At 51.1% G+C, this 82346-nt stretch carries 78 protein-coding genes (1 of these 78 only partly in view); 8 read left to right on the top strand and 70 right to left on the bottom strand.

The features are described from left to right. From DWZ82_RS05175 to DWZ82_RS05150, 5 genes are all read left to right on the top strand, one after another. Nucleotides 1-600, top strand: a 600-nt coding sequence (locus DWZ82_RS05175; RefSeq protein WP_147356904.1) for a sensor histidine kinase, incomplete at its 5' end; no start/stop codon positions are given. Between the two features lie 27 nt (nucleotides 601-627). Continuing rightward, nucleotides 628-1044: a hypothetical protein gene (locus DWZ82_RS05170; protein ID WP_117715690.1), complete on the top strand. Its 417-nt coding sequence runs from the start codon at nucleotides 628-630 to the stop codon at nucleotides 1042-1044. Nucleotides 1045-1236: 192 nt separating this feature from the next. Then, a complete protein-coding gene (locus tag DWZ82_RS05165) occupies nucleotides 1237-1902 on the top strand; it encodes an ABC transporter ATP-binding protein (protein WP_055158491.1) in 666 nt (221 codons plus the stop codon). 14 nt (nucleotides 1903-1916) lie between these two features. Next, nucleotides 1917-3947, top strand: coding sequence for an ABC transporter permease (locus tag DWZ82_RS05160; RefSeq protein WP_118479246.1), 2031 nt, complete (start codon nucleotides 1917-1919; stop codon nucleotides 3945-3947). Between the two features lie 416 nt (nucleotides 3948-4363). Continuing rightward, on the top strand, nucleotides 4364-4789 hold the full coding sequence (locus DWZ82_RS05150) for a winged helix-turn-helix domain-containing protein (protein ID WP_118479244.1): 426 nt from the start codon (nucleotides 4364-4366) through the stop codon (nucleotides 4787-4789). A gap of 53 nt (nucleotides 4790-4842) precedes the next feature. Here the strand turns inward: DWZ82_RS05150 and DWZ82_RS05145 are convergent, their stop codons facing one another. The 3 genes from DWZ82_RS05145 to DWZ82_RS05135 all read right to left on the bottom strand — a co-directional run bounded on the left by DWZ82_RS05145 (nucleotide 4843) and on the right by DWZ82_RS05135 (nucleotide 6762). Then, nucleotides 4843-5025, bottom strand: coding sequence for a helix-turn-helix domain-containing protein (locus tag DWZ82_RS05145; RefSeq protein WP_118479242.1), 183 nt, complete (start codon nucleotides 5023-5025; stop codon nucleotides 4843-4845). Continuing rightward, entirely contained in the window at nucleotides 5022-5588 is a 567-nt protein-coding gene (locus DWZ82_RS05140; protein WP_243022887.1) for a sigma-70 family RNA polymerase sigma factor, read from the bottom strand. The genes DWZ82_RS05145 and DWZ82_RS05140 overlap by 4 nt, the downstream gene beginning before the upstream one ends. Nucleotides 5589-6207: 619 nt before the next feature. After that, nucleotides 6208-6762, bottom strand: a complete 555-nt coding sequence (locus tag DWZ82_RS05135) for an SLOG family protein (RefSeq protein ID WP_118024189.1) — start codon at nucleotides 6760-6762, stop codon at nucleotides 6208-6210. 126 nt (nucleotides 6763-6888) lie between these two features. Between DWZ82_RS05135 and DWZ82_RS05130 the strand changes: the two genes are divergently transcribed. Further along, nucleotides 6889-7218 (top strand): helix-turn-helix domain-containing protein, encoded by a 330-nt coding sequence (locus DWZ82_RS05130; protein WP_118479240.1) that lies wholly within the window; start codon nucleotides 6889-6891, stop codon nucleotides 7216-7218. 30 nt (nucleotides 7219-7248) lie between these two features. Here DWZ82_RS05130 and DWZ82_RS05125 read toward each other — a convergent pair whose 3' ends face one another. The 36 genes from DWZ82_RS05125 to DWZ82_RS04965 all read right to left on the bottom strand — a co-directional run bounded on the left by DWZ82_RS05125 (nucleotide 7249) and on the right by DWZ82_RS04965 (nucleotide 45048). Beyond that, nucleotides 7249-7659, bottom strand: a complete 411-nt coding sequence (locus tag DWZ82_RS05125; protein ID WP_117497766.1) for a hypothetical protein — start codon at nucleotides 7657-7659, stop codon at nucleotides 7249-7251. 4 nt (nucleotides 7660-7663) lie between these two features. Further along, nucleotides 7664-8578, bottom strand: a complete 915-nt coding sequence (locus DWZ82_RS05120) for a ParM/StbA family protein (RefSeq protein WP_118479238.1) — start codon at nucleotides 8576-8578, stop codon at nucleotides 7664-7666. A gap of 167 nt (nucleotides 8579-8745) precedes the next feature. After that, on the bottom strand, nucleotides 8746-9180 hold the full coding sequence (locus DWZ82_RS05115; protein WP_118479236.1) for a winged helix-turn-helix domain-containing protein: 435 nt from the start codon (nucleotides 9178-9180) through the stop codon (nucleotides 8746-8748). Nucleotides 9181-9235: 55 nt separating this feature from the next. Next, entirely contained in the window at nucleotides 9236-9400 is a 165-nt protein-coding gene (locus DWZ82_RS05110; protein WP_117497604.1) for a DUF6440 family protein, read from the bottom strand. A gap of 150 nt (nucleotides 9401-9550) precedes the next feature. Next, the gene (locus tag DWZ82_RS15550; protein ID WP_243022886.1) at nucleotides 9551-10111 is read right to left on the bottom strand and encodes a hypothetical protein; all 561 of its coding nucleotides are present in this window, start codon (nucleotides 10109-10111) and stop codon (nucleotides 9551-9553) included. After that, nucleotides 10108-11514: an ABC transporter permease gene (locus DWZ82_RS05105; RefSeq protein ID WP_243022885.1), complete on the bottom strand. Its 1407-nt coding sequence runs from the start codon at nucleotides 11512-11514 to the stop codon at nucleotides 10108-10110. The genes DWZ82_RS15550 and DWZ82_RS05105 overlap by 4 nt, the downstream gene beginning before the upstream one ends. 12 nt (nucleotides 11515-11526) lie before the next feature. Further along, nucleotides 11527-13764: an FtsX-like permease family protein gene (locus tag DWZ82_RS05100; RefSeq protein ID WP_118479234.1), complete on the bottom strand. Its 2238-nt coding sequence runs from the start codon at nucleotides 13762-13764 to the stop codon at nucleotides 11527-11529. After that, nucleotides 13754-14521: an ABC transporter ATP-binding protein gene (locus DWZ82_RS05095; RefSeq protein ID WP_118479232.1), complete on the bottom strand. Its 768-nt coding sequence runs from the start codon at nucleotides 14519-14521 to the stop codon at nucleotides 13754-13756. Before DWZ82_RS05095 ends, DWZ82_RS05100 begins: the two co-directional genes overlap by 11 nt. Nucleotides 14522-14622: 101 nt before the next feature. Continuing rightward, nucleotides 14623-15636 (bottom strand): sensor histidine kinase, encoded by a 1014-nt coding sequence (locus DWZ82_RS05090; protein ID WP_118479230.1) that lies wholly within the window; start codon nucleotides 15634-15636, stop codon nucleotides 14623-14625. Then, complete coding sequence (locus DWZ82_RS05085; protein ID WP_118479228.1) at nucleotides 15633-16301, bottom strand: response regulator transcription factor; 669 nt, start codon at nucleotides 16299-16301, stop codon at nucleotides 15633-15635. The genes DWZ82_RS05090 and DWZ82_RS05085 overlap by 4 nt, the downstream gene beginning before the upstream one ends. A 136-nt stretch (nucleotides 16302-16437) precedes the next feature. After that, entirely contained in the window at nucleotides 16438-16854 is a 417-nt protein-coding gene (locus DWZ82_RS05080; RefSeq protein ID WP_077138745.1) for a DUF523 domain-containing protein, read from the bottom strand. Nucleotides 16855-16975: 121 nt separating this feature from the next. Continuing rightward, complete coding sequence (locus tag DWZ82_RS15100; protein WP_158575090.1) at nucleotides 16976-17149, bottom strand: hypothetical protein; 174 nt, start codon at nucleotides 17147-17149, stop codon at nucleotides 16976-16978. Between the two features lie 27 nt (nucleotides 17150-17176). After that, a complete protein-coding gene (locus DWZ82_RS05075) occupies nucleotides 17177-17596 on the bottom strand; it encodes a nuclear transport factor 2 family protein (RefSeq protein ID WP_118479226.1) in 420 nt (139 codons plus the stop codon). 12 nt (nucleotides 17597-17608) lie between these two features. Next, nucleotides 17609-18196: a DUF2812 domain-containing protein gene (locus DWZ82_RS05070; protein ID WP_002578898.1), complete on the bottom strand. Its 588-nt coding sequence runs from the start codon at nucleotides 18194-18196 to the stop codon at nucleotides 17609-17611. Further along, nucleotides 18193-18516: a PadR family transcriptional regulator gene (locus tag DWZ82_RS05065; RefSeq protein ID WP_002578897.1), complete on the bottom strand. Its 324-nt coding sequence runs from the start codon at nucleotides 18514-18516 to the stop codon at nucleotides 18193-18195. The genes DWZ82_RS05070 and DWZ82_RS05065 overlap by 4 nt, the downstream gene beginning before the upstream one ends. Before the next feature lie 132 nt (nucleotides 18517-18648). Next, nucleotides 18649-21030 (bottom strand): FtsX-like permease family protein, encoded by a 2382-nt coding sequence (locus DWZ82_RS05060; protein ID WP_118479224.1) that lies wholly within the window; start codon nucleotides 21028-21030, stop codon nucleotides 18649-18651. 77 nt (nucleotides 21031-21107) lie between these two features. Then, nucleotides 21108-22310, bottom strand: a complete 1203-nt coding sequence (locus tag DWZ82_RS15545; protein ID WP_243022884.1) for an ABC transporter permease — start codon at nucleotides 22308-22310, stop codon at nucleotides 21108-21110. A gap of 75 nt (nucleotides 22311-22385) precedes the next feature. Further along, a complete protein-coding gene (locus DWZ82_RS15540; RefSeq protein WP_243022883.1) occupies nucleotides 22386-23492 on the bottom strand; it encodes an ABC transporter permease in 1107 nt (368 codons plus the stop codon). Nucleotides 23493-23506: 14 nt separating this feature from the next. Further along, a complete protein-coding gene (locus tag DWZ82_RS05050; protein WP_118024200.1) occupies nucleotides 23507-24172 on the bottom strand; it encodes an ABC transporter ATP-binding protein in 666 nt (221 codons plus the stop codon). Between the two features lie 112 nt (nucleotides 24173-24284). Further along, nucleotides 24285-24545: a hypothetical protein gene (locus tag DWZ82_RS05045; protein ID WP_080908638.1), complete on the bottom strand. Its 261-nt coding sequence runs from the start codon at nucleotides 24543-24545 to the stop codon at nucleotides 24285-24287. 128 nt (nucleotides 24546-24673) lie between these two features. Further along, a complete protein-coding gene (locus DWZ82_RS05040) occupies nucleotides 24674-25705 on the bottom strand; it encodes a sensor histidine kinase (protein ID WP_118479222.1) in 1032 nt (343 codons plus the stop codon). Then, on the bottom strand, nucleotides 25702-26391 hold the full coding sequence (locus DWZ82_RS05035; RefSeq protein ID WP_039959333.1) for a response regulator transcription factor: 690 nt from the start codon (nucleotides 26389-26391) through the stop codon (nucleotides 25702-25704). Before DWZ82_RS05035 ends, DWZ82_RS05040 begins: the two co-directional genes overlap by 4 nt. Nucleotides 26392-26627: 236 nt before the next feature. Next, on the bottom strand, nucleotides 26628-27242 hold the full coding sequence (locus DWZ82_RS05030) for a hypothetical protein (RefSeq protein ID WP_243022882.1): 615 nt from the start codon (nucleotides 27240-27242) through the stop codon (nucleotides 26628-26630). Nucleotides 27243-27249: 7 nt separating this feature from the next. Further along, entirely contained in the window at nucleotides 27250-29724 is a 2475-nt protein-coding gene (locus DWZ82_RS05025; protein WP_118479218.1) for a hypothetical protein, read from the bottom strand. Next, on the bottom strand, nucleotides 29721-31838 hold the full coding sequence (locus DWZ82_RS05020; RefSeq protein WP_118479216.1) for a hypothetical protein: 2118 nt from the start codon (nucleotides 31836-31838) through the stop codon (nucleotides 29721-29723). The genes DWZ82_RS05025 and DWZ82_RS05020 overlap by 4 nt, the downstream gene beginning before the upstream one ends. A gap of 110 nt (nucleotides 31839-31948) precedes the next feature. Then, nucleotides 31949-33973, bottom strand: a complete 2025-nt coding sequence (ligA, locus tag DWZ82_RS05015; RefSeq protein WP_118479214.1) for an NAD-dependent DNA ligase LigA — start codon at nucleotides 33971-33973, stop codon at nucleotides 31949-31951. Beyond that, nucleotides 33973-34296 carry a hypothetical protein gene (locus DWZ82_RS05010; protein ID WP_003501931.1) on the bottom strand — a complete coding sequence of 108 codons (324 nt, stop codon included), beginning with the start codon at nucleotides 34294-34296 and terminating at the stop codon, nucleotides 33973-33975. Before DWZ82_RS05010 ends, ligA begins: the two co-directional genes overlap by 1 nt. Next, nucleotides 34293-34550 carry a hypothetical protein gene (locus tag DWZ82_RS05005; protein WP_025529721.1) on the bottom strand — a complete coding sequence of 86 codons (258 nt, stop codon included), beginning with the start codon at nucleotides 34548-34550 and terminating at the stop codon, nucleotides 34293-34295. Before DWZ82_RS05005 ends, DWZ82_RS05010 begins: the two co-directional genes overlap by 4 nt. 66 nt (nucleotides 34551-34616) lie before the next feature. Then, nucleotides 34617-36803: a PcfJ domain-containing protein gene (locus DWZ82_RS05000; protein WP_118479212.1), complete on the bottom strand. Its 2187-nt coding sequence runs from the start codon at nucleotides 36801-36803 to the stop codon at nucleotides 34617-34619. 1 nt (nucleotide 36804) lies between these two features. Beyond that, complete coding sequence (locus tag DWZ82_RS04995; protein ID WP_050624134.1) at nucleotides 36805-37347, bottom strand: DUF7666 domain-containing protein; 543 nt, start codon at nucleotides 37345-37347, stop codon at nucleotides 36805-36807. Nucleotides 37348-37372: 25 nt separating this feature from the next. Continuing rightward, on the bottom strand, nucleotides 37373-38293 hold the full coding sequence (locus DWZ82_RS04990) for a PcfK-like family protein (protein WP_182439116.1): 921 nt from the start codon (nucleotides 38291-38293) through the stop codon (nucleotides 37373-37375). 72 nt (nucleotides 38294-38365) lie between these two features. Further along, nucleotides 38366-38614 (bottom strand): hypothetical protein, encoded by a 249-nt coding sequence (locus tag DWZ82_RS04985; protein ID WP_025529719.1) that lies wholly within the window; start codon nucleotides 38612-38614, stop codon nucleotides 38366-38368. A gap of 15 nt (nucleotides 38615-38629) precedes the next feature. Then, a complete protein-coding gene (locus DWZ82_RS04980) occupies nucleotides 38630-40423 on the bottom strand; it encodes a YodL domain-containing protein (protein WP_118479208.1) in 1794 nt (597 codons plus the stop codon). A 42-nt stretch (nucleotides 40424-40465) separates the two neighbouring features. Next, nucleotides 40466-41623 (bottom strand): hypothetical protein, encoded by a 1158-nt coding sequence (locus tag DWZ82_RS04975; RefSeq protein WP_118479206.1) that lies wholly within the window; start codon nucleotides 41621-41623, stop codon nucleotides 40466-40468. A gap of 69 nt (nucleotides 41624-41692) precedes the next feature. After that, nucleotides 41693-43966 carry an SF1B family DNA helicase RecD2 gene (recD2, locus tag DWZ82_RS04970; protein WP_118479204.1) on the bottom strand — a complete coding sequence of 758 codons (2274 nt, stop codon included), beginning with the start codon at nucleotides 43964-43966 and terminating at the stop codon, nucleotides 41693-41695. A 14-nt stretch (nucleotides 43967-43980) separates the two neighbouring features. Beyond that, a complete protein-coding gene (locus tag DWZ82_RS04965) occupies nucleotides 43981-45048 on the bottom strand; it encodes a YqaJ viral recombinase family nuclease (RefSeq protein ID WP_050624129.1) in 1068 nt (355 codons plus the stop codon). A 914-nt stretch (nucleotides 45049-45962) separates the two neighbouring features. On the opposite strand from DWZ82_RS04965, the gene DWZ82_RS04960 reads away from it, so the two are divergent. Then, a complete protein-coding gene (locus tag DWZ82_RS04960) occupies nucleotides 45963-46163 on the top strand; it encodes a hypothetical protein (protein WP_003501914.1) in 201 nt (66 codons plus the stop codon). Nucleotides 46164-46215: 52 nt separating this feature from the next. After that, nucleotides 46216-47448 (top strand): site-specific integrase, encoded by a 1233-nt coding sequence (locus DWZ82_RS04955; protein WP_006874387.1) that lies wholly within the window; start codon nucleotides 46216-46218, stop codon nucleotides 47446-47448. 129 nt (nucleotides 47449-47577) lie between these two features. Here DWZ82_RS04955 and lysS read toward each other — a convergent pair whose 3' ends face one another. From lysS to DWZ82_RS04795, 31 genes are all read right to left on the bottom strand, one after another. Further along, nucleotides 47578-49542, bottom strand: a complete 1965-nt coding sequence (lysS, locus tag DWZ82_RS04950) for a lysine--tRNA ligase (RefSeq protein WP_118479202.1) — start codon at nucleotides 49540-49542, stop codon at nucleotides 47578-47580. 55 nt (nucleotides 49543-49597) lie between these two features. Then, complete coding sequence (gene greA / locus DWZ82_RS04945; protein WP_117489347.1) at nucleotides 49598-50071, bottom strand: transcription elongation factor GreA; 474 nt, start codon at nucleotides 50069-50071, stop codon at nucleotides 49598-49600. A gap of 130 nt (nucleotides 50072-50201) precedes the next feature. Next, nucleotides 50202-51365 (bottom strand): S41 family peptidase, encoded by a 1164-nt coding sequence (locus DWZ82_RS04940; protein ID WP_118479200.1) that lies wholly within the window; start codon nucleotides 51363-51365, stop codon nucleotides 50202-50204. A 61-nt stretch (nucleotides 51366-51426) separates the two neighbouring features. Then, nucleotides 51427-52671, bottom strand: coding sequence for a murein hydrolase activator EnvC family protein (locus tag DWZ82_RS04935; RefSeq protein ID WP_118479198.1), 1245 nt, complete (start codon nucleotides 52669-52671; stop codon nucleotides 51427-51429). A 29-nt stretch (nucleotides 52672-52700) separates the two neighbouring features. Then, nucleotides 52701-53588 carry a permease-like cell division protein FtsX gene (gene ftsX, locus DWZ82_RS04930; RefSeq protein WP_118360337.1) on the bottom strand — a complete coding sequence of 296 codons (888 nt, stop codon included), beginning with the start codon at nucleotides 53586-53588 and terminating at the stop codon, nucleotides 52701-52703. Further along, nucleotides 53585-54265: a cell division ATP-binding protein FtsE gene (gene ftsE / locus DWZ82_RS04925; RefSeq protein ID WP_110436343.1), complete on the bottom strand. Its 681-nt coding sequence runs from the start codon at nucleotides 54263-54265 to the stop codon at nucleotides 53585-53587. Before ftsE ends, ftsX begins: the two co-directional genes overlap by 4 nt. A gap of 208 nt (nucleotides 54266-54473) precedes the next feature. Then, nucleotides 54474-55565: a PucR family transcriptional regulator gene (locus DWZ82_RS04920; RefSeq protein WP_117554966.1), complete on the bottom strand. Its 1092-nt coding sequence runs from the start codon at nucleotides 55563-55565 to the stop codon at nucleotides 54474-54476. A 224-nt stretch (nucleotides 55566-55789) separates the two neighbouring features. After that, nucleotides 55790-56509 carry a pseudouridine synthase gene (locus tag DWZ82_RS04915; protein WP_118479196.1) on the bottom strand — a complete coding sequence of 240 codons (720 nt, stop codon included), beginning with the start codon at nucleotides 56507-56509 and terminating at the stop codon, nucleotides 55790-55792. A gap of 181 nt (nucleotides 56510-56690) precedes the next feature. Continuing rightward, nucleotides 56691-57179 (bottom strand): DUF4830 domain-containing protein, encoded by a 489-nt coding sequence (locus tag DWZ82_RS04910; RefSeq protein WP_118479194.1) that lies wholly within the window; start codon nucleotides 57177-57179, stop codon nucleotides 56691-56693. 89 nt (nucleotides 57180-57268) lie between these two features. Then, nucleotides 57269-58210, bottom strand: coding sequence for a magnesium transporter CorA family protein (locus tag DWZ82_RS04905; protein ID WP_110436341.1), 942 nt, complete (start codon nucleotides 58208-58210; stop codon nucleotides 57269-57271). A 350-nt stretch (nucleotides 58211-58560) separates the two neighbouring features. Beyond that, complete coding sequence (ftsZ, locus tag DWZ82_RS04900) at nucleotides 58561-59715, bottom strand: cell division protein FtsZ (RefSeq protein WP_118360333.1); 1155 nt, start codon at nucleotides 59713-59715, stop codon at nucleotides 58561-58563. A gap of 257 nt (nucleotides 59716-59972) precedes the next feature. After that, nucleotides 59973-61046 carry a cell division protein FtsQ/DivIB gene (locus tag DWZ82_RS04895; protein ID WP_118479192.1) on the bottom strand — a complete coding sequence of 358 codons (1074 nt, stop codon included), beginning with the start codon at nucleotides 61044-61046 and terminating at the stop codon, nucleotides 59973-59975. A gap of 18 nt (nucleotides 61047-61064) precedes the next feature. Next, the gene (gene murG, locus DWZ82_RS04890) at nucleotides 61065-62204 is read right to left on the bottom strand and encodes an undecaprenyldiphospho-muramoylpentapeptide beta-N-acetylglucosaminyltransferase (protein WP_118479190.1); all 1140 of its coding nucleotides are present in this window, start codon (nucleotides 62202-62204) and stop codon (nucleotides 61065-61067) included. Nucleotides 62205-62453: 249 nt separating this feature from the next. Continuing rightward, the gene (locus DWZ82_RS04885; protein WP_118479188.1) at nucleotides 62454-63722 is read right to left on the bottom strand and encodes an FtsW/RodA/SpoVE family cell cycle protein; all 1269 of its coding nucleotides are present in this window, start codon (nucleotides 63720-63722) and stop codon (nucleotides 62454-62456) included. 22 nt (nucleotides 63723-63744) lie between these two features. Further along, nucleotides 63745-64728, bottom strand: a complete 984-nt coding sequence (gene mraY / locus DWZ82_RS04880; RefSeq protein ID WP_118479186.1) for a phospho-N-acetylmuramoyl-pentapeptide-transferase — start codon at nucleotides 64726-64728, stop codon at nucleotides 63745-63747. Continuing rightward, on the bottom strand, nucleotides 64725-66107 hold the full coding sequence (locus tag DWZ82_RS04875; protein ID WP_118479184.1) for a UDP-N-acetylmuramoyl-tripeptide--D-alanyl-D-alanine ligase: 1383 nt from the start codon (nucleotides 66105-66107) through the stop codon (nucleotides 64725-64727). Before DWZ82_RS04875 ends, mraY begins: the two co-directional genes overlap by 4 nt. 356 nt (nucleotides 66108-66463) lie before the next feature. Continuing rightward, on the bottom strand, nucleotides 66464-67897 hold the full coding sequence (locus tag DWZ82_RS04870) for a UDP-N-acetylmuramoyl-L-alanyl-D-glutamate--2,6-diaminopimelate ligase (RefSeq protein WP_118479182.1): 1434 nt from the start codon (nucleotides 67895-67897) through the stop codon (nucleotides 66464-66466). 9 nt (nucleotides 67898-67906) lie between these two features. Next, nucleotides 67907-70306: a penicillin-binding transpeptidase domain-containing protein gene (locus DWZ82_RS04865; protein ID WP_118479180.1), complete on the bottom strand. Its 2400-nt coding sequence runs from the start codon at nucleotides 70304-70306 to the stop codon at nucleotides 67907-67909. Nucleotides 70307-70395: 89 nt separating this feature from the next. Next, on the bottom strand, nucleotides 70396-70893 hold the full coding sequence (locus DWZ82_RS04860; RefSeq protein WP_118753400.1) for a hypothetical protein: 498 nt from the start codon (nucleotides 70891-70893) through the stop codon (nucleotides 70396-70398). 37 nt (nucleotides 70894-70930) lie between these two features. Beyond that, nucleotides 70931-71866: a 16S rRNA (cytosine(1402)-N(4))-methyltransferase RsmH gene (rsmH, locus tag DWZ82_RS04855; protein ID WP_118360325.1), complete on the bottom strand. Its 936-nt coding sequence runs from the start codon at nucleotides 71864-71866 to the stop codon at nucleotides 70931-70933. Nucleotides 71867-71883: 17 nt separating this feature from the next. Beyond that, complete coding sequence (gene mraZ / locus DWZ82_RS04850; RefSeq protein ID WP_227600590.1) at nucleotides 71884-72303, bottom strand: division/cell wall cluster transcriptional repressor MraZ; 420 nt, start codon at nucleotides 72301-72303, stop codon at nucleotides 71884-71886. Nucleotides 72304-73082: 779 nt separating this feature from the next. Beyond that, nucleotides 73083-73538 carry a hypothetical protein gene (locus tag DWZ82_RS04845; protein WP_110436330.1) on the bottom strand — a complete coding sequence of 152 codons (456 nt, stop codon included), beginning with the start codon at nucleotides 73536-73538 and terminating at the stop codon, nucleotides 73083-73085. A gap of 2 nt (nucleotides 73539-73540) precedes the next feature. Next, nucleotides 73541-74026 (bottom strand): pantetheine-phosphate adenylyltransferase, encoded by a 486-nt coding sequence (gene coaD, locus DWZ82_RS04840; RefSeq protein WP_118285617.1) that lies wholly within the window; start codon nucleotides 74024-74026, stop codon nucleotides 73541-73543. Nucleotides 74027-74031: 5 nt separating this feature from the next. After that, nucleotides 74032-74583 (bottom strand): 16S rRNA (guanine(966)-N(2))-methyltransferase RsmD, encoded by a 552-nt coding sequence (gene rsmD, locus DWZ82_RS04835; RefSeq protein ID WP_118285618.1) that lies wholly within the window; start codon nucleotides 74581-74583, stop codon nucleotides 74032-74034. A 110-nt stretch (nucleotides 74584-74693) separates the two neighbouring features. Next, nucleotides 74694-76517: an excinuclease ABC subunit UvrC gene (gene uvrC, locus DWZ82_RS04830; protein ID WP_118479176.1), complete on the bottom strand. Its 1824-nt coding sequence runs from the start codon at nucleotides 76515-76517 to the stop codon at nucleotides 74694-74696. 89 nt (nucleotides 76518-76606) lie between these two features. Next, on the bottom strand, nucleotides 76607-76870 hold the full coding sequence (locus DWZ82_RS04825) for an HPr family phosphocarrier protein (RefSeq protein ID WP_107632189.1): 264 nt from the start codon (nucleotides 76868-76870) through the stop codon (nucleotides 76607-76609). Between the two features lie 239 nt (nucleotides 76871-77109). Beyond that, the gene (locus DWZ82_RS04820) at nucleotides 77110-79503 is read right to left on the bottom strand and encodes an endonuclease MutS2 (RefSeq protein ID WP_118479174.1); all 2394 of its coding nucleotides are present in this window, start codon (nucleotides 79501-79503) and stop codon (nucleotides 77110-77112) included. A gap of 102 nt (nucleotides 79504-79605) precedes the next feature. Next, on the bottom strand, nucleotides 79606-79992 hold the full coding sequence (locus tag DWZ82_RS04815) for a hypothetical protein (RefSeq protein WP_118479172.1): 387 nt from the start codon (nucleotides 79990-79992) through the stop codon (nucleotides 79606-79608). Between the two features lie 82 nt (nucleotides 79993-80074). Next, a complete protein-coding gene (gene recO / locus DWZ82_RS04810) occupies nucleotides 80075-80830 on the bottom strand; it encodes a DNA repair protein RecO (RefSeq protein WP_118479170.1) in 756 nt (251 codons plus the stop codon). Then, nucleotides 80831-81727: a GTPase Era gene (era, locus tag DWZ82_RS04805; RefSeq protein ID WP_118479168.1), complete on the bottom strand. Its 897-nt coding sequence runs from the start codon at nucleotides 81725-81727 to the stop codon at nucleotides 80831-80833. 230 nt (nucleotides 81728-81957) lie between these two features. After that, on the bottom strand, nucleotides 81958-82346 hold the 3' portion of the coding sequence (locus tag DWZ82_RS04795) for a diacylglycerol kinase family protein (protein WP_118285623.1). It continues 79 nt past the right edge of the window; 389 of the gene's 468 nt are visible here — the last part of the coding sequence; its start codon lies beyond the right edge, outside the window; the stop codon is at nucleotides 81958-81960.

Here is an 82346-nt window from a genome sequence, read left to right as displayed (position 1 = left end):
GCGACGGACACCCTGCTGGAAAAGCCCATGACCGAGGCGGAGCGCACCGACTTTATCCGGGGAATCCGCAGCCAGACGGATAAGCTGGACTTTCTCTTTCAGGCCCTTGTGAAAACCTCCCGTCTGGAAACAGGCGTGATCCAGTTGGACAAGAAACCGGGTCGCCTCTTTGATACCGTGGCGCAGGCCATGAGTGGGATCGTGTATGCAGCGGAGAAAAAGGAAATCGCCGTGTCTGTGGACTGCCCGGAGGATTTGACCGTTTCCCATGACAGCAAGTGGACATCCGAAGCTCTCTTTAACTTGCTGGACAATGCGGTGAAGTACACCCCGGCGGGCGGGAAAATCGCTGTGTCGGTGGTGCTGTGGGAAATGTATGTGGAGATCAAAGTGACCGACACCGGCAAGGGCATTTCCGAAAGCAATCAGGCTGCCATCTTCCGGCGCTTCTATCGTGAGGAAGAAGTACACGAACAGCAGGGCGTGGGCATTGGCCTGTATCTGGCTCGCGAGATCGTAACGCGACAGGGCGGCTATATCAAAGTGGTTTCGGAGCCGGGCAAGGGTTCGGAATTTTCTATTATGCTCCCTACAAAATAAAGCACACTTATAACAGGAGAAAACACCATGAAAAAAATCAATTTTTGCAAAGCAACAACAATCATCTTAATAATCAATGTTATTTTATCTATTGTTTTATTTTTCGTTGTTCCTGATAAAATAGCAATTCAATGGGTAGGTACATCCCCCAGCAATGCAGTAGATTCTTACTATGTATTTTGGGTTCCGGTATTGTCAGTGCTTTTTGCTTTTGCGGGAAAACCTATTTTTACAATGTTCCTGTTTAGATTGTGGAATAGAACTAACGAGCATTTAGTGACATACTTAAATTTGTGTCTGCAAGTTGTATTTCTTACTTGTGAAATCTATATCGGATTATATAACCTATGTAATTTTAATGTTGCCATTAGTATAATTCTCATTGTGGAACTTATGATAGATGTGGTGATTGGATTGAAATTATTTCACAATCAATCTATCTAAAAGATTGTGTAGTATGTTTCGGCGGACGGCCATTTCCGGCTGCCCGCCGTAATTTTTTTTGAAATGTCCGAGCGTTGTAACATTTCACCCCGATTTTCAATGAAATTTTTTAGCCGCTGTAACATTTCGCGGACATTTGGGTTTTACAATAGCCTTATCAACAGGCAGAAAGCCTTGAAAGGAGTTTTGAGTATGAGCGTTTTGCAGACGATTGATCTGAAAAAGTATTACGGCACAGAGCCGAACATTACCCGCGCCCTTGATGGTGTAAACTTCTCCGTGAACGATGGCGAATTTGTGGCCGTTGTGGGAACCTCCGGCAGCGGCAAGTCCACTCTGCTTCACATGATGGGCGGGCTGGACACTCCCACCAGCGGAACCGTGATCGTCCGGGGCGAAGAACTGGCAAAGAAGAACGATGAACAGCTCACCATCTTCCGCCGCCGCAACATCGGTTTTATCTTTCAGAACTATAACCTTGTTCCCATCTTGAATGTGTATGAGAACATCGTCCTGCCGGTGGAGCTGGACGGGGACACGGTGGATCAGAAGTTTTTGGACGAGATCGTTCACCTGCTGGGACTGGAAGATAAACTGAAAAATATGCCGAACAATCTTTCCGGCGGCCAGCAGCAGCGTGTGGCTATCGCCCGCGCCTTGATTACCAAACCGGCTATTGTGCTGGCCGACGAGCCGACCGGCAACCTTGACAGCAAGACCAGTGCCGAGGTGCTGGGGCTTATCAAGCGTACCAGTGCGGAGTTCCGGCAAACTGTTGTGATGATTACCCACAATGACGACATAGCCCGCCTTGCAGATCGGATTGTCCGCATTGAGGACGGCAAGATTGTGGAATAAGGAGGTGGTAGGCTATGACATGGCCTTTTGAGAATGATACCAGTGCGATCACGAAAAAAATTGCTAAAAACGATATAGATAAAAACCGAGTTAAAAAAGTTTTCTCGCTTGCTACGATAGTCTTTGCAACAGCACTACTTATGATGTTGGCTATGTTTGAAAGCGGATATGAAACTACAAAAGATAGAATGGCAGAAGGGCAACCACAAGTTGTTTTTTATGATCTTTCCCAGCAGCAAATTGAGTTGTTGTATTCAGAGGAAAATATCGAATCTATCAAAGTAACTGAAACAGAAAATGGATATGACGCTTCAATTACCATTGTTGATGCCACAAAAATGACGCAATATGGTTTTTCTTCTGCGGTCGATAATATATCTTCAAAATATGACATTCATCATGTAAGAAGAAACGACTTATTCATGGATAGTTTGCCCAACGGAGGACTATTAAATCAGAAAAACATGGTTCTTATGGGGGTGGCAATCTTCATTATAATTGTGAGTGCTTTAGTAATTTACAATGTTTTCTATTTATCTGTTGTAAATCAAGTGCGGCAATTTGGGCAGCTTCGTACTGTCGGAATGACACAGCAGCAAACAAAGAAAATCATCCGCTACGAAAGAAAAATTTTATGTAGAATTGGGGTTCCGATTGGTCTACTGATTGGTGGCCTTGCTGGATATTTGTTGCAACCTGATGGTTGGGATTGGATCGCTGCGGTATTCTGGGGGATAATCATTAGTCTTATCATCAATTTCGTTGTAAAAGTATCGTTAAATAGACCTACAAAAATAGCCCTCAGCATTTCCCCGATCCTTTCCAGCAAATATATGATGGAACGCTTTGATTGTAAGGTTACTAACAAAGAAAAACGAAAATTATCTTCTTTGGGGCTAGCAATCATAAGCATAACATCACACTGGAAAAGCATTTTAGTTTCTGTGCTTTCTTTGGGCCTAAGCGGGCTTTTATTCGTCTTAGCTGCGACATACACCGCTTCCATTGATCCAGAGTCTATTGTAAAGAAAGATGTCTACCAGTATGGACAATTTGCGATTGAAACTACTGGTAAATACAGCGAGAAAGTTTCAGAAATTGAAAACTTCAAACAAAAGATAATGGAGTTTCCAAACATTAGCAATATAAAGCAAGTTGTTGAAACAGATATTAGTTGGGCAGGGAAAAATAGCACAGGCAAAGATCAACTTTCTATTATTACCGCTAATGACTTTGCTTCTATTCAGCAATTCAGCGAATCAGGCGATTTGGATTACCAACAGCTTGTTCAATCTAACCAGATTGTTGCTGTAAATGGTGTAGAAGGTATTTCTAAAGGCGATACAGTAGAATTTACATTTGGGGATGGCACCCAAAAAACTTATACAGTGGGAGGCATATTAGATGGTGATCTGTATTCAAATACAGCAATTTATGGCGGCTGGTTTTTAATGCCCACTGAATTGATAGCAGAAAATTCGGTTTCTTTTAATGTTTCTATTAGGTTGATTGTAAAGGCAAATGATACCGGATTGGAACACACCACAATATCTTTAGAGAAATTAGTGGATATGTCAGATGGATTAACACTGACGACTATGCAAGAAGCGATTGCTTCAAAAGAAGCTACTATAAGGCAGGTAGGAATATCTATCATAGGCGTAACACTATTCTTGCTGCTTTTTAGTATCATTACTTTCGCAAGTACAATCATTACAAATATAGCAACAAAAAAGCGGGAATACGCTATGTTTCAATCCATCGGTATGACTAGGAAACAAACAGAAAAAATGGCACTATGCGAAAGTTGTGTATTGGCGATAGGGAGCTTGATACTTACTCTGATATTGGGAATTATTTTAGGGCAGATATTGATAAAAGGCTTGATAAGTGCAGGGATTTTCTATTTGTCATATACATTTCCATTAGCATTGTTTACTGTATATTGCATTGTGGTGGTTCTGATTATTTTGATGATTACTATTTCCGCTTTTTACAGTTTACAAAAAACTCCGTTGGTTGAGAGATTACGGATTGTAGACTAAGGAAGTAGACCCAACTAATATAAAAGTGTCCGAGCGTTGTAACATTTCACCCCGATTTTCAATGGAATTTTTTGGCCACTGTAACATTTCGCGGAGATTTGGGTTTTACAATGACCTTATCAACAAAAGAGCACGCATAACGGAGGCGACGCAATGGAACTGACCCCGACATTGATTTTGAATCTGGTGCTGCTGATCGTCCCACCCGTTGTCCTTGTGCTGGTGTTCCGGCAATGACTGGCCCGGCACATCCGCTGGACGGTTGCCTTGACTGCTCTCTGTGATGTTCTCCTATTTTGGGATGAACTGTTCTACTATGAGAGTTTCGGTCTGTTTGCTGTGCTGCTTCTGGTACTGTTGGCGGCCACTGGCGCAGCAGTTTTCCGCATTTACCCCAAGCAAAGGAGGCGAACAATATGGGCAGAATTTTAATATTATCCGTCACTGACCACGAAGAACATATACTCAATAAAATTATGGAAACTATCGCAAACGAGCCGGAGCTTAACCATATTGCGCCTCCTCTCCCTTGCAACATTCTTTCTTTTACAAATCTGGAAATCCGGCTGAAGGAGCAGACAGTGTCCTGCAGCGGTCAACTTGTTACTCTGACTCACCATGAGTTTGCTGTCCTTACATATCTGGCTCGTCATCCTGGCTGGGTATTCTCAGCCAGCCAGATTTATGAGGCCGTATGGGATAGAGACGGTGAACGCTGCGGCACTGCCGTTGCCAGTATCATCAGTCAGATCCGGCGCAAGTTGACGCCGGATACACCAAAGGGTGGCTATATCCGCACTATACTGGGCAGTGGATATAAATTTAGCAGTTCTCCCTTTTAAGTCAGTAAGAAAGGCTCCGAGGCCGTAATGATCTCGGAGCCTTTCTCATTGACTTAAATCTTAAACAATTTGATCGCCTTCAACAAAATAATGCTCAATTCCTGGTACAGATCCTCATCCAGCACGCCGTCAATAATAGCATACTTGAGCAGCAATGGTCGATACATCTGTAAGATCGCCGTAATGGCATCCTCGTTTCCGTCCTTGGCACTGAGGAGCAGACACTCAAAATTCATCTCTTGTCACCTCCTTCAATGCTCTTTCTGATTTTCTGGATCGTCCTGTAGTAAAGTGCAGCCACCCCTTTGTAGGACAGCCCAAACTTTGCTCCCAGAGTCTCGAAATCTTCTTCCTCCAGCGTTCGAGCCAGAAATATCTGGCGTTCCCGTTCATTGAGTTTCTGCAACGCCTCCAGAAGCGCTCCATTCTCAATGACATCCATAAGCGGTAATCTGTCCAAGACCACTTCCTCTGAGCTGGGTTCAGACTCATAGACCACTTCCACAGTACTCTCTATACTGCTGCGCTTATAAAACTGGATCAAATAATCTTTTCTGCGGCGCTTGACCGCCGAAACTAAATATGCTGTAAACCTGAATTGCAGGTCATCTTCTGCCTGCCCATTGTTCCGTTGCCACATGGCTTTACCTCCAAAAGTCTCAAGAATTCCGATGGATTTCCTGAGCTTCTGGCGGTGACCTGCACCGGACAAAACCTGGCTGTGATAGAGAAAAACAGCCAGCTTTGTACCAATGGACAAAACCAGCTGTTCCTTGAATTGCTGCATCGAGCAGTTCAATAGATACCGTCCGAGCAGGCGGAGGTTTTTCCTTATGTGGAGAGAACTCCCTTGTCCTGCCTCGACGATGCACCCCTATTGAGAGCCGTTCATGAAAAGCCGTGTGTCCTGGAGTTATGAAAGCAATGAACTGCTCGATGTCGTGGAATCCTTTCTCCATAACATCGTTACTCCCTGTCCGCAGTTATGCGGACGGCACACAGGCGGCCTGCATCATCCCCTTTCTTTCGCGATATGGCAGCGCAACGCTGCCGCCCTGCTAATAATTATTAAATTGTGAAATAATACTTTTTTCAAATGCTATTCCAGCTATTCTATTAAATTAAAACAAAAGGCGGCCTCCATCCTTATTGCCAGGATAAAGACCGCCCTCTTCTTCCGATTTTCATTGGGTACTGTACTGATCTCATACCCCCACCTCCACTTATCGAGTTTTCATTGGTTTTGGGATCACTGCCATAATCATAGTGTAACTGACAGTTTTCGGAAACTCTTGGAGTAGCATTGGAATCGCTTTCGAGCAAAAAGAAAATCATTCGACATTATATGACAAAACAAGCTCTAAAACGGACACACTACTTTGCAATCTTTCTTAGTGTTCCGCTTTAGAGCTCTTCCTTTATTTTTTCCATAAAGTTGTATCTTCCATCGCTACCTGTGCCGTATCTGGATGGATATAAATGATTTGGAGTCCTTTCTTCTTGGCGTAGTTGACCGCCTGCTGGGTTCCAGACCGCATATTGTGTGCATTATCATAGACAGCTATCATATATCCGGCCTGCTCCACCATATAGTAATTGCGTTTCTTATAGCTTTCACTTGATGGCGTTTCACACAGTATTAAGACCTTTTCAGCATATCTGCGAATAAAATCCATCCTCTTTCGGTGCCAGTCATCCCAGTCTGAATCGTAACCCTCAAAAGGGAGCGCCAAGCACAATTCCACATCTTGATATGTTTGCTGTTCTTTCATGCGCAGCAGTATCTCCGCTGCCCACATATCAGCGCCCATTGCTCCTCCAACCCAAAAGCATCGTACTCCCTGGTTATAAAGTCGTATGAGTTGCTCCTGCAGACACTTTTTAATCCGTTGGCAGCGTTTATCCTTTTCATTATATTTGAACTTAAATCTGGTCGGCCTGTGGCCTGTAATCACACACGAAAAACTGTTCATATGGTTCTCCTTTCCCGTCATACTCCTCTGCATATTATACTTGCCATAGACGAGATAAATCAACCATGACCGCTTAATAATCCATGTCATAGCGGATAAAATGTAACTATAGCATGGAGGTGACGCATGGAAAATCTATTGAAAGATATGGGTAAACGGATCTTCGACCGGAGGAAACAACTGAATATGACCCAAGAAACTCTGGCAGAGCTGGCTCATGTCACACCACAGACCATCTCCACCGCAGAACTGGGGCAAAAGGCTATGCGGCCTGAGACAATCCTCAAAGTCTGTGATGCACTTCACATCAGCACCGAGTATTTGTTGCGAGGCGTCATCACAGAAGCAGATTCTTCTCTTCTTATGAAGAAGATTTCCACACTAACGCCCAAACAATACAGGCATTTTGAAGATATTTTAGACAGTTTTATCGCGGCCATACAGGAAGAGGCATAGGAGCATCACTGGCTCCCATGCCTCTTTTGATTATCCCCTGCTGCGGAACGCAGATAAAGTACTGGCAATCAGGCTGCGTGTCCTATCGTCCATTTCCGGATCATCGTCCACTTCCTGTGCAGTCGAAAGCATCACAGGCGCTGCAGGCTTCTCCACCAATCTGGCTGTGGGAATCTGCTCTTTTGCTTTTTCCTGTCCCATACCTTCCTGCCGCAAAATCTCTTTGACAATAGCCACCACCGCTTCTTTGCTGATGATTGAAGCATTTAGCGGCTGTGGCTCTTGCCCAAAGTGCTCATTATAGTAGACCACTGCATTTGCCACATATTGCGCTTTTGTGCGGGGACTCTGCAATTCCAGTAATCCAATGGCCGTCTCGTGTATGGGATCGCCCTCATTAAAGCGCAGCGTAAACCGTCCTCGTTCTTTTTTCTCGCCCATACCATCACCTGCCTGCTGTTTCAATCCGGTACAGATACTCATAGCCATCCGCATTTGCATTGATTTTCGATACGAAGAATGGTGCTCCCACCTTGCCCGAAGTTTCGATCTGCCGCTTCAAAAGAATGGCACCGCCGCCTACAAATACTACCTTGCAATATTGCAAGTCCAACATTCGCTCCCGCAACGTGCTGAACAGGTCATTGATAAATTCCTGCGCCATCTGTTCTGTCAGCCGTATGGCTGCATCCGGATATTGAGTCTTTTTTCCCATCAGTATGGCATCCACATCTCCTTCATCCAACAACAGATCCAGCTCCGAATTCACCTTTGAACGCACCTTATTGTACAACAGGATCACGCCATTTTCTAACGAATCACAGGAGGTAAGATCAATCTCTCCGTTTTTCATCAGCAGATAGTCAGCAGTAAACCCACCAATATCCAAAATTACCGCCTTTGGCTCTTCAACAAGCGTGTGAAGCATGGTGGCCGCCGCTGCATATGCCTGTGGAAAGCAGGCCACATCTTCAATATAGATGGAATACGGCTTGCCCTGCACCTCAAATTCTACCATTCCCCGCTGCCCAAAGTATTGTATAAACCGCTCCACCTGGGCGCCAAAGTGTGCCGGCGGCAACCCTACTGCCAGTTGGATACGCTGAACCTCCGAGGAATATGCTCCCCTCGCTTCAATCTCACCAGCCAGAGCAAATAGGGTCAGGATAAAGAAGCGATCGTCCTCCGTTTTATCTTTCCGATAAGGAATCCGCTCAGTAGACAGCGTATAGTAGGTATTCTGATACCTCAGCACATTCTGTCCAAAGGGACGGGTGACACTCTGCTTAAGACCGGACACAAAGGGGTTGCAATGAACCGTTTTAATTTGTTTGTTGCCATGATCAACGCCAATAAGCATATGTAATGCCTCCTTTTTGCTTTATACATATCCTTTACGCCTATATGACGCCTATTCTCAACAATCACACACTATTTTTATGAAAACAAAAAGCAGGAGACCCATCATAAAGGTTTCCCGCTTTTGGCTGCTTCATAATGTGCGCAGCTAATATATATTTGATTGTTCTATTCTGCCATACCTTGCGGAACTTCAAATTTGTATCCGCTCCCCAAAACAGTACGGATATAACCCGCTTTCGGCATATCCGGTGTCAGTTTTCTGCGGATCTGACCAATGACGCTGGCAACGGCTGTTCCGCAGTTTTCACCATCCTCACCCCACACTTCTTCATAAATCTGCCCGGCAGAAAATACCCAGGACGGGTGGTTTGCCAAGTATACCAATGTCGCAAATTCCCGATGGGTCATAGAAATTAACTCGCCGTTTCGGTGTACCGTTCTCTCCTTCAGGCGAAGCTCCAATCCCGGAAAAACAAGAGTATTACAAGGGTGAAATGACACAATATGGTCAAATCCTGGCTCGGCTGCAATAATCTCCATAATTCTGCTAAGTATGTATTCTTCATGGTCTGTTACCGACAATACAAAGATTTTTCCCATATGTCCCTCCCTTATTCATAATTAGAATGCTGATACCCTGCAGCCAATATAAAGTTTACTTGTTTATTTCAGTAATAACGACTGTTCCGTTTTTATCCAGCAAAGGGGTAATCCCCGTATCATGGACAAGGTAGTTTACACCTGTTTCGGTGTCTACAACAATACTCAAGGAAGTTCCCTGTGTATAGATTGTTTCAAAGCGCTTTTCTTTGTTTGCCATAGTAATCCACTCCTTTGCATAGTGTAAGGTATCAGCATTTCTAATTTATTACTCTATGATAAAGGCCAAATGTTGCAGAAATCTCCTAACCGCTTTCTTTTTCGGCAAGAAAACAGGCGGAATTGCTTCATTTTTGTAACAATTCAATTTTTATCTCATTTCAGGCCGAAGAATAACCCGTTTGAATAAGAACATTGTTGCACCAAAATAGGTCAGGTAGATTGCACAGAATAGCAGGATCGTCACCAAACCATAAAGAGGCACAAGTCCCTGCTGCAAGATTGCCTCTCCGAAAAAGAACTGTGCCCCTACTATCAGCAAAACCGTCAGCAAAAGAGGGAATAGCAGTGGGATCAAAAAGACTGTGGACAGTTCCCTGCGTATCAGGGAGGCTTGCCTGTGCCCCGGTACACCCAAACGGTCAATGACTGCATAATTCTTCTGGTTTTTGTCTATGGCAGAAAGCTGCTCGAATGCAAGAACCGAGCAGGATAGAATGATGAAAATAATGCTTAAATACAATCCGCAGAACGAAATAGCTGTAAATCCCGTCAGCGAATTGGCAACGCCCCACGCCTTTACTGTAACACCCATCGTTACTTTTTCCGGGAGCTGTTGACCGGACTGCAATTCCAGCTGCCATTTCCCACTGTTCAGGAATTGCTTCAAGTCGCTTTTCAATTCCGGGTATCCGCCATCTTCCAGTTTCATTGCCAGACGGATTTTTCTCCGACTAATTGTGAAGCTGCTTCATCCGGCAGAACAAGTACATATCCCTTCGTTCCGGCCATTTGATACTGCTCCATCGGCTCCGTCAGGATTGGTGTCTCTGCAATAGTCAAGGTTCGACCATTTAATGTGATCTCCGGCTGCTGCTTCAAGCCCTGCCGGATTCCGTCCATATAGTTCCATGTATCACAATGAACCAAAAACTCGTTGTCGCTCATGGAAACAGGAAAAAGCCCCAAAATCTCACGCAGGTGGTTATAGTCGGACAAGGACAAGGCTTCGATCGGTTTTTCAGGAACCGCATACAGATAATAGCTCACAGAATCCTCGACTCCACAATGCTCCTCTGTAAAGGAAACGATGGAATCCATGCTGGATTTTTCCAAAGGTGCATCAATCGCCACGCCTGCATCATAGGGATAATAGGCTTTCATGTTGGCTTTGTAGCCTGCTCCCATTGTAAGCCCCACAAACATGGTTGTCAGGGATATGGTTAAAAGAATCGCCACCACAGCCATTGTCCGGCCAGCAGAATGGATGCGCCGCCCAATCTGCCCCAGGAAGAACAGATTTTCTTCTTTGTACTTATGGCGCAGATTTTGTTTTGCAAATCGGTGCAGCAAAAGCGGAATCTGGCGATGCAGCTCGTAAACACCCACCAGAATGAGCAGGCAGGCTCCGCCAAGGTACAAAAATGCTTCATTGGTTTGTGTCTGAAGCATCCGCCCAAGCAAAATCACGCCTGCAACCATTGCGGCTATTGAAAGCAATACTACCAAAAGACTATGGCGGAATGATTTGAAACGGTATTCTTCATTCTTGCGGTTATCATACAGCAAATCGATTACTTTCTGATGCCGGATAATCTTTGCTGCTCGGAGCATCCCAAAACCATACATCAAGGCAAAAAACAAAAATGTTACTGCCCAGGCCCGGAGAGAAAAGGAAACCTGATAGGTATGCGGCACCTCAAAGATATTTTTTACTACCTGATTCAGCAAACCGGAAAGTCCTGTACCAACCAAAGAACCAAGCAGAAAGGCCCCTGTACCGATGATACTGTTTTCAGCAAGGAACAAATTCCGTACTGTCTTTGCTTCCATGCCAATCAGTTCGTAGGTTGCAAACTCCTTTTTCCGTCGTCCCAGCATAAAGCGGATCGCATAACCGATTACAAACGAGGACATAAAAGCAACCAGAGCTGACATAAGCAAAATTCCAGTAGTCAGCATCGACATATTTTCTGCCATAGCAAGAACATCTGATGAAAAGCCCAATGCCAAAAATGAGTACATCAATGCCGCAGTCAAGGTAAGCGTCACCAAGTAAATGATATAATCCCGCAGGCTTCTGCGGATATTTTGAATTGCTAACTTCCAGTACATATCTTCCTCCCATCACCTTACGCTATCGGAGTTGCTGCGAATCGAACGCTGGAACAGCAGCCATGTACTGAGAAAATAGCAACTCAGCAGCAAAGCGAAAATCCCGACAATGATACCTATTTGCCGCATCAAGGCTCCGTAGCCAATATAAGCTGAGATTTCAGCAGAAACATTTTGAAGAAAATAGCCAATCACAATAATTGCTACAACGATTGCCGCTGTGATCGGCATCCCAAACCAAACACCAAGCTGTTTTAGAACCAAAGTATGCAGGTCCTTCTCTTCCACTCCCATTTTTCGCAGAACCGAAAATCTGTAGTTGTTTTTTTCTGCATCTAGGAGCTGCTGAAGAGCCAGCACGGTAAGACACATCACCATCAGCACAATTGCACCATAGATCAAGGACGCTTTTAGGATAAAGTTAAGGGCGATTATACGGTTCACTTCCGTAGTATGGACAGTTGTACTGTATCCTGCCAGATTGTCTTTATCAGGATCTTCTGGATAAGAACGCCCAAGAAGCTGTTCCAGCATTTCTGCCGTTTTGAAGGGAAGCGGATATTGGGTCATCACAAATCGGTTGCTCTGTACCGGAAGCAAGACTTGCGCTATCTCGTCAGGTATGATATACACCACATCTGTATAAAGATTATAGATGGATTCCCCCACAGGCTCCTGAAACACGGCGTTCTCACTGAGTTTCAGGGTGCCTGCGTCAGTTTCCAGTAAGGTATGCTCAGCGATGTAGTTTTCAATATCCTTGTCCTCTGCCGCACGATGCCAGTGGGTAGCAAATTCATCCGTTTGTAAGATAATAGGTTCATATCCCAACATTTTCCGAACAGCGTTATAATCCTTCAGTGCAATTGCCAAGGGAGGAAAATCGTACTTTACCCGCTGGTGAAAGTCGCTTTTTTGGGGAAGATATTCCGAAAAAGTCAAATCGTCCTTTATCGCTATGTTGTTTTGTTCTATGAACGCAGTAATTTCCCCATAGTCTGTATCCGGAAGATTTTCCACTTCATAAACATCGTTGTAGCGGCTTGAAATTTGAATATCATAGACTGCCCGACTATCCAAATAGCCCAGACTCCATCCTGTCAAAACTGGCGCAATGACAAACAAGCAGATAGAAAAAGTCAGGGTCACACAAATTATCGTCATCGTTTTCGTATTGGTAGCCAGCTTAGAGGAAAGCTGTCCAAACAGAAATAAACTCGTATTGTGATATTTGCAGGACACTTTAGACTCCTTCCAGTATAGGAGCGCCGCATTCGATAAATAAATGACTGCGGAAATGATAAACAAAATATCCGCAACCCCAAACAGCAAATATTGATTCAGAGTTGGGGCGTCAAATCCAAGGAAGTAGGCTTTTTCCAGTTCTGCGATGGAAAAAATCGGGATAGCGGTCAATACAGCACCAGCCAGAAGCCCGCAAAGATATCGGGAAAATCCTATTTTTCTGTGTAAAACAGCACCTGCGATTGCCCAAAGCAGCGTCAGTGCAGGGAATAGGACATTCCCCCAATACATGAGCTTTACAGGAAGCGGATGTCTGGGATCGAAGTAAAAATGATATTTTACAGCACCTACCTCCAGCATCCACAGCAGCATAATGCCATAGAAAATACAGATCATCGGCATCCATCTGCTTTTATGAAGCGGTTTTTCATTCTGACGGTTTGCCGTCATAAGCTCAATAATCCTGCTTTTGTTGAGAATTCTGACATTCCCGACTCCAACCAGAATCTGGCAAATAACAAAGAAGCCCACGGTCAGTAGCACGGTATCTGGAAAAAAAGACCAAGAAAAAGCGTAGGGTTCCCCAAAAGAAGCAAGCAGCATAGCCGTAATGACCTGAGAAACGATCATCCCCAGAAGGATTCCCACCGATACAGAGAATATGAGCAGGAAAAAAGTCTCTCCAAAAAAGAGCAGTCCTATGGTTTTTTGCTCCATTCCCAGGGTTGCCTCAACTGCAAACTCCGATTGTTTTTTTCTCAGCATGAAACGATTGACATAGTGGATCAGGAACAACAAAAGCAGACTAATCCCGCAAATTGCCAGTTTCATACCTCCAGCCAGCAGGGAAATATTATATTCCGCACCAATGGTCGGATGATAATGGGTGCTGCTGATAGACAAAAACGCATAGAACAGGGTGACACAGAGTGTCATGGTCACAATATAAATCAAACAGTCCTTCACAGACCGCTTTGCATTTTTGAAAATGAGTTTAGCGTACATCGCTCATGCCCCCTCCCATCATGGTGAGGACATCCAGGATTTTTTCAAAGAAAGTCCTGCGGGAATCACCACCCTTACGGATTTCCGTGAAGATCGCGCCATCCCTCAAAAAGAGAATGCGATTGGCGTAGCTTGCCGAGAAAGCGTCGTGTGTCACCATCAGGATCGTGGCTCCGAGATCTTCGTTGATACTCTGAATCGTAGAAAGCAGCATCTGGGACGAATGACTATCTAACGCGCCGGTGGGTTCGTCCGCCAAAATCAGCTTAGGCTGGTTGATAATGGCTCTGGCACAGGCGCACCGCTGCTTCTGGCCGCCGGACACCTGATATGGGTACTTATCCAGAATATCCATGATATTCAGCTTTCCGGCCATTTCCCGCACCCGTCCATCGATCTCGCCTGCTGGAACCTTGTTGATGGTCAGCGCCAGGGCTATGTTTTCCGAAATGGTCAGCGTGTCCAGCAGGTTAAAATCCTGGAACACAAATCCAAGATTTTCCCGGCGAAACCGGGCAATCTGTTTTTCATTGATTTCCGTCACATCGGTCCCATCCAGATAGATATGTCCCGCACTGACGGTATCAATGGTGGAAATACAGTTGAGCAGGGTGGTCTTGCCGGAACCGGATGCTCCCATGATTCCTACAAATTCCCCCTCCTGAACGGAAAAGCTGATGTCCTGAATTGCTTTTGTAACATTCCCACTATTGCCATAATATTTTTGGATATGATCCAGTTTCAAAATTTCTTTCATTGTTATCACCTCTGATCTCTATTGTAAAATAAGAGCGGCTTCGTTTGTATCAAGTTTTCTTACAAAGTTCTAACAAAAATGTAAGAAGTGCAGAACGGTTCTCAGCTCTGCACTTCATGAATCAAACAGTTAATATGAAAAGAAAGGGAAATTGCTGTGCCATGTTCCGACGACTCCGCCGTAATGCCAATGCCCAGCTTTTCACAAAGCCGTTTGCATAGGTACAGGCCAATGCCTGTGGACTGCTGGACCATACGACCATTCTGACCGGTAAATCCCTTTTCAAAGATACGGGGCAGATCGGACGCAGCAATCCCGATTCCATTGTCCTCCACGACAAGAACAACCTGATCCTGCCGTTTATGAGTAGAAATGCGGAGAACCGGCTGTTCCGTACGATACTTGACCGCATTGGCAATCAGTTGGTTCAGAATAAAGCGCACCCACTTTTCATCTGAATAAACCGTGTCCTGCATTTCCTCCACTTCCAGACGCATACCACTTTGGAGCAGCAGATATTTATTATCTGCAATCGCCTGATGCACCACTTGGGACAGTGCCATTTCCCGGACAGAATAATCTTTCTCTGTATGCTCACTGCGGGCATAATAAAGAGCCTGTTCGGTAAAGCGATTTGTCTTTTCCAGTTCCAGCAGAAGTTCTTTTGTCCAGTCCATCCGATGGTTTTCACATAGAAGTTTCATGGCAGTAATGGGCGTTTTGATTTCGTGAATCCATTGTTCAATGTATTCCTTGTACTCCAGGCGTTCCCGCTCGACCTCCCCGATCTGCTCCAACATGGATTTTCCAGCCATTTTCAAAAGCTGATAGTAAACCTGATCCTCGGCCTGTTCCGGCAGCTCCATCACTTCGGAAATGAGGTATCTCTCGGAGAGCTGCTCCGCCATATCCAGAAGTTTTTGCATCTGCCGCTTTCGTTTCCAGTAAGTGAGGACAAGTCCCGTCAGCAAAATCAATGCCCATACGATCAGGATCAATACTACTGCGGAAACCGAATTGCCGCACACCAGCAGAAATACAGTGAGCGCAGCCATACAAACAAGGTTCGTCAGCAGAAACGGCAGCCTGTTTTTCCAATATCGTCTGCTGTTCATATCGTGTACCCCTGTCGGTGCTTTGTCTTGATAAAATCCGTCAGGCCGATGCCCGCAAGTTTTTCCCGGATGCGGTTGATATTGACGCTCAAAGCATTGTCATCCACATATAACTGATTGTCCCACAAATACTCAATCATATCTCCACGAGAACAGATTTTTCCTCCGTTCTTGAAAAGGTAATAGAGAATCTTCAATTCGTTTTTGGTAAGTTCTACGCTCTGTCCATTATAGTCCAAACTACTGGATTCCAGATGCAGCACCGCATCTCCATAGACGATCTGCTCCCGTTGCTGTGCGGGATAGGCTTTCTTCAGCAGGGAAGCGATTTTTGCAAGCAGGATCGCTGTGTTATAGGGCTTCGTGATAAAAGCGTCCCCACCCAGCATGATGCTATTTAGTTCGTCCATATCCGTGTTGCAGCTTGTCACAAAAATAATCGGCACCTCGGAAAATGTGCGAACCTCGGTGCAGAGAGAAAAGCCACTGGTTCCCGGTAGCTTGATGTCCAGTAAAATCAAGTGTGGCTGTTCGGCTTTGATCCGATCAATCACATCAGAAAAATCTTCCGGAGCCGCCGCTTCATAGCCATTGCTTTGCAGCAGCGTTTTCAATTCATTCCGTATCAACGGATCATCTTCTATTATCAATATTTTTTCTTTCATATCAGCCTCCGTGAAAAAAATAATATTCTATGATATAGTCGCTCATGCTCCCATTGACATTTGCATCAGGCGAATATAAAAATGCAGCCTTAATGCGTTAGGAACCTTATCCCTCAACAAATGAAAAATGGTAAACTTATATTTCTTCAACATCAATGACATGATATCCTTTTTGTTTTAATGCCTTTGCAAACAAACCCATTCCAGAAACTAACTTTCCAGTGAAGCTACCATCATATATCTGATTAACACCACAGGTAGGGCTTCTGGATTGTAATATAACTAAATCAATCTCTTCATTCTGAATTTTCGATAATGCAACTGCCACTGCCTTATTATATTCTAAACTAACATCATTTCCGTTTTCATCAACTACTCTCCCATTCACAATTTCTGCGCAGGGTCTGGGAGTTTCCATTCCTGCTAATACTTCCGGGCAGATAGAAATCACTTCTTTATCTTTTAAAAAATGGATAGCTGCTGAATTTTTGTTGTTTTTCCCATTATATTTACAGTTCTCTCCCATAATACAGGCACTAACCAATACTTTCATATTTGTCACCTCAAAGCCCAATGGCTTGCTCGAACAGTCCACAATAAAGTCCTTTAACGAATAGTCGAGATTACCAGTCTGTCAACGCACCATAGACGACAGTTCAAAAGCAAACTATGTGTTAAAGCAAACTACCCTTTAACCCTTTTTTGAAAACCAGTACAGCTCTTTCGGTTCCCCAAAAAGACATCGTAACAAGTCGATAGCTTTCCTTTTCCATTTCTTCTATTTTTGCATTGATTTTCTCTGTTACATTTTCCACGGTAATTCCTTCTACTAATTCTGTCCGATACATTATATTTTACCTCCATAAGCACTCAATTCAAAACCAATTCGCTTTTTCTGCTTTGAATTGAGGGGTATCGCCTTCCTGGTATGGATTATAGGTATTGCGATTACACCCAAATTCTTTTAATGCCTTTATTTTATTATCCTCTGTCCATTCAACCAGCGATATTCCATCAAATTCCTCTATACTTCCATTGTTCATTTCATTTTTGAAATACCACTCCACAATCGTTTGATCTTCCTTATGAAAAAATTGCTTGATTTCCCAAATAACCACCTTGCCACGGGTATTCCATTCCTGAAACCAATGCTTTACTGTTTTTCGGTTGTTATACTGGGGACTCCAGCTTTCTGTATAGATCACATCTTCTGTAAAAATATCATCAATCCCCATATCCTGCTGATTGAGCCACATATCAAACCATAATCGGATTGTTTTTTCTCGTTCATTCATGATATAAACACCTCACCATTCTTTTGTCTTACCTTCGCGTTTGTTCTGCATAACCTGGGTTTGATATACGAGAACAGGAATCAGAGAAACCAGGGCAAGCACACCAAAAACTACCGAACATTTTGCAACCGCAAATATTGCGAACATGAGCAATATCAGCAACCACGGATTACGCAGATTTCTGTAATAGTTTTCCTTGTCCTCATAAGAAGTATGAAGTTCAAACGGCTTACCGTCATTATCTTTTTCTACGATCAACAGTTCCCGATTAAAGGTGGTGGCATTTGTTGCTATGCGTCCGCCTTTTTCAGCCCATGGCCGTAGGCGTACTTTACCAACAGAGTAGTTCAGGTTGATGTTTTTATAAAATACTTTGTAACCCATCCCCTCTAAAAACTCATGATAATCGGATGCGTTGGCCTTCGATTTTTGCCCGATAAACTCCACGCAGTATTTTACCTGATCCGGTTTACACTCCTCAAATTCATACAACATTTTTTCCGCCCGAATCAGACGATAGCCCTTTTCAGACATTTTATTCAGCCAATGTTCCTGGGCAGTCAACAAACCGCCAAAGAAACGATAATACTTTTTGCTCATACCGCACCTCCAATAATTCCATTAGCCACGCCTACAAGTTCATTGAGCCTTATCAGCTCCTTTTCTGCAATTTCTTTTCCTTGCGTTGTAATGAGATATTCTTTTTTCCGTCCCGCACTATCTCCAAAAGGTGCAATCCAGCCTTTTTCCTGCAACGAGTTCAACGCACCATATAAAGTACCTGCCCCCAGCGTGAGCCGCCCTTTTGTATTGTCTTCAATAAATTGCATAACAGCATATCCATGTTTCGGGGTATAAAGGGAGAGCAAAATAAAGAATGTCACCTCTGTGAGCGCACCGCCTTTCGCATTGTCTCGCATAACACCTGCCTCCTTATTACGGTTACTGTAATAAATATATCACTAACCGTAATAGAAGTCAATAACGATCCAAAATATAACAGCAAACTTAAAAAGCGGGGCAGCACACGCCGCCCCGCCGATCCTATATGCTTATTCCATCGCTCGCATTTCTTCCACAAGCGATTGATTTTTCTGCCTGCGCATTGTCCAGAAGGACAGAATCACCTCCAGGCCAAACAGTACCAGAACGAACAGCCCCATTTGCAGGAAGGGGAAGGAATATGGCATTGCTACATGGAAAGTCATTTCGCTGAATTTTCGGGCAAATATCACTGCAATCGGGAGGCCGACTGCCAGGGTTGCCAACGCAGCAGAAAACGCATAGCAAATTCCCTCATAGATGGTCATTTGACAGAGCTGTTTTCTGGTCAGACCGATGGCACGAAAGACGCTGTTTTCCCTCTTTCTGGACATCTGATTGGAGAGGGTGGTGTTGATGAGATTAACCACGCCAAAGAGAAATACCAGCCAGGACAGCGCCTGAAACCCTCCAAAAACGACCCGGTTTTCCATTTCCTCATAATCCTTATGTATCCCAATGGTATCCAAGTCAAGATCCGGATTGGAAGAAATGATCGCACTCAGACTGTTTTCAATCTGCTCCGCCTTTTGGGGATCGCTGACAATGCTCCAGGAATAATCAAAACAATCAATCATAGGCATTGCTTCCTGAAACAGCTCTTCGGTTGCAACCATGCAGGTGCTGTCCAATGCCAGAGGACCATGACCATTTTTAAGCCCATCGTTTATGAACAGACCGGAAACAGTGACAGGAATCTCTTGATCCCCTATGGTAAGTTTTATAACTGACCCCACATCTACACCGATCATATCTTCTGCATATTCCATATCGAGTGCAATACTATGGGAATCTTGAGGTAAAGTTCCGGACACAAGCGCCGCTTCCATCTGATCCCTGTTTCGGTCACTCAACAGATCACACATTCCGCCGGAAGAACTCTCCTCATTTTCAAACCGCACATGAACCGCCTGACGATTCTCTATCACATCTGTTACGCCGTCTACGGCCAGCACTTCCTGCCGAAGCGCTTCATTCAAAGGATTTCCTTTTGACATTACCTCATATTCTGTTTTTTCAGAATGGATATAGATTTTATAATCCCCATCCGGGAAATACTGTCTTGCGATCCGCTCCGGCGAACGAACCAAAAGAATAGAAGCTGTCACCAAAAGGATCACCCCGCCCAGACTCAGGGAAGCCACGATACTGATCGTCTTTTTGCGGTCACGCCTGAAATTTGCAATTCCCATGGAGAGGGGATTTAACCGCATATTCTTCTTATGTGTGTGGGTCTTTCCGCTCTGATTGCCGGTAAAGCGGACTGCTTCAATCGGGGAGATACCGGCGGCAATCTTTACCGGTCTGCGGATCGCAATGGATACCATAAACCAGCCAAGCAGTGCAGTCAAAACAATCGCAGCAACATAAAATGGCAGATGAAACCCACGGGGAAACAGCGCAAACCCGGCTGCACATCCCAGCAAAATACCGATACCAATGCCAGCCCATCCTAAGAAACGGCCTTCTTTTTTGACAATACGGCGGATCTGTTTTGGCGTTGTTCCGATAGTCCGCAGTTGTCCATAACTTTGGATTTTGTCATTGATAGAAATTCGGAAGATACTTTGTATCACAACATACCCTCCGATGATGACCAGAACTGCAATTCCGGCAACCAGCGCCAGCATACTGACATTCACAGGCTGCTTATAGAACTTCATATAGCTGAGGTTCATGATCGGCATTTCCAGCTGATATTCCTTGGCAATCTCCCGGCTGCGGGCAGTCAGCTCTGTTTCATCCATTTGCTGCTCATTCTTAAAATGCACATAGGCACGATAATCAGCGGGGTCATAGCCGCTCCATCCTTTCAGGGCTTCTTTGGAAAGAAGGATGGAAGATCCATTTACCTCTTTTTCCTTATAGCCTTCCATAATGCCAGTCACCGTGTATTCTCCGTGAAAGCTCTCGCTGCTTAGCATAACCTTTTCGCCAATCCCGGCGTCTGCACCATAGTTGGAAAGGAAATAACGGCTCACCACCACCTCATCCTCCTTTTGGGGCAGTCGGCCTTCCAGCAGCTTCATCTGGTCACGGGCAATATACATCGTTTCCTCATCACAATAAATATAGGAGGCATTGTATCCCTGCTCCGTAGGTTCCACAGCCAGCATGTAATACTCTCCTACCCTTGAGAAGTCATCCAGCCCCTTCAGGGTGGACACATCTTCTTCGGTAATTCTGGTATAGACCGCCTCATAGGTATCCTCCACATGATTTTTCTCTATCTGCCGGGTAGACAAAGCCATCACAATCGAAAAACAGATCAGACAGGATGCCAGCGCAACGGCGATCACCACCATCAAATTCCGGCGTTTTTCGCTTTTCAAACTCTTTCTTGCCAGTTTCCTGACAATATTTCCTGTATCATTTTCAAATGGTACTGTCATTTTGATCATCTCCTTTAAGTCTTATATTTCTGCTGTCAGCAAAGCGGCGGCTTCACATCGGAAGCCGCCGCCTCTGGTTAGTCCATGGTCTTGATCCGCTCTACAAGGGAAAGCCGTTTAGAGTAACGGACAGCAACCAAAGAGAAGATTCCGGTCACGACCAAAAGTGCCAGAACAAAAACAACCGTTTCCATCAAAGGGAATTGATAGGACAGTTCCCCAAAAATATTAAAGCTGCTGATCACATAGTCAAAAATCCAGCCCAGGATTCCGCCAATGCCAACCGACAAAAATACCGTAACCCCTGCGTACCACAGGCATTCTGCGATCAGCATACGGGAAACCTGCTTTCCGGTCATTCCCACAGACTGCAAAATCCCAAGCTCCTGCTGCCTTGCCAGCAGATTGGTCATCAGGGTGTTGACCAGATTTACCATGGAGAACACAAACAGGAATGCCAGCAGCAGATAAACACCGCGGGTCATCATCTTTAGCTGCGATTCCAGGGATGCCGCATGGTCTGCTCTGGAAAAGACCGTCAGCACCGGATTTTCCAGCAGGCTGAAAATAGACGCCCTGAGCGCATCCGAGTCCTCCGATGTATGGACATTCCAAACAGCCTCTCTGTTCTCAATGTCCGGGTAGAGCTGATCGGCCAGTTCTTCTGTAAGGGTAAACAGGCCCCATGCGCCGGTGCCCGATGTCACTGACGGTTTCGCAATCCCCATGACCGTTACTTCTATGGCCTTACCGTCCATGGATTCAAAGGTCAGCACATCCCCAACAGCAGGCGTATAGCCATAAAACATACTTAAAAGATGATCTTCCGAATCAGTCACGACCACACCGTTGTTTGCGGCAAGCTCCTCATAATCTGCGCTGCCTTGTTCCAGATTTTCCTCTGGCAGCCATTGTTCCATCTGCTCTCTGTCAAATACAGGGAACTTTAACGCAACACTTTCCTGGGGGAATTTCACCGTTGCGGATGTTACTTCATGGCTGGTGATAGATTCCACACCATCTATGGCAAGAAGCTCCTGACGAAGTTCTTCTGTCAGTGGATTTTCCCGCGCGATGGCAGGCAAGCCTTCCGCGCCTCCCGAATCCATCCAGCTGACCTCATAGTTACAGTGATCTCCCATGGCTTCTATCGCCATCTTTTCGGGGCTGATGGAGTTAAGTACCGTAGCGGCTGTTACCAAAAACACACCCGTCAACCCGAGAGATACCAGGGTGATGACCGTCTTTTTCCTGCTCCGCCTAAAGTTCATCTGTGCCATAGAGAACGGCGTAATGCGGTGGTTTTTCTGATCCTTCCGGTCTGTTGCCGTTTCATAACCACTGGAGCGGACCGCTTAGATGGGGGATACCCTCGCCGCCATGCGGACAGGCGCATGAATGGACAGAAATACCGTCAGGGCGCAGGCTGCTGCGGTCGCAGCCAGATAGGGCAGATTGCCCATCCAGCTCCAATGTGCCGGGAAAATAGCAAACCCGATAGCCCCTCCAACCAAAAGCCCCAGCGGGATACCGCAAAGAGATAACAGCAATCCCTCCCGCCGCACGATCCGCCGGATCTGTTTTGGTGTTGTGCCGATCACTTTCAGGCGTCCATATTCCCGCATTTTGCCCTTTACGGAAATGAAAAAGATACTGTAAATGACCACGGCACAGGCAACCAGCAAAAGGATTGCCACGGGAATGTAATATTTCATCACGCCGGACTTAAAGCCCTGCATATCGAAATAGTTGGAACTGTAAAAAATCTGATCCTCTGAGACATCGTTGGCAGAAAGGAATGCTGCAATACCCGCCTTGAGCTGCTCCAGCTCCATATCATCAGCACCGGTATAACGAAGCCGAAATTCAAACAGCGGCTCTCCCTGCGCCATCTCCTCCACAAATGCTTCAGATACATAAAGCTGGAACATACGGGAGTCATTCTCCACATCCATGATACCGCTGACGGTATAGGTCTGCTTTCCGTTTCCAAGATTCACTTCTATGGTCTGCCCGACTTCTGCGGGGATTTCAAAATAATCAAGAAATGCCCGTTCTACCAGAATTTCATTGGCAGCCTGCGGAAGCGTCCCGGTAAAGGAAGGTTTCTTCCCCAATTCCATCCAGTTGGCATCCGCATACTCCACAGTCAGAACGCTGTCACCATAGCGGGCGGAACCGTAATTCTGGGAAAGACCCCAGCGTTCCACTTCCGGGCAGTCTTTCAGTCTTTCAATCGTATCACGGTCACAATTCACCACAACCGCCTGATACTGTCCCCGGAGATCCGCCTCCAGTTTTCTGTCATTTCCCGCTCCTGCGCAGAAAATCGCCGCCATCAAAGCAGCCGCCAGAGCGATCGTTACGATCACAAACAGGTTGCGCCGCTTGTCTGTCTGAATACTCCTTGCCGCCAGTCTTTTAATAACCGGCCCTGTGTCATTTTCAAAAGGCAATGTCATGTCTGCCACCTCCTTTATCCAACGATTTTGCCATCCTCGATCCGTACAATACGGTCTGCAAGCTGGGCAATGGCATCATTATGTGTGATCATCACCAGCGTCTGGTTAAATTCACGGCTTGTTCTCTGCAAAAGCCCCAGCACATCGGCGCTGGTCCTGCTGTCCAGGTTTCCGGTGGGTTCATCGGCAAGGACGATAGCGGGCTTTGACACCAGCGCGCGGGCGATTGCCACACGCTGCTGCTGTCCACCGGAGAGGTTGTTTGGCATATTCTTCAGCTTATCCTCCAGTCCCAGCATGGACACCACATCCGCCATGAATTTCTGATCCACCGTATCCCCATCCAGCTCCACCGGCAGGACGATGTTTTCATACACATTTAGGATTGGCACCAGATTGTAGTTCTGGAAAATAAAGCCGATATTGCGGCGACGGAATATGGTAAGCTGCTCGTCGTTCATCTTCGCCAGCTCCTTATCCCGCACCATCACGCTGCCGGAGGTGGGTGTGTCCAGACCGCCCATCATGTGAAGCAGGGTGGACTTACCGGAGCCGGAAGTGCCGACCACCGCCACAAATTCGCCCTCCTCCACAGAAAAGTTCACGCCATCCAGGGCGCGGGTAATGTTCGGCTCTGTGCCGTAGTATTTTTTAAGATCAGTTGTCTGCAAAATTTTCATAACAGTTACCTGCCTTTCTTAATTTGTTGAGTATAGGGTAAAGGGCAAATGTTGCAGAATTGTCCTAAAGGGTATGAAAATCCATAATGAATTGCTTCAATTTTAGGACAATTCATTTTCGTGTGTCTTTTTTATAAAGCCGGATAGATATAAGCAAAACCATTGCTAACTGAATTACAACAAAAAACAGCGTCAGCCAAACGCTCTCATAATAAAAAATATCTGTCCAGAAGATCACCAGATCTACCAGAGCCACCACACCAGCCGACCATCTAATTTTTCTTGGAAAGAAGTGCCGGAGCAGCAGCACAACAACAACCGGCGGGATCAGCAAGCAAGCTGCATTGATGAGTAATGTCTTTGTGATTTCCATAAGGCCACCTCCAAATTCATGATGTTGCTGTCAGCATAAATCCCAAATGTTGCAGAATTGTCCTAAAATCCATTGTCCTCTAAAAATTTTTCAAAAAAGGCAGCCTGCCAAAACAGACTGCCTCAGAATTATTTTATGGGCAGGAACACGGAAAAAGTTGATCCTTCCCCAACTTTAGACTCGACGGTAATATAGCCCCCCTGCATGGTAATGATCTCTCGGGCAAGGTATAAGCCGATTCCGACCCCATCTATATCATGCACCGCTTCATCCCGATAGAAGCGTTTGAAGATCGTGCCCTGAGAATGCTCCGGGATGCCTCTGCCTGTATCCGTCACATCTATCCTCAAATACATCTCCCAATCCCGTACCCTCACCTGAATGCTGCCACCAGCAGAGGTGTACTTTACCGCATTATCCAGAATGTTAAACAATGCTTCGGAAGTCCAGCGGCTGTCATGGGATATTGTCAAATCAGATGGGCAGTCCACCGACAGGCTGATCTCTTTTTGTTCCATCGGAGCCAAAACACCATTGATGGCGCTCACCAGCGTATCCCCGATCACAGCATCCTGTTTCTCCAGCGTAATGACACCCGTTTCCAAACGGGAGGTTTTCACCATTCCCTGAATGAGAAAATCCAATTTATCCAGCTGCGTGCCTGTGGCCTGCAAAAACTCCTTGCGCTTTTCTTCTGTCAATGGCCGTGTCAGCATGGTATCGTTGATCAGCTTCAAATTTGCGATGGGGGTTTTGGTCTGGTGGGAAATATCTGATACTAGGGATTGCAGTTCTTCCTTTTCTCCCTCTGCCGTATGTCTGGTTTTCTGCATCACATTATAGAGCCGTTCCAGACGATGGCTAATCCGAGACAGCAGTGTTTCCGCTTCATAGTCTACCTGGGGCCGGTCTGTACTGTCCATCATGTGATCCAATGTCTGGCACAAACCATCGGTGAACAGAGAAAGTTTCTTTTGAAAATAGTGCAGAAAAACCATGCCCCAAATGTAAAATGCAGCTGTCAAAATAATGCCGCAGATGACAACACGCACATCTTTCGTCAACAGGAAAAAAATCAACAGCAGCAAAGCGGCAGTGAGCAGAGTCCCCGCCACAATTTTTCTCAAAAATACCCTGACAGATAAATTTTGCAGCTTCATCGTGGCTCACCGCCGATCCACTGGTATCCCATTCCATAAGCTGTCTTAATATATTTCCGCTCATCTGTTTCGATTTTTTTGCGGATACGGCTGATGATCGTCGTTAGAGTATGCTCATCCACAAAGTCTCCATCAATGTCCCACAGCTTCTCTAAAATCTGCCGCTTGGTCAGAATAATCCGGGGGTTCTTTACGAACAGGAACAGGGTGCGGTATTCCTTCGGTGTAAAGTCCAGGGATTCTCCGGCAAGGGACGCACTTTGTTCGGAGAAGTCGATTTTCAGAAAGCCATCGTCAAACAGATCATGCCGAGGTGTCCGCAGCTCCAGATTTGCAAAAACCGCCGCCACTTTTTTACAAAGCACTGTCACAGAAAAGGGCTTAGTCACATAATCCGCGCCGCCGACTTCATATCCCTTGAGCATATCGCTCTCCTTATCATTGGCTGTGATAAAGATGATATAGGTATGCTGACCGCGATTCCGGATTTCTTCACACAGATCCAGTCCGCTGCCATCGGGCAGGTTAATATCCAACAGTGCCACATCAAATTCATTTTCCCGCAGCTTTCTTACCGCGCTGTCAAAATTAAAAACAGAAATGACCTCATATCCATCAGAGGTCAGATTGTATGCCAATGTCCGATTCAAAAGCTGATCGTCCTCTACAATTAGAATCTTCTTCAAGACATTCACTTCCTTCCTTATTTTTCAACTATACTGATAGGATAAACACAAAATGTTACAGAAATGTCCTAATCAGATATTTTTCTTTTTAATTATAGGATAGCCTACTTTTCAGCACAAGAATAAAAATATGAATACATACAATAGTTTCAATGTCATGTTGGACAACAAGAACACCGCCGCAAACTATACGATTGCGGCGGTGTTAACTATGTATAAAATCTTCCTACAGGTTTTTATGTATGTATCCCGTATTTCGCCGTTTGGATGTTCTCTTCACCATGCAGGATTACTCCGCCACAGGTCTTTGTGCCCTGTACCATGTAGCCCTCAAAAAAGAAGCTGTAAGGCAAGTAATCATCTGTCAGGACGATGCGTTCGTAGTTGTACCAGTTAAAATGCTGATCCAGAAATTTCCCCAGTTTGTGCCGCAGGATAGGATTCTCCACTACAGCCTTGAGATTTTTCCGGCTGTGAAACTCCAGCGTTGGTCTGTTCTGTTCCGGAATGGACAACAGCCGCCACCGTGTTCTATCAACGGTTTCTCCCTCACCTGCCGCATATGAACGGAACGGCTCATAAGGCAGTCTTATTCGCTCGGTATAACCGGAAACGCTGTCTCTGCCAGCATCCTTCAGCCATGTGAAGGAAAACTCTAGCACTTTGGCACCGCCTACGGCATCACACAGCCGCAGTTCTGCATAGGAATGGATATCTTTGGTGATCAAATACTTTTTCTCCTCCAGCCGCTGCAATTCCTTTTTCAAAATAATAAAGTACTGCGGCGAACAGCCACTTCTGGAACGGGTCTTGAGGGAAATACTATCCCGATCCACATAAACTGTTGCCATTGTCCTATTATTCATAATCCACCTCGTTTCTGTTATGTGCTCCTGCATGATGCATGGCAGTCTGTATGACCAGGAATGGATGCTCTACATACTCCTCTTTTGCTGAGGTATATGCTGCTCCTCCCAGAGAGTCCAGATACTGCCATCCGTTTTTGGATTTTGAGATGTACACATAGAACGGTGCAAGCACATACTCATCCCGTTCATAGCAGCCCAGATACCGTCTTGCAAGTACTGCCACAACACCCAGCTCTGCCGCTTTCTGTGTCGTTAGGGAAACTGCCAGTTTCATTACTTCCTCTTTTTCAATATCATTGAGTCCGAAAGTATAGATACTCTCCAGGAACAGCACAGGCTTCTCACTGGTAACAGGCTTTCCGATATCCATGTTCTCCTGCGACAGATCAGCAAAAGAAAAATCGACGGCAGGCGGTTTTTGAAATGCACCTTTTGTCAAGCGGAGACAGGCACGAGCCACCACCGCTTCATCCTTTTTCACAAGGACAATCTTCTTATTAGAGTCAAAGGCAGCTAACAGGCACTCCCTCTGGCTTCCAGTACGGTAAGACAAGCAGGTACTATGAGGAAGTTCACCAAGCCGCAGAGTGTGGTAAAAATCATCCACCTCTTCTGCCCAAAATGCACCTCGCGCCAACGAAAGATTTTTCTTCCAGAGGCTCTCCTGCATCTCGCTGACAGGGTAGCGAATCTCACGCTGCAGGTCACCAGCAAAATATTTGAGTTTATAGAACTGGCCCATCAATTCAGCCTGTACGATCCGTCGCAACGCTTCAACAGCCAGCTCCTGCCCGTCCAGTTCCCCATAGAGAGCGCGTACCATAGCCGCGCCGCCCTGCAGTAAAAATTCCGTGACAGTCTCCCGGTTCTGCTCCACAAAATCGTCCGAAAATGCCAGTTTTTCTTTTAGATCCAGCCAGTCTGCATCTGTTGTCAGAATATCTTTCCGCACCTGCTTCCAATCCGTCCTTTCCAAAAGAGCCGTCATATTATTGAGGGTAAATACCGCATCCGACTCTGTAGTGAAATCCGGTATGAATGCCTGCAGCTGCGTATAGTGTTGCAGCAGCCCCATGGCAATCCGCCGGGTCAGCCCACAGATATGTCCAAATGAACCCCGATACCATTCGCTAAACGGCCTTTCCAACAGACATTTTCCAAGCTGCTCCAACTCTGCATCTCCTGTATACTGGCTGACCAGATCCCGTTTTATCAGCTGCCGAAGCGTCAGCAAACGCTGATCTATGGAAAGAGGTGTCAGCATAGTGTATAACCGGACATAAACCTCTTTCTGATGCCAAAGCTGATACATTTCCTCAAAGGTGTACTGCTGCCCTTCTTCCAGAAGCGTAAAGAAGCTGTCGCTGCGGTTCACAGAATCGCTGGCTTTCAAATTCTTCAGCGTCAGGGAATTGATGTTGCAGTGCTCACAAAAGCCCGGCTCAAACAATAGAGAGTATCGCCCCAAGGACAGGAACACTTCACTGTTCTGATCCACCAATTCCAAAAAATGCTTTTTTCTATGTTCCACCGCATAAATGAGAATTGAAAACTGGAATTGCCGGACAGCATTAAAATCCAGATGGAGCCTGCCGGCATACAGAGCATTCAGATAACTCAGTTGGTTGCATAAAATTTCTTCCCTCTGTTCCTTGCTCAAAGGATGTGGCTGGGAGATAAACCAGTTGAGGTCATATTGTCCGGCATGGTTGTCCAGCCAGAGGCCAAAAAAAGCAGACAAATCCTCTGCGTCATATTCAAATACAGCCAACAGCCGGCGGAATTTTCCCACATCGGTCATTTTCATCCACCGGAGATCTTTCAGTCGCTCTACTGACAGAAACAGCCGCACGCCATACCGATAAAGCAAGATGCAGACTCTCTGGAGCGGACAATTCTGTTCCAACAGTTCCAGAGCTTCCCGTTCATTTTGATGCCAGCAAAAAAGATACGAACCAAGAAACGGCTGCCGCATCATATCCCGCTGGTGCTCCGTCAGCATGGAAAGTCCCTTCCACTCCGCAATGGGAAAAGTCTGCAGGTTATCCAATATGACCTGCTCCTCTTCTTCATACATCACAAAGGGAAAATAGTATTTCAGGTATTCAAACCGCAGGGAAGGCAACAGTTCCAATTTCATGACTGCCAGCACCTGCTCTTGGGGATACGCTGTCAGTCTCTCTCCATACCCGTCTGCCGACTCTAAGGCTGAAGCAATTTCTTCATCGCCAATCTCCTGCCTGCACAACGCACCATAGAGCGCTGCAAAGTCCGGCACCCGAACCAGTTCTTCCTGTATCCGCTTTGTCTTTCGGATGTGCAGCCGTTCCTGTAATTGAAGTGTCTCCACCTGTCCACATGCCTGCGCTATGGCATCCTCTGAAAAGCTGCCTGTAAGCGTCGGAAGCAATCCGTCATCTTTCATTCTGGTCAATAGGGTCAGATGTTTTAATGTATTTCTCATGCTGCTTCACCTCCGATCATTGTCAGTACCATATTCAAAATCTCATGCCTTGGCCGGGGTTCAGACTCTACCAGTTCACCACACAGCTCAAAAAAGGCGTGTGCATCTTTGGCATCCATTGTCTGCACACAACCGGCGGGCCATTCCACTAACTTATCAAATGCCATATCCAGTACCTCTTTCTTCTCATCCCTGTAATAATATCCCCCTATGAATTTCACAAGAGATTCGGCGCTGCCGTTATAAAGTTGCTGCAGCTTTTCCCGTTTCTGTATGGTCCGTTTTTCCTGCTCCAGTCGTTTTTCCTGCTCCTTTCTCTCAGCTTCGGCTCTGTGCTCATCCTCCAACTCTTCCTTGGAATAGAATGTTTCCTTCAGCCGGTTGATTTCATAGCCGTTATACTCCCTGTGGAGCAAAAACTGCCGCAACACCGCTGCCAGCGCTTTTTTATCATAAAGGCGTTGGATCTCCGGTGCTTTTAAGGCACTTAAAACGAAGTCCTCATATTTTTCCGGCTCAGTCTGGAAAACTGAACGCTCCACCCAGTCATAGAGCTGTCGATGCTGCTCTGCAGATAGGAATGGACGGCTGATGTATGTTTTATATTCCCTTCTGCTGTAATACCCCTCACTCCTGACAAAGCATTCGTGAAAGTAAAACCGCTTGCCAAATATCGTTTGAAGTTGGGAAAAAGTGTACTCAGCCAGTAGCCTCTCTACAAACCGGAAACACCTCCAACTTGAAATTCTCAGGGCATACTCCCGCAGCAGTTTCAGTTGTGGCGCATCTTCACCATCTTGCCGATGCTGCTTGAAAAACTCCCATAGATTGATTTCCTTCTTTTCCGCCAGAAAGGCAAATGCCCGCCTACCGTTCGTATGCCAACTTCTGAAATATTCTCCATAGTCAGCTCCGGTCAGTTCCTGATATCTGGAAAGCCACTGTTTCAAAGGGATCGTCTGTCTGGAATGCAGCATCTGCAGGGTAAACAACTCCATGTAGTTATCCCGCTCCAGTTCCTTCGCCAGATTATCGTACTGAGGATCAAACACATCAAATCGGTACGGAAAATCCTTCTGTATCGTTTGATTCATCCATAACAGTGTTTTCGGTGCTGTGGGGTTCAAACCATATTGAACCGCTTCCCAGAGTCCCTGAAATCCTTCGTACTTGACCGTAAAGCTGTTATAGAACTGAAACAGCCAGCCAAGATACTCGTAAAATTCTTCCGAAAGATCCTTTGGAGCATTCAGAAGCATCCGCCCACACGCTGTTGCGATTTTCTCGGCAGTGATGCTCTTGGAACTCAACCGGTCCGGCAGCCTGTCCGCCCATACAGCGAGAGAGTTTGCCAAAATGATTTCATCGCAGCGATACCCTGCTTTAGTCAAAACCGAAAATTCGCGGCTGTCGGGCTTCATATTCATATATGGCAGTTTCATCAGCGTGCGCAGCACCAGGTCGGCTTTCCCGCGGTATTTCTTTGCCTGCTCTTCATAGAACCGGATGAACCATTCCAGCACACCAAAATCATATACCAGTGAAAGTGTCCGATTTTGTGTGAATAGATGACTGAGTTGGGTATGCATCACCTCATAGCCATGTTCCCTATCATCAAATAACGACAGTACAAACAGGGCTTCTTCCGTTCTCGTACACTCTCTTTCTGCCAGTTTCTCCAACAGGGCATGGCGCTGTGCCGCATCTGTTTCCAAAAGATACAGAGCGCCCTGCAGGTACACATCTTCTCCGGCAGATCGCCGCAATTTCTGGAGGAATGCTCCCCGCTGATTGCCCACAAACATATTGTCAGACTGGATCGCACAGGTATTTCCCAGCGCCAGGGCCAGAGCGCGGAGAACTCGGACATCATTGCCCAGTTTTTCCTCAAACCGCTCCAACACCTCGCCAGGATAACGCAGATGATATGGTTCAAAATAGCCGGACACATCCGTTTCCCCCTGCCATATCTGCATCGCCCTTGTTTGTCGGTAAGTCCTTCTCGCCGTATCGTCCTGAGAAGTCTGTACTACCAATTCGGCAAAGGCATGGTAAAGCTCCAAATCAATAGCCCTCTGATATACCCGGTAAACCGGTATCCTGTCGATATGCATTAAAATCCCTCCTACCTGAAATCTTCCATAAAAGATATGGGGAGAGAGCCGCAGCATGGCTCTCTCCCCATTGATCAACTGACAGCATACCGATGGTATGCTATATTTTCTTACTCAGCGCCGGCCATGCTGAAGAACTCCGCAGGTGACAGTACCGTAACGCCCAAATCCCTGGCCTTGGACAACTTGCTGCCGGCATTTTCGCCGCAGACCAGATAATCCGTCTTCTTGGACACCGAGCTGCCGGCATGGGCTCCCAGTGATTCGATCAGGTCATTGATTCCGTCCCGGGTGTAGGGTTCCACCTTGCCGGTAACTACGATAGTCTTTCCTACAAAGGGATTATCCTGCACCCTGTCTTCGCTGTGTTCTGCCACAGCAGGCTTTTGAATACTCATCATAGTCTGTAACTCCTCCCAAATACAAAAATTATCTTCCACGCAGAACCAGTCGTGGATATTGTTATGCAATGTCTCCCCGAAATCCGGAAGCTGCCGGAAATCATAGCCGCCATAGACCGCATCCCGAAACTCATCCAAATCATAGTGGAACACACGACCCAATACCTTGCTGGCAGTATTGCCGATCATAGGAATGTCCATAGAAATCAGATACCGCTCAAAGGTGGTGTTTCGGCTCTGCTGGATAGCGTCCCAAAGGCGCTGCCAGGACTTTTCACCAAACCCATCCATGCGGACGATTTCAGCCCGGTAACGATCCAGACGGTAAATATCCAGATAACTATGGATAAATCCCTGACCGATGAATTTTTCCAATGTAGCCTCCGACAGCCCTTCAATGTCCATTGCCTTCTGGCTGACAAAATGGACGAACTTTTTCAGCCGACGTGTCTCGCAGTCAGGGTTATCACAGTACAGCGTCTTGATGATGCGATCCTCGCCATTTTCGCCCTTTCCACTTGATTCATGGATGCGGGTAGGCTGTCCACAGCAGGGACAAACATGGGGAATCGTATCCACCATAGAGAAGCCGCCTCTGTCCAGATTTTCCTCCACGTGGGGGATGATCATGTTTCGTTTGCTTACCAGAATCCGGTTTCCAGCCATCAGTTCCAGATCCTCAATAAAGGACAGGTTGTGCAGACTGGCCCTGCTGACCTCACAGCCATCGATTTCCACCGGCGTAAATACTGCTACCGGAGCAATCTCTCCGGTTCTGCCCGGCGTCCATTCGATGTACTGCAGCAGGCTCTCATGCAGGTCATCTTCAAACTTATAGGCCAGACCGTCCTTATAGTGATGTCCGGTGCGGCCGCAGCTCTGGGCATAGGCGATGTCGTTAAACGAAACCACGATACCGTCAATGGGGATATCTTTGTCAGTGGCATATTGCCGCAGCTGATAGATACCGGCTTCCACATTTTCCAGCGTCAGTTTCTGCTTTGTGACCAGATACTTACAGGGCTGGAACCCCAACGCGCGCAGTTCCCGTAGCTTATCTGATTTCCGGGTCAGGTGCGGAAAGCCCTCCAGCACACCAAACGGCATGAAAACCAGCCGACGCTCCTGGCATATCTTGGCATCCATCAGACGGATGGAACCGGCAGCCAGATTGCGGCCGTTTTTATAGGGCTTACCGCTGCTGTCCTGTAGGCTGGTCTTCAGTTCCTCAAAATCACTGGGTCTGATAAAGCCCTCGCCCGTCACAACCAGTCTCTCTTTGTAGGTGATGTGGGAAGGGATACCGCTGATGGCTCGGGTGTTATGGGTAATGATCTCCCCTTCGTCACCATCGCCACGGGTAGCCGCCTCCAGAAGTTCTCCATTCTCATAGGTCAGCTTTACAGTCAAGCCATCCAGTTTGAGCATCAGCATCACCTGCTGCTCACCCATGAAATTCAGAAGATCCATACTGCTCTTAGTCTTATCCAAAGACAGCAGCGGGATCTCATGTCTGGTTTTCTCCAGCCTGCTCACCGCAGGATAGCCTACTGTCTGGGTTGGCGAATTTGCCATTTGGATTCCCGTTTCCTGTTCCAGCTCTTTCAACTCGTCAAAGAGTCTGTCATAGACCTCATCTGACACACTGGGAGCGTTGTGGTTATAATACTCATCCCGATAACGGTTGAGCCGGTCATTCAAGTCTCTCTGCTTTTCAAAAATATTCCGTTCCATTATGCTGCCTCCTTTTCAAGTACCCGGAAGGACATAACCAGTTCTTCTTCCGTATGCTTCTGTTCACTGTCGAAAACACTGCAAACACCGTCTGCAAACTGCCAGTGGGCGGCTCTGCCCCACCAAAGGATCGGGCCGCGGCCGCCGTTGCCTCTGTTGGCAGACGCATCTGGCTGATTCGCTACGGTACTATAAAAGCCCTGCGTGTTTACCAGCGTAATGTTCCGTATCTGCCCAATACATTCCGGCCGACAGTGATCCAATATCTCCAACTGCGTCCCTTCCCGAAGTGTCCTGCGCAGCTGATTCAGGTTTTTGATCATGCAATTTTCTCCTTTCCCCGCCCCACAGGGCAATCCTGCTGTGCGGTATGCAGCCCATTTCTGCCGGCTGCATATCTGCCAAAATTCAATTCATGGACAATACGCTGAATGGCGTCATCATCGTCCCACGCTGCGTGAAGCGTATTCCGCTCTGGCCCGGCTCCCACATGGACACATACCTTTTCACTGCCAACCTGCAGCAGCACATCCTGTCGCCTGGCGCAAACCACTGCCAGATTTCCAATTTGTTTCATGCTCTGCTCCTTCCTTCTTCATCAATGACCGGACGCCCTCAAGGACGCCCGGCCATTCTCATTTTGTCACGCTGCAGCAGCCAATGCCGGAGACTGGATGCTATCCGTGTTTTCCATCAGGTCAGCCATCAGCACATCCGCCAAAAGCCTTCCTGCCAAATGGCCGGTATGAATGATGACCCGATCCTTCTTCAACTGGATAAACTCCTTCTCACGAAGAATCCTGCTTTCCGCAGCCAGCGCCTTGTCGCTTTCTGTCAGCCTGGCAGTAATCACCCGCTGCCACTTCTGCAGAAACTCGGTCGCCTGCTCAATGTCCTTCTTCTGCCGGTCATATTCCGTCCGTTTCTGCCGCACTGTTCCATCTGGCTCCACTTCCAGCGTGTAATAGGCATGGAAAGGATCAGCCGTTTTACGCAGAAACATCACAAAGCTTTCTCGCCGCTCAATCCGGTCCCAGTAGCGGTCACTGCTGCCTGCACAGTGATGGAGCGCACGCCCCTCGGTAATAATGTCCAGAATACCGTCTGGCACCACTACCATGTAATCCGCATCGGCGTACTCATATTTCGCTTTGATTTCCTGACAGATAGCATTAACATGGGGGAATTTCTCCTCCATCTCCTCGGCCTGCAGTTCAATATCCTTCTCCTGGCATTTGAGCACCAGATCATCGTGGCGCCGCCGCAGTTTTCTGGTGCGATATACGATCTCATCATATACATCCATGTGCAATTTCTTTGCCATGGAAAGATAATCCTCCCAGGTACGCAATACCTCATGGCTGTTTCTCCGGAAGGATGGCATCTGACGCCGTACATAGTTATAGACCTGCACCATGCTCATGCGGTCAGCAATGAACTGGACATCCCTGGGGCTAATGTTCTGCTGACACATCCACAAAAGGACATTATCTGGGATTTCCCTGTCGGTGCCCTTTTCATATTGCAGCCACCGCAGCAGATCACAGCCTCCATTATGGAGCCGAAGTCGCTGAAACCTCCTGCTGTCAAGGCCCAGAGCTTTAATCAGACTCCCGGCACTATGGTTTTTGATTAGTTCACTGACTGTTCCGCAGGAACTGAAACATTCCTTGGTAAGCTTCGGCAGGTTCACCTTGCTGATCTGCTCCATTTGCGGTATCCGTTCAAGCACTGCCAGATATTTTTCCGGGTCAACACTTTTCTGCTTCCGAATCCAGTTGACCAGCCCTGTGCATCGAAGTTCCTTCTGTTCCAGAGTTGGCAGCGTTTTTCCATAGACCCGTCCATCATGTGAACCAGACCAACTATAAGAACAGGGGCTTCCGGAAATCCAGCGCATATTTCGCTGTTTATACAGACCCCAATAGTAGGTTCTTGGTTTTCTTTCCCGGTCATAAATCGTGCGCCGGATTTCCTGACAATAAAGCTTGGAGTTTGGAAGGCTTTCTTTCCCATATGTCCGGTCAGCCTGAAATTCACGAACTACAAAACCGTCTTTGCATCGCTGGATTAGGTAGGCAAAATGTTTTTCTGTCTGCATATACCCCGCTCGTCCATAGGCTTTGAATACCACCGGATGTCGGCAGCAGCTACAGCGGCCTTGTTGATTGTGATGGGGATGCACCTTGATCGGCACTTCCTTTTCGCAGTAGGTACAGTAACCTGTTTTGGCGCCGCCCTTTTTGTAGTGGTAGTAAATGTAATTTTGCCGGATGGCAACCTTATCCACCCAGCGGTTCCAGTCCTTGGGAAGCTCCGGCACCTGTTCCATATCCTTATCCCATGGATCAGTTTCCCGCCGGTGCCGCTGTTCGAGCTGTTCCTCACGCACATTCCGCTGAAACTGCCGGATTGCCTCTACCGCTTTTTTATTGATGTTCAGATATGCCTGTATAGATGTCTCATCTTCCTCGCTGACCCAGTAGGCTTTGATATACCAGTATCGGCGCTTCCAGTCCAATCTGTCCAGTTTGGCCTCACACCATTTCTGGTTCAGGCTATTATAAGTAATAAATTGCCGCTTTTCTTTATCCAGATACACTTCGTAAGCTGGGCTATTCCCGTCTATGCGAAGATGCTCTGGGAAAAAGAAAGCCACCTTCAATATCCCATCCTGCGTGATGCATCTCAGGTAAACATAATACTCACAAACCTCCTGAACATATCCGTAGGCGATTTTTTCTTTTCTTGGCAAGTCTGACGCCGCGATCTGCTTCATCTCATCCGTCGCTGTCAGCTTGGGAAGTGCCATCAGGGCTCTTTTTTTCATCTCAATTCACCGTCCTTCTTGTCAAATCCACGCCATACCACACATCCGGCAGTAATGTGACACCATCAATTTGTCCTACAGCAACCTGTACGATACTTTCCGAATCCGGCGCTTCCTTCGCAAAAGCAAGGATGTCTCCCAGTCTGCCGGTGGCAACGGGGTCTTTCCCCCGTACCACCGCATAACCGCAGTTCGCCATTGCCCGGTTGGCTGCCACATGGGAACTCCACACCCTGCGCGGGTGATCTACCATGTAGGCCAAACCATGTAAAAACAGCTCCTCTTTGGTTAGCCGCTTAATCACAGTCAACTCCGTACAGGCGATTTTGGAGTCATGCTCATCTTCATCGATGTCGCCGCCGGCGTTGACAATATAATATTCCGAATGCTCCAGGCTGGAATAATAGCTAAGGCAGTCGAGCGGATTTTCCGCACAGTGAAATCCATTTTCCCTGCAATTTGCTTTTTCAGTCGTATTGAGCCCCATCACAAACTGATAGCCACGGCATATCAGCCCGGGGCGAAAACCCTTATAAGCAATCATTCTGCATTTTTCCTCCTTTGCCGGCTCAGCCTGCCTTTGCCATCCCAAAATCCAGCAGCGACATCTGCCCATCCTGAGAAGGCTTTTTTTCCTCCTGCTTGGGTGCCGCCTTGGGTTCCGTCTTTTTCTTCTCTGCCGCCTTCTTGGGTTTGCTCTTTGCAGAGGACTTCCCAGCATACGGCTTGGGAACAAACTTCTCCTCATCCTCATGGTCTTCCTTGGCATCAGGGTCACGGAAATAATCTTCCGCCCACTGATAGCACATATCATCCGGCACATCGCAGCCATATGTCTGCTGTCCGGGACCAGGGCGGGTTCCGCTTGCTTTTAGTTCATCCTGCACATAATCCCATGCCTTTCGGTTGATGTACTGGAAACAGCGGATCATGTTCTTTTTCGGATGCATCGTCAGACGGGCAAACGCCGTATCTTCCATACAGAGCATCTGGATATGCTCGGACACACATTCCTTCATATTTCGCCGTGTCAGTTTTTCTACATCGGTACTCACCCTCTGGGTAGAGGCCGCGATTACTTCTTCATCACTCATCGCTTCCAGACGGGCGATTTGCTCCTGCTCCGCGGCTTTCTTCGCCTGCTGTTTGGCGTCAAATTCCGCTTTGCGCTGGGCTTCAGCCGCCTCATGCTCCGCACGCTTTTTTTCTTCATCTTCTGCGGCGGGCGGTTGTGCCGAATTCCCCTCCTCAGCAGACTTCTCTTCCCCAGCAGGCGCTACTTCATCCGCAGGTTCCTCCTCTGCATCAGCCAAAGCAGTCTCACCGGCAGAAACCGAAGCCGCCGATACTGGGACAGTGTCTGTACCTACAGGCGGCACAGGCAAAGATTCCATCTCCTCCAGCTCAAAGGCTTCATCATCCTCAAAGGCTGCAGACGAATCGAACATACTGTTTTGCTGCTCCATTGCTATTTCTGAAAAAACACCCATTGTAAAATCTCCTTTCGCAAAAAATGGCATGGAGTAGGCCGTTATGACCCTTTCCATGCCATTGTGTGTTGCTCACAGCACATATAAAAGTGTGCTGAAGCTGTCAAAACAGTAGCAGACCACGCCAGTATACTGCCTTGACCATTCCTTGATTTTGTCCTGCACCTCCTGCGCAGTCTTTTGATTGCTCATGTTCCAGGGTGGAGGTACCGTTACGGTAAAGTAGCCATTCTCCAGACAACTTCTGACATCTGCCGGAAGATTGGAGCACTGCTCATACAGTGCTGTAATCTGGCTTTTCTTCTTTTCTGCAATACGCATCTGACCCCTATCCCTTCATTCCTGTTTTTGAGCAGGCTCCGGAAGTCTTTTACACAAGAATGGGGAGAAGCGTACCGGCGCAAAATCCCGGCAGTCATTCACATAGAAGTATGTGCGTTTGCCTTGGCAGTCCAGTTCCACCACATCAGATGGAGCCAACGGACGGCCTCTGTAATCTTCCGGCAAATGCTCATTAAAGTCCAAGAACAGGCGCCCCAGCACTTCCATGTCATTCTGCCCCTTTGGGCAACAGACCTCTGCGCTCCATACCGTCTGATAGGCGACGGCAGGCGGCTGTTCATATCCAGCTTTACGCAGTGCATCCAGTTGCTTGAACGCGAAAGGTACCGTCTGTGTCTCACCCAGGCAAAGCTGGTAAATGCAAAATCTCCGGAAAACTCTCTGGCTGTCCAGAATATCCTTCAGCGCCCGATTGCCCTGAGCAAGAAATATCTGATACTCTTCCTTTGTCAGCCCCAGATACTCTGTCAGATCCAAATCTTTCTCCGCTCTGGTGTGCCAAAGCTCGACGCAGCCATCTATATAGGTAAAATCACACTTACCGCACAGATATTGCTGCTTAAAATTCATTCTCTGCACCTCCTTTTCCTTCTGTTCTTTCTCCCGAAGGGCAAGCTGCCAATCATCAAACCCTTTATAATTCGGATTCCAGGTCAGCCGACGACATGCCATTCCATTTTTTCGGGCCATCAGATAGATCTTAGATGCCCCATTAGAGGTCATTTGGTTACTGTACTTATCCATATCATGAGCCTCAATGATCTCCTCAGTGCCATTCTGTGCCAACAGTGCAAACAGCGTATCCAACTGGCTTGTGTTGTTTGCGCCGGCAATCGCCGCAAAAGTCCGGTTTGTCAGGCAGTGTGAGATGTCTGCTTTCAGCAGTCCCTCAATGACATAGACCACTCGAGCAGATGGATGGCCAATAAAATGTACCGGGCTCCCGGATGTGACGCCCATATTTTTGGACGAGGACGAAAACCAGATGTATTTGGCTCCTGACTTATCCGGTGGATCATCTTTTTGCTTGAGCGGACTATCCAAAAGTATCTGCAGGCCATGTATCATACCGTCGTATCCCACAGCCGGAATCAAAATCCCTGCGTTTTTTCGGTAGAAGTTCATGGTCCAGCGCCCGCTGTCATCCAGATAAAAGCCGGGCACCCCCTCCACCTTGCATCCCTGTTTCATCAGCCGCTCGGTAATGGAGCGGCAAAGGAATGGGGGTGGAGTGCTCTTGAACCCAATCCGGTCGATCTGTTCATCCGACAGTCCCCGTTTTGGGGAGTGCAGATGGTTGCGGTGGGCAGGCTGAAGAGGCAGCATAGCGAGCAGCAGCGAAAGCGTTTGATGAATTTCCTGTCCGCTGGCCCGTTCTGCTTGCTGCACTGTTTTTAGTTCGCCCCTCCTCTCATATCCGGCAAGGTCGGTCTGAGTCCCCGAAACCGGGGACCCAGTGCCAGCCTGCTGGTTTCCTGCCATCTCATATCCAGAGTTCGGCCGTTCCCTGTGAAAATCGTTGCACAGGGCTTCTCCTATCTCCCAATACGCATCGGATGTAGTCGTATTGTTTAGCCGCGCATAAAGCGCAAGCATACCGCCATGCTCATCACAATAATTGCACCGCCAGACATTTTTGACGAAATTCACATTCATCTTGCCGCGGCGGTCACCACAAAACGGGCAATCCACATATACACTGTTTGCCTGTCGGCGTCTGATTCGTAGATGTAGAAGTTCCACTACATCCATAATACCGAACGGAAAATCTCCTGGATATGAGTCCATCTGTTCTCCCTCCCTTCTTGACCCCATAGATGGGGCTGCTTATCATCCGGCTTTCTGTGCGGCCATACCATCGAGCATGATCTGCGCCGCAGCACGAACGATATTGTTGGTGCTCTTGTTGCCTGGGGTGAGGTAGAATTTCAGACTCACCGGACGCTCCTTGGCAACTGTTGCCATGGTCTTTCCTTTGCTCAGACCACTATCCACCACCACATTCTGCGCTTCTTCAAAGGTCATTACCTTCAAGATGTCTTCTACCGGAGTGCTCTCCGTATAAGAAGGCGCCACAGGCTGATCGGGTGCTTCCTGTTGGACAACAGGCGCCACAGGCAGTTCTTCCGGTTCATCCGATTGGAATACGGAGGCGGCCGGCTGCTCAGACGCATCATCCTGTTTTGGACTGCTATCCAATGTAACCTCGCGGCTCGGTACCGGCAGCTCCATATTGGGAGCATTCTCCTCTACCTTGCCGGCAGGCAGTGTATCCATATTCTCCTTCTCTTCTGCAACCATCTGTTGGACAACTGGCTGTACCGGAGAAACCGGGGGCTGTTCATTCTGAACCGGCTTTGCCGCAGGTTTCTGAATAGGCGCCGGACGAGCAGGAGCATTACGGCCCTCTACGGCGTTCTGAGGCGCTCTTTCCGGCCGGGCATGAACTTCCCCGCCAGATTGCCGCAGCGCCGCTCCAGGGGCTTCTACGGGCCTCTGCGCCGCATTTGGCATCGGTTGCTGGATAGGAGCCGTCCCGGAAAGCGGAATACTGCTTCCAAACACCTTGCCCGTACTGTCAACAGCAACATCGGCAAACTGCAGACCGAAACCGGCATCCGACAGCGCAGCACTCAATGCCTCATCCTGGGCAGCCTGTACATAGTCGGTACCTTCTTCTGCACTGTGTTGCGAAATGTAACTACTGATAGGCTCTGCATCACTGCGGTCCAGATAAACTCTGGCCTCCATAATCGCAAGCTGTTCCGTGATCCGCAGAGTAGTCAGTTTCATGCGGCCCTGGGGGTGACGCAGGCGAAACCACAGCTTCTGATAGGGCAATTCCAACTGCAGCATTTCCTCATTGGTTTTTCTGGACACCTTATGGCGCAGAAATTTGAGCGGGTCAAAGCCCGGCACCTTGTTCAGTTCTGCCACTGCCGGAATTGTTTTGTACATCATAGGCATCGGATTACTTTTTTCGTTCATGTTGGAAACTCCTTTCTGACATAAAAATAGGAGACGCCAAGTGCCATTTCTGCACCTGACCTCTCTTTTTTAACTTGCGTTCTTTAATTGTTCTTCCAACGCAGCCGGAATTGGGATACCGGCTTTCTTTGCGTAGGCTTTGAAGTACATCTGAATACGCATACCCAGCAGCGTATTCCGCTTGCCGATCTCATTACGATGGATTGCCATAAACAATACCTGTTTCTGCCCAATCAGCACCACCCGCTTTTTGGCACGCGTGATTCCGGTGTAGAGCAGATTACGGTACATCATGATGGTGTGCGCTTTGAGCAGCGGCATAATAACGGTCTCATACTCAGAGCCCATAGCCTTGTGGATCGTAGTAGCATAAGCCAGATCCACATTGCTCAAATCATCTACGCCATATTCCAGCGTCCTGCCAGCACCAAAATCCATGCCGATCTTTTTGCCCTGGTCAGTGTCCTTAATATACCGGATGAAACCCAAATCACCATTAGATACCTTTTCTGTGTTCTTGGTCTGCATGATGCGGTCATTGACCCGGAATATCCTGGGGCCAAACTTGATTTCCTCCTCCGCAGAGCGGAATGGGTTGACCAATTCACGAATGGTCTCATTCAGCTGTTCCGACGACGCGGCACCTTCTGAACGGAAAGGTGAAAGAATCTGCACATTCTCAATGCCACTCTCCTGTATCTCCAAACAATACCGTTCTGTAATCTTTTCAGCGGTGTCTTCCTGACTATCACCAGACACGAAAACAAAATCCGGTCCATAAAACAGTTTGGTATTGCCCTCGTTGATAAATTTGGCATTATAGGCAATCAGACTATCCTTCGACTGACGGAAAATCTGATCCAGCACCGTTACTGGGACGATTTTGGTCTCGATGATTTCACGAAACACATTTCCTGCTCCTACGCTCGGAAGCTGATCTGGGTCGCCTACCAGTACGATTCTGGCATTTATCTTCATGCGTTCAAAAAATTTCTCAGCAAGCCACATATCCACCATGGAAAACTCATCCACAATGATTAAATCGGCCGACAGTGGCTCTGACTTTCTGTTCCGGCTACCCTCATCCTCTTCACTGGTCAGTCCCAGACCACTGTGTAATGTTCGGGCATCCTCAAAGCCGGTACTCTCCGACATCCTGCGGCTTGCCCGACCGGTAGGTGCCATAAGAGCAATTTTGCCATCAGGGTGCAGCCGCCGGTAAACCTCAAGTATCGTCCGCAGCACTGTTGTTTTACCAGTACCAGGAGAACCCGTAATTACTGACAAGCCATGCCTAAATGCTGCATAGACCGCAGCCTCCTGCTGTGCAGACAGGCGCAGTCCCATTTCAACCTTGACCTGTTCCAGCACCGGCGCAATATGCTCTACTGGCATCTGGGCGACCAGACGCTGGGCGATCCGGCGCGCCGTTTCGTCCTCTTGGGCAAACACTCTGGGAAGATAGATATTATCCTTCACGGAAACGACTGCTCCATTCAGGATCATTTCCTGCATCATATCCCTGACTTCCTGCTGATGCAGACGAAGCTCCGGTACAGGTATCTTCTCATTGAGCAGTTTCAGCGCTGATTTCTCCAGTTCTTCAGAACTGATGTACAGATGGCCTCGTTTACTCTTGCCCTCATCCAGCGCACAAAAGATAGCCCCTTTGATACGCATAGAGTCATGGAGATTGCCCCCGCTCTTTTGTACGATTGCATCTACCCGCCGAAATCCAAAGCCGGAGATCTGGCAAAGCTCAAATGGGCTCTTTTCCAAAATCTCTACGCTGGTCGGGCCGAAATATTGATATATTTTCAATGCCGTCTTGGGAGTAATCTTAAACGGTGCCAGCAAGGTCATAATTCCTTGGAGCATACGGTTTTCTGCATAAGAAGCTTTGATGTCCTCCAATTTACTTTCCGTAATGCCCCGGATCTCCAACAGCCGCTCCGGCTGGTGTTCCAGAATATCCAGTGTGTCCACACCGAACCGCTCCACAATGTCTGCGGCAGTTTTGGGACCAATCCCTTTGATAAGCCCGGAGGCAAGGTAGCCCTCTACGCCGTTTTTTGTTCTGGGCACAATTTCACGCCACTGCTCCACCTGGAGCTGGACACCATACTTGCCCTTTGTCCATTCACCATCCAGTTCCAACTCTACCGCATCTGTCCGTGGAATCTCATACCCCACAGCTGTAAAGCGAATCAAATGGTCTTTGTATCGCCTGTTTGACCTGGCCTCGGCTGGCACGCTCTGATCTGCGGTTTTTACACTGACGATACAAAACTTATTGGCAGGATTATAAAAAATCGTCCCGTCGTAGGTACCAATACAATTCATCCTTTTTCACCTCACTAAGCGGCCTCCATAATCGAGGCTCTAACACTGAACCGTCTGGATTCGGATACTGTAACAAACTGCTCGTAAATATCCGGATGCTCCAGTTTCAACCGAAGCAGGTTATCCTTGTCGATGATGGACTTGCGAACAGGGGTATAGGTAACCGTATAGTTCACTCCCTCCTGCTCACAGACTGCAGTGCAGCTGGTACCCATTTCCGCAATCAACAGTGCCTTCAGACGCTGAATATCCTTGTCGATTTCTTTGGAGTACACCTCTGCATTTTTCTTTTCATCCAAAAGCCGCAAATACTGCATGAGTTTTGCAGTCATATCCAGGTCGAGTGCAACGGCCGGGGCATTTTTATCTGCCGGGCCAAAGTGTTTGCGTGCGCTCTCAATAATCAAGGCCCCACTTTCTGTATAGGGCGGCGGCACATGGCGCTGCACATGGTTTTCCCAGAAATACTGCTCCAAAAAGACCATCTCAGCCTCATACTCGAAATCACGCTTGACCTCCCGGATAATAACTTCCTCCTCGTTGTTACCATACAGGCAGCAAAAGAAACATCGGTCAAGATCCGTTACTGCCATATAATGACGCCCCTGAGATTCATAGTAGACTGGAACAGTCTCCTTCCCATTCATCCACCAGTTATCTCTGGCATTATAGTTTGTGGTCTTGATCTCAAGGATCGCTGTGGTGCCATCCGGCAGTTCCACAAAGTAGTCCACATCAGCCAGCATCCAAGGATACTGGGGGTGCTGGAACATCTTTTTGATTTGGTAGACCCGATATCCGGTTTTCCGCTCGAATATCTTTGCTACCAGAGGCTCCAGCAAATGCCCCATTTCCATGGCAACCCAGTTGCCCTCATCATCTTCCACTGACGCTATGTTCAGTTTGTCGTAGTACAGATCCCTGGCTGTCCGGAATGGAGAAGTGCCAAAGATCGCCGATACATCGCTGCCGCCGATTCCACGGCGCCGGTAATCCAGCCAGTCTTCTTCTGAAAGATCTGCCGTTTCTACCAGCACCAGCGGTTCATGCCGCTTTCGTTCAGCACTATTGCTGCCAGACATATCAAATCCCCCTTCGTGATCTTCGGGGCAAAATAACTGCCCTCGCCATTGGTGCAACATTTCGGGGCCGGAGCGAAGATACTGCCTGTCTCTTCATCTTCCAGTCCGTGGAGTGTGCCGGCTTGACCCGCCGACCATTCTGCTTTCTTTTCTGCTTCACATTCATGTACATGACCTGCCTTTCTCAGTTTTGATTTATCCTTAAAGCCCTTTCAGGCTTACAGGCAATAAAAAAGCGAGAATGACAGACGGCATAAAGCCTGGCGTCCATAGTTGCCTATGAACCGATGTCATTCTCGCAATGGTGGGTAAATCCCGTAAAATAAAAAAGCCAGCAATATACCGGCCTGAAAAGGCGCAGTGATACTACTGACACAAGTACAAAATTAACAGCGTGTGCAATGCAGTCATTACTCCGCAACACAAGCCCTAAAGCCTGTGTACCCTGACGGGCAACGCACAAAAATCAATTACATTGCAATTCTAACACAATATATAGTGCTTGTCAATTCAAACATTCTATATATTGATTTTTGGATTTTCTTTAAATTTTCTTTCCTCTTTGCAGAAGTTCTTTCTTCCCCGCCTATTTATAGGATGTATCGGATCATTTGGTAATACCGGATGATCCCTACGCTCTTTTAGTACCTTGACAAATTCATAACCTCTATGGGGAGTTATACAGGAATTCTGGACAGTGTGCGATGACCACAGAAGCGCGCCCATAATCGAAGTGCTGCACAGCAGCAGCCTGAAATACACGGCAGAACCGTTCTGGCGTAGGAAATGGCCCCATTAGAGTTCTTTTGTTATTTCAATACCTCCTGACCTCAAGACCGTTTTCATTGTTTTTGTTGAAAACCTTCTTCTACAAATCGTAAGGGATCATTGTAATCGAAAAAAGGAGGACGATTATGGAGAAAAGAAAACCGAATGACCTACCGCCGGAGCAGTGCTTGGCTGTTGATACCGATACCCTTTGCAAACTGTTGTGCTGTGGAAGGCACACTGCAGTACAGATTGGGGATCTTGCCAATGCACGCATTACCATGAACACCCGTGTCCTATGGAGTGTCCAGCGTATCAAAGAATATCTTTATGATATTTCCGGCTAAATAACCATGCCAGTAAGGCGCACTACACTTTTATAATCAGGAGGTACCAGTAATGGCAAAAGTGAGAAAAGACAACAAAGGACGAAATCTTCGGCCCGGAGAAACACAACGGGCAGATGGCAGCTATATGTATGTCTACAAATTAGGCACTAAAAAGAAATATCTTTACGACTCCGATCTCGCAAGTCTTCGTGTCAAAGAAAAGCAGATCAACAAAGATAAGGATGATGGCATCCGTACTCAGGAAGCCATGAAGCTTACCCTGAATGATATGTTCAAGGTCTACATGAATAACAACATCAAACTGAAGCCCTCTACCAGAGCAAATTATCTTTACCTGTGGGACTTCTATGTGAAAGAAGAGCCTTTCGCTAACATGCCTCTGCCACAAATCCACAGAAGTGATATTCTCGCGTTTTATACCAAACTGCTGAAACACGGCTTTGCTATCAACTCACTGGAGAGCATCAACACCATTGTTCACCCTACGCTTGAAATGGCCGTGGACGACGATTACATCCGCAAAAATCCCAGCAAGGGCATTTACCGCAAGCTCAAAACGGATGGCAGCGCTCCAAAGCCTAAACGGCGGATCGCGCTCACTAAAACGCAACAGCAGAATTTCCTGCGTTTTATTGCCAAGTCCCCTACATACAGCCATTGGCTCCCCATCATGACTGTGCTCCTTGGAACAGGAATGCGTGTCGCAGAATGTACCGGCATTACCAAAAGCGATATTAACTTGAGCGAAAACACAATCTCGGTCAACCACAACTTAATCTACCGGGTCATTGACGGAAAAGCCGGATTTCACATTACCACTCCCAAAACTGAGAGCGGTACACGAATTATCCCTATCCTCTATCCAGAGGTGGCCGAGCAGCTTCGCCTCCAGATTGAAACCATCGACGCATTGTATCCAGACGATCAACTGGTGTTAGGAGGAGTGCACGGTTTTGTTTTCCGCAACCGAACCGGCTCATTCATGAGCGCCCACAATATCAATCGGGCGATTGAGAGAATCAGCGTAACTTACAACATGGAGGAAATGGATCAGGCTGAACTGGAAGACCGTGAACCGGATCTGCTCCCTCATTTTAGTGTTCACAACTTGCGGCACACCTTCTGTACCCGGCTCTGCGAAAGCACCAACGATGTTAAATTCATTCAGCAAGTCATGGGGCATGCCGATTTCTCTACTACAATGGACATCTACACCCATATCACACAAGAGAATATGCAGGAGAAGGCAAAAAACATTAGTGTGAACATGAAGCTGATGTAAAAAAGAAAGGCGAATCTGCATTTTATAAGCAGATCCGCCTTTCATATTGCTTCATCCGGTTTCGTAGGGTCTCGCGCAAAAGTTGTAGAAAAGTTGTAGTAACGCGATTTTTTGTAGTAAATGACCTCTTTAGTACAGCTTTGCTCCTGCCGGAATACTGTCATCCAGCATCAAAAGATTTAAGCCTTCCCGTCCGTCATACTCGTACACTGCGGAAATCAGCATACCCTCGGAATCAATACCCATCATCTTTCTCGGCGGCAGGTTTGTGATTGCCACACAGGTCTTACCAACCAGCTCTTCCGGCTCGTAATACTCGTGAATACCGCTTAAAATGGTGCGTTTCCGGTCTGTTCCGTCATTCAGTGTGAATTTCAGGAGCTTCTTGGACTTCGGCACTGCCTCACAGGCTTCGATCTTAACCACTCTGAAATCAGACTTGCTGAATGTCTCAAAGTCTACATCATCTGCAAACAACGGCTCGATTTTCACCTTGGAAAGATCAATCTGTACGCTTGGCGCGGACACGGTTGCATCCTCTGCAGAACCATTTACCGCTGCTTTTTCGGCTTTGTTTTCAGCCTTCTTTGGGTCCAGGGTCTTCATTGTCGGGAACAGCAGAACGTCGCGAATGGATGCAGCATCGGTCAGGAACATAACCAGACGGTCGATGCCCATGCCCATGCCGCCCGTGGGAGGCATACCGTATTCCAGCGCGTTGATGAAATCCTCGTCCATCATGCCGGCTTCCTCGTCGCCTGCGGCGCGCAGAGCAACCTGACGCTCGAAGCGCTCCTTCTGGTCGATCGGGTCGTTCAGCTCGGAGAATGCATTGCACAGCTCGCGGCCGTAAACAAAGCACTCGAAGCGCTCGGTCAGACGCGGGTCGGACGGCTTGCGCTTTGCCAGCGGAGAAATCTCAACCGGGTAATCGGTGATGAAGGTCGGCTGCATGAGGTTCTCCTCAACGTACTCGTCGTAGCACAGGCTCATCAGGTCGCCCCAGCTCTCCTTGCCCTTTTCGATTTCGAGGCCCTTCGCCTTAACGGCTTCGAGCGCCTCCTCCGGAGTGAGTGCCATAAAGTCGATGCCGGCATACTCCTTGACAGCCTCAGCCATGGTCATGCGCTTCCAGCCCTTGGTGAAGTCGATCTCGGTGCCCTGGTACATCACCTTGGTGCCGCCCAGAACCTTTTCGCAGACATGGATTACCATGTCCTCGGTAATATCCATCATGCCGTGGTAATCGGTGTAAGCCTGATACAGCTCGATGGTGGTGAACTCCGGATTGTGCTTGGTGTCCATGCCCTCGTTGCGGAAAATACGGCCGATCTCGTATACGCGCTCCAGACCGCCTACGATCAGGCGCTTGAGGTGCAGCTCGGTCGCAATACGCAGATACATATCAATATCCAGCGCGTTGTGATGGGTGATGAACGGACGAGCCGCAGCACCGCCCGGAATGGTGTTCAGACACGGGGTCTCAACCTCCATAAAGCCGCGGGAATCCATAAAGTTGCGGATCTCGCGCACGATAGCGGAGCGCTTCTCAAAGGTATCGCGTACCTCCGGGTTGACGATCAGGTCAACATAGCGCTGACGGTAACGCATATCGGTATCCTTCAGACCGTGCCACTTCTCCGGCAGCGGTGCAAGGTTTTTGGAAAGCAGCGTCAGCTCGGTTACGGAAACCGAAATCTCACCCTTCTGGGTACGGAATACCTCGCCCTCGATACCGATGATATCGCCGATATCGAACTTCTTGTAGCCCTTGTATACGTCCTCGCCTACGTTGTCGCGCTTGATGTAAAGCTGCAGACGGCCGTAGCGATCGCGCATATCCGAGAAGGAAGCCTTGCCCATGATGCGCTTGGACATCATGCGGCCTGCCAGACGAACGGTCTTGCCTTCCAGCTCATCAAAATGCTCGTGAATATCGGTGGTATAGTGATCGCGCTCAAAGCGCACCTGCTGGAACGGGTCCTTGCCCGCAGCCTGCAGCTCTGCCAGCTTTTCGCGGCGAATGCGCTTCAGCTCGTGCAGTTCCTCCGCGGTCTGCTCGTGCTGATCCTGCGCCTGATGCTGTTCTGCCATATCTTCCCCATCTTTCATATAGATTTACATTTAACGTCCGTTAGGACGAATCGAATTACTTCTCGATCTTAATGATCTCGTACTTTACGATGCCGATCGGTGCCTCGACCTCAACAACATCGCCGACCTTCTTGCCCAGCATAGCCTTGCCGAACGGAGACTCATCGGAGATCTTGCCGTCCATCGGATCGGCCTCCTGAGAGCCGACGAAGTGGTACTCCTCTTCCTCGTCCTCCTCAAGATCCTTAACAATAAAGCGGCAGCCGGGAGAAACCTCGTCTGCAGCGTAGCTGTCGCCGGTTACAACGACTGCGTGCTTGATGATCTCCTCAAGCTCGGCAATGCGGGAATACAGCTTGCCCTGCTCGTTCTTGGCTTCATCATACTCGGCGTTCTCGGACAGATCGCCGAAGGAGCGTGCTTCCTTCAGCTGCTCTGCAACCTCATCCGCACGGGTAGTTTTCAGATATTCCAGTTCGTCCTTATATGCGTCCAGACTTTCCTGTGTCAGTTTAATTTCTTTTGCCATGTTTGCAAACCCTTCTTACTCAGTGTCATCGGCTTTCGAGCCGTACAGTACATTATATTATAAATTAAGCACCAATGCCATGTCAAGCGATTCGACTATTTTCTGTCCGATTTTCTGCCGGAGCGCTCGATTATCTCACAGTTTCCATCGCTTTTTGAAGCTGCGGATCGGTTTCCGGCGTCAGGAAGAAAAAGTTCTGCGTCTGCTCATCGGTCAGCTTCACCTCAATATCCGGCGCAATGCCGACATCCGCAAGGCTTTTGCCCTTGGGCGTAAAGTATTCTTCGACAGACAGATTGACCGCCGAGCCGTCGCTCAGCTGGTAGGTGCGCTGAGCACGTCCCTTGCCGGTGGTGTGCGTGCCGACGAGCGTTGCGCGGTCGTACTCCTGCAGCGCCGCCGCGAAAAATTCTGCTGCCGAAATGCTCTGGTCGTCAATGAGCACCGCGATCGGCAGGTCAATACGGTCTGCATCCGAGGTGTAAACGGTCTCCGAGCCGTTTTTCATGCGCAGCGTCATAATGGTGCCCTCGCCGAGCAGCGGATCGAGTGCCGCGCTCATCTCCTTGACACGGCCGCCGCCGTTGTGGCGCACGTCAATGACAAGCGACTGTGCGCCGCTGTCGGTCAGCGACTGCAGCGCCGCCTTGAACTGATCGGCGCAGCCGTCATGGAAATTCTCGATGCGGATGTAGCCGATTTTATCATTCAGCATTTTGCCCCATGCCATCTTCTGCGTGACAACGGCACGCTGCATGGTCAGCTCCTTGGCGGAGCCGTCTGCCTTCTTGACCGTGACGGTCACATCGGTCCCCTCTTTGCCGGAAATTGCACTGATAACCGCACTCGAGCCGTCCTTTTCAGTCGTCAGATCTCCCGTACCGAGAATGTAATCGCCCTTTTCGATGCCGGCCTTCGCCGCAGGCGAATCATCGTACACGAGCGTAACGCGAATACTCGTCTCGGTGCTCGTCACCGAAACGCCGATGCCGCAGCCCTTGCCCTCACCACTCATGCGGTAGGCTTCGTAGTTTTCCGCCGGAATATACGACGACCACTTGTCTCCCAGACCGGTAATGTAGCCTGCCGCAGCGTAATCCGCAACATTGTCCGCATCCAGCTCACCAACGTACTTGTCCGACACCAGCCGGTCAATCTCGCGCAGCTTTTTCCCGACCTCGTTGGTGTTCCAGCCGGTGGAAACCAGGCAGATGACTGCCGTTATCGCGCCTGCCGCAGCACACATGGTCAGCGCTATCCGCAGAGAGACCTGTCTCTCCCGCAGTTTTTTCATGGTTTGTCCTCCTCCACGAGAAAAGGGAGAGCGTTACACTCTCCCCTTTTATGTAATTGCGTTAGTTGAAGTAACTCATCGGGTTCTGCGTCGAACCGTTTACATACACCTCAAAGTGCAGATGCGGACCGGTCGAGTTGCCGGTAGAGCCTACCAGACCGATGGTCTGACCGGCGGTTACCGTCTGGCCAACCGAAACATGGATGGCAGACTGATGGCCGTAAGCCGTCATGACGCCGCCGCCGTGATTGATAACGGTATAGTTGCCGTAGCCGGAAACCCAGCCTGCGGTAGTAACCGTGCCGGATGCGGCTGCTACGATCGGTGTGCCGGTCGGTGCCGGAATATCCTCGCCCTTGTGGAACTTGCGGGTACCGAAGATTGGATGTACACGCCAGCCATAGGCACTCGAATTATTGGTGTAACCCGGCAGCGGCCAGGTGAACGTGCCGCTGTAACGGGTCGCGCCGCTGCTGGTCGTGGTGGTCGTGCTCGAGGACGAGCTGCCGCCCTTCTTCTTAGCAGCCGCTGCTGCTGCCGCCGCAGCTTCCTTGCGGGACTGCTCTGCGATCTGGTTACTTACGGTGTCCATCTCGCTGGTGATGCGCTCGTACTCCGCCTTCTGCTCCTTCTGGTAGGATTTCAGACTTTCTTGCAGCGCCTTCTGCTGCTCCTCGCTGGATTTCAGCTCCTCAGCCTTGTACTTCAGGTTTTCCTGATACTGTACCTGCTCGTCCTGGGTAGCCTGCAGATCATCGCGCTTCTGCTGAATATCCTCCTTGGCAGCGGTGTACTCCGCTACGATCTTCTTATTATCGTCCATGATCGCAGAAACGATCTCCAGACGGCTGAGCAGATCAGAGAAGTTGGACGCGTTCAGCAGGACCTCCAGATAGCTGGTCTCGCCCTGCTCATACGTCGTGCGGACAGTCTCAGAAAAACGCTCCTTCTTGCTGTCAAGCGCCTTGATCGCAGCATCCAGTTCGGTCGTCTTGACGTCGATCTGGTCCTGCAGGCGGTCGATGTACGCCGTTACGGTCGTAATCTCCTCCTTGGTGAGCTTGATCTCCTTCTGCAGTGCGGCGCGGGTCTTTTCGACCTCGTTCACCTGACCTGCCAGACTGTCAAGCTCCGCCTTGACCGATGCCTTCTGATCCTCCAGATCGGACAGCTTGCTTTTCAGTTCCTTACTGCTCACCGCACCGGCATAAACCAGACCGGAGGCAATCATCGAGAACACCATCGCTGCGACCAGGATGCCCGCAATAATGCAGGAAATCAGGCGCACGGTTTTCTTTTTCATCATATTGAAACATTCGCTCCTTTATGCAGTCGTTATACATCCATAAACTTGCGGATACTCGTTACCGAGCCGCCGATTCCGAACAGTGCGGCTGCACCTGCGTACACGCCCAGCACCCACCAGCGCAGCACGTCGAACGAGAGCAGATGGAACGAGGACAGAGAAACCGTACCTGCCACGTTGTACAGCTCGGTGTACAGACCCCATTCCGCGAGGAATGCCAGTCCGCCGGCAACCAGACCGAGCACCATGCCTTCGATGACAAACGGCCAGCGGATAAACCAGTTGGTCGCGCCGACCATCTTCTGGATGGAGATCTCCTCACGGCGGGCAAACATAGCCAGCTTTACCGTGTTGGAGATAATGAAGATCGAGATAACGGCCAGACCGACGATCATCGCCGCCGCGATCATGTTGAACACGCGCTGAATCTGAATCAGCTTGCGGATAACATCCTCATCCGCGCGTACGCTTGCAACCCCGTCAACCGCTTCGATTTCTTTGATCGTTGCGTCCGCCTGCGTAGAATCATTCAGGGTAAACACATAGCTGTTGCGCAGCGGATTGTTGTCCGCGTTGTAATCCTCGAGGATGTCTGCGTCGTCGCCCAGCTCCTTGCGGTACTGTTCAAGTGCGACATCGCGGTCCTCGAAGGCGATCGACGCAATGTTGTCGATCTTCTCGAACTGCGTCTGCAGCGTTTTCGCCTCACGCGTGGTGAGCGAATCGTCGATCCAGACTACGATCTGGTTGGACTGCTGCAGTCTCGTAATGTTATTCGTAATGTTGTAGGCCACCAGCGTAACCGTGCCCGTCAGCAGCAGGCTTACGACCATGATCACCACGGCCGCCACGGACATGAAGCCGTGCTTGAAAATGTTGCGCAGGCCTTCCTTCCAATAGTAAGCGATTGATCTCATATCTGATAATACCCACCTGTCTGATCACTGATGACTTCACCGTTGTCGATCACAACAACGCGCTTTTCAAATTCGTCTACCAGACCCTTTTCGTGCGTTACGATCAGCACGGTCGTGCCAAGCTCGTTGATCTTTTCAAACAGGGTCATCAGCTCCAGCGAACGCGCAGGATCAAGGTTGCCGGTCGGCTCGTCCGCGATGATGAGGCGCGGGTTGTTGACCAGCGCACGCGCGATTGCGACACGCTGCTGCTCACCGCCGGAAAGATTCATCGGCTTTTCGTGCGCCTTGTCGGCCAGGCCGACCAGATCGAGCACATACGGCACGCGCTGCTTGATGGCCTTGCCCTTGGCACCGATGGCGCGCATGGCAAATGCGACGTTCTCGTAAACGGTTTTGGTGTTGATCAGGCGGAAATCCTGATAGACAACGCCCAATGTACGGCGCAGATACGGAATCTGCCGCTTTTTCATTCTGCCGATATCGTAGTTGTTGACGATAACGCGGCCTTCGCTCGGCCGAACCTCACCGGTCAGCAGCTTGATGATCGTGGTTTTACCCGAGCCGGACGCGCCGACCAGAAAGACAAATTCTCCCTCGTCTACACGCAGACTCGCCTTGTTCACCGCCCGGGTCCCGTTTTCGTAAACCACGGTGGCTTCACTCATTCGTATCACAGGCAATCCTCCTCGGTGCCAACGCAGAAGGCGTGCGAATGCCCCGGATTGGGCATTTTCGCCTTCCAGCAAACAAAAAAGACAAAGGTGTAAACATATACACCTTTGTCTATTATAACAGATATCATGTTTATGTGCAAGCCGACAAACTGTGGCATTATTGCACAATTTACGCTTTTTCTGTGTAGATTTTATGAACAGACAGCGATTATCTGGTACCTTCTTCGCGGCTTGCAAGGTATTTTCGAACCATGAGCGCTACCTTAAATACGATCGCGTGATCGAACTCACGCAGGTCCAGACCGGTCAGCTTTTTGATCTTCTCAAGACGGTACACCAGCGTATTGCGGTGTACGAACAGCTTGCGCGAGGTCTCGGACACGTTCAGGTTGTTCTCGAAGAACTTCTGAATCGTGAACAGCGTCTCCTGATCGAGCGAGTCGATCGAGCCCTTGCGGAATACTTCGGACAGGAACATCTCACACAGCGTGATCGGCAGCTGATAGATCAGACGGCCAATGCCCAGATTCTCGAAGCTGATGATGTTCTTCTCGGTGTCAAATACCGCACCGACCTCGATTGCGGTCGTAGCCTCCTTGAAGGACTTTGCGATATCCTTCATCTGAGAGGATACCGAGCCGATGCCGATCAGGCACTTGACCGACAACTCGCTGAGCAGTGTCTCCTCGATAGAGCCTGCCAGCTTGACCAGATCCTTGATCTCACTGCCTGCCTTGACCTCCTTGACAACAACGATGTCCGTCTCGGAGATATGCAGCACGAAATCCTTCTGCTTGTCCGGGAACATGCCGTTTACCACGTCGATCGCGGCAACATCAGCCGGCGCCTGCTGGCGCACGAGGAATACCACGCGCGGCACATCGTTGCCGAAGTGCAGCTCGCGGGACTTGATATAAATATCGCCCGGCAGGATATTATCCAGAATGATATTCTTTACGAAGGTAGCCTTGTCGTGCTTTTCGTCATACAGCGTCTTGATATTGTTGATCGAAACCGCAACCAGCGAGCAGATACTGCGCGCCAGCTCGTCCTCGCCCTGTACGAATACAGCGTATTCCAGACGCGACGCACGGTCGCCCGTTGTATGATAAGTATAACCGCCGAAACGAACGATCTCGCCGGCGAAGCCCAGCTCAGTGATTGCTTCCTCCCGCATTTCACCGATACGAGGCAGATCGGTACATGCTACGACCGCACCGCTTGCGTCAACAATGCCGATCGTACGATCCACCGTATCCTTCATCTGCAAAACAATCGACTGGAACAATCTCGAAGCCATTTCCATCACCTTTCCCGTCTTTTTCACGCGCCCCGGCGCTTTACTCCGCATCCGTTCGCCGAAACGCTTACTCTTTATGGTGTTCTCACCGTTAATGGTGATTCTGCCTATGACATTCTTCACAAGAACGCCAAAAGTTCCCTATACATTTTAAGTCATTATATCACATGTCCGCGCATTTTTGTACAAAAAACTCAAAAAAATTTGTAGATTTTTTAAGTTTTTCAAGTTTGCGAGGTAAGTTTTTCCAATTCCTCCTGTGTCAGTTCCCGAAATTCGCCGGGCGCGAGTATTTTATCCAGCCAGAGACCACCCAGCCGCAGGCGTTTGAGCGCCGTTACCGTACCGCCGACTGCCGCGATCATGCGCTTGACCTGATGGTATTTGCCCTCTTTGAGCGTCACACGCACGCGCAGCTCCGGCTCGGTCTCGAGGATTTCCAGCTTCGCCGACTTGCATTCCGTGCCGTCCCGCAGGGTCATGCCCTGCTCGAAGCGTGAGACTGCATCCGCTGCCAGCGCGCCGTCCACGACCGCCTCGTACTCTTTTTCGACATGGCGATTCGGACTCATCAGCGCATGGCTGAGCGCGCCGTCATCCGTGATGAGCAGCAATCCCTCGGTGTCCTTGTCCAGCCTTCCCACCGCAAACAGGCCGCGCCGCAGCTCGGCTGGAAACAGCTCAAGCACGGTATCGTGACGCTCATCGCGGCTTGCCGTGATAACACCCATCGGCTTGTTGAGCATATAGTACCGCTGTGCGCGGTAGCGCTGCACGGTGCCATCCACCGCCGTCTGCGACCGGTCGGGATCGACCTTAAACGCCGGATCCTTCTGCACGGTGCCGTCCACCGAGACGCGTCCCGCACGAATGAGCGCCTGCACTTCCTTGCGGCTGCCGCAGTTCAGGTGGGACAGCAATTTGTCCAATCGCATCTGTGGCATTTTGTCCCCTCCGCCAATACATTTCTTTTATAAGGATAACACTTTTTCGCAAATTGCACAATAGCTAAATGCAAAAAAAGTGCAATTCCCCGAAAGTTACCAATAGATACCATAAACCTATGATAACTTTTTCGTTGAATTGCACAGTTATGCAATTTCCGAAAGTCATTGTCAACCACTGTCAGGTCTGCGGCATATCCAGCAGGCCATGCACAAATCCATCCGTCTGTGCGGATGTGATATCCGCTGCGATCAGGCGGTTTCTGCGTATCAAAAGGTTGGCGGTCACGCCCTGCTCTCCGGTAGGATAGGCGGTCAGCGCGTAGGTGTACAGCGTAGCGCGCTTGCCCTGATACGGCGTGAGATCCAGTCCCTGCGCCTGCTGGATAGCGTTGTACTGCTCATATACCTCGTCGAAGGTGTCGGGTATCTGCACCTCCTGTGTGCCGACCGGTTCACTCTCCACCGACCATCCGCAGGCGGTCAGCAGCGCTACTCTGTCCTCGTTGGTTTTCAGCTTTGCACTAAGCGCTGCACCTTCAGCGCTGACCGCAGTATCCGCCTCTGCCGTTTTCGGCAGCAGCGCTGCCGCGCCGACCAGCACCAGCCCGACCGCCAGCACGCCCACTACGATTTTCCTCACCGACACCTTTGCCGCAAAAACGATCATGGCATTGTCCCTCCTGCTTTTACTTTATCCTATGTGTACAGAAGGCAAAAAAGAACGCCTCCGAGTATTTCTCGGAAGCGCAGCTTGTATCAGTCCAGATTTTTCTTCTTCAGCATCCACCATGCAAAGAAGCAGCCAACCACCGTAATGGCCAGCGGCATCCACCAGACCCAGTCGCCCGGTATCTGTCCTTCGCCGATATTCATACCGAAGAAGCCGAACACGATATTCGGAATCGTCATGATGATGGTCAGGATGGTCAAAACCTTCATGATGATATTCAGATTGTTGGAAACGACGGAAGCATAAGCATCCATCGTACCCGCCATAATGTTAGAATAGATATTCGCCATCTCGATGGCCTGACGGACCTCGATCAGCGCGTCCTCCAGAATGTCGCGGTCGTCCTCATACAGCTTGAGCACGCGGCCGCGCAGCACCTTTTCCATCGTAACCTCGTTGCCCTTGAGTGACGAGGAGAAGTAAACCAGCGATTTACTCAGTCCGAGCAGCTGGATCAGCTCCTCGTTTTTGAGGGAGTCGTACAGGCGCTTCTCGATGCGGGTAAAGTCACGCTCGATCATACGCAGATTTTTCAGGAATCGACCTGCAATGCGGAGCAGAATCTGGAACACAAAGCGCGTCTTGAGCGAGGTATGCACGCCCTTTACCGCACCTTCCGCGATGGAGCGCAGGATGATGCTGTCCTCCAGACAAACCGTGATGACCGCATTCTGCGCCACGACAATACCCATAGGAATGGTGGTGAACATCTGTCCGCCGTCCTCGACCGAGCTTTTCTCCACCATCGGGATATCGACGATCATGAGAAGCTGCTCGTCCTCGGTATCGACACGCGAGCTTTCCTCCGGGTCGAGCGCCGCGCGAACAAACTCTTCCTCAACCTGAGCCGCCTGCGCGATCTGCTCCAGCTCGTCCGAGCTGGGATGCACCATGTTGACCCAGCAGCCCTCGGTGAACTCGCTCACTTCTGTGATGCGGCCGTCCACCGTTTTGAAAAATTCAACCATATTATACCGCCTTTCAGCAGCGGCACTCCTCGAAAATGCCACCGCGAGTAATATTCATCTGTCTACTTCCAGGGTCCGTACTCACGGTGATCACTCTCCTTTAATATGGATTTCATTTAAGGCAATACCGCATAATTGAACAAGAGCGATTTGCGAATAAATTTTGCGTACTGATGAGGCGCGGTTTCGCAGCAATACTTGCCGTATTGCAAGAAATCGCAACAAAATCAGAATACAAAATTTCCGCAAAGCGCCGCTGCTTTAATTGTGCGGTGTTGCCTTAAAATTAACCTTCCCATACCTGACAAAACAGCCCTGTTACGGGCTGTTTTGAATAGCTATCAGTTAGATTATCGGTTGTCCTTATCGAAGATGCGCATCAGAACATCAAATGCAGCATCGTCAGAGCCAACATCGGACGACGGCTTGGAAGCGGTTGCGCGAGCCGGCTTCTTGTCAGCCGCTGCGGTAGCAGCCTCGGTGAACAGGCCGGTGGAGCCGGAAGCCTTGTCCTTATTGCCGTCCATGCTCATCTTTGCGGAGTTCGGAACATTGTCGAAACCGGTTGCGATTACAACAACGCGGATCTCGTCGTCCATGTTCTCGTCGATGAATGCACCGAAGATGATGTGTGCATCCGGATGAGCCGCCTGCTGAACCATGGTAGCTGCGGTCTCAACTTCATCGAGGCCGATATCGTCAGAGCCGATAACGGAAACGATAACGCCGTGAGCCATGTCGATCGAGGTCTCGAGCAGCGGGCTGGAAATTGCCTCGCGTGCAGCCTCTGCAGCCTTGTCCTTGCCTGCAGCAGAGCCGGTGCCGATGTGAGCGAAGCCTGCGTCCTTCATGACGGAGGTAACGTCCGCGAAGTCCAGGTTGATGAAGCCCGGAACGGTGATCAGCTCGGAAATGTTCTTAACTGCCTGACGCAGAACGCCGTCAGCGATCTCGAATGCGTTCTTGAAGGTGATCTTCTGCTCGGATACATACTTCAGACGCTCGTTCGGGATGATAACGAGGGAGTCTACATTCTTGTTCAGCTCTTCGATGCCGCTCAGCGCCTGTTCGAGACGCTTCTTGCCCTCGAATGCGAACGGACGGGTAACAACGCCGACCGTCAGGATGCCCAGCTCACGAGCGATCTGTGCAACAACCGGAGCTGCACCGGTGCCGGTGCCGCCGCCCATGCCGGCGGTGATAAATACCATATTGGTGTTAGCGAGAGCCGCTGCGATCTGATCCTTGCTCTCCTCAGCAGCCTTGCGGCCGATCTCCGGATTTGCGCCTGCGCCCTGACCCTTGGTCAGCTTCTCGCCGATCTGGATCTTCGTGCTGGCCTGCGAATAATTCAGAGCCTGCATATCCGTGTTGATGGAAACGAACTCAACACCCTGTACACCGTTCTCGACCATGCGGTTTACAGCGTTGCCGCCGCCGCCGCCGACACCGATGACCTTAATGTTTACTACGTTATCCAAGCCCTGTTCAAACTCAAAACCCATTGTCGTTGTCCTCCGTTTTATGATAAAGAATCGTTCTTTGATTATCAATTACCGCGTTTGAGGGCACTTCGCCCCTATTGTTTTAATTTTACCTCGATTTATTCTATTTTGCAACAGGAATTAGCGAATTCCTCAAAAAAAACTTAATCTTTTCCGTGTCTTTCCCGCAAACCGGCGGGCGATACGGAAAAAGGCTGTATTTTTTCGCGTTTTCCCTTGTGTTTTCGGTTATTTTCGCCAGTATAGGCAGAAAAAACTCAGCCTTCGCCATCGTAGCTGTCGTCATAATAGCTGTCATCGTAATACGATTCGTCGTAGGAATCGTCGTAGCTGCCGTCATCGTAGGATTCGTCATAGGACGAATCGTCCGAGTTATCCGAATCATCGGAATAATCCGAGTTATCCGAACTGTCCGAGCTGTCGCTGCTCGAATCGGTCGAGTCATCGCCGTTCGTATTGTCGGTCGTACCGACTTCGCCGTCCGGATTGGTGTACGCCGGCGAGGTCACCGGATTGTCACCTGCCTGATCGGTACCGGAGCGTGCTACATCCTCCGCCGTCTCCGGCACAAAGTGCAGACGGTTCTGTGCATCCCAGTACAGCCGCCCGATATCCGATGCCGAAAGGCGATCGCTGATAACGGTCTGTGCAAACCGAAGACGGTACGTCAGATCGTCCAGTGAGCCTGCGCGGATGTCGAACCGCTTGTCATAGCCGATGCGCACATCGGTCAGGTCGTTCAGATTGAGGAAGCTCATCTTTTCGAGCAGACCGGCAGCATCCATGTTCTCCAGCACGTTCAGCATGGCGTCAACGTGTGCATCCGTGCCGGTATCAAGGAAATCCCCCATCTGTGCATTCAGCGTAACGCCAAGCACGATCGGCAGACCGCCGTCCGCGGCGTTGTTCTCGAGCACCTTGCCGCCCGCACTGATATAAGTGAACGTGTTATCCTCATTCCTCACGGCAGCCGCCGCTGTGCATTCGGTGACAGTCAGCACCAGTCCATCCGGCAGCTTGCGGCGCAGCTGTGCGCTTTCCAGATACGGGAAGCTGTGCATCAGGTCGGACAATACGCGGTTTTTGTTCCACAGATAGAGATTATCGCCCTTTTGAACATCCATACCGGCGATCAGCTCCTCCGAGCCATACTGCTTGGCGCCTTCCACCGAAATGGTCTTAACCTTGAAGAACACGGTCATCGCCACCACGGCAGCCGCCAGAACAATACCGGTCAGCAGCACGCGTCCCAGCACACGAAAGATTTTCCTGCCGCGGCGCTGCTGCTCCATCTGGTCGGGCGTGTGCTTTTTTCGCCTTCTGCGTCTCATCACAGCATCCCTTCTTTGTTACTTCTTGCCATGGTTTTCGATTGCCCAGAGGATCTCCTGATAGATTTTCTCGCTTGCATCGTGCGCCGCCAGCTTTGTCGCGTCGTGCCCCATCCGGTGCAGACGGTCGCGGTCGCTCAGCAGATTCTGAATCTCGTCGTACAGCACCTGCGAATTGGCATCCTTCTCGAGCAGAACACGGCAGCCGCCCTCCTTTTCGAGCGCGCGCGCGTTCTTCTCCTGGTGGTTCTCCGCCACATACGGAGACGGCACCAGCAGTGCCGGACGGCCGAGCATGCACAGCTCACCGAGAGTGGCCGCACCTGCGCGGCACACGATCAGGTCAGCCGCCGCCATGCGGTCGGCCATGTCGTAGATGTACTCGGTCACTTCGATGTTCGGGTGTTCGTCAAAGTCGGCGCCCTGCTCCTTCGCCATTCTGGGCAGCCACTCACAGGCCGCCGCACCGGTTGCGTGAACATGGTGATAGGGCACGCCGTTTTTACATTCGAGCGCCAGCTCACCAGCCATGTGCTCGTTCATGTACTTTGCACCCATCGAGCCCCAAAAGGAGACGACCAGTTGGTCATCATCGGTCAGACCGAACTTCTCGCGTGCCTTTGCGCGATCTGCCGCCAGAATCTCACCGCGCACCGGCGCACCGGTCAGAATGATCTTATCTCCGCCGCCGAGCAGCTCCTTTGCCTGCTCAAAGCAGACAAGCACGCGGTCCGCGTCCTTTGCGAGCATCTGCGTTACCTTGCCGGGCAGCGCGTTGACCTCGAGCAGAACAGTCGGAATGCCGAGCTGCTGTGCCGCGCGTACCACCGCAAACGACGCATAGCCGCCGCAGCCGATCACGCAGTCCGGCTTGGCCTGTTTCAGCAGCTTCTTCGCCTTGCTGACCGCCGAGACAGCCAGCTTTGCCGCCTTCAGATTGTGCAGAATGCCCTTCGGGCTCATCGAACGCGACATGCCGATGATCTCGATGGTGTCCAGCGGGTATCCCTCACGCGGGACCAGCTTATTTTCAATGCCGCGTGCCGAACCGGCAAAACGCACCGTCGTCTGCGGCTGCTTTTTTTCAAAATAGCGTGCAATGGCAAGACCCGGTGTAACGTGACCGCCCGTGCCGCCTCCCGTAATGTACAGTTTCAAAACTGAGTTCCCCTCTCCTGTTTGTTACTTTTCAAATGCAAGGTAGGATCACATGGTCCGGCAAAGCCTGTTTACCGGATCATGTGGTACTGCCTGACAGCAATATCACAGTCATCGAGGCTGTTTGTATGCTGCAAACAGCCTCGATTTGCATAAGGCAACACCGCACAATTAAGGCAGCGGCTTCTTGCGCAGGCTCCGGTCGCGCTGCCGCGGCGCTTTGCGAAAATTATGCGGTATTGCCATAACTTAATCCTGATTTCTTCCGTCAATCCGCATATACCGCGATATATTGAGCAGGATGCCCATCTCGCCGAGCTGCAGCAGCAACGCTGTGCCGCCATAGCTGAAAAACGGCAGAGCCGCGCCGGTTACCGGCATGATGCCGGTGACAACGAACAGGTTCATCAGCGTCTGGATAGCCAGCTTGGCGGTGATGCCGGTCGCCAGAAGACTGCCGAATTTATCCGGTGCATAGCGCGCCACACGGAATCCGCGGTAAATAAGGTACGCGAACAGCAGAATGACCAGCAGAGCGCCGATCAGACCCATCTCCTCGCACCAGGTGGCGAAGATGAAGTCATTATGCGGCTCCGGCAGGTATAGCTGCTTCTGCAGGCCGTTGCCGAGTCCGCGGCCGAGCAGGCCGCCCGAGCCGATGGCGATCTGGCTCATCGAGCCTTGCAGACCTTTGTTCGCCATATCCGAAAACGGATTGAGCCAGACCTCAAAACGGTCTCGTACATGCTTAAACGCAACATAGAATGCCGCAACTACGCCTGCACCCAGTCCCAGAATCGGCGCAAAGTACCACAGGCGCATGCCGCCTGCCAGCAGGATGATAATGCCGATGCCGCAGATGATGATCATCGCCGAGGTATGTGGCTCCAGGTACAGCAGACCGATGTACAGCGCCAGCAGCAGACCGTACGGCTGCACCATGGTCTTGACGCTGCGCACGCTCTTCGGGTCACGCGCCACCCAGTAGGAAAAGCAGATGATGACGGTCAGCTTTGCGATCTCAGACGGCTGAAAGCCGAACAGCCAGCGTTGTGCATTATTAACCGTTGTACCGATGCCCGGTATCACAACCAGAATCAGCAGCGCGACCGATATCCACATGATGATGTTGTGAATGCCCGCGTACATGCGGTACGGAATCTTGGAAAGAACGATCATCGCCGCAAGACCGATCGCGGCGAAAATGCCCTGACGCATGATAAAGTATGTCGCGCTGCCCTTGTAGAACATCGCGTTGGTATAGCTTGCCGAGAACAGCGCGATCAGACCGGTGATCAGCAGCAGCAGCACCGAGAAGAACACACCGGTATCCCAGATGTGCGCCTTCATGCTGCGCATGCGTCTGCGCTTCGGCTTTGCGGTGCCGGTATGGTAACGCTCCTTCGGCACCGGCTCCCGCGAAGGACGCGCCGTTTTGCCGCTCGGCGCATTCCGCGGCATGGGACGGCGCGATGCCGGCCGGTACTGCGGATTCGTCTTTCCAGTTGTCGAAGCCATAGGGTTACCTCCGAATTACGAATTAAAACAGCGGTGCGAGCGCCACATGGTAGGCCAGCAGACACAGCACAACCGTGATGCCGGTGAATACCAGCACGATTTTCTTCTCGCACCAGCCGCACATTTCAAAGTGGTGGTGGATCGGCGCCATCTTGAACAGGCGCTTGCCGTGGGTCGCCTTGAAGTAGGTGACCTGCAGGATAACGGACAGCGTTTCGATGATGTAGATCAGACCGACCAGCAGCAGGATGAGCGGCATTTCACACGCAAATGCCAGACCGGCAACCGCACCGCCGAGGAACAGCGAGCCGGTATCGCCCATGAACACCTTGGCCGGATTGAAGTTATAGCGCAGGAAGCCCAGCAGCGCACCCGCGAGTGCCGCCGAGAAGATCACAACGCCCATATCTCCGCGGCGGAAGCCGACGAACACGAAGAAGATGGCAACCGGCAGCGTAACGCTTGCCGCCAGACCGTCGATGCCGTCGGTCAGATTGACGGCGTTGTCCGCGCCGACGATAACGAAGGCCGCGAACACGATGTACAGCGGCCACGGCCAGCTGAACGAAATGCCCGTGAACGGAATCCACAGCTGCGGCAGACCGCTCGACCCCAGGAACAGCACGAGCACAAACACGCCGGCAACCAGAATCTGGAGCACCAGCTTCTGCTTCGGAGTCAGACCCGCGTTTTCCTTTTTCTTGATCTTGGCGTAGTCATCGACCAGACCGACCGCACCGTAGGCCACGGCAAGGCCGAGCACCGCCAGCGACGAGACCGAAATCTCACCCATCACGATATTGCCGATAATGACTGCCGCCGCGATACCGATAATGAACATAAAGCCGCCCATTGTCGGGATATTCTGTTTGTTCATGTGCCATTTCGGTCCGATTTCGAGAATCTTCTGACCGAATTTCATTTTCCGCAGATAGTTGATGACCGCCGGACCGATAGCCAGCGTAATCACCAGTGCGACCGCGAAAACAAGCACAGCCTGTTTCATGCTTCAACTTCCTCCCCTAAAAACATTGCAAGTGCGCGTTCCATGCGCATGCCGCGGCTGCCCTTGAACAGCAGCGCGTCTCCCTTTTTCGCGTCCTCGCGCAGTGCCGCGACAAGTGCGGTCTGATCGTCGAACGCATACGCATGCTCCATGCCCTTCTCTCTGGCACCGGCTACCATGGCCGCTGCATCCGGACCGTAGGCGTACAGGGCGTCCGCGTACTGCGCCGCCGCACGACCGGCACGGCGATGACCTTCCTCGGCGTAATCGCCAAGCTCGAGCATCGAGCCGAGAACCGCAAACCGGCGGCCGTCCCCGGCCATGCCACCAAGCACGGACAGCGTAGCCTCCATCGCATCCGGACTTGCGTTGTAGCAGTCCGCATAGATGTGATAGCCGTCCTGCTCGTAGATATTCTGGCGCATGCCGCTCGCCTGATAGCAGACAAGTCCCTGCGCGATCAGCGCGGGCGTTTCACCGAGCAGCAGACCGACGGCTGCCGCCGCCAGTGCATTGAGCACATTATGCTTGCCCGGAATACTCAGCTTCGCGGTGAATTTCTCTCCGACCGGCAGGTGCGCCGCAGCAAGACCGTTATTTACTATATCAAATGTACCGTCGCTGTGCAAGTGTGCAATGAGGTCGCAGGCGGAATTTTCGATGCCATATGTTACCACCTTGCAGCCGAGGCTGCCGCGTTTGTCCCACAGAAGCGGCTCATCGCCGCAGAGAACAGCCGTGCCGCCCTCCTGCAGACCCTCGAGGATCTCCAGCTTGGCCTTGCAGATGCCCTCACGCGAGCCGAGGAACTCGATATGCGAGGTGCCGATATTGGTGATAACCGCCAGATTCGGTCTGGCAGCCGCCGTCATGCGGGAAAGCTCACCGAAATGGTTCATGCCCATCTCGGCTACCAGCACTTCAGTATCCCTGGTCATACGCATGAGCGTCAGCGGCAGACCAATCTCATTATTCAGGTTGCCTTCTGTCTTCTGTGCGCGGAAGCCCTGCGAGAGAACAGCATACAGCAGCTCCTTGGTGGTGGTCTTGCCGACCGAGCCGGTCACGCCGACGACCTTGCCGCCGCACATCGTGCGGTAGCCGCCCGCGAGGTCAAGCAGCGCCTGCGAGGTGTTCTCAACGTACAGCGCCGGCACCGGATACTCCTCATTCTCGCGGTGGCTCATCACGGCGGCCGCGCCGTTCTCGATGGCCTTGCCGATGAAATCGTGCGCGTCAAACCGCTCGCCCTTAATCGGCAGGAACAGCGCCTCCGGCGGAATCTGCCGCGAATCGGTCGTGACCGCCGTCAGAGCCGCCTCACCCTTCGCTTCGCCGTGTGTCCATGCCGCCGCCTGCGCTAATGTAAATCGTTCCATGCCGTTTCCCCCAATAATTATCAAATCTCGCCGCTGCTTGCAGCGGCTTACATTAAGACAGGTTTTCCTTTCGGAAAACCGTGTCTTTGTTCCCGTCCGCAGACGACCATGTGCTTGCACATGGTATTCAATTAGAAATTGCCTGCAATTTCATAAAAACCGGGAGCATGTATCGCGCAGCGCGGCAACAAAGCCGCGCAAGGATAACGCTTGGTTTTTATTCCCCGACCCAGCCGCCTTGGGGCGCAGCGCGGCAGCAAAGCCGCGCAAGGATAGCGCCGAGCGTCATTCGGGTTTCGGAGAACGGTTTCCTTAGGAACCGTTCTCCGTAGATAGGGGACTTTTGAAGTCCCCTATCACGCGAAATATTCCGCTACGATCTCGCGTTCATCCATGTGGTGCTTCACATGGTTTACTTCCTGATAGGTCTCATGTCCCTTGCCCATCAGCACGATGATATCGTCCTTCTGCGCGTGTGCAAGTGCCCAGTGGATCGCCTCCGGACGGTCCACAATGACCTGCATCGGCGTATCCGAATCCTTCATGCCCTCGAGAATGTCGTCGATGATGGCCTTCGGCTCCTCGGTGCGCGGATTATCGCTCGTTACAACGCAGAAGTCCGCGAGATCCGCCGCAATTTTACCCATCTTCGGGCGCTTGGTGCGGTCACGGTCGCCGCCGCAGCCGAACAGAGCAACGACACGGCCCTTTGCAAAGCCGCGAACGGCCTTGAGCACGTTCTCCACGCCGTCCGGCGAGTGTGCGTAGTCGATGAGCACGGTGTAATCGGTATCGGTCGGCACGACCTCAACACGGCCCTTGACGCCGGTTGCAGTTGCCATGGACTTCGCCGCATCCGCAAGCGGCATGCCGAGCTGCAGCACGATGCCGAGCGCGGTCAGTGCATTCTCGACCGAGAAATGACCCGGAATCGGCAGCTTGACATCTGCCTTTTCGCCCTGATACTGTGCGGTGAACTCCACGCCGTCCGCGTGCAGCTGCAGGTCGGTCGCTTCGAGATCGGCCTCCGGCTTGCCGCAGGAGAACGTCATGCACGGGCACTTTGCGTCCGCGAGCATCTTCTCCGCCGCAGCGTCATCCAGATTGATAACACCCTTCTTACTGATGGAGAACAGCAGCGCCTTTGCCTTGCGGTACTCCTCCATGGTCTTATGGAAATCGAGGTGATCCTGCGTCAGATTGGTGAACGCGCCTACCGCAAACGGAATGCCGTGCACGCGGTCAAGCACCAGAGAGTGCGAGGAAACCTCCATGATCACATGCGTGCAGCCTGCGTCTCTCATGCGGGCAAACAGCGCGTGCAGCTCGTAGGATTCCGGCGTGGTGCGCTCGGTCTCGATCACTTCATCACCGATGAGGTTCTGGTTGGTGCCGATCAGACCCACCTTGTAGCCTGCGTCCTCAAGCATGTGCTTGACGAGGTAGGTCGTGGTGGTCTTGCCGTTGGTGCCGGTCACACCGAGCATGACCATGCTCTCTGCCGGATGACCGAAGCGGTTTGCCGCAATCTCAGCCAGCGCGATACGGGAATTCTCCACAACGACTGCGGGGACGCCCTCCGGCGCCTCCTCGCAGACAACGGCTGCCGCGCCCTGCTCCATCGCCTTGGCGATGTACTTGTGGCCGTCGGTCGCGTAGCCGCGGATGGCTACAAACAGGTCGCCCGGCTGTACCGCGCGGGAGTCGTAACGCACTTCCTTGATCTCGATATCCTGTGCGGCAGTGCTGTTTTTCACTGCTGCATCCTTCAAAAGTTCCTGTAATTTCATAATTTCCTCCTATCGGTCGTTGACCGTCGTTGTATCGGAAAATTCTACCGTGACAACCGCACCGAGGCTTACCTTGGTACCGGCCTCCGGACTCTGCTTGGTCGCGGTAGTGTCGCCTGTAATCTGCGCGGACGAAACACCCTTCTGCTTGAGGTACAGACCGTACTCCTCCAGCGTATCGCGGCACTCATCCGGCGACATGCCGGACAGATTGGGCACTTCAACGGCCTCAGTCGGCTTTTCCTCGCCCATGTAAACGATAACCTTGCCGCTGGCCGCAATGCGCATGCCTGCGCTCGGCACCTGATCGGTGACGGTATCGCCGTCGCCCTTGATGATGCAGTCAAAGCCTGCGTCGGACAGCGTGGAAATCGCATCGTCGCGCGTCTTGCCGGATACACTCGGCACGGTCAGCTCACGGCGGTCACTCTCGCTGTCGTCGTAGACCGGCGTAATGCCGATATACGGCAGCACATCCTCCATGATGCGGCCGACAACCGGAGCGGCGATCGTACCGCCGGTATGCGTTGCGGATTCCGGCAGGTCGTTGATGGAGACCAGAACCGCAATCTGCGGGTCGTCCATCGGTGCTACGCCGATGAAAGAGGCCGTGTAGCGGTCCTCGGTATCGAGCACCTTGCCGTCACTGTCGTATTCGGGCTGAATCTCGGAGGTCGCAGTCTTGCCGCCGACGCGGTAGCCGGGCACATACGCGTTCTTGCCGGTGCCGTTTGCGACAACCTGCTCCATCGCCCCGCGCATATAAGCGGAGGTATCCTCGGAAATGACCTGACGGACCACCTCGGTCTCATTCGTGGACTTGACCGAGCCGTCTCCGCTCAGCACTTCCTTGACGACGTACGGCTTTTTCAGCTTGCCGTCGTCCACGATCGCACAGACCATGTTCAGCATCTGAATCGGCGTAACCGTGAAGCGCTGACCGAACGATGCGGTCGCCAGTGCGACTTCGTTCCAGTCACTGGCAACATCCAGCTTGTGGAACTGACCCTTGCCCTCACCCGGCAGGTCGATGCCGGTCGGCTCGGTCAGGCCGAACGCCTTGTAAAAGTTGTAAAACCGATCCATGCCGACGCTCTGGGCAATCTGCATCATCGCTACGTTGCAGGAATTCATCAGGGCTTCGGTCAGCGTCTGCATGCCGTGGCCGCTTGTGTTTGCACACTTGATCTCCCAGTTCTCCACCTGCAGGGAGCCGCCGCAGTAGTAGGTGTCCTCGGCATGGGTAGCACCCAGATCATACGCGGTGGAGACCGTCATCAGCTTGAAGGTGGAGCCCGGCTCGTAGTTATCCGCGATAACCGGATTGCGCCACGTTTTCATCAGGATATTGACGCGGGCTCTGCCCAGCTCATCCACCAGATCAGAATTGTCATGAATCGCCTCCGGCAGATTGTCCAGACCGCCCTTCTCATACCATGCATCCGGAATTTCGACCTTTACGTTCTCTTCCTTGAGGATTTTCGCAACATTTTCCTTGAGTTCGTTGATATACTTGTCGCTCGTCAGCTTGTAGGCATCGTTCGGATCAAAGTCCGGCAGGTTCGCCATTGCCAGCACCTCACCGGTCTTGACGTCCATGACGATGCCGGAAACGCCGTCTCGCGCCTCCGGATTGTCGGCAAGTGCGGTCTCGAGGTGCTTTTCCAGATAGTTCTGGATATCGCTGTCGATGGTCAGCACCAACGAGTTGCCGTCCGTCGCAGGGATATACTGCTGGGTCTCCGGCATAATGTCCTTGTTCTGCTGGTTCTGCACGCGCACCAGACGGCCCGCCGTGCCGGAAAGCTCGTCGTTATACTCGGATTCCAGGCCGTACGCGCCGTTGTTGTCGCTGCCGACGTATCCCAGAACCGCAGACAGGAAGGCGCCGTGCTGATAGTACCGCTTGGTATCCGGCTCGGAGTAGACGCCGGTGCAGTCTGCCGCTTCGAGCTTCTCATCCAGTTCCTTGGATACGTCCTTATCGACCTTCTGCGCGATAATTTCGTACTGCGAGTTCGTCTTCCGGAGCTTCTCCATCACGGTATCGTAATCCACATCCAGCGTTTCGGACAGGATGGTCGCAAGCGTCTGCTGCTGACTTTCCGCCGTGATGCCCTTCTTGACCTTGCCCTCGTCCACAACGGCCTTCGGATCGACCGTAATGCGCTCTACAGCGGCGGATTCAGCCAGAACCTGCATGTTCGCGTCGTAGATCTTGCCGCGGTTGGGCGTGATGAACGTGTCGCGCGTCTGCAGCGCTGTCGCCTGCTGCACATAGAAATCGTGATTGAATACCTGCATATACAGCAGCCGCACGCCTACCAGCCCGAAACCGATCAGTGCAAACAGCACGGTCAGCCCGCGGATACGCGTGCGCATTTGATGGTTGGGTCCCTTAACTGCCATTTAGTCAGCCTCCATATTGTTCCTGAAAAAGCGTAAGGAGTCAGAAGTTATCCACCTCTCACTCCCCTGTACGCATTGTATTCAACTGCTTATCGGATATATTCCACAAGTGCGGAAAAGCGCGCTGCCAGTGCGTTCCACAGACCGCGCAGCGTCATGCTGTCGTCTGCAACGGTGACAAGATCCGGATTAGTCAGCTCCACATATTCGATCTGCGAATTGTCCAGCTTTACCATTCCGAGCGTGTCCGTGGCGTACTGCTCTACCTCATCCATGTTCATGCTGTTCATCTGCTTGGTCGTCAGAGAAACATTCTCCGACTGCAGCTCGCTGAGCAGGTCGCTCTGCTCACTCGCTTCCGCGGTAAGCTGGGTCAGCTGCATCTGGCAGAACAGGATAAACGCCGCCGTGATCGCCACCAGAAAAATGCACGGATACACGCCCTGCATCACAGCAGGCTTGCGGCGGTGCTTCTTTTTCTTGACCGGTGCTGCCGCTACCTGCAGATGGCGTTTCGGCTGTACCTCACGCTGCGCAGGAACCTGATCTTCATATTTTCTTGCCGCGTTGTTCCTGCCAGAAGCCATCTTGCGCTTTCCTTTCTTTTGAATTTGCTTTTTCGGTTTAGATTTTTTCACAAACCCGGAGCTTCGCGCTTCGGGCGCGCGGATTCTCCTCAATTTCCCTTTCATCCGGCAGGATCGGCTTGCGCGGCGTCAGCCGAACCTTCGGCTTTTTGCCGCAGATGCATACCGGAAAGTCCTTCGGACAGGTGCAGCCCTGTGCCGCCTGCTGAAAAGCCGCCTTGACGATGCGGTCCTCCAGGCTGTGGAAGGTGATGACCGCCAGTCTGCCGCCCGGATTGAGACAGTCGATGGCTTTTTCCATCGCTTCCCGCACGGCACCCAGCTCATCGTTTACCGCAATGCGGATCGCCTGAAAGCTGCGCTTCGCCGGATGCTGCTTTTCGCGCAGTGCTTTCGCGGGCATGGCGCCCTTGATCACACGGACAAGCTCCAGCGTGGTCTGGATCGGCTTGTCTGCGCGTTCGCGCTCGATCGCCGCTGCGATCAGCGGTGCGTAGCGCTCCTCGCCGTACTCAAACAGAATGCGGCGGATCTCCTCGCGGCTCCAGCCGTTCACCACATCATACGCGGTCAGCTTCTGCTGCCGGTCCATGCGCATATCGAGCGGCGCATCCTGCATGTAGGAAAAGCCGCGCTCGGCATGATCCAGCTGTGGAGAGGAAACGCCGAGGTCGAACAGAATGCCGTCCGCACCTGCCAGTCCCTGTCCCTCGAGCACCTTGTCGATATCGCGGAAATCGCTCTTGACCGGTGTGACACGCTGCCACACATCCTTGAGGCGGTCCTTCGCGTTTTCGAGTGCTTCGTCATCTCTGTCAATGCAAATCAAACGACCGGTATCATGCAAACGCTCCGCAATGCGGAGCGAGTGACCGGCGCCGCCGGTCGTGGCGTCCACATAAACGCCGTCCGGCTTGATCTGCAGAGCCTCAAGGCAAGGCTCAAGCAAAATGGATACATGATGAAATTCCATAGTTCCCTGCCCTTTTGTTAAAAATCAATATCTTCTACGTCCGCGGCAACAACTTCCGCGTCGATCTCGTCATTGTAAGCGCGCCACTTGTCGCTGTTCCAGATTTCCGCGTGGTCGAGCTGACCGATCACGGTAACATCCTTCTGCAGCTCCGCAAAGGTACGCAGGTTTGCTGGAATGAGGATGCGGCCCTGTGCGTCGAGCTGTGCATCGAACGCATTGGCGAAGTAGTAGCGCTTGACGCGTCTTGCCTTTTCGCCGTTGCCGAGCGTGCGGATCTTGTCCTCCAGACGCTTCCATTCCGCTTCCGGATAGACGGACAGACAGCCATCGAGGCCCTTGGTGACCGTGAAGTGCTCGCCGAGCTCCTCGCGCAGCTTGGCCGGCATTGCCAGACGACCCTTAGCGTCTATGGAATGCTTGTATTCGCCCTTCACTCATTCACACCTGCCCTTCCGCTTTGGTGGAATTTGTGACACTTTACCCCACATCTCTCCACCTTGATTTTATTATAGCGGTACGGAGAATAGATTGCAAGATATTTTTTGCATTATTGCACGAAAAATTCGGGCGTTTTTCTTGCAAATTTTATAGTTTTCGCAATTTTTACGAACAGTTGTTCGATTGTGTTCGCGCGCGGTGTTTTCCTGCATTTTACTGTGAAGTGGAGAGTTATCCCAAAGTTTATCCACAGAGTGTGTATTTTTGTGCAATTTCAGCCGGACATTTTTCAGCCCGGTGGCGCAAAGTGGGTGTGAGGTTCTCTTTTTCGGCGTTGGTGGTGAGGAGTGGGTGAGGGGGTAGTGCAGACAAGGTGACGGCTGTTATCAAATAAAATTCGCAGGTGCCGTCCGCAACAACGCGTAAGCGAATTGTTCGGCACTGTCATGCCGCACCCAGCGTAGAGTTGCCGATATGTGTAGCAGTACGGTATCTGACACTGCAAACAGGTCTCGACATGGGAGCACACTGTGCTCCCCTACGGCAGAAAAAATCCTCTGCCGTTCCCCCATAGTCTCAGTTCTCTGGCAGGCAGACGCTAAGAGGAAACGGGGTGATTCACAAGAGGGGTGGAAACCTTAGGTGTCCATCCCTCTTGTGCCCCTGCCGGGCAGGCAAGTTCCGTTCGCTTCGCAAGCGACAAATTCCCGTTGTGCCGGTACCGCAAAGAACACGAAAAAGCAGCCACCCGAAGGTGACTGCCTGCATTTCGGTTTTACTTTGCGATGCTCTTGAAGCGCTGGCGTGCCTTGCGGACCTCCTCCAGACCGAGAGCCACTGCCTCCTCGGTACGCTTGAGGGTATCCTCGCAGTACTCATTTGCCACGCGGCGCAGCTCACGAGCCTGAATCTCGGCGTTGCCCTGTACTTCCTTGGCCTTGCGGCGTGCCGCTACGACGATCTCGGTCTCGGAGACCATCTGACGTGCATCCTCCTCAGCCTGACGGCGGATCGCCTCAGCCTCGCGCTTGCCGGATGCCAGCATCTCACTGCGCTTTGCAACAATTTCCTGTGCCTGCTGCAGATCGTTCGGCAGAGCCTCACGCAGCTCGTCCAGCATATCCAGCATGTGGTCGCGCTCTACGATGCACTTCTCACCTGCCAGCGGAATGCCCTTTGCGTCCTGCACCATATCATACATGCGGTTAATGAGTTCCTCTAAAGTTGCCATTTTTACTCTCCCTTTCTAATTCGGCGCACAATGTCCTGCATAATCCCCTCGGGAACAAAATCGGCGACACCGCCGCCGTGTACCGCAATATCCTTCACGATCGAGGAAGAGAGGTACATATATTCCGCACTTGTCATCAAAAACACGGTATCCAGCTCAGGGTTGAGCTTGCGGTTGGCAAGTGCCATTTGGAATTCGTATTCAAAATCCGAAACCGCACGCAGACCCTTTACGATGGCGCATGCGTTTTTCTGCTTGGCGTAGTCCGCCAGCAGGCCGCCGAAGGATTCCACCTCGACGTTTGGCAGGTCAGCTGTTGTCCGCTTTAAGAATTCCACACGTTCCTCGGCGGTAAAAGCGGGTTTTTTGTTCTGGTTGTGCATTACCGCAACGATCAGCCGGTCAAACATGACCGACGCACGGCGGATGATATCCAGATGTCCCAGTGTGACAGGGTCAAAGCTGCCCGGATAAATCGCAATTTTCATTTATTTCATTCCGTTTCGCCACTCTGCCGCTGCAGAATGGTAATCATGGTTGCGCCGTAGCGGCGTTCCCGCACGACTGCGAAGCCGTGGGAGAATCTGTCCTCTACTGCACTTTCGCATATTATTATACCATTTACAGAGAGAATGTCAAACGTTTCTATCTGTTTCAGCGCATTTTCTAAGATCACGCCGCCGTACGGAGGATCCAGAAAGATCACGTCGTACCGTTCCCTGCCTGCTTTGGAAACAAATTCCGCTGCCTCCGTGCGGTGGAGCGCCGCCTTATCCTTCACACGCGCACTTTCGACGTTTTTGCTCACGATGCCGTAAGCTGCCTTGTTGTGCTCGACAAAATCGCAGTGAGCAGCGCCGCGCGAAAGCGCCTCAATGCCAAGCTGACCGGTGCCCGCAAACAGGTCGAGCACCTCGGCACCGCGCACATGATCCTGTATCAGATTGAATACGTTTTCTTTTACCCGATCGGTGGTCGGGCGGGTGTTCATGCCGGGCACCGGCTGCAGCTTGCAGCCGCGTGCAGTTCCGGATACAACTCTCATGGTAGCCTCCTGCTGAAATTTTTTAACAATAACATCACTCTATCGTGTAGGGCGGGATGAGAGCACCCCGCCCTATGGAAACCCAGATACATCATGCGGTTTCGTAATATTTATGAATCCTGATGAAAAAATTCGTAAACGCTCTGCGCGGCATTTCTCGGCAGAATCCTTGCCAGCTCCTGCTCGGACGCCTGCCGGATATTCTCAATGCTGCCGAAGTGCTTGAGCAGGTCGGTTCTGCGCTTATCGCCCACGCCCGGGATTTTATCCAGTGTGGAGCCGCGCACCTTTTTGCCGCCCAGCTTGCGGTTATACTCGATGGCGAACCGGTGGACCTCCTCCTGCATGCGGCCGATGAGCGCAAACAGCGCCGGAGTCGCCGAGATGCCGAACTCACGGCCGTCCGGTGCAACGAGGGCACGGGTACGGTGGCGGTCGTCCTTGACCATGCCGAAGCACGGAACCGACAGCCCGAACGAATCGAGCACCTCCTTGCAGACATGCACATGACCCAGACCGCCGTCGATCATGAACGCGTTCGGCAGCGGCGCAAACTTCTCGTCGCCGTCCACATAGCGCTGCACGCGGCGCGTGAGCATTTCACGCATGGAGGCGTAGTCGTCCTGCCCGTTGGCGGCACACGCGATCTTAAACTTGCGGTAGTCGCTCTTTTTCGGCTGACCCTCGACAAACACGATCATCGAGCCGACCGTATCCTGTCCGGCGAAGTTGGAAATGTCGTAGGCTTCCAGCCGGAGCGGCAGTGCCGCCATACCGGTGACATTCTGCAGCAGCTCAAGCGATTTATGCCGTCTCTCGGACTGCTTCTCTCTGCGTTCGATCTCCTCGAAGGCGTTTTTCTCCGCGAGGCGGGTCAGCACCCGGCGTTCGCCGCGCTGCGGCACAGCCAGCTCCACCTTGCGCTCTGCGATGGATGAAAGGTATTCGCCGACGGCGTCCTGCTCCTCGATTTCATGCGAGAGCAGAACGGTTTTCGCCACCGCATTGCGCTGTGCATAATACTGCTTGATGAACGAGGAAAGCACTTCGGCAGGGTCGCTCTCGGTGACGTGGAAGAACGTGTATTCCTTATCCTGCAGCGTGCCGCCGCTGTAATGTAGCACGCAGACACACGCGCGGGTCTGTCCCTGCACAAAGGCGATAACATCCAGTTCCGCGAACGCACCCGCGACAACATGCTGCCTGGTGCCCAGCTTCTGGATGGCACGCAGACGGTCACGCAGGACGGCGGCACGCTCGAACTGCAGTTCCTCGGCGGCTTCGTTCATCTTCTCGGTCAGCTCACGCTCGAGTTTTTTTGCGTCGCCCTCGAACAGCGAGATCGCCTGTTCGATCAGCGCGTGATACTCCTCCGGACTGACCTTGCCGGTGCACGGCGCGCAGCAGCGGCCAAGGTGCAGATTCAGGCACGGACGGTCCTTGCCGATGTCCCGCGGAAAGGAACGCGCACAGCTTTTCAGGTGCAGTGCTTCACCAATCGTATCAATCGCTCGTCTTGCGGCGCCGCGGCCCATGTACGGACCGAAGTACCGCGCTCCGTCATGTACAGGCTTGGAGACAATTTTGAAATCCGGGTAGGGCAGCGTAGTGTCCAGCCGCACATAGGGATAGCCTTTGTCGTCCTTGAGCAGAATGTTGTACTTCGGCTTGTACTTCTTTATCATCGAGTTCTCGAGCACGAGCGCTTCAAACTCGCTGTCCGTGACGATGATATCGAAGTCGTCGATATGGCTGACCAGCTGGCGTGTCTTGGCGTTCAGCCGTTCGGGCGGCTGGAAGTAGTTGGACACGCGGTTCTTCAGCAGCTTGGCCTTGCCGACGTAAATCACCTTGCCGGTCTTATCCTTGTGCATGTAAACGCCGGGCTGCATGGGCAGCTTGCGCACGCGCTCCTTCAGCTGTTCTCTTGTCATGCGAACTGCCCTTCTTCCCTCAATCGTCATTTGCAAAAATAAAAGCGCCGATCAAAACAACCGGCGCTTTTCCCTCAGGACGCGATAACTTAGTCAGTAAAATTGGATGTGATAAGCTCAACCAGTGCGGAAACAGCCTCTTCCTCATCCGGGCCATCAGCGATCAGGTTGATGGTAGTGCCCTTGGTGATACCCAGGGACAGAATGCCGAGCAGGCTCTTCGCGTTTACGCGGCGCTCTTCCTTCTCTACCAGGATGGTAGACTTGAACTCATTTGCCTTCTGAATGAAAAAAGTTGCCGGGCGGGCATATAAGCCTACCTGATTGGTAACCTGTACCTCTTTTGAATACATATCTGCATCGCTCCTATTTCTTCAAATCCGTTGTATATAGTCTATCGCTTTTTTGCATTTTCGTCAAGGATTATTTCCATATGTGCCCTTTGCTTTTTAGATGAATTTTTCAAAAAACGTACTGATTTATAGGGCATTATGCCCTATTCACCGGTTTTTGATTCCTGAAACAGGTATTTTTAGGGCAATACCACATAATTCATTAAAAGAAATCTATGCGTAAACTGTGCGTGATTTCCTCAACGCAATTCGACGATTGTTACGCCCTGCTCTCCTTCGCCGTAAACACCGCTGCGGACGCTCTTGACGCGCTTGTTTTTCCGCAGATGCTGCTGCACAGCCGTACGGAGCACGCCGGTTCCCTTGCCGTGGATGACCGTGACAGACGGCAGTCCGGCCATGATGGCGCGCGACAGGAAGTTGTCCACCTCAAAGAGAGCCTCCTCGGCGCTCATGCCGCGCACATCAACCTCGCTTTCCGCCGAGCGGATGTTAAGTTCTCTGCGCGGAGCGTCACGCCGCGGCTGCGGCTTGGGCTTAGGCGCGTTCTTCTTCTCCTCCACGAGGCGCAGCTCGTTCTCCTTGACCGTCATCTTCATCGGGCCGGCCTGCACCTGCACACTGCCGTCCCTGTCCGCCGGAGCGAGCACGGTCGCAATGACGCCGCCGACGTTGAGCAGGCGCACGCGGTCGCCCTTCTGCACCGAACGAACCTCATCAGCCTCGACAACGCGCTTCTGAATGCCGCGGCGCTGTTCGTTCTCGGTCTGGGTGATGACACCGCGCAGCGCCGCCTTGGCTGCCGCAAGGTTCTGGTCGGCGTTCTTCTTCTGCGCCTTCTTTTTGAGCGTTTCCAGCTCGTCAAACACGGTTTCCGCCGTCATGCGGGCGTTTTTGAGGATGTTGTCCGCCTGTCCGCGGGCGCTCTCCATCATCTTGTCCACACGGTCCTCGGCAGCATCGCGCTCGGCGCGCATCTTGTCGCGCTCGGACTGAGCAGCGGAGCGCATGCGCTGTGCTTCTTCCTTCATCTGCTCGACACGGCGGCGTTCGCGCTCCAGTTCCGCCAGAACGTCCTCGAAGCGGGCATCCTCGGTGGAGACCTGCTCCTTCGCCCGCTCGATGATGGTCGGCTGCAGACCCAGACGAGCCGCAATCGCGAACGCATTCGACTTGCCCGGAATGCCGGTCAGCAGGCGGTAGGTCGGCTGCAGGGATTTGACGTCAAACTCGCAGGAGGCGTTTTCTACACCGTCCGTGGTCAGCGCAAAGGTTTTCAGCTCGGCGTAGTGCGTGGTCGCAGCAACGCACGCGCCCATCTGGCGGGCATAGCCGATGACGGCAACCGCCAGAGCCGCACCCTCAACCGGGTCGGTACCCGCACCCAATTCGTCGAACAGCACGAGGTCGCCCTGCCCGCAGCAGTCCATAATAGACACGATGGTCTTCATGTGCGCGGAGAACGTGGACAGGCTCTGCTCGATGCTCTGCTCGTCACCGATATCGGCGTAAACATGCTCAAACAGGCCGATTTCCGACTGCTCGTTCGCCGGGATATGCAGGCCGCTGGCCGCCATGAGCGACAGCAGACCGAGGGTTTTGAGCGAAACCGTCTTGCCGCCGGTGTTCGGGCCGGTGATGACGAGGGTGTCGTAATCATAGCCGATGGCGATGTCGATCGGCACCGCCTTGTCCTTATCCAGTAGCGGATGACGCGCGCGAAGCAGCTTGCAGCGGCTGCCGTCCTCAACAAGCACAGGCGCACAGGCGTTCATGTCGAACGACAGCTTGGCACGCGCAAAGATGAAGTCCAGCGTGGTCAGCGCATCGTAGTCCTGCTCGATGGCGCCCTTGTACATGGACACGCGCGACGACAGCTCCGCGAGGATGCGTTCGATCTCGTTTTCCTCTCGGCCTTCGAGCACCTTAATCTGGTTGTTGATTTCCACGACCTGCTGCGGCTCGACGAACACGGTCGCACCGGTGGACGAGGTATCATGCACCAGACCGGGCACATCGCCGCGGTGTTCCACCTTGACCGGCACAACGAAGCGGCCGTTTCTCTGGGTGATGATATTCTCCTGCAGGTACTTGGAGCGCTCACCCGAGATCATGCGGTTGAGCGTTTCGCGCACCTTGCCGGACACGCGGCGCAGTTCACGCCGGATGCTCAACAGCTCGGGAGATGCACCGTCCGCGATCTCCTCCTCGGAGATGATGGCGGTGGTGATGGATTCCTCCAGGTCGCGGTTGCCGGAGAGCAGACCGAAAACAGGCGTGAGCGTGGTCTTGGTTTCGTGCTCAGCATCGTACAGCAGGGCACGGCGCGCGGTCTGCAGCAGACTTGCCACAGCCAGCAGCTCGCGCGGGTTGAGCGTGCCGCCGCGGTCCGCGCGGGACAGGATCGCGCCTACCTCTCGGATGCCGCCAAAGGCAGGACTGCCCTGACGAACCATCAGGTCCTTCGCGTCCGTGGTCTGCTGCAGCCACAGCTCGGCCTGCTCGTGGTCGTCCAGCGGACGAAGCGCGCGGCATTTCTCCTTTGCCGCCTGCGATGCCGCCTGTCCGGCCAGTTTTTCCAGTATTTCGTAGTATTCCAGTGTTTTAAGGGATTTTTCGCCTAATTTGTTCATTTCAAACTCCCGTAAAATCTTCTTGTTGTTTATTCGCTTTCGCAGGGTGCGCCGAGGTCGTCGCACCCTGCGATATAGCTGTGCATTATCTTATAACTGCGTTTACCCCATCCAAACCAGCACCGCCATGACCGCCAGCGACACGATGACAAGCACCATATTCCCGCGCCAGATGCGCAGCAGCGCCGCACCGGTCTCGCCGCTTTCCTCGGCGGTGTACTGCCACTGTTCTCTCCGACCGGGGTTCCAGCACCAGATAAAGCCGAACTCGGCGGCAATGCGCTGATAGTCCTCATTCGGCAGATTGGCCTTGCAGTCGTTCAGGAAGCACCGTCCCAGCCACAGCATATATCCGACGGCGCACAGTACACCAAGCGACAGCACGAGCATCTTTGCGCTCGGTATGAGCCAGAACAAGGCGATCACACAGACGTCTGTAAGAATCAGGTTTTTGGTTACCTTCCACATGGAAACTGCTTTGCGATCCATACCGCTGCTCCTTTCTCGGGATAGGTTTGCATATCTGATGATAGATCGTGCAGGCTCATCACTTCTACACTCTTTTACACAGTTATTTTATAGGCACCTGCAGCGATTGATAAAACTGCAGACTTTCGAACCCGCGTCCGAGGTGGTACTTGACATATTCCTCCGCCATATTGCAGAACTGCTCTCTGGCGGGTCCGTTGAGCGCGAACGCATAGACCTTGTTCGGCTCGGCTGTCAGCACATGAAGCATTGCCCGCAGGGTACTGTCCACAAGCTGTGTATAACCGCCGACACGCTTCGCGCACTTTGCGTCCGCGGCTGTGCCCGCCCGAACGGAAAAGCACACCGGCGGGTTCTCGATCACCTCGCCGCACACGCCGCACGAGGTTAAATCCGGTGCGTAGCCGCTCTCGGCCATAATGCGCCACTCGAACGCCGCCTTGACAAGCTCCGGGTCGCGTTTGCCGCCCTCGAGTGCGTATAGCGCGTACAGCAGCAGACGGCACAAGGCCGGATTGTCAAAATCCGGCACAGTCAGAGCGGTTGTCAGCTCGTTTAAGTAGCACGACAGCGCGTACTTCTCAATATCGCCTGCCAGCGCGAAAAACGAGTGTACCAGGTCGGCGTCCCGCAGGGTGTAGCTGCCGCCTCTGTCGGACAGAATGAACTCCGAGTAGCACAGCTGCCGTGCCGCCGGATTTTGCTTTTTTCCGCGCCGCGCGTTCTTGCACAGGATTTCAATCCTGCGGCCGTCCTCGGTCAGTGCGGTCAAATAGCGGTCAAAGTCACCGAAATCCACCTCGCGCAGACCGAGTGCCCGCAGCTTGACCTCGGCCATTTACTGATCCTCGTAGCCGAAGTTGCGCATCTGGTACTGGTTGTTGCGCCAGCCCTCCTTGACCTTGACCCACAGCTCAAGGAATACCTTGGCATCCAGCATGCGCTCGATGTCCGCGCGCGCCTGCTGGCCGATTTCTTTCAGCATCGCGCCGCGCTTGCCGATGATAATGCCCTTGTGGCTGGCCTTTTCGCAGTAGATCACCGCGTTGATCTCCACCAGACCGTCCTCGCGCTCGTTCCAGCGCTCAATGCCGACGGCTACACCGTGCGGAACCTCGCGGTCAAGCAGGCGCAGCATCTTCTCGCGGATAATTTCAGCGACAAGCTGACGCTCCGGCTGATCGGATACCATGTCCTCCGGGAACAGCTGCGGGCCCTCGATGGCGTATTTGTCGATTTCGGTGAGCAGCTCCTCTACGCCCTCGCCGGTGCGTGCCGAGATGGGCACAACCGCGTCGAACTCATGCGCTGCCGCGTAGGTCGAAATGACAGCGAGCAGCTCTTCCTTCTTGACGGTGTCGATCTTATTGATAACGAGGATTGCCGGCATGTGATGCTGCTTGATCTGTGCGATCAGGGTTTCCTCGGCAGGACCGATGTTCGGGATCGGCTCTACCACCAGAACGGCAACGTCCACCTCGGAAACCGTGTCCGTCACCACCTTGCACATGTAGTCGCCCAGACGGGAGCGCGGCTTGTGCAGACCCGGGGTGTCCAGCAGAACATACTGCGTTTCACCGCGGCTGAGTACGCCCGTGATGCGCGTGCGCGTCGTCTGCGGCTTGCTGGATACGATGGCCACCTTCTGACCGACCAGCTTGTTTGTCAGCGTGGATTTGCCCACGTTCGGCCGTCCTACAACGGATACGACCGCAGTTTTTGTAATCTTGCTCATTATTTATCTCCAGTACAGTAATTGAGAATTGAGAATGGAAAATTGAAAATGTCGCAATCCTTGCGCGAGTTCCGTCCGCGCTGCGACAAGCTATTCTTGCGCGAGTTCCGTCCGCGCTGCGACAAGCTATTCTTGCGCGAGTTCCGTCCGCGCTGCGACAAGCTATCCTTGCGCGAGTTCCGTCCGCGCTGCGACGAGCTATCCTTGTGCGAATTCTCCATTCTCCATTATTATTGAATTCTTCCAAAGTGGAACACGAACCAGACAGCAATCGGCACGGTGACCACAACCGCCATGCCAAGCCACAGCCTGTACCACAAAAATTTGATGGCTGCCGCAAGCACGCCGTTTCCGATAAAGATACACGCGCCGACCGCGACGCACGCTGCCGCGCACACAAACACACCTGCCGCCGCGATATCCTTCGCGTTGCGTACCATGCCGTCATACCCGCTCGCCTGCTTGTCGCACAGGCGCTCGATGGCGGTATTCAGCAGCTCCGCGCCCATGGTAAGGCCGAAGCAGATACACAGGATGGCCGCTTCGGTCATGCTCACGCCGCCGAATACACCGAACAGGATGACGTAGAACGCCGCCGTCATGTGCACGCGGAAGTTGC

It is taken from the genome of Butyricicoccus sp. AF35-5AC, from assembly GCF_003477715.1.
Lineage (GTDB): Bacteria > Bacillota > Clostridia > Oscillospirales > Butyricicoccaceae > Agathobaculum > Agathobaculum butyriciproducens.
This window is presented reverse-complemented; position numbering and strand designations above follow the sequence as displayed.

What these genes read in the sequence shown, in the direction of transcription:
- DWZ82_RS05065 (WP_002578897.1), bottom strand. Translation starts at nt 18,516, where the DNA reads ATGCGAGACAATGCGAAAGGCGGTGCGCTCACAGAGGTGACATTCTTT.
- recO (WP_118479170.1), bottom strand. Translation starts at nt 80,830, where the DNA reads ATGGCCGAGGTCAAGCTGCGGGCACTCGGTCTGCGCGAGGTGGATTTC.
- rsmH (WP_118360325.1), bottom strand. Translation starts at nt 71,866, where the DNA reads ATGGAATTTCATCATGTATCCATTTTGCTTGAGCCTTGCCTTGAGGCT.
- DWZ82_RS04865 (WP_118479180.1), bottom strand. Translation starts at nt 70,306, where the DNA reads ATGGCAGTTAAGGGACCCAACCATCAAATGCGCACGCGTATCCGCGGG.
- DWZ82_RS05010 (WP_003501931.1), bottom strand. Translation starts at nt 34,296, where the DNA reads ATGATCAAAAACCTGAATCAGCTGCGCAGGACACTTCGGGAAGGGACG.
- DWZ82_RS05135 (WP_118024189.1), bottom strand. Translation starts at nt 6,762, where the DNA reads ATGAACAGTTTTTCGTGTGTGATTACAGGCCACAGGCCGACCAGATTT.
- DWZ82_RS04825 (WP_107632189.1), bottom strand. Translation starts at nt 76,870, where the DNA reads ATGTATTCAAAAGAGGTACAGGTTACCAATCAGGTAGGCTTATATGCC.
- DWZ82_RS04905 (WP_110436341.1), bottom strand. Translation starts at nt 58,210, where the DNA reads ATGGTTGAATTTTTCAAAACGGTGGACGGCCGCATCACAGAAGTGAGC.
- DWZ82_RS05170 (WP_117715690.1), top strand. Translation starts at nt 628, where the DNA reads ATGAAAAAAATCAATTTTTGCAAAGCAACAACAATCATCTTAATAATC.
- DWZ82_RS04995 (WP_050624134.1), bottom strand. Translation starts at nt 37,347, where the DNA reads ATGATTGCTTATAAGGGTTTTCGCCCCGGGCTGATATGCCGTGGCTAT.
- uvrC (WP_118479176.1), bottom strand. Translation starts at nt 76,517, where the DNA reads ATGACAAGAGAACAGCTGAAGGAGCGCGTGCGCAAGCTGCCCATGCAG.
- DWZ82_RS05130 (WP_118479240.1), top strand. Translation starts at nt 6,889, where the DNA reads ATGGAAAATCTATTGAAAGATATGGGTAAACGGATCTTCGACCGGAGG.
- ligA (WP_118479214.1), bottom strand. Translation starts at nt 33,973, where the DNA reads ATGGAACGGAATATTTTTGAAAAGCAGAGAGACTTGAATGACCGGCTC.
- DWZ82_RS04845 (WP_110436330.1), bottom strand. Translation starts at nt 73,538, where the DNA reads ATGGCAACTTTAGAGGAACTCATTAACCGCATGTATGATATGGTGCAG.
- DWZ82_RS15100 (WP_158575090.1), bottom strand. Translation starts at nt 17,149, where the DNA reads ATGTATCGGACAGAATTAGTAGAAGGAATTACCGTGGAAAATGTAACA.
- DWZ82_RS05080 (WP_077138745.1), bottom strand. Translation starts at nt 16,854, where the DNA reads ATGAAAGTATTGGTTAGTGCCTGTATTATGGGAGAGAACTGTAAATAT.
- DWZ82_RS05100 (WP_118479234.1), bottom strand. Translation starts at nt 13,764, where the DNA reads ATGTACGCTAAACTCATTTTCAAAAATGCAAAGCGGTCTGTGAAGGAC.
- DWZ82_RS04875 (WP_118479184.1), bottom strand. Translation starts at nt 66,107, where the DNA reads ATGGAACGATTTACATTAGCGCAGGCGGCGGCATGGACACACGGCGAA.
- DWZ82_RS05085 (WP_118479228.1), bottom strand. Translation starts at nt 16,301, where the DNA reads ATGAAAGAAAAAATATTGATAATAGAAGATGATCCGTTGATACGGAAT.
- era (WP_118479168.1), bottom strand. Translation starts at nt 81,727, where the DNA reads ATGAGCAAGATTACAAAAACTGCGGTCGTATCCGTTGTAGGACGGCCG.
- DWZ82_RS04965 (WP_050624129.1), bottom strand. Translation starts at nt 45,048, where the DNA reads ATGTCTGGCAGCAATAGTGCTGAACGAAAGCGGCATGAACCGCTGGTG.
- DWZ82_RS04960 (WP_003501914.1), top strand. Translation starts at nt 45,963, where the DNA reads ATGGAGAAAAGAAAACCGAATGACCTACCGCCGGAGCAGTGCTTGGCT.
- recD2 (WP_118479204.1), bottom strand. Translation starts at nt 43,966, where the DNA reads ATGAATTGTATTGGTACCTACGACGGGACGATTTTTTATAATCCTGCC.
- DWZ82_RS04985 (WP_025529719.1), bottom strand. Translation starts at nt 38,614, where the DNA reads ATGCGTATTGCAGAAAAGAAGAAAAGCCAGATTACAGCACTGTATGAG.
- DWZ82_RS04975 (WP_118479206.1), bottom strand. Translation starts at nt 41,623, where the DNA reads ATGAACGAAAAAAGTAATCCGATGCCTATGATGTACAAAACAATTCCG.
- coaD (WP_118285617.1), bottom strand. Translation starts at nt 74,026, where the DNA reads ATGAAAATTGCGATTTATCCGGGCAGCTTTGACCCTGTCACACTGGGA.
- DWZ82_RS05030 (WP_243022882.1), bottom strand. Translation starts at nt 27,242, where the DNA reads ATGGCAACAGTTTATGTGGATCGGGATAGTATTTCCCTCAAGACCCGT.
- DWZ82_RS05110 (WP_117497604.1), bottom strand. Translation starts at nt 9,400, where the DNA reads ATGGCAAACAAAGAAAAGCGCTTTGAAACAATCTATACACAGGGAACT.
- DWZ82_RS05105 (WP_243022885.1), bottom strand. Translation starts at nt 11,514, where the DNA reads ATGTACTGGAAGTTAGCAATTCAAAATATCCGCAGAAGCCTGCGGGAT.
- DWZ82_RS05145 (WP_118479242.1), bottom strand. Translation starts at nt 5,025, where the DNA reads ATGAATTTTGAGTGTCTGCTCCTCAGTGCCAAGGACGGAAACGAGGAT.
- mraY (WP_118479186.1), bottom strand. Translation starts at nt 64,728, where the DNA reads ATGAAACAGGCTGTGCTTGTTTTCGCGGTCGCACTGGTGATTACGCTG.
- DWZ82_RS05075 (WP_118479226.1), bottom strand. Translation starts at nt 17,596, where the DNA reads ATGAATGAACGAGAAAAAACAATCCGATTATGGTTTGATATGTGGCTC.
- DWZ82_RS04860 (WP_118753400.1), bottom strand. Translation starts at nt 70,893, where the DNA reads ATGGCTTCTGGCAGGAACAACGCGGCAAGAAAATATGAAGATCAGGTT.
- DWZ82_RS04915 (WP_118479196.1), bottom strand. Translation starts at nt 56,509, where the DNA reads ATGCCACAGATGCGATTGGACAAATTGCTGTCCCACCTGAACTGCGGC.
- DWZ82_RS05120 (WP_118479238.1), bottom strand. Translation starts at nt 8,578, where the DNA reads ATGCTTATTGGCGTTGATCATGGCAACAAACAAATTAAAACGGTTCAT.
- DWZ82_RS05025 (WP_118479218.1), bottom strand. Translation starts at nt 29,724, where the DNA reads ATGAGAAATACATTAAAACATCTGACCCTATTGACCAGAATGAAAGAT.
- DWZ82_RS04990 (WP_182439116.1), bottom strand. Translation starts at nt 38,293, where the DNA reads ATGGGTGTTTTTTCAGAAATAGCAATGGAGCAGCAAAACAGTATGTTC.
- DWZ82_RS05070 (WP_002578898.1), bottom strand. Translation starts at nt 18,196, where the DNA reads ATGAGCAAAAAGTATTATCGTTTCTTTGGCGGTTTGTTGACTGCCCAG.
- DWZ82_RS04870 (WP_118479182.1), bottom strand. Translation starts at nt 67,897, where the DNA reads ATGAAATTACAGGAACTTTTGAAGGATGCAGCAGTGAAAAACAGCACT.
- DWZ82_RS04885 (WP_118479188.1), bottom strand. Translation starts at nt 63,722, where the DNA reads ATGGCTTCGACAACTGGAAAGACGAATCCGCAGTACCGGCCGGCATCG.
- DWZ82_RS04955 (WP_006874387.1), top strand. Translation starts at nt 46,216, where the DNA reads ATGGCAAAAGTGAGAAAAGACAACAAAGGACGAAATCTTCGGCCCGGA.
- DWZ82_RS05045 (WP_080908638.1), bottom strand. Translation starts at nt 24,545, where the DNA reads ATGGAAATCACAAAGACATTACTCATCAATGCAGCTTGCTTGCTGATC.
- DWZ82_RS04815 (WP_118479172.1), bottom strand. Translation starts at nt 79,992, where the DNA reads ATGGATCGCAAAGCAGTTTCCATGTGGAAGGTAACCAAAAACCTGATT.
- DWZ82_RS05095 (WP_118479232.1), bottom strand. Translation starts at nt 14,521, where the DNA reads ATGAAAGAAATTTTGAAACTGGATCATATCCAAAAATATTATGGCAAT.
- rsmD (WP_118285618.1), bottom strand. Translation starts at nt 74,583, where the DNA reads ATGAGAGTTGTATCCGGAACTGCACGCGGCTGCAAGCTGCAGCCGGTG.
- DWZ82_RS05040 (WP_118479222.1), bottom strand. Translation starts at nt 25,705, where the DNA reads ATGAAGCTGCAAAATTTATCTGTCAGGGTATTTTTGAGAAAAATTGTG.
- ftsX (WP_118360337.1), bottom strand. Translation starts at nt 53,588, where the DNA reads ATGAGATCAATCGCTTACTATTGGAAGGAAGGCCTGCGCAACATTTTC.
- DWZ82_RS04910 (WP_118479194.1), bottom strand. Translation starts at nt 57,179, where the DNA reads ATGATCGTTTTTGCGGCAAAGGTGTCGGTGAGGAAAATCGTAGTGGGC.
- DWZ82_RS05020 (WP_118479216.1), bottom strand. Translation starts at nt 31,838, where the DNA reads ATGCATATCGACAGGATACCGGTTTACCGGGTATATCAGAGGGCTATT.
- DWZ82_RS05090 (WP_118479230.1), bottom strand. Translation starts at nt 15,636, where the DNA reads ATGAACAGCAGACGATATTGGAAAAACAGGCTGCCGTTTCTGCTGACG.
- DWZ82_RS05160 (WP_118479246.1), top strand. Translation starts at nt 1,917, where the DNA reads ATGACATGGCCTTTTGAGAATGATACCAGTGCGATCACGAAAAAAATT.
- DWZ82_RS05115 (WP_118479236.1), bottom strand. Translation starts at nt 9,180, where the DNA reads ATGGGAAAAATCTTTGTATTGTCGGTAACAGACCATGAAGAATACATA.
- DWZ82_RS04940 (WP_118479200.1), bottom strand. Translation starts at nt 51,365, where the DNA reads ATGAAAAAACTGCGGGAGAGACAGGTCTCTCTGCGGATAGCGCTGACC.
- greA (WP_117489347.1), bottom strand. Translation starts at nt 50,071, where the DNA reads ATGGCAAAAGAAATTAAACTGACACAGGAAAGTCTGGACGCATATAAG.
- DWZ82_RS15550 (WP_243022886.1), bottom strand. Translation starts at nt 10,111, where the DNA reads ATGAAACTGGAAGATGGCGGATACCCGGAATTGAAAAGCGACTTGAAG.
- DWZ82_RS04895 (WP_118479192.1), bottom strand. Translation starts at nt 61,046, where the DNA reads ATGAGACGCAGAAGGCGAAAAAAGCACACGCCCGACCAGATGGAGCAG.
- ftsZ (WP_118360333.1), bottom strand. Translation starts at nt 59,715, where the DNA reads ATGGGTTTTGAGTTTGAACAGGGCTTGGATAACGTAGTAAACATTAAG.
- DWZ82_RS04820 (WP_118479174.1), bottom strand. Translation starts at nt 79,503, where the DNA reads ATGAACAAATTAGGCGAAAAATCCCTTAAAACACTGGAATACTACGAA.
- DWZ82_RS05125 (WP_117497766.1), bottom strand. Translation starts at nt 7,659, where the DNA reads ATGGGCGAGAAAAAAGAACGAGGACGGTTTACGCTGCGCTTTAATGAG.
- DWZ82_RS05060 (WP_118479224.1), bottom strand. Translation starts at nt 21,030, where the DNA reads ATGACAGTACCATTTGAAAATGATACAGGAAATATTGTCAGGAAACTG.
- DWZ82_RS05165 (WP_055158491.1), top strand. Translation starts at nt 1,237, where the DNA reads ATGAGCGTTTTGCAGACGATTGATCTGAAAAAGTATTACGGCACAGAG.
- DWZ82_RS05000 (WP_118479212.1), bottom strand. Translation starts at nt 36,803, where the DNA reads ATGAAAAAAAGAGCCCTGATGGCACTTCCCAAGCTGACAGCGACGGAT.
- DWZ82_RS15545 (WP_243022884.1), bottom strand. Translation starts at nt 22,310, where the DNA reads ATGGCACAGATGAACTTTAGGCGGAGCAGGAAAAAGACGGTCATCACC.
- DWZ82_RS04980 (WP_118479208.1), bottom strand. Translation starts at nt 40,423, where the DNA reads ATGGACTCATATCCAGGAGATTTTCCGTTCGGTATTATGGATGTAGTG.
- DWZ82_RS05005 (WP_025529721.1), bottom strand. Translation starts at nt 34,550, where the DNA reads ATGAAACAAATTGGAAATCTGGCAGTGGTTTGCGCCAGGCGACAGGAT.
- DWZ82_RS04935 (WP_118479198.1), bottom strand. Translation starts at nt 52,671, where the DNA reads ATGATGAAAAAGAAAACCGTGCGCCTGATTTCCTGCATTATTGCGGGC.
- DWZ82_RS15540 (WP_243022883.1), bottom strand. Translation starts at nt 23,492, where the DNA reads ATGACATTGCCTTTTGAAAATGACACAGGGCCGGTTATTAAAAGACTG.
- DWZ82_RS05150 (WP_118479244.1), top strand. Translation starts at nt 4,364, where the DNA reads ATGGGCAGAATTTTAATATTATCCGTCACTGACCACGAAGAACATATA.
- DWZ82_RS05050 (WP_118024200.1), bottom strand. Translation starts at nt 24,172, where the DNA reads ATGAAAATTTTGCAGACAACTGATCTTAAAAAATACTACGGCACAGAG.
- DWZ82_RS04920 (WP_117554966.1), bottom strand. Translation starts at nt 55,565, where the DNA reads ATGGCTTCGAGATTGTTCCAGTCGATTGTTTTGCAGATGAAGGATACG.
- lysS (WP_118479202.1), bottom strand. Translation starts at nt 49,542, where the DNA reads ATGGCAGAACAGCATCAGGCGCAGGATCAGCACGAGCAGACCGCGGAG.